Annotated in this window: 85 protein-coding genes and 2 pseudogenes (1 of these 87 running past the window's edge); 45 read left to right on the forward strand and 42 right to left on the reverse strand. The window is 64.7% G+C overall.

Annotated features, from left to right (window positions below; all coding sequences use genetic code 11):
• Window positions 1-178 precede the first annotated feature (178 nt).
• The 7 genes and pseudogenes from F3J45_RS16110 to pip form a co-directional block, all read right to left on the reverse strand.
• The gene (locus F3J45_RS16110; RefSeq protein WP_240158238.1) at window positions 179-895 is read right to left on the reverse strand and encodes an amino acid ABC transporter ATP-binding protein; all 717 of its coding nucleotides are present in this window, start codon (window positions 893-895) and stop codon (window positions 179-181) included.
• A 10-nt stretch (window positions 896-905) separates the two neighbouring features.
• The gene (locus F3J45_RS16115) at window positions 906-1,868 is read right to left on the reverse strand and encodes an amino acid ABC transporter permease (RefSeq protein ID WP_167064469.1); all 963 of its coding nucleotides are present in this window, start codon (window positions 1,866-1,868) and stop codon (window positions 906-908) included.
• Between the two features lie 78 nt (window positions 1,869-1,946).
• Entirely contained in the window at window positions 1,947-2,747 is an 801-nt protein-coding gene (locus F3J45_RS16120; RefSeq protein WP_205299659.1) for a transporter substrate-binding domain-containing protein, read from the reverse strand.
• Window positions 2,748-2,993: 246 nt separating this feature from the next.
• Window positions 2,994-5,567 carry a glucans biosynthesis glucosyltransferase MdoH gene (mdoH, locus tag F3J45_RS16125; protein ID WP_167064472.1) on the reverse strand — a complete coding sequence of 858 codons (2,574 nt, stop codon included), beginning with the start codon at window positions 5,565-5,567 and terminating at the stop codon, window positions 2,994-2,996.
• Between the two features lie 205 nt (window positions 5,568-5,772).
• A pseudogene (locus F3J45_RS16130) lies at window positions 5,773-7,191 on the reverse strand (glucan biosynthesis protein G); the annotation flags it as partial.
• A 368-nt stretch (window positions 7,192-7,559) separates the two neighbouring features.
• The gene (gene dtd, locus F3J45_RS16135) at window positions 7,560-7,997 is read right to left on the reverse strand and encodes a D-aminoacyl-tRNA deacylase (protein ID WP_167064475.1); all 438 of its coding nucleotides are present in this window, start codon (window positions 7,995-7,997) and stop codon (window positions 7,560-7,562) included.
• Window positions 7,994-8,965 (reverse strand): prolyl aminopeptidase, encoded by a 972-nt coding sequence (pip, locus tag F3J45_RS16140; protein ID WP_167064478.1) that lies wholly within the window; start codon window positions 8,963-8,965, stop codon window positions 7,994-7,996. Before pip ends, dtd begins: the two co-directional genes overlap by 4 nt.
• A 150-nt stretch (window positions 8,966-9,115) precedes the next feature.
• Between pip and F3J45_RS16145 the strand changes: the two genes are divergently transcribed.
• Window positions 9,116-14,611, forward strand: coding sequence for a dermonecrotic toxin domain-containing protein (locus F3J45_RS16145; protein WP_205300547.1), 5,496 nt, complete (start codon window positions 9,116-9,118; stop codon window positions 14,609-14,611).
• A gap of 108 nt (window positions 14,612-14,719) precedes the next feature.
• Here F3J45_RS16145 and hutG read toward each other — a convergent pair whose 3' ends face one another.
• The 7 genes from hutG to hutC form a co-directional block, all read right to left on the reverse strand.
• Entirely contained in the window at window positions 14,720-15,529 is an 810-nt protein-coding gene (hutG, locus tag F3J45_RS16150; protein WP_167064481.1) for an N-formylglutamate deformylase, read from the reverse strand.
• Between the two features lie 10 nt (window positions 15,530-15,539).
• Window positions 15,540-16,745: an imidazolonepropionase gene (gene hutI / locus F3J45_RS16155; RefSeq protein WP_167064484.1), complete on the reverse strand. Its 1,206-nt coding sequence runs from the start codon at window positions 16,743-16,745 to the stop codon at window positions 15,540-15,542.
• A gap of 15 nt (window positions 16,746-16,760) precedes the next feature.
• Window positions 16,761-18,152, reverse strand: a complete 1,392-nt coding sequence (locus F3J45_RS16160) for an amino acid permease (protein WP_167064487.1) — start codon at window positions 18,150-18,152, stop codon at window positions 16,761-16,763.
• 133 nt (window positions 18,153-18,285) lie between these two features.
• A complete protein-coding gene (gene hutH, locus F3J45_RS16165) occupies window positions 18,286-19,818 on the reverse strand; it encodes a histidine ammonia-lyase (RefSeq protein ID WP_167064489.1) in 1,533 nt (510 codons plus the stop codon).
• Window positions 19,819-19,887: 69 nt separating this feature from the next.
• Entirely contained in the window at window positions 19,888-21,561 is a 1,674-nt protein-coding gene (gene hutU / locus F3J45_RS16170; RefSeq protein ID WP_167064493.1) for a urocanate hydratase, read from the reverse strand.
• Window positions 21,562-21,939: 378 nt separating this feature from the next.
• Window positions 21,940-22,509 (reverse strand): HutD family protein, encoded by a 570-nt coding sequence (locus F3J45_RS16175; RefSeq protein ID WP_167064496.1) that lies wholly within the window; start codon window positions 22,507-22,509, stop codon window positions 21,940-21,942.
• Window positions 22,506-23,216 carry a histidine utilization repressor gene (gene hutC, locus F3J45_RS16180; protein WP_205299689.1) on the reverse strand — a complete coding sequence of 237 codons (711 nt, stop codon included), beginning with the start codon at window positions 23,214-23,216 and terminating at the stop codon, window positions 22,506-22,508. Before hutC ends, F3J45_RS16175 begins: the two co-directional genes overlap by 4 nt.
• A gap of 144 nt (window positions 23,217-23,360) precedes the next feature.
• On the opposite strand from hutC, the gene F3J45_RS16185 reads away from it, so the two are divergent.
• Window positions 23,361-24,725, forward strand: a complete 1,365-nt coding sequence (locus F3J45_RS16185) for a formimidoylglutamate deiminase (protein WP_167064502.1) — start codon at window positions 23,361-23,363, stop codon at window positions 24,723-24,725.
• A gap of 80 nt (window positions 24,726-24,805) precedes the next feature.
• Here F3J45_RS16185 and F3J45_RS16190 read toward each other — a convergent pair whose 3' ends face one another.
• Window positions 24,806-25,378, reverse strand: coding sequence for a lipocalin family protein (locus F3J45_RS16190; protein WP_167064505.1), 573 nt, complete (start codon window positions 25,376-25,378; stop codon window positions 24,806-24,808).
• Complete coding sequence (bamE, locus tag F3J45_RS16195; RefSeq protein ID WP_043212571.1) at window positions 25,375-25,629, reverse strand: outer membrane protein assembly factor BamE; 255 nt, start codon at window positions 25,627-25,629, stop codon at window positions 25,375-25,377. Before bamE ends, F3J45_RS16190 begins: the two co-directional genes overlap by 4 nt.
• 223 nt (window positions 25,630-25,852) lie before the next feature.
• Here bamE and F3J45_RS16200 point away from each other — a divergent pair, with 223 nt between their 5' ends.
• Complete coding sequence (locus tag F3J45_RS16200; RefSeq protein ID WP_167064508.1) at window positions 25,853-27,745, forward strand: methyl-accepting chemotaxis protein; 1,893 nt, start codon at window positions 25,853-25,855, stop codon at window positions 27,743-27,745.
• Window positions 27,746-27,865: 120 nt separating this feature from the next.
• Here the strand turns inward: F3J45_RS16200 and F3J45_RS16205 are convergent, their stop codons facing one another.
• From F3J45_RS16205 to F3J45_RS16215, 3 genes are all read right to left on the reverse strand, one after another.
• Window positions 27,866-28,462: a DUF924 family protein gene (locus tag F3J45_RS16205; protein WP_167064511.1), complete on the reverse strand. Its 597-nt coding sequence runs from the start codon at window positions 28,460-28,462 to the stop codon at window positions 27,866-27,868.
• A gap of 3 nt (window positions 28,463-28,465) precedes the next feature.
• On the reverse strand, window positions 28,466-29,476 hold the full coding sequence (locus tag F3J45_RS16210; protein WP_167064514.1) for a class 1 fructose-bisphosphatase: 1,011 nt from the start codon (window positions 29,474-29,476) through the stop codon (window positions 28,466-28,468).
• A 212-nt stretch (window positions 29,477-29,688) separates the two neighbouring features.
• Window positions 29,689-32,139: a glycogen/starch/alpha-glucan phosphorylase gene (locus F3J45_RS16215; RefSeq protein ID WP_167064517.1), complete on the reverse strand. Its 2,451-nt coding sequence runs from the start codon at window positions 32,137-32,139 to the stop codon at window positions 29,689-29,691.
• A gap of 186 nt (window positions 32,140-32,325) precedes the next feature.
• On the opposite strand from F3J45_RS16215, the gene F3J45_RS16220 reads away from it, so the two are divergent.
• Both F3J45_RS16220 and F3J45_RS16225 read left to right on the forward strand, forming a co-directional pair.
• Entirely contained in the window at window positions 32,326-32,730 is a 405-nt protein-coding gene (locus tag F3J45_RS16220; RefSeq protein ID WP_003249225.1) for a YkgJ family cysteine cluster protein, read from the forward strand.
• Between the two features lie 753 nt (window positions 32,731-33,483).
• Window positions 33,484-33,744 (forward strand): DUF3077 domain-containing protein, encoded by a 261-nt coding sequence (locus F3J45_RS16225; protein ID WP_167064521.1) that lies wholly within the window; start codon window positions 33,484-33,486, stop codon window positions 33,742-33,744.
• 339 nt (window positions 33,745-34,083) lie between these two features.
• Here the strand turns inward: F3J45_RS16225 and typA are convergent, their stop codons facing one another.
• Both typA and thiI read right to left on the reverse strand, forming a co-directional pair.
• The gene (typA, locus tag F3J45_RS16230; protein WP_167064524.1) at window positions 34,084-35,904 is read right to left on the reverse strand and encodes a translational GTPase TypA; all 1,821 of its coding nucleotides are present in this window, start codon (window positions 35,902-35,904) and stop codon (window positions 34,084-34,086) included.
• A 128-nt stretch (window positions 35,905-36,032) separates the two neighbouring features.
• Complete coding sequence (gene thiI / locus F3J45_RS16235; protein WP_167064527.1) at window positions 36,033-37,487, reverse strand: tRNA uracil 4-sulfurtransferase ThiI; 1,455 nt, start codon at window positions 37,485-37,487, stop codon at window positions 36,033-36,035.
• Between the two features lie 557 nt (window positions 37,488-38,044).
• Here thiI and glnA point away from each other — a divergent pair.
• From glnA to ntrC, 3 genes are all read left to right on the forward strand, one after another.
• Complete coding sequence (gene glnA / locus F3J45_RS16240; protein ID WP_167064530.1) at window positions 38,045-39,451, forward strand: type I glutamate--ammonia ligase; 1,407 nt, start codon at window positions 38,045-38,047, stop codon at window positions 39,449-39,451.
• A 373-nt stretch (window positions 39,452-39,824) separates the two neighbouring features.
• On the forward strand, window positions 39,825-40,910 hold the full coding sequence (gene glnL, locus F3J45_RS16245; RefSeq protein WP_167064533.1) for a nitrogen regulation protein NR(II): 1,086 nt from the start codon (window positions 39,825-39,827) through the stop codon (window positions 40,908-40,910).
• Window positions 40,907-42,343 carry a nitrogen regulation protein NR(I) gene (gene ntrC, locus F3J45_RS16250; protein WP_167064536.1) on the forward strand — a complete coding sequence of 479 codons (1,437 nt, stop codon included), beginning with the start codon at window positions 40,907-40,909 and terminating at the stop codon, window positions 42,341-42,343. Before glnL ends, ntrC begins: the two co-directional genes overlap by 4 nt.
• A 380-nt stretch (window positions 42,344-42,723) precedes the next feature.
• Here the strand turns inward: ntrC and F3J45_RS16255 are convergent, their stop codons facing one another.
• On the reverse strand, window positions 42,724-43,161 hold the full coding sequence (locus tag F3J45_RS16255; protein WP_167064538.1) for a hypothetical protein: 438 nt from the start codon (window positions 43,159-43,161) through the stop codon (window positions 42,724-42,726).
• Here F3J45_RS16255 and trmL point away from each other — a divergent pair.
• Entirely contained in the window at window positions 43,160-43,621 is a 462-nt protein-coding gene (gene trmL, locus F3J45_RS16260) for a tRNA (uridine(34)/cytosine(34)/5-carboxymethylaminomethyluridine(34)-2'-O)-methyltransferase TrmL (RefSeq protein WP_167064541.1), read from the forward strand. The genes F3J45_RS16255 and trmL overlap by 2 nt on opposite strands.
• Window positions 43,622-43,785: 164 nt before the next feature.
• On the opposite strand, the gene secB is transcribed toward trmL, so the two are convergent.
• Genes secB through F3J45_RS16275 form a run of 3 tightly spaced genes read right to left on the reverse strand, consistent with a single transcriptional unit; the run spans window position 43,786 to window position 44,980 of the window.
• Entirely contained in the window at window positions 43,786-44,271 is a 486-nt protein-coding gene (secB, locus tag F3J45_RS16265) for a protein-export chaperone SecB (RefSeq protein WP_167064543.1), read from the reverse strand.
• A gap of 39 nt (window positions 44,272-44,310) precedes the next feature.
• Window positions 44,311-44,565, reverse strand: coding sequence for a glutaredoxin 3 (grxC, locus tag F3J45_RS16270; RefSeq protein ID WP_167064546.1), 255 nt, complete (start codon window positions 44,563-44,565; stop codon window positions 44,311-44,313).
• 1 nt (window position 44,566) lies between these two features.
• A complete protein-coding gene (locus F3J45_RS16275; RefSeq protein ID WP_167064549.1) occupies window positions 44,567-44,980 on the reverse strand; it encodes a rhodanese-like domain-containing protein in 414 nt (137 codons plus the stop codon).
• A gap of 206 nt (window positions 44,981-45,186) precedes the next feature.
• Here F3J45_RS16275 and gpmI point away from each other — a divergent pair, with 206 nt between their 5' ends.
• From gpmI to F3J45_RS16295, 4 genes are all read left to right on the forward strand, one after another.
• Complete coding sequence (gene gpmI / locus F3J45_RS16280; protein ID WP_167064552.1) at window positions 45,187-46,722, forward strand: 2,3-bisphosphoglycerate-independent phosphoglycerate mutase; 1,536 nt, start codon at window positions 45,187-45,189, stop codon at window positions 46,720-46,722.
• Window positions 46,723-46,949: 227 nt separating this feature from the next.
• Window positions 46,950-48,257, forward strand: coding sequence for a murein hydrolase activator EnvC (locus F3J45_RS16285; RefSeq protein ID WP_167064555.1), 1,308 nt, complete (start codon window positions 46,950-46,952; stop codon window positions 48,255-48,257).
• A gap of 79 nt (window positions 48,258-48,336) precedes the next feature.
• The gene (locus tag F3J45_RS16290; protein WP_167064558.1) at window positions 48,337-49,668 is read left to right on the forward strand and encodes a S41 family peptidase; all 1,332 of its coding nucleotides are present in this window, start codon (window positions 48,337-48,339) and stop codon (window positions 49,666-49,668) included.
• Window positions 49,669-49,677: 9 nt separating this feature from the next.
• The gene (locus F3J45_RS16295; RefSeq protein ID WP_167064561.1) at window positions 49,678-50,457 is read left to right on the forward strand and encodes a divergent polysaccharide deacetylase family protein; all 780 of its coding nucleotides are present in this window, start codon (window positions 49,678-49,680) and stop codon (window positions 50,455-50,457) included.
• A gap of 28 nt (window positions 50,458-50,485) precedes the next feature.
• On the opposite strand, the gene F3J45_RS16300 is transcribed toward F3J45_RS16295, so the two are convergent.
• The gene (locus F3J45_RS16300; RefSeq protein ID WP_167064564.1) at window positions 50,486-55,120 is read right to left on the reverse strand and encodes a dermonecrotic toxin domain-containing protein; all 4,635 of its coding nucleotides are present in this window, start codon (window positions 55,118-55,120) and stop codon (window positions 50,486-50,488) included.
• Between the two features lie 92 nt (window positions 55,121-55,212).
• Window positions 55,213-57,216: a BCCT family transporter gene (locus F3J45_RS16305; RefSeq protein WP_167064567.1), complete on the reverse strand. Its 2,004-nt coding sequence runs from the start codon at window positions 57,214-57,216 to the stop codon at window positions 55,213-55,215.
• Window positions 57,217-57,693: 477 nt separating this feature from the next.
• On the opposite strand from F3J45_RS16305, the gene betI reads away from it, so the two are divergent.
• The 7 genes from betI to trxC all read left to right on the forward strand — a co-directional run bounded on the left by betI (window position 57,694) and on the right by trxC (window position 69,076).
• Window positions 57,694-58,350: a transcriptional regulator BetI gene (gene betI / locus F3J45_RS16310; protein ID WP_167064570.1), complete on the forward strand. Its 657-nt coding sequence runs from the start codon at window positions 57,694-57,696 to the stop codon at window positions 58,348-58,350.
• Window positions 58,351-58,388: 38 nt separating this feature from the next.
• On the forward strand, window positions 58,389-59,861 hold the full coding sequence (betB, locus tag F3J45_RS16315) for a betaine-aldehyde dehydrogenase (protein WP_167064573.1): 1,473 nt from the start codon (window positions 58,389-58,391) through the stop codon (window positions 59,859-59,861).
• A gap of 78 nt (window positions 59,862-59,939) precedes the next feature.
• Entirely contained in the window at window positions 59,940-61,637 is a 1,698-nt protein-coding gene (gene betA / locus F3J45_RS16320; protein ID WP_167064576.1) for a choline dehydrogenase, read from the forward strand.
• Window positions 61,638-61,897: 260 nt separating this feature from the next.
• A complete protein-coding gene (locus tag F3J45_RS16325) occupies window positions 61,898-63,640 on the forward strand; it encodes a potassium/proton antiporter (protein ID WP_167064579.1) in 1,743 nt (580 codons plus the stop codon).
• A 34-nt stretch (window positions 63,641-63,674) separates the two neighbouring features.
• Window positions 63,675-66,983: a mechanosensitive channel MscK gene (gene mscK / locus F3J45_RS16330; protein ID WP_167064581.1), complete on the forward strand. Its 3,309-nt coding sequence runs from the start codon at window positions 63,675-63,677 to the stop codon at window positions 66,981-66,983.
• Window positions 66,984-67,164: 181 nt separating this feature from the next.
• A complete protein-coding gene (selO, locus tag F3J45_RS16335) occupies window positions 67,165-68,625 on the forward strand; it encodes a protein adenylyltransferase SelO (RefSeq protein WP_167064584.1) in 1,461 nt (486 codons plus the stop codon).
• Window positions 68,626-68,641: 16 nt separating this feature from the next.
• A complete protein-coding gene (gene trxC, locus F3J45_RS16340) occupies window positions 68,642-69,076 on the forward strand; it encodes a thioredoxin TrxC (protein ID WP_167064587.1) in 435 nt (144 codons plus the stop codon).
• 252 nt (window positions 69,077-69,328) lie between these two features.
• Here the strand turns inward: trxC and F3J45_RS16345 are convergent, their stop codons facing one another.
• Complete coding sequence (locus F3J45_RS16345; RefSeq protein ID WP_167064590.1) at window positions 69,329-70,102, reverse strand: ParA family protein; 774 nt, start codon at window positions 70,100-70,102, stop codon at window positions 69,329-69,331.
• A gap of 313 nt (window positions 70,103-70,415) precedes the next feature.
• Between F3J45_RS16345 and F3J45_RS16350 the strand changes: the two genes are divergently transcribed.
• From F3J45_RS16350 to F3J45_RS16450, 21 genes are all read left to right on the forward strand, one after another.
• The gene (locus F3J45_RS16350) at window positions 70,416-71,132 is read left to right on the forward strand and encodes a beta-ketoacyl synthase chain length factor (RefSeq protein WP_167064593.1); all 717 of its coding nucleotides are present in this window, start codon (window positions 70,416-70,418) and stop codon (window positions 71,130-71,132) included.
• Window positions 71,108-71,926: a 1-acyl-sn-glycerol-3-phosphate acyltransferase gene (locus F3J45_RS16355; protein ID WP_167064596.1), complete on the forward strand. Its 819-nt coding sequence runs from the start codon at window positions 71,108-71,110 to the stop codon at window positions 71,924-71,926. The genes F3J45_RS16350 and F3J45_RS16355 overlap by 25 nt, the downstream gene beginning before the upstream one ends.
• Window positions 71,895-72,167 carry a phosphopantetheine-binding protein gene (locus F3J45_RS16360; RefSeq protein ID WP_028632001.1) on the forward strand — a complete coding sequence of 91 codons (273 nt, stop codon included), beginning with the start codon at window positions 71,895-71,897 and terminating at the stop codon, window positions 72,165-72,167. Before F3J45_RS16355 ends, F3J45_RS16360 begins: the two co-directional genes overlap by 32 nt.
• A gap of 9 nt (window positions 72,168-72,176) precedes the next feature.
• Window positions 72,177-72,431, forward strand: coding sequence for an acyl carrier protein (locus tag F3J45_RS16365; RefSeq protein ID WP_167064599.1), 255 nt, complete (start codon window positions 72,177-72,179; stop codon window positions 72,429-72,431).
• Window positions 72,428-72,973 carry a hypothetical protein gene (locus F3J45_RS16370; RefSeq protein WP_167064603.1) on the forward strand — a complete coding sequence of 182 codons (546 nt, stop codon included), beginning with the start codon at window positions 72,428-72,430 and terminating at the stop codon, window positions 72,971-72,973. Before F3J45_RS16365 ends, F3J45_RS16370 begins: the two co-directional genes overlap by 4 nt.
• Complete coding sequence (locus tag F3J45_RS16375; RefSeq protein ID WP_167064606.1) at window positions 72,970-74,649, forward strand: AMP-binding protein; 1,680 nt, start codon at window positions 72,970-72,972, stop codon at window positions 74,647-74,649. The genes F3J45_RS16370 and F3J45_RS16375 overlap by 4 nt, the downstream gene beginning before the upstream one ends.
• A complete protein-coding gene (locus F3J45_RS16380) occupies window positions 74,642-75,376 on the forward strand; it encodes a glycosyltransferase family 2 protein (protein ID WP_167064610.1) in 735 nt (244 codons plus the stop codon). Before F3J45_RS16375 ends, F3J45_RS16380 begins: the two co-directional genes overlap by 8 nt.
• Window positions 75,373-76,311, forward strand: coding sequence for a glycosyl transferase (locus tag F3J45_RS16385; protein ID WP_167064613.1), 939 nt, complete (start codon window positions 75,373-75,375; stop codon window positions 76,309-76,311). Before F3J45_RS16380 ends, F3J45_RS16385 begins: the two co-directional genes overlap by 4 nt.
• Window positions 76,292-77,836: a histidine ammonia-lyase gene (gene hutH / locus F3J45_RS16390; RefSeq protein ID WP_167064616.1), complete on the forward strand. Its 1,545-nt coding sequence runs from the start codon at window positions 76,292-76,294 to the stop codon at window positions 77,834-77,836. The genes F3J45_RS16385 and hutH (F3J45_RS16390) overlap by 20 nt, the downstream gene beginning before the upstream one ends.
• Window positions 77,829-78,254: a thioesterase family protein gene (locus F3J45_RS16395; protein ID WP_167064619.1), complete on the forward strand. Its 426-nt coding sequence runs from the start codon at window positions 77,829-77,831 to the stop codon at window positions 78,252-78,254. The genes hutH (F3J45_RS16390) and F3J45_RS16395 overlap by 8 nt, the downstream gene beginning before the upstream one ends.
• A 68-nt stretch (window positions 78,255-78,322) precedes the next feature.
• Window positions 78,323-78,895 carry an outer membrane lipoprotein carrier protein LolA gene (locus tag F3J45_RS16400; protein WP_205300548.1) on the forward strand — a complete coding sequence of 191 codons (573 nt, stop codon included), beginning with the start codon at window positions 78,323-78,325 and terminating at the stop codon, window positions 78,893-78,895.
• Window positions 78,879-81,206, forward strand: a complete 2,328-nt coding sequence (locus tag F3J45_RS16405; protein ID WP_205300549.1) for an MMPL family transporter — start codon at window positions 78,879-78,881, stop codon at window positions 81,204-81,206. Before F3J45_RS16400 ends, F3J45_RS16405 begins: the two co-directional genes overlap by 17 nt.
• Window positions 81,203-82,360, forward strand: a complete 1,158-nt coding sequence (locus F3J45_RS16410) for a sodium:proton antiporter (RefSeq protein ID WP_167064625.1) — start codon at window positions 81,203-81,205, stop codon at window positions 82,358-82,360. Before F3J45_RS16405 ends, F3J45_RS16410 begins: the two co-directional genes overlap by 4 nt.
• Window positions 82,347-83,594, forward strand: coding sequence for an NAD(P)/FAD-dependent oxidoreductase (locus tag F3J45_RS16415; protein ID WP_167064627.1), 1,248 nt, complete (start codon window positions 82,347-82,349; stop codon window positions 83,592-83,594). The genes F3J45_RS16410 and F3J45_RS16415 overlap by 14 nt, the downstream gene beginning before the upstream one ends.
• On the forward strand, window positions 83,591-84,322 hold the full coding sequence (locus F3J45_RS16420; protein ID WP_167064629.1) for a class I SAM-dependent methyltransferase: 732 nt from the start codon (window positions 83,591-83,593) through the stop codon (window positions 84,320-84,322). Before F3J45_RS16415 ends, F3J45_RS16420 begins: the two co-directional genes overlap by 4 nt.
• Window positions 84,319-84,804, forward strand: a complete 486-nt coding sequence (locus F3J45_RS16425; protein WP_167064631.1) for a hypothetical protein — start codon at window positions 84,319-84,321, stop codon at window positions 84,802-84,804. The genes F3J45_RS16420 and F3J45_RS16425 overlap by 4 nt, the downstream gene beginning before the upstream one ends.
• Window positions 84,801-85,994 carry a beta-ketoacyl-[acyl-carrier-protein] synthase family protein gene (locus F3J45_RS16430; protein WP_167064633.1) on the forward strand — a complete coding sequence of 398 codons (1,194 nt, stop codon included), beginning with the start codon at window positions 84,801-84,803 and terminating at the stop codon, window positions 85,992-85,994. The genes F3J45_RS16425 and F3J45_RS16430 overlap by 4 nt, the downstream gene beginning before the upstream one ends.
• Window positions 85,991-86,461: a hotdog family protein gene (locus F3J45_RS16435; RefSeq protein ID WP_167064635.1), complete on the forward strand. Its 471-nt coding sequence runs from the start codon at window positions 85,991-85,993 to the stop codon at window positions 86,459-86,461. The genes F3J45_RS16430 and F3J45_RS16435 overlap by 4 nt, the downstream gene beginning before the upstream one ends.
• The gene (gene fabG / locus F3J45_RS16440; protein ID WP_167064637.1) at window positions 86,454-87,182 is read left to right on the forward strand and encodes a 3-oxoacyl-ACP reductase FabG; all 729 of its coding nucleotides are present in this window, start codon (window positions 86,454-86,456) and stop codon (window positions 87,180-87,182) included. The genes F3J45_RS16435 and fabG overlap by 8 nt, the downstream gene beginning before the upstream one ends.
• Complete coding sequence (locus tag F3J45_RS16445) at window positions 87,182-88,408, forward strand: beta-ketoacyl-ACP synthase (RefSeq protein WP_167064640.1); 1,227 nt, start codon at window positions 87,182-87,184, stop codon at window positions 88,406-88,408. Before fabG ends, F3J45_RS16445 begins: the two co-directional genes overlap by 1 nt.
• Before the next feature lie 51 nt (window positions 88,409-88,459).
• On the forward strand, window positions 88,460-88,906 hold the full coding sequence (locus F3J45_RS16450) for an excinuclease (protein WP_167064643.1): 447 nt from the start codon (window positions 88,460-88,462) through the stop codon (window positions 88,904-88,906).
• A gap of 144 nt (window positions 88,907-89,050) precedes the next feature.
• Here the strand turns inward: F3J45_RS16450 and F3J45_RS16455 are convergent, their stop codons facing one another.
• Entirely contained in the window at window positions 89,051-89,944 is an 894-nt protein-coding gene (locus F3J45_RS16455; RefSeq protein ID WP_167064645.1) for a LysR family transcriptional regulator, read from the reverse strand.
• 164 nt (window positions 89,945-90,108) lie between these two features.
• Between F3J45_RS16455 and F3J45_RS16460 the strand changes: the two genes are divergently transcribed.
• Window positions 90,109-91,296, forward strand: a complete 1,188-nt coding sequence (locus F3J45_RS16460; protein ID WP_205300550.1) for an MFS transporter — start codon at window positions 90,109-90,111, stop codon at window positions 91,294-91,296.
• 61 nt (window positions 91,297-91,357) lie between these two features.
• On the opposite strand, the gene hemE is transcribed toward F3J45_RS16460, so the two are convergent.
• The 10 genes from hemE to pilM all read right to left on the reverse strand — a co-directional run bounded on the left by hemE (window position 91,358) and on the right by pilM (window position 105,918).
• Entirely contained in the window at window positions 91,358-92,428 is a 1,071-nt protein-coding gene (hemE, locus tag F3J45_RS16465; RefSeq protein ID WP_167064649.1) for a uroporphyrinogen decarboxylase, read from the reverse strand.
• A 194-nt stretch (window positions 92,429-92,622) separates the two neighbouring features.
• Window positions 92,623-94,041, reverse strand: a complete 1,419-nt coding sequence (locus tag F3J45_RS16470; RefSeq protein WP_167064651.1) for an FAD-dependent oxidoreductase — start codon at window positions 94,039-94,041, stop codon at window positions 92,623-92,625.
• A gap of 106 nt (window positions 94,042-94,147) precedes the next feature.
• Window positions 94,148-98,593: a glutamate synthase large subunit gene (gene gltB, locus F3J45_RS16475; protein ID WP_167064653.1), complete on the reverse strand. Its 4,446-nt coding sequence runs from the start codon at window positions 98,591-98,593 to the stop codon at window positions 94,148-94,150.
• 376 nt (window positions 98,594-98,969) lie between these two features.
• Window positions 98,970-100,589 (reverse strand): AAA family ATPase, encoded by a 1,620-nt coding sequence (locus F3J45_RS16480; RefSeq protein ID WP_167064656.1) that lies wholly within the window; start codon window positions 100,587-100,589, stop codon window positions 98,970-98,972.
• Between the two features lie 15 nt (window positions 100,590-100,604).
• Entirely contained in the window at window positions 100,605-101,702 is a 1,098-nt protein-coding gene (gene aroB, locus F3J45_RS16485; RefSeq protein ID WP_167064659.1) for a 3-dehydroquinate synthase, read from the reverse strand.
• A gap of 94 nt (window positions 101,703-101,796) precedes the next feature.
• Window positions 101,797-102,303: a shikimate kinase AroK gene (gene aroK / locus F3J45_RS16490; RefSeq protein ID WP_370526393.1), complete on the reverse strand. Its 507-nt coding sequence runs from the start codon at window positions 102,301-102,303 to the stop codon at window positions 101,797-101,799.
• Window positions 102,304-102,319: 16 nt separating this feature from the next.
• Window positions 102,320-103,591, reverse strand: coding sequence for a type IV pilus secretin PilQ (locus F3J45_RS16495; protein ID WP_205300551.1), 1,272 nt, complete (start codon window positions 103,589-103,591; stop codon window positions 102,320-102,322).
• Complete coding sequence (locus tag F3J45_RS16500) at window positions 103,512-104,525, reverse strand: pilus assembly protein PilP (protein ID WP_167064665.1); 1,014 nt, start codon at window positions 104,523-104,525, stop codon at window positions 103,512-103,514. The genes F3J45_RS16495 and F3J45_RS16500 overlap by 80 nt, the downstream gene beginning before the upstream one ends.
• On the reverse strand, window positions 104,522-105,058 hold the full coding sequence (locus F3J45_RS16505; RefSeq protein ID WP_167064668.1) for a PilN domain-containing protein: 537 nt from the start codon (window positions 105,056-105,058) through the stop codon (window positions 104,522-104,524). Before F3J45_RS16505 ends, F3J45_RS16500 begins: the two co-directional genes overlap by 4 nt.
• On the reverse strand, window positions 105,058-105,918 hold the full coding sequence (gene pilM, locus F3J45_RS16510; RefSeq protein WP_167064671.1) for a type IV pilus biogenesis protein PilM: 861 nt from the start codon (window positions 105,916-105,918) through the stop codon (window positions 105,058-105,060). Before pilM ends, F3J45_RS16505 begins: the two co-directional genes overlap by 1 nt.
• A 308-nt stretch (window positions 105,919-106,226) precedes the next feature.
• Between pilM and F3J45_RS16515 the strand changes: the two genes are divergently transcribed.
• Entirely contained in the window at window positions 106,227-108,548 is a 2,322-nt protein-coding gene (locus F3J45_RS16515) for a penicillin-binding protein 1A (protein WP_205299666.1), read from the forward strand.
• A 235-nt stretch (window positions 108,549-108,783) separates the two neighbouring features.
• On the opposite strand, the pseudogene F3J45_RS16520 reads toward F3J45_RS16515, so the two are convergent.
• The 3 genes and pseudogenes from F3J45_RS16520 to rpmE all read right to left on the reverse strand — a co-directional run.
• Window positions 108,784-110,001: pseudogene (locus F3J45_RS16520) on the reverse strand (malic enzyme-like NAD(P)-binding protein); the annotation flags it as partial.
• Window positions 110,002-110,180: 179 nt separating this feature from the next.
• Window positions 110,181-111,002, reverse strand: coding sequence for a thermonuclease family protein (locus F3J45_RS16525; RefSeq protein WP_167064676.1), 822 nt, complete (start codon window positions 111,000-111,002; stop codon window positions 110,181-110,183).
• Between the two features lie 2 nt (window positions 111,003-111,004).
• Window positions 111,005-111,220, reverse strand: a complete 216-nt coding sequence (gene rpmE / locus F3J45_RS16530; RefSeq protein ID WP_027920990.1) for a 50S ribosomal protein L31 — start codon at window positions 111,218-111,220, stop codon at window positions 111,005-111,007.
• A gap of 167 nt (window positions 111,221-111,387) precedes the next feature.
• On the opposite strand from rpmE, the gene F3J45_RS16535 reads away from it, so the two are divergent.
• Both F3J45_RS16535 and argS read left to right on the forward strand, forming a co-directional pair.
• On the forward strand, window positions 111,388-113,607 hold the full coding sequence (locus F3J45_RS16535) for a primosomal protein N' (protein WP_167064679.1): 2,220 nt from the start codon (window positions 111,388-111,390) through the stop codon (window positions 113,605-113,607).
• A gap of 142 nt (window positions 113,608-113,749) precedes the next feature.
• A protein-coding gene (gene argS, locus F3J45_RS16540) for an arginine--tRNA ligase (protein ID WP_167064682.1) crosses the window boundary here: on the forward strand, window positions 113,750-115,343 show its 5' portion. 143 nt of this gene lie beyond the right edge of the window; 1,594 of the gene's 1,737 nt are visible here — the first part of the coding sequence; the start codon lies at window positions 113,750-113,752; the stop codon falls past the right edge of the window.

Consider the following 115,343-nt stretch of genomic DNA (forward strand, 5'->3'; position numbering starts at 1 on the left):
TGATTCGTTGATCCATGGGGGACTCTTGGTTCCAGGGCATGATCAGATACCTCCTGATCATGCGTATTAGCCTGTAAACCATGTCCCCGGTTTGGAATGTAAACGATGTCTCCGGTTTGTACCCGGGGCAAGCCCGCTCCTACAAGGAGCGGGGTTGGCCGCGAAGAGGCCGGTACGGTCAGAGCACCTGGCGCAGGAAGGCCTGGGCCCGTGGGTCTTTCGGCGCAGCGAAGAACTCAGCCGGGGCCGAGTCTTCCAGCAGCTTGCCATGGTCGAAGAACAGCACGCGATCCGCCACTTCCCGGGCAAAGCCCATTTCATGGGTCACGCAGACCATGGTCATGCCTTCCTGGGCCAGGGTCTTCATCACGTCCAGCACTTCACCGACCATTTCCGGGTCGAGCGCCGAGGTCGGCTCGTCGAACAGCATCACCTTCGGGTCCATCGCCAGGGCGCGGGCGATTGCCACCCGCTGCTGCTGGCCGCCAGACAGGCGCGAGGGGAACTCGTTGGCCTTCTGCGCGATACCCACTTTTTCCAGCAACGCCCGCGCCTTGGCTTCACGCTCGGCCTTGTTGCGCTTGCGCACCACCTTCTGCGCCAGGCACAGGTTTTCCAGCACGGTCATGTGCGGGAACAGGTTGAAGTGCTGGAACACCATGCCCACTTCGCGGCGGTAGGCGTTGATGTCGGTCTTGGGGTCGGCCAGTTGCAGGCCGTCGATGGCCACATGGCCTTCGTCGAAATGCTCCAGGCCGTTCAGGCAGCGCAGGAAGGTCGACTTGCCCGAGCCGGACGGGCCAAGCACTACCACCACCTCGCCCTTGGCGACCTGGGTGGTGACGTTATCCACAGCCCGTACCACCTGGCCACGGGTGTCGAAGACTTTCAGCAGGTCACGAACTTCAATCACTTTGCGCAAGCCTCCGCTCGAGCCGGCTGGCGATGTGCGACAGCGGCAGGTTGATCAGCAGGTACAGGCCTGCCACGCAGAACCAGATCTCGAAGGTCGAGAACGACGTGGTAATGGCCTCGCGGCCGCTCTTGGTCAGCTCGGTGATGGCGATCACCGACACCAGCGAGGTGTCCTTGACCAGGCTGATGAACTGCCCGGCCAACGGTGGCAGCACGCGCTTGAACGCCTGCGGCAGGATCACATGGCGCATCGACTGGCCGGCATTGAGGCCCAGCGAACGGGCCGCCTCGTTCTGCCCCTTGGCAATCGACTGCACGCCAGCGCGGACGATTTCCGCCACGTAGGCGCCAGTGAACAGCGCCAGCGCCGCCACCCCGGCGAACTCGCGGGACAGGTTGAGCACGGTGCCGATGAAGAAGTAGAAGATGAAGATCTGCACCAGCAACGGCGTGCCGCGCACCAGTTCGACGTAGACGGTCGACAGGTCGCGCAGGGTCGGGTTGTTCGACAACCGGCACAGCCCGGCAAACAGGCCGATCACCAGGCCCAGCGCGCCAGACACCACCGAGATCCACAAGGTGGTCCACAGGCCCCAGGCCAGCGGGCCGGCCGCCCAGTGGCGGGTGACGCCGATCTGGTCGCCTTCGGAGACGTCGTCGCCGCGGCTCAGTTGCAGGCTGTCCTTGGCCACGTCCAGCACCTGCTCGGCACCGCTCTCGTCCTTCAGCGTAACGCGGGCGTTATCGCCGGAAACGACGATTTCCTGCACAGTGCCGTAGCCGCTGGCACGCTGCGCCTCTTCGGCCTTGTAGGCGAAGTATTGCGGAACGCGGTTCCAGCGCCACTCGTAGGAAATCATCGAAGTGGCCAGGTACAGGCTGAGCGCCAGGCCCACCAGGACCAGCGCGGTCAGCGCATGCCAGGGCCACTGGGCTTTCTTGTGTTTGATCACGTGGGTACTTCCGTAAAAGCGAACGCGCAGGGTTTACCTGCGCGTCGGGGGTCAGAGCCTGGGCTTGTGGCCTGGGCCTTATTCCATTTCCTTCAGCCAGTCCTTGTTCTTGAACCACTTGTCGTGGATACGATCGTAGGTCCCGTCATGCTTGATCTGGTGCAGGAAGTTGTTGATGAAGTTGATGCTGTCGTAGTCGCCCTTCTTGAGGCCAAAGGCCAGCGGCTCGTAGGTGAAGGGTTCTTCGAGGAACAATAGCTTGCCAGCGCCGGCCTTCTCCACCGCCACCACGTTGTACGGCGCGTCGTAGACGAAGGCGTCGGCCTTGCCGTTGACCACGTCCATCACCGCTTCCTGTTCGTTGTCGTAGCCGTGGTACTTGGCCTTGCCGATCAGCTTCTTGGACACCATCTCGCCGGTGGTGCCGAGCTTGGAGGTCAGGCGGTATTTCTCGTCGTTGAGGTCTTTGTACGACTTGATCTCGCCGGCCAGCTCCTTGCGGATCAGCAGGGTCTGGCCCACCACGATGAAGGGTTCGCTGAAGTTCAGGCGCAGGTTGCGTTCCTGGGTCAGGGTCATGCCGCTGCCGATCATGTCGAACTTGCCGGTCAGCAGGGCCGGGATGATGCCGTCGTAGGCCGTGGAAACCGCCTCGAACTTCACGCCCATGGACTTGGCCATGGCCTTGAGGATGTCGACTTCGAAGCCGATGATTTCACCGCGCTTGTTGGTCATCTGGAACGGCATGTAGGTGGGGTCCATGCCCACTTTCAGGGTGCCACGCTTGACCGCATCGTCGATGGCGCCAGCCTGGGCCGCAGTTACCGCGACCAGGGCGGTGACACCGACCAGCAGGCGCGAAAGGTATTTCTTGATCATCACCAAGTCCCCTAGGAAAAAAGAAACCAATCTTATTGTCTTGGCACGGCCGTACCGGCCGATGCGGATTATCGGAGAGGGATGCTAACGCATGGCGGCCCTGGGACCTAGAGCCGGGGGGGACTTTGTTGGCCAAAATCGAGGGATGGCGGGGAATTGAGCGCCGCTTGGGCGGCGCATCGCGAGCTTTGCTCGCTCCTACAGGTGTTCAGTGTAGGAGCGAGCGCAGCTCGCGATAGCGGCCTGTCAGGCGCCGGCGAGTGCCGGTTGGCCTTCGTTCTCCGGGTGCAGCGGCAACAGCGGGGAATGCGGGTCGTTGTTGATCGACGCACGCCACAGGTCGATCCAGGCCGCATTGTGCTGGGCCCAGACCTGCTCGTGCAGGCGGCTCAGGGCCACCGGGTCGCTGAGCAGCGCCAGGCGGGTGCTGAGGTCCAGCCCTTTCGGGCCGGCTTCCAGGGCCTTGGCCACGCGCTCGGCACGCATCGCCTCGATCGGCGCGGCCTGGCCATGGCGGGCAGTGGCCATGGCGCAGGCCAGGGCATTTTGCCGCGGGTCGACCACAGCCCGCACGAACCCGTCATGCAGGGCATGCCAGCGGTTCTCGTGGGTGTACTGGTCGGTGGCCAGCAGCTCTTGCGGCGTGGCGTATTCCTCGGGGATGAGGAACAGCTTCTCGTCCTTGGCCGCCAGGCCCAGGCGCGTGCGGCTGGAAATCACCGACACCGGAATCGACAGCACCAGCGAGCCGACGATTGGCGCCAGCCACCACAGGAAGCTTGGGTTCAACCAGGCCACCAACCCGGCCCAGCACACACCCAGCAGGGTTTGCGGGCCATGGCGGCGCACCGCCTCGCTCCACGGCGTGGAGTCGTCGTCACGCTGCGGCGAGTTCCAGGTCGCTGCCCAGCCGAGGAACGCGGCCAGCACGAAGCGCGAGTGGAAGATCATCCGCACCGGCGCCAGCAGCATGGAGAACAGCATCTCCATCAGCATCGACAGGGTAACCTTGATGCGCCCACCGAACTCGGTGGCGCCCTTGGCCCAGATCAGGATGACGCTGAGCAGCTTGGGCAGGAACAGCAGCACGATGGTGGTGGAGAACAGCGCCACGGCTTTTTCCGGGTGCCACTGCGGCCACAATGGGTAGAGCTGGTACGGCTCGATGAAGTACTGCGGCTCCATCAGCGTGTTGGTCGCCAGCAAGGCGGTCGACAGCACCAGGAACAGGAACCACAGCGGCGCCGACAGGTACGACATCACCCCGGTCAGGAACACCGCACGGTGCACCGGGTGCATGCCCTTGACCAGGAACAGGCGGAAGTTCATCAGGTTACCGTGGCACCAGCGGCGGTCACGCTTGAGCTCGTCGAGCAGGTTCGGCGGCAATTCCTCGTAGCTGCCCGGCAGGTCGTAGGCGATCCACACGCCCCAGCCGGCGCGGCGCATCAGCGCGGCTTCGACGAAGTCGTGGGAGAGGATGGCCCCGGCGAAAGCGCCCTTGCCCGGCAACGGCGCCAGGGCGCAGTGCTCGATGAACGGCTTCATGCGAATGATCGCGTTATGGCCCCAGTAGTGCGACTCGCCCAGCTGCCAGAAGTGCAGGCCGGCGGTGAACAGCGGGCCGTACACGCGGGTGGCGAACTGCTGCATGCGCGCATACAGGGTGTCCATGCCCGAGGCCTTCGGCCCGGTCTGGATGATGCCGGCGTCCGGGTTGGCCTCCATCAGGCGCACCAGGCTGCTCAGGCACTCGCCGCTCATGACGCTGTCGGCGTCGAGCACGACCATGTACTTGTACTCGCCGCCCCAGCGGCGGCAGAAGTCGTCGAGGTTACCGCTCTTGCGCTTCACCCGGCGCCGGCGGCGGCGGTAGAAGATGCGGCCAAAGCCTTTGGTTTCACGGCACACATCGAGCCAGGCCTGTTGCTCGGCCACGGCGATGTCGGTGTCGTTGGTGTCGCTGAGGACGAAGAAGTCGAAGCGGTCGAGGTTGCCGCTGGCGGCCACCGACTCGAAGGTAGCGCGCAGGCCTGCGAACACCCGTGGCACGTCTTCGTTGCAGATCGGCATCACCAGCGCAGTGCGCGCCTCGGGTGCAATCGGCTCGTTGCCGGCGCTGCTGCCCGAAATCTTGTACTTGTCGCGCCCGGTGAGCAGTTCGAGGAAGCCCATCAGCGCGGTCCAGAAGCCCGCCGACACCCAGCAAAAAAGGATGCCGAACAGCACCAGGATGGACGTTTGCAAGGCATACGGCCACACCTGCACCACGGTGTCCCACAGCGGCTGGCGCAGCACTTCGTCGAGGTCGACGAACGACCAGCCCTGGTACGGCAGGATGCCCTTCATGTACCAGCCGGCGACGATGGTCTGGCCTATCATCAGGGTCAGCAGGATGTAGCGGCGGATCGACCCGACCGTACGCCAGCGCGCCGCCGGCAGCTCGCGCTTGGGCGGTTGCGGGGCGTTGGGGCGGCCGGTCATGCGCCGCCACAGGCGAATCAGCACGTTGGTGCGCCATGGCTCAGGCACCACCTTGGTGCGCTTGATCGGCGGTGCGATCTTCAGGCACAGCCGGCCGCTGCCGTCGACGCCGAGCATCTCGGCGTCTTCCAGCTCGGCCGCGCTGCCCACGGTCAGGCGTGGGCCGACTGAGGCCTGCACGGCCTCGGTGGCGTTGGCGGCCGGGTGGGCCGCCAGGCGTTGGTGCAGCTCACCAAACGATGTGCAGCTGGCGAGTTCCGCACGCTGCTCATCGCTCAGTGGGAGGTGGGCCAGGTATTCGCCAAGCGATTCTGGCCTTGCGCTTGAGTTACTCATCGGCAGGCAACTGATAGCTCCAGGTCTCGGTCAGCACCTGTTCGGTGGTGGCCGGGGTCCCGTTGGTGGGCGCCGCATCGGCGGCTGGTTGTTCGGCCTTGGCGGGCTCCGCCTTGGCTGCCTTGTCGTGTTTGGCGTGCTTGGCGACGGCCTTCTCGTGCTTGGCTTCCTCGGCAGGCTTGGCCGGCTCGACAGGTACGTCACGCACCAGCGCAGCGCGCATTTCGGTGGACTTGTTGGCTTCCTTGACCTTCAACCGCAGGGTCAGGCGCCAGCCCTTGGTTTCCGGGTTGTAGCGCAGGTTGTTCTCGACCACCTCGGCGTTGTCGCCGACGCTGATCTGGCTGCGTACCGGGGCGTCTTCAGGCAGGGTGGCCAGGGCCGGGCCCGTGAAGTCGACCAGGAAGGCCACGCTGCCGTCAGGCTGGCGGATCAGGTTGGACTGCTTGACGTCACCGGTGGAGCGCATGGTCTGGCTGACCGAACCCAGGTCCTGGGCCTGGAACTGGGCCTCGTTGATGGTCCAGTGCAGGCGGTAGGCGTACTCGAACGGCTTGCCCGGCTCTGGCAGGGTTTCCGGGCTCCAGAAGGCAACGATGTTGTCGTTGGTTTCGTCGGCGGTCGGGATTTCCACCAGGTCGACGGTGCCCTTGCCCCAATCGCCCTTCGGCTCGATCCAGGCGCTTGGGCGCTTCTGGTAGTTGTCGTCGAGGTCTTCGTAGTCCTTGAAGTCACGGTGACGCTGCATCAGGCCGAAACCACGTGGGTTTTCCACGCTGAAGTTGCTCACGGCCAGGTGTTTCGGGTTGTTCAGCGGACGCCAGATCCACTCGCCATTGCCGGCGTGGATCGACAGGCCTTCGGAGTCGTGCAGGGCTGGGCGGTAGTTCAGCACCTTCGATGGCTGGTTAGGGCCGAACAGGTACATGCTGGTGAGCGGCGCGACACCCAGGCGGCTGACGTGGTCACGCAGGAACACACGCGACTGCACATCGACCACGGTGTCGTTGCCCGGACGCAGGATCAGCTTGTAGGCGCCGGTGGAGCGCGGCGAGTCCAGCAGGGCGTAGATCACCAGGTGCTTGTCGGCAGGCTTTGGCTTTTCTACCCAGAACTCGGTAAAGCGCGGGAATTCCTCGCCAGACGGCAGCGCGGTGTCGATCGCCAGGCCACGGGCCGACAGGCCGTACACATGGCCCTTGCCGACCACGCGGAAGTAGCTGGCCCCCAGCAGGGTCATGATCTCGTCCTGCTTGTCGGCCTTGTTGATCGGGTAGAGCACACGGAAGCCGGCGTAGCCGAGGTTCTTGGTGGTTTCCGGGTCGTGCGGGACGTCACCGAACTCGAAGCGGCTGGCGTCGTACTTGATTTCCTCGACCTTGCTGGCGGTGACCTCGTTGATCTTCACCGGCGTATCGAAGTGCATGCCCTGGTGGTAGAACGACAGCTTGAATGGGGTCTTGTCCTTGGCCCATTCGGCCTTTTCCTGCAGGAAGTGGATCTTCTGGTAGTCCGCGAACTTCATGTCGCGGAACACAGCAGGCAGGTTGCTTTTCGGTGCTTCGTATTTCTGGCCGGCCAGATCCTTTGCCTTGGCTGCAACATCGTCAAGATTGAATGCCCACAGCTGGCCCGCGCTCATCAGGCCGACCAGTGCCACACTGGCCATCAGGGCCTTGCGCAGCCCGGTGCCGGGGATTCTTGATGCTTTTTGGGGACTAACAATCACGAGCAACCCTCGCCGAAAACAGATCATGAAACCAACGGCCAGCGACAAATGCCGGGTTGGCGAGCACTGTTCGGACCCCGTGAGGGCGTAATGATTCCCCAAACGGATCCAGACAATGCTCGAGTCAGAGTGAAACGAACCCGCGAACGCAGGCTCACGCAGCGCGCGATTATCCAGCAGGATGCGTTACAACGCATCAGGCTGGACTAACTATTTATCGTACAAAACCCCTTGTTTTCCTACAAACAAAGGGTTTTTTAACCTCATATTTGTAACAAGAATGTCACGGGGCCATCATTGACCAGGTGTACCTGCATGTCGGCGCCGAAGCGCCCGCTGGCCACATCGGCGTGCTGTTGGCGCGCCTGCTGGAAAAGATAGTCGAACAACTCGGCGCCCAATGCCGGCGGCGCTGCGGTGGAAAAACTCGGGCGCATGCCACTGCGGGTATCGGCCGCCAGGGTGAACTGGGACACCAGCAACAAGCCGCCCTGCACGTCCTTGAGCGACAGGTTCATCTTGCCCTGCGGGTCACTGAACACCCGGTAGTTGAGCAGCTTGTGCAACAGCTTATCGGCATGCTCGCGGGTATCTTCAGGCTCGACCGCCACCAGCACCAGCAAGCCCTGGTCGATGGCGCCGACGATTTCCCCGCCCACTTCCACCCGGGCGCCGCGCACACGCTGCAGCAAGCCCCTCATGCTTCTTCCAGGGGCAGGTCGAGCAGGCGCCGCGCCATCTGGTCGGCGGCACGTACCAGGGCATCGGTGATACCCGGCTCGGAAGCGGCGTGGCCAGCATCGCGAATCACCTTCAGCTCACTGTTCGGCCAGGCCTGGTGCAGCGCCCAGGCGTTGTCCAGCGGGCAGATCACGTCATAGCGGCCATGCACGATCACCGCCGGCAGGTGGGCGATTTTCGGCATGTCGCGAATCAGTTGGTCGGGCTCCAGGAAGGCATCGTTCATGAAGTAGTGGCATTCGATGCGGGCAATCGACAAGGCCCGCTGCGGCTCGGAGAAGCGGTCGACCACCAGCGGGTTCGGGCGCAGGGTGGCGGTGCGGCCTTCCCAGGTGGACCAGGCCTTGGCCGCGTGCATCTGGGCGATCTGGTCGTTGCCGGTGAGGCGCTTGTGGAAGGCCTTGACCAGGTCGTCGCGCTCTTCCGGCGGAATCGGTGCAATGTAATCCTGCCAGTAGTCGGGGAACATGCGGCTGGCGCCTTCCTGGTAGAACCACTGGATCTCCTGTGGCCGGCACAGGAAGATGCCGCGCAGGATCAAACCATGCACGCGCTCGGGGTGGGTCTGGGCGTAGGCCAGGGCCAGGGTCGAGCCCCACGAGCCGCCGAACAGCACCCACTTGTCGATGCCAAGGTGCTTGCGGATGCGCTCCAGGTCCTCGACCAGGTGCCAGGTGGTGTTGTTCTCCAGGCTCGCGTGCGGCGTGGAGCGGCCACAGCCGCGCTGGTCGAAGGTGATGATGCGGTACAGGTTGGGGTCGAAGTAGCAGCGGCTCTGGGCATCGCAGCCAGCGCCCGGGCCACCGTGGATGAACACCACGGGCAGGCCTTCCGGTGAGCCGCTTTCATCGACATACAGCACATGCGGCGCTTCCACGGCCAGATCGTGCCGGGCGTAGGGTTTGATCTGCGGGTAGAGGGTCTGCATCGCGCACTCCGTGTGAGGATTAATTCGGCCGTGGGCCATCATAAACCTGAATTGCGCTTTGAGCATGTGTCTCGGCAAGATCATCTTATGTGCAGGGCGCAGGCAGCGCTCAATAGCATCGGGAGAACTCAGCCAACGTGAGATTTCCCCATGTTCGACCCGGTCAAACCCACAGCCTCCAACCCAGGCCACTACCACCAGCTGGTCAGCAGCAAGCTGCCGGGTTGGGTCGCCAATGCCCAGCCCGAGCAGCGCCAACGCATGCGCCAGGCGGCCAGCCAGCGCGACCCGCAGCTTGAACGGGCCTGCCTGGCCCACCCGGCGGTGGCCAAGGCGCTGACGCACACCTATGGAAAGCACCAGCAGGCCGAGGCCGGGCTGAAGGCGCTGCTGGCCACCGTGCCGGCGCTTGAGCCGTACGCCACCGGCCTGCTGACGGAGGCGATCAAGCAGCGCTTCGGGCAGGCGCTCGACGTATCACGCACCTACCTGATGAACCTGCAGCGGGTGGCCGAGCTGAAGGAAGCGTTGTCCAGCCTGGGCGACGATCCCTTTGCCACCTCGTCCCGTGCCTTGAAACTGGCCACGCAATCGCTGCTGCACAGTGCCCTGCAGAATTTCGAGGCGTTCGAGGCGCAGCCCGGGGGGCTCAGCGCCGGCAACAATGCATCAGCCATTCTCGACAGCAACGACGTCAGCCTGTTATCCAGGGCGCAGAAGCTGCCCATCCTCGCAGAGGAGTTCGCAGCCCTGGCGCGCGAGCTGGATATCGGTGGCAAGTACCAGGGGCTGCTCGATGCGCTCGACCCGCCAGCCGACCAGCCTGACGCCGACGCCGTCCGGGCGGTATTCAAGACTGCCGAGCGCTCCTCGTTTACCTTGCAGGTTCACCAGGCCTTCCTGTTGGGCAAGATCGACAGCGCCGTCCATGCAACCCTGCTCAAGCTCGACCGCGACAGCCCGGTCGAGCATGACGGGCGCCCCGTACTCTGCGCGGGTGTCGAACTGCTGCACACTACGCTCACCGGCGCCATGGCCATTGGCATCGACGCCCGCGTTGAAACCGGCGCGGGCCGATTCCCGCCAGGGCCTGAGTTTCCCTATGACGGCTGGCTGGTGCTGTACCTGCCCGGCATGCCCGAGCCCTTGACCCAACATGCCAGCAGGGCCGATGCCGAAGCCTTCCTGCTCAAGCAACTGCCCACGCTGCGGCGCAAGGAACACCAGCAACTGCTACCCGACCGCCACAAGGCCGGTTTCCTTGAAAAGCTCACCGACACCCTGGAACCCTACACCTGGAACGCCAGCGGCCAGTTCAAGGAACGTATCCCCGATCCCGATGCCCACGTGCGCTTGCACGTGCAGCCCTTCACCCAACCGTGCCTCGATGCGTTGGCGGCCCAGCGCCAGCAGCGCCTGAGGGACGACGCACTGTTTCACGCGGTGCCCACCGCCACCCAGGACGGCATCACTGCCGAGCGCCACCTTGGCTACTTCAAGGCCCTGTCGCTGACCAGCCTCAATATCGCGGCCCTTTTCATCCCGCCGCTGGGCGCGGTGATGCTCGGCGTTACCGTGCTGCAGCTGGCCAATGAAGCCTTCGAGGGCATCGACAGCTGGCTCGAAGGCGACCGTCAGCAGGCCTTCGACTACTTGATGGATGTAATCGACAACGTCGCCATCATGGCGGCGCTGCTTGCTGCGGCCCAGGGCCAAGGCATCCCGGTGGTGGAACGAATCCCGGTGGAAACGCCGTCGTTCATCGAAGAACTGCAACCGGTCGAGCTGCCCGACGGCGAGCACCGCCTGTGGAAACCTGACCTGGCCCCCTTCGCTCACGACCTGGTACTGCCGGCAGGGCTCAAGCCAGACGCCTCCGGGTTGATTCACCACGCCGGCAAAACCTGGCTGCCAGTTGAGGACCGGGTGTTCTCGGTCAGGCAGGCGGGCAATGAGTACCGCCTGGAACACCCCACCCGCCCCCAGGCCTACCAGCCGGCTGCCCGGCACAACGGTTTCGGGGCATGGCTGCTGGAAACCGAGCAGCCGCAAACCTGGCGCGGCCCTGCCCTGCTGCGCCGCCTGGGCCATCTGAGCGCCCAGGTCGACGAGGCAAGCCTGCAGACGGCCCTGAAAACCTGCGATATCGACGAAGACGTGCTGCGCCGAACACTGGCAGAAAACCGCCGCTTGCCCGCCTTGCTGGAAGACACCCTGCAACGCTTCAAGCTGGGCCAAACCTACCTCTCGCCCGGCGAGTTCGCCCGCGCCTATGAAAACCTGCCCGGCCCTCAGGCGGCCAGCAGCGACAGCATCCAGCGCGTCTATCCCAACCTGCCAAGCCCGGTTGTGGATGAACTTATCCACAGCGCCAGCGCCCTTGAGCGGGAACAACTCGCCACCGGCAAGATCCCCCTACGCCTGGTCGAGGAAATCCGCGTTTACCAACAGCGCATTCGCCTCGCCCGGACCTACGAAGGCCTGTACCTGGCTGGCGTGCAAAGCTGGGACAGCGACCGCCTGATCCTGCAAACCCTGCAGCGCCTGCCAGGCTGGCCGGCAGAGACAAAGCTGCAGCTACTCCAGCGCAGCCACTGGCCCGACCAGCTGCATGCCATCGGCCCGCTGGACGCCCGGCCTTCCCCCACCATCACCCATGCCCAAGCCGGTTACATCGTGCGTGAGACGACCCTGCGCGAAACACCGGTAACCCTGCACCCAGACCTTTTCACCGCACTGCACCAAGCCCTGCCCGAGGCCATGGCGCAGTTGCAGGTGGCCGATGGCAAGGCGTTGCAGCGCCTGATGCAGCACAGCCCACTGCTACCGCGCCCAGCCTTGCGCGCCACCCTGGCCATGCAACCCATTCGCCCCGGCTTGCGTTCGCCCATGCGCCTGGCCGATGGCCGCCTGGGCTACCCACTGAGCAGCGGCGACAACGCAGCCCAAGGCAGCACGCGCCAGCACCTGCTCGCCACCGTGCGAGCGACCGGCATCCCGGAGCGCACCAACAGGCCGGCCGAGCACATCCTGATGTCGATTGCCGGCCAAGGCCGCAACCGCCTGCAGATCGTCGAATACCTGACCGCACTGCTGGAAGAACGCAGCGCGCTGCAACGCGGGCTGGACGACTGGAGCGAGGCCATTTCACCCGCCTCCGACCAGGCCGCCCGCGCCTATGACACGCTGCGCGAAGCGATCATGCAGCATTGGTACGACACCGCCCTGGAGGATGACCACGCCCTCGGCGCCGAACTGAGCGTCCAGGGCGTACCGTTGACCGACATCCCCATGACCCTGCCCGGTTTCTTCTACCGGCGCATACGCAGCCTGCACCTGCTCGACCTGCCCAGCGGCACCCTGGCCGGCTGGGGGCAGAACGAGCGCCTGATGCAACGCCTGTTCGGGCTGCTGCCGCAACTCGAAGCCCTGGAGATCAGCCGGCCCAACCACCCTCGGGCAACGCCCTCGCTGCTGCCCAGCGTAACGGGCATCGCCACGGCCCTGCCCAACTTGCGCAGGCTGGCACTGACCAACCAGAACATCGCCTTCACCGGCAGCCACCTGAATGCGCTGGCGGAGCTGGAGCACCTGGGCCACCTGGACCTCAGTGGCAACCGCTTGCAGCAAAGCGGTGACCGGCCAAGCTTCCATGCATTCAACCTGGATTACCTGGGGCTCAACCGCATGCAATTGAGCCAGTGGCCCCTTGGCATCGGCAGCGACGCCCTGGGGCGCCTGGGCCACCTGTCGTTGCAGGACAACAACCTCACCTCGCTACCCGCCTTCCTGCTCAACGAGGCAGACACGCTCACCCGGCCGCCAGCCATTGCCCTGGAAGGCAACACCATCAACGAAACCCACCTGCAACGCCTGTTGCTCAACGAGCGCGCCGAAACGGCCCAGGTGACCGTGGACCAGCCCTCGGCACTCAATGAGCGCCTGGCGCTTATCCGCAATGAACGCCAACAAATGCGCGATGCGATCGATGGCTGGGCCCAGGCATCGAGTTCGAACAACCCGCTGACCCAGGCCGCACTGGAAGACCGGCAGCGCATCGCCACCGCGATCAATGAATTCTGGGAGCGCCAGGAACGCGGCCAGCAATACCTGCGCCTGGCACTGGAAGACGTTGCCATCGAGCACTTCCCACGTCGGCTGCCGGCGTTCTTCGGTGGCCGCGTGCATTCGATGACACTGACCCGCCTCAGTGGCACCGCCTCGCAACTCAGCGAACTGCTTGCGCGCTTCCCGAACATCACCCGCCTCACCATCGATGCACACCAGGGTGCAACACCGGCGCTCGCCTCGGCGCTGCTGCGCCTGCCGCAGCTGACGTACCTTGAGTTTCGCAACATGGGCCTGGAAGTCGACCAGGCCATGCTCGAAACCTTTGCCGGGCTTGAACACCTGACATCGCTGGACCTTTCCGGCAACCGGGTCGGCACCATCACCCAGGTGCCGGCCCGCCTGTCCAGCAACCTGAACTCCCTCGGGCTGACCAACATGAACCTGCAAGCCTGGCCGCAATGGTGCAATGATCTGCTGCCCCTGGAGCTGCTGGACCTGAGTGCGAACAACCTCACCGACCTGCCGGCGCACATTCTGGAAAACCTGAACGATGCCATGCCGATCTCGTCGATTTCCCTGTTCGACAACCCTTTGCCGCTGGAAACCATCCTGCGCGTGCGGGCGTTTTCCGACAGCCAGCGCACCTACTCCTTCGCCCTGGACATCCCGGACAACCTGTTGCTGGTCAGCAACTCCAGCGAAGAGTCGCTGAGCCACCCGCACTTCCCGCTGCTGGGCGACGATACCCCCAGGCTGGAAGACTGGATGCTGGGCAACGATGCACAGAACGAGGCGTTGCAGGCCTGCTGGGAACAACTCGAAGGCAGCGACCTGTTGCGCCTGGTGGGCCGCCTGCACAATGCCGCGCCGTTCGTCGACCCCACCACCCAGGCCAGTTTCTGCGAGCGCGTGCGCCTGATGCTGGTGGCGGCCGTGGCCAACCAGGACGAGCGCCCGGTGATGGAAAGCATTGCCGCCGCCGCACTGCCCAACCCTGAAACGGGCACGCAAACCTGCCATGACGGCGCACTGCAGGAGTTCAACAACATCGAGCTGTACCTGATGGCCAAGCGCTTGCTGATCGACGCGGGGGATACCCTGCAAACCCTGCATCGGCGCCTGCTGCAGCTGTTTCGCATCGGCCAGCTGGAAAAGCTTGCCAGCATGCGCACAGGTTCCGGCGACCTGGTTTCGGTGCGCCTGGCCTACCGCCGGGAACTGGCGCGGGAGCTGGACCTGCCGATTGCCGACAGCATGCGTTTTCGCGGCGCCGCGAACCTGGCACGGGGGGAGCTTTCCAGGGTGTTGGAGAGCGTGCGCCAGAGCGAGCACAGTGAGGCGTTCATCGATTACCTGCTGGCCAATGGCGACTGGACCGCACGCCTGCGCGCCGAGCACAGGGCCCGCTTCGAGGACATAGAGGCGCGCTTCGGGCAGCGGGTGTTGGAGCTGGCCGGTGCCGACCATCCACTGGAGGAGGAACTACGCCTGCAGCAAGGCCTGCAGGATGACAGGGACCAGGAAGCGCTGGCGCTGCTGCGCGAGCTGACCCTTGGCTACGTCAATAACGGGTGAAGATGGCACCGGCGTTGCCGGTGATCGCGAGCTGCGCTCGCTCCTACGGGGACCGGGGAGGCTGGCCCTTCGTAGGAGCGAGCGCAGCTCGCGATGGGGCCGCCCCCGTTATACCCGCCTCCCATAACGCTCCCGGCCCCACGCCAGCATCGCCTGCAACAGCGCCTGCAACACCTGCTGGGTGGGCTGGGCGCGGTCTTCGCGGTAGGCGAAGGGCTCGTACTCTTCCATGTAGGTACTTTGCGCCAGCTCCAGCTGTACCGCGTGGATGTGGTTCGCCGGGGCGCCGTAGTGCCGGGTGATATGGCCACCCTTGAAACGCCCGTTGAGCACATGGCTGTAGCCCTGCGCCTCGCCACACACGCCCTGCAGGCGCTCGGCCAGCGCCGGGTCGCAACTGGCGCCGTTGAAGGTGCCCAGGTTGAAGTCCGGCAGCTTGCCGTCGAACAGGTGCGGGATCAGCGAGCGGATCGAGTGGGCATCCCACAACAGGGCATAGCCATGGGCTTCACGCAGGCGTGCCAGCTCACTGCGGATCGTGTTGTGATAAGGCCGCCAGATCGTCTCCAGGTAGCGCTCACGCTCTGCGGCGGTGGGCGCCAGGCCTTCCTTGAACAGCGGCTCGCCATCGAACAGTGTCGAGGGGTACAAGCCCGTGGTGGCGCCGGCATACAGCGGCTTGTCATCGTCCGGGCGGTTCAGGTCGATGACGAAGCGCGAATACTCCGCCGCCACCACGCTCGCCCCCAGTTCACGGGCAAATTCATACAAACGCGGAATGTGCCAGTCGGTGTCGGGCAGGCTGCGTGCGGCCTCGACCAGCCCCTGGTCCACGGCGGGTGTCAATTTCAGGCCGGCGTGGGGCATGCTGATCAGCAGGGGCAAGCGGCCCTGGTGGAAACTCAGTACCTTGTCCATCGTGCCTCGCTCAATGGGAGATTTCATGGCCCAGGCGCACCACGCGCTTGGGCAGGTCGCCGCCCAGCCAGTAGGCCAGGTCGGCAGGGCGGGCGATTTGCCAGGCGACGAAGTCGGCCACCTTGCCGGTTTCCAGCGAGCCATGGCTGTCGCCCAGGCCCAGCGCGGTAGCCGCATGCAACGTAACGCCAGCCAGGGCCTCTTCCGGGGTCATGCGGAACAGCGTGCAGCCCATGTTCAGCATCAGGCGCAGTGACAACCCGGGCGAAGTGCCGGGGTTGAGGTCGCTGGCCAGGGCAATTTTCACCCCATGGCGGCGCAGTGCATCCATCGGCGGTAACTGGGTTTCACGCAGGAAGTAGAAAGCGCCCGGCAGCAGCACGGCGACGGTGCCGGCCTTGGCCATGGCGATGGCATCTTCCTCGGTCATGAACTCCAGGTGGTCGGCCGAGAGCGCCTGGTAACGTGCAGCCAGGCTTGAGCCGTGCAACGACGACAACTGCTCGGCATGCAGCTTCACCGGCAAACCCAGTTCACGGGCCTTGATGAACACCTTTTCCACTTGCGCCGGGGAAAACGCCAGGTGCTCGCAAAACGCATCCACCGCATCCACCAGCCCTTCGCCAGCCAGGGCCGGCAGCATCTCGTCGCAGATATGGGCGATATAGGCGTCGGCCCTGCCGGCGTACTCCGGCGGCAGGGCGTGGGCGGCCAGGCAGGTGGCGCGCACCGTCAGCGGCAACTCATCGGCCAGGCGCCGGGCCACACGCAGCATCTTGCGTTCGTTGGCCAGGTCCAGGCCGTAGCCGGACTTGACCTCGACGGTGGTCACACCATCGCGCATCAACGCCTGAACCCGCTGGCGGGCACTGGCGAACAGTTCGTCCTCGCTGGCGCTGCGGGTCGCCCGCACGGTGCTGGCGATGCCGCCCCCCTGGGCGGCGATCTCGGCATAGCTCACGCCCTGCAGGCGCTGCTCGAACTCGCCACTGCGGTTGCCGCCGAACACCGCGTGGGTGTGGCAGTCGACCAGCCCCGGGGTGACCCAGGCGCCGCCCAGGTCGACGGTGCGCTCGGCCTTCACCAGCGCCAGCTCGGCACGCGGGCCGATCCACTCGATCAACCCCTCGTGGGTAACGATGGCCGCGTCTTCGATGACCGAGTAACGGCCCTCGCTCAGGGTTGCCGCATGGCAGTGCTGCCAGAGGGTTCTCATGTGCAATCTCCTAGGCTAGCGGTGCAGCTCGGCAGGCACGTGCTTGCCTGCACGTGGCTTGCACCACAACAGGTAGGACGCCACCAGGAATACCACCCAGACCACGCCGACCAGCAAGGCTGCCTGGGTATCGGGGAAGTAGCCGAGCACGCCGAAAATGAACACCATGAAGGCAATCGCCATGGCCGGCCCGTAAGGCCAGAACGGCACCGGGAATTTCAACTGGGCCGCCTCTTCACGGCTCATGCGCCGGCGCATGGCCACCTGGGTGACCAGGATCATCAGCCACACCCACACGGTGGCGAAGGTGGCGATGGAGGCGATCAGCAGGAACACGTTTTCCGGAATCAGGTAGTTGAGCAGCACGCCCAGCAACAGCGCCGCGCCCATCACCACCACGGTCATCCACGGCACGCCATGTTTGGACAATTTGCCGAAGCTGCGCGGTGCATGGCCTTGCTGGGCCAGGCCATACATCATGCGGCCGGCGCCGAAGATGTCACTGTTGATGGCCGACACCGCCGCCGAGATCACCACGATGTTCAGCACTGCGGCGGCAGAGCCGATGCCCAGGTGGCTGAAGATCTGCACGAACGGGCTGCCTTCGCTGCCGATCTGCGGCCAAGGGTACAGGCACATCAGCACCAGCAGGGTGAGCACGTAGAACAGCAGGATGCGCAGCGGCACGGCATTGATCGCCTTGGGAATCACGCGCTGTGGGTCTTTCGCCTCGCCGGCGGTGACACCGATGATCTCGATGCCGCCGAAGGCAAACATCACCACGGCGAACGAGGCAATCACGCCGGTGATGCCGTTGGGCATGAAGCCGCCATGGGCGAACAGGTTACCCAGGCCCACGGCATGCTCGCCGGTGACCTGGCTGAAACCGAAGGCCATGATGCCGATGCCCGCCAGGATCATCGCCACGATGGCGCCGACCTTGAGCAGCGACAGCCAGAATTCCATTTCGCCGAACACTTTGACGTTGCACAGGTTCAGGCCGCCGATGACGAAGACGATGCCCAGCACCCAGATCCAGCGGGCCACTTCCGGGAACCAGAAGCCCATGTAGATACCGAAGGCGGTGACGTCGGCGATGGCGACGATGACCATCTCGAAGGCGTAGGTCCAGCCCAGGATGAAGCCTGCCATGGGGCCGAGGTAGGTGGTGGCGTAATGGCCGAAGGAACCGGCGACGGGGTTGTGCACGGCCATTTCGCCAAGCGCGCGCATGACCATGAATACCGCCGCGCCGCCAATCAGGTACGCCAGCAGCACCGCCGGGCCGGCCATCTGGATGGCCGAGGCAGAACCGTAGAACAGGCCGGTGCCGATGGCCGAGCCAAGGGCCATGAAGCGGATGTGGCGGGCCGTTAGCCCGCGCTTGAGACCTTGAGCTTGTTGCATGTCACGTCCTTAAATTGTTTTTGTGGTCGTGAGATCGAGGAGGGCTGCCCTGCAGCCCTGTTCGCCGGGCGAACCTGCCCCCTGTAGGAGCGGGCTTGCCCCGCGAATGGGCCGCCAAGCGGCCCCAGGTGCATCAAAGGCTAGGCAGGACCCCAGCAGGCAGCAGCCCGGTCAGGCTCCCTTGGGCCAGCAACTCGACAGCCGCCTCGATGTCCGGCGCAAAGAAGCGGTCACGGTCATAGTGCGGCACCTCACGACGCAGCGCCTGGCGGGCCTGCTCCAGCTTCGCCGAAGTCTTCAGGCCCTTGCGCAGGTCCAGCCCCTGGCACGCACCCAGCCATTCGATGGCCAGCACGCCCCGGGTGTTCTCGGCCATTTCCCACAGACGCTTGCCGGCGGCAGGCGCCATCGACACGTGGTCTTCCTGGTTGGCCGAGGTCGGCAGGCTATCGACACTGTGCGGGTGGGACAAGGCCTTGTTCTCGCTGGCCAGCGCGGCGGCGGTGACCTGGGCGATCATGAAGCCGGAGTTGACCCCGCCGTTTTCCACCAGGAAAGGCGGCAGCTGGGACATGTGCTTGTCCATCATCAGCGAAATGCGTCGCTCGCTCAGCGAGCCTATCTCGGCAATCGCCAGGGCAAGGTTGTCGGCAGCCATGGCCACGGGTTCGGCGTGGAAGTTGCCACCGGAAATCACATCGCCCTCGGCGGCGAACACCAGCGGGTTGTCCGACACGGCGTTGGCTTCGATGCCCAGCACCTCGGCCGCCTGGCGGATCTGGGTCAGGCAGGCGCCCATGACCTGTGGCTGGCAGCGCAGCGAGTACGGGTCTTGAACCTTGTCGCAGTTCTTGTGCGACAGCGACACTTCGCTGGAATCGCCCAGCAGGTCGCGGAAGCAGGCAGCGGTGTCGATCTGGCCGTGCTGGCCGCGCACGGCATGGATGCGCGCATCGAACGGCGAGCGCGAGCCGAGTGCTGCTTCGACGCTCAGGCCGCCGCAGGCGATGGCGGCGGCGTACAGGTCTTCGGCCTGGAACAGGCCGCGCAGGGCATAGGCGGTGGATGCCTGGGTGCCGTTGAGCAGCGCCAGGCCTTCCTTGGCGGCCAGGGTCAGCGGTTCAAGGCCGGCGACGGCCAGGGCTTCGCTGGCTGGCAGCCACTGGCCCTGGTAGCGGGCCTTGCCTTCGCCGAGCAGCACCAGCGACATGTGCGCCAGCGGGGCGAGGTCGCCGGAGGCGCCCACCGAGCCCTTGAGCGGAATGTGTGGGTAGACTTCGGCGTTGACCAGGCCGATCAGCGCATCGATGACCTTGCGCCGGATGCCGGAGAAACCGCGGCTCAGGCTGTTGATCTTGAGCACCATGATCAGCCGCACCAGGGCGTCGTCCAGCGGCGCGCCAACACCGGCGGCGTGGGACAGCACCAGCGAACGCTGCAGGTTTTCCAGGTCGTGGCTGGCGATGCGGGTCGAGGCCAGCAGGCCGAAACCGGTGTTGATGCCGTAGGCGGTGCGGTCCTCGGCGATGATCTGCTCAACGCAGGCAACGCTGGCGTCGATGGCCGGCGCGGCGCTGGCATCGAGCTGCAGGCGCACGGGGGCGGCGTGGATGGCGCGCAGCTGGGCCAGGGTCAGGGTGCCGGGCTTGAGGGTCAATTCGGTCACTTCGCTACTCCATTGTGGCGGGGGCCCACAGGCCCCTCTTGTTGTTCAGTATCACTCAAGGTGCAGCGATCAACCTGTGATCATCGGCAGGTCCAGGCCCTGTTCTTTGGCGCAGTCGATGGCGATGTCGTAACCGGCATCGGCATGGCGCATCACGCCGGTGCCTGGGTCGTTGGTCAGCACACGGGCGATACGCTCGGCGGCTGCGTCGGTGCCGTCGCAGACGATGACCATCCCGGAGTGCTGGGAGAAGCCCATGCCCACGCCGCCGCCATGGTGCAGCGACACCCAGGTGGCGCCGCCGGCGGTGTTGAGCAGGGCATTGAGCAGCGGCCAGTCGGACACCGCGTCGGAGCCGTCGCGCATGGCTTCGGTTTCGCGGTTGGGGCTGGACACCGAGCCCGAGTCCAGGTGGTCACGGCCGATCACCACCGGCGCCGACAGCTCGCCGCTGCGCACCATTTCGTTGAAGGCCAGGCCCAGCTTGGCACGCAGGCCCAGGCCTACCCAGCAGATACGTGCTGGCAGGCCCTGGAAGCTGATGCGCTCGCGGGCCATGTCCAGCCAGCGGTGCAGGTGGGCATCGTCTGGGATCAGTTCCTTGACCTTGGCGTCGGTCTTGTAGATGTCCTCGGCATCGCCAGACAACGCCGCCCAGCGGAACGGGCCGACACCGCGGCAGAACAGCGGGCGGATATAGGCCGGAACGAAGCCTGGGAAGTCGAAGGCATTGGCCACGCCCTCTTCCTTGGCCATCTGGCGGATGTTGTTGCCGTAGTCGAAGGTCGGCACGCCCTGCTTCTGGAAGTCGAGCATGGCCTGCACGTGCACGGCCATCGACTGCTTGGCAGCCTTGACCACGGCGGCCGGCTCGGTCTGGGCGCGGTCGCGGTACTGCTCCCAGGTCCAGCCGGCGGGCAGGTAGCCGTTCAGCGGGTCGTGGGCGCTGGTCTGGTCGGTGACCATATCCGGGCGCACGCCGCGCTTCACCAGTTCCGGCAGAATTTCAGCGGCGTTGCCGTGCAGGGCGATGGAGATGGCCTTGCCTTCAGCGGTGTACTTGGCGATGCGCGCCAGGGCGTCGTCGAGGTCGCTGGCCTGCTCGTCGACGTAGCGGGTTTCCAGGCGGAAATCGATGCGGCTCTGCTGGCACTCGATGTTCAGCGAGCAGGCGCCGGCCAGGGTTGCCGCCAGCGGCTGGGCGCCGCCCATGCCGCCCAGGCCTGCGGTGAGTACCCACTTGCCTTTCAGGCTGCCGCCGTAGTGCTGGCGGCCGGCTTCGACGAAGGTTTCATAGGTGCCCTGGACGATGCCCTGGCTGCCGATGTAGATCCAGCTGCCGGCGGTCATCTGGCCGTACATGGCCAGGCCCTTGGCGTCCAGTTCGTTGAAGTGTTCCCAGTTGGCCCAGTGCGGCACCAGGTTGGAGTTGGCGATCAGTACACGGGGGGCGTTGCTGTGGGTCTTGAACACGCCGACCGGCTTGCCCGACTGCACCAGCAGGGTTTCGTCGTCTTCCAGGCGGGTCAGGGTTTCGACGATCTTGTCGTAGCATTCCCAGTTGCGTGCGGCGCGGCCAATGCCGCCGTACACCACCAGCTCCTTGGGGTTTTCGGCAACCTGCGGGTCGAGGTTGTTCATCAGCATGCGCAGTGGCGCTTCGGTCAGCCAGCTTTTGGCGGTCAGCTTGTTGCCACGGGGGGCACGGATTTCAACGTCACGGTATTTGTTGTTGTCGGTCACGGGGAAGGTCCTCGGCGGATGTCCGCGGGCAGGTGTGTCGTGGTGAATAGATAAACACACCTTTACTTGTATGTACAAGCATGGACAACCAAAATAATCGGAACTCGCCGTATGGCGGGGGTTAGGGGGTGGGGCGAAGATCGAGCGCCGCCCGCGCGGCGCTTCGCGAGCTGCGCTCGCTCCTACGTTTGTTTTGGGCCAGTGCGTCCTGAGAAACGCCTTGGCGCATGGCGCGATATCGCGTCGTACCAACAAGGCGGTCGCGCGTGCCTGTCACAGGTGTTACTGGCCAAAAACAAACGTAGGAGCGAGCACAGCTCGCGAAGCGCCGCGCGGGCGGCGCTCGATCTCAAAGGCAATGAAAATGCACCGCCAACCTCACCGCGCGTGCAATTCAATCAAACAAACCCGTCCCTGCACATCCAGCTCCAGCAACCCGTCATTACCTTCCAGCCGCAAGCAATCGTACCGCCCCAGCAGGTGCCCTTCCCCCGCCACCGCCACCTCAACCTGGCCACTGGCCGCAAACAACAACACCGTCGACGCCGAGCTGTACAACCGGCTGCTGCCATCGAACCACTGCAACCGCGCCCGATACCGCTGCGGCGCATAGATCAGGTTGAAATCGCGAATCGCCCCGCCCAGCAGGTTGCAACTGACCTGGCTCTGGCCACTGAAGGCGAATGCATCGAAGGCCAGCAGCGGCCGGCTGAGCTGGCCGTCGACCAGCAGGCGCATGCCATCACCCTGCAGTACGCTGATGATCCGCTGGTAACCGGCGAACACGGAAAACCCACCCGATTCCTCAATGTCGGCAATCGACAAGCGCCAGCCGAAACCATCAAGGCCCTCGCCGTCGTCGCGGGTGATCTCTTCGGTGAAGCCGCCACCGTTCTTCCACGGCATGCGCGGGTAGTCCTGTGCACGCAGCACCTGCAATTGGGTCATTTGCTGAAACGTCCTTCAAGGCGGTGACGGGAACCTGGGTGAATCAGCCGCGCTGCCGTGACCGGCTGGCGGCCAGACCAGGTGCGCCGGCGAATCAACAGGCACGGCTCGCCACGCTCGATCTGCAGCAGGCGGCACTCTTCGGGCTCGGCAAGAATCGCTTCGACCACGTGCTCGCCCTCGGTCAGCGGGGCGACCTGGGACAAGTAGGCATATGGGGTTTGCCGGGTGAAATCCTGCTTGAGGTAATCCGGGGCGATGGCCGCGTTGACGTAGCGGTCTTCGATCTGCACCGGCACGCCGTTCTCGTAGTGCACGATCAGCGAGTGGAATACCCGCTGGCCTTCGCGCATGTCCAGGGCCAGGGCGCGCTCGGAACCGGCGGCCTCCTCGGCCAGGGTAATCACCTGGCAGCTATGCTGGTGGCCACGGCCAGCGATCTCGTCGGCAATGTTGTTCACCTCGAACAGCGCCGAACGGCTCTTGGGCTCGGCGACGAAGGTGCCGACGCCCTGCATGCGCACCAGCAACCCTTCGGCGGTGAGTTCGCGCAAGGCCCGGTTGATGGTCATGCGGCTGAAGCCCAGCTGGCTGACCAGCTCGCTTTCCGACGGCACCCGGTGGTGCGGCGGCCAGGTGCCATTTTCGATCTGCTGGATGATCATCTGCTTGACCCGCGCATACAGCGGCGCCGGGCCCTCGCCCATCTGGGCAACCAGCGCGGAGACAGGAGGTGTCGGCACGGCTTGAGTCCTTAGGCTATGGAATGAGCGGTAGCTTGCCGCAGTTTACCCGGCAGGCAAACGCCTGTATATGTATATACAAGTCAAACAATAACAGGATTTGTGCCAATGCCCGCCTATTTTGCCGAACGCGCCCTGCTGCCCAGCGGCTGGGCCCGCGATGTGCGCCTGGAGGTGTCCGCTGCCGGGTTGTTGGCCCGCATCGACGCCAATACCAACGCTGACGGCGCCGAGCGCCTGGCCGGCCCCCTGCTGCCGGGCATGCCCAACCTGCACTCGCATGCCTTCCAGCGGGCCATGGCGGGGCTGGCCGAGGTGGCGGGCAACCCCAATGACAGCTTCTGGACCTGGCGCGAGCTGATGTACCGCCTGGTTGGCAAGATCACCCCGCAGCAGTTGCAGGTGATCGCCCGCCAGCTGTACATCGAAATGCTCAAGGCCGGCTACACCTCGGTGGCCGAATTCCATTACGTGCACCATGACCCGGCAGGCAGCGCCTATGCCGACCCCGCCGAGCTGTCCCTACGCATCAGCGCCGCCGCGGCGGCCAGCGGCATCGGCCTGACCCTGCTGCCGGTGCTGTACAGCCACGCAGGCTTCGGTGGCCAGGCCCCCAACGAGGGCCAGCGGCGCTTCATCAATTCCACCGAACAGTACCTGCGGCTGCAGGCGCAGTTGGCGCCGCTGTTGGCCGCGCAACCGGCCCAGCAGCTGGGGCTGTGCTTTCACTCGCTGCGCGCGGTAACGCCTGGGCAGATTGCCGACGTATTGGCGGCCAGCAACCGGCAGTGCCCGGTTCACATCCACATTGCCGAGCAGCAGAAGGAAGTGGATGACTGCCTGGCCTGGAGCGGGCTGCGGCCGTTGCAGTGGCTGTATGAACATGTCGAGGTGGACCCGCGCTGGTGCCTGGTGCATGCCACCCATGCCGAGGCCGACGAGGTCAGCGCCATGGCCCGCAGCGGTGCGGTGGCAGGGCTGTGCCTGACCACAGAGGCCAACCTTGGCGACGGGATTTTCCCGGCAGTGGACTTCCTTGCCCAGGGTGGGCGCATGGGCATTGGCTCGGACAGCCATGTGTCGCTGAGCGTGGTCGAGGAACTGCGCTGGCTGGAATATGGCCAACGCCTGCGCGACCAGCGCCGCAACCGGCTGTACCGTGGCGATCAGCCGATGGTTGGGCGCACCCTGTACGACGCGGCGCTGGTGGGCGGGGCTCAGGCGCTGGGGCAGCCGATTGGCGAGCTGGCGGTGGGCAAGCGTGCTGACTGGCTGGTGCTGGATGGGCAGGACCCCTATATCGCCATAGCGGAGGGGGATGCGATTCTGAACCGCTGGCTGTTTGCCGGGGGGGACCGTCAGGTGCGGGATGTGATGGTCAATGGGCAGTGGGTGGTGCGCCAGGGGCGGCATGGGTTGGAAGAAGAGAGCGGGCGGGCGTTTGCCGAAGTTTTGCGGGGGCTTTTGGGGTAGTCGGTAGGTGGGGCTGCTTTGCAGCCCATCGCGAGCTTTGCTCGCTCCTACGGGGGGACCGCAACGCGGCCCCCGTTCATTTAATGCATCTGCACGATCTGCTTGTCGGGGGTGCGCCAGATCAGGCGGCTGGTGTCATAGCCCTGCTGGCGGGCCTTGGACATCAGGCTCTCGCGCTCCCAGGCCGGCAATGTCGGCGTGCGCGAAAGAATCCACAGGTACTTGCGGTCTGGGCTGCCGACGATGGCCGTGCGGTAGTGATCGTCCACGTACAGGATCCAGTACTCGCCCCTGGCCACGCCCGGTACCAGGCGGGTGAACCAGTTGTCGAACTCCACCCACAGCCGGTCGGTATGGCCCGGTTCCTGGATGTTGGCATGCCCCTCGGCGCGCAGCCATTCATCCCCCAGGGTACGGCAGCGGTTCAGCACACCGTAGGAGCCATCGGGCTTGAGGTTGTAGTGGGCTTCGGACTGGGCGCAGTCGGCCTGGTACTTCATCGGCAGGCGCGCCAGCTCGTACCATTTGCCCTGGTAGCGCTTGAGGTCGACATTGCCGGCGGTCTTCGGCGTCAGCGGGTCGGTGGCGGAGGTGGCGCAGCCACCCAGGAGCATGACCAGGCACAACCCCAGCAGTAGGTGCACACGCCTCATTTGAGGCCCTGCCCGGAGTAGATCAGCACCTTGTCTGCCGCGTACTGCACACTGATGAAGCTCTTTTCGTCCCCCCACGTACAACTACTCATGCCCAACGCACCGGAGCATTCGGCTGGCGTACCGAGCAGTTGCTCGACCTCGGCCTTGCTCATACCGGTCTTGAGCTTGGAATAGTTTTCCTGATTGATCTTGCTGCACGCGGTCAGTACGACGCACAAAGACAACAGGGCGAGGGAACGCAACGACATGAAGGCACACTCCTGGCAAATGGGGACAGGCGAGTGGCCTGCAGTGATCTTCGACGGAAAAATCGGTCCCCGGTTCCCTGGCAAGGCGGCTTTCGTTGTACACCGCTGGTCGGCTTGTCATGCATGGGCGGTTAATGTTTTCCCGCGCCGCGACGACACAGCGAGCACGCTGTGGCAACTCGCCGCAGCCCCCCTTCTACGCCTTGCCTTGTGCAGACCAAAAATGACCAAGAACCTCAAGTTCAGCCACAAGATCCTGCTGGCCGCCGCCCTCGTGGTGGCCCTTGCCTTTACCTGTTTCGTGCTGTTCAACGACTACCGACAACGCCAGTCCCTGCGCCACGACACGCAAACCACCTTGCAGGACCTGGGCAACCTCACCGCCGGCAACATCCGCAACTGGCTCGACAGCCGCATCCAGTTGCTCGACTCGCTGGCCCAGCAAATTGCCGTGGACGGGCCGGATAAAACCAGCCTGGGCCGCAGCCTGGCACTGCCGGTGTATGGCAACAACTTCCAGCTCAGCTACTTCGGCGGCCAGGACGGCAGCATGCAGTCGGTGCCGGCGGGCAACCGCGCCGCCGACTACGACCCGCGGGTGCGCGGCTGGTACAAGGCGGCCAGCGCCAGCGGCCAGACCATCGTCACCGAACCCTACATCTCGGCCTCGGCCGGCAAGCTGGTGATAACCCTGGCCACCCCGGTACGCCAGGCCGGCCAGTTGATCGGCGTCAGCGGCGCCGACACCGACCTGCAAACCATCAGCAAGCTGATCAACACCCTGGACTTCGACGGCCAGGGCCATGCATTCATCGTCAACGGCGAAGGCAAGATCCTCATCCACCCCAAGGCCGAGCTTGCGCTCAAGAGCCTGGCCGACGTCTACCCGAACGACACGCCGCGCATTGGCAGCGGCCTGAAGGAAGTGGAGGTCGATGGCCACAAGCAGTTCATCAGCTTCACTCACGTCGACGGCGTGCCTTCGGCCGACTGGTACGTGGCCCTGGTGCTCGACCAGGACGCGGCCTTCGCCATGCTCGGTGAACTGCGTACCTCGGCCATCGTTGCCACGCTGATTGCCGTGGTGCTGATCATCGCCCTGCTCGGCGTGCTGATTCGCGTGCTGATGGAGCCCCTGCACCTGATGGGCCGGGCCATGCATGACATCGCCGAAGGCGAAGGCGACCTTACCCGCCGCCTGACCATTCACGCCCAGGATGAATTCGGCAGCCTCGGCCAGTCGTTCAACCGCTTCGTCGAGCGCATCCACGCCTCGATCCGCGAAGTGGCCTCGGCCACCGGCCAGGTGAATGCGGTGGCGGCCCAGGTGGTGAGCGCGTCGAACGCCTCGATCAGCAATGCCGACCAGCAGTCCAGCCGCACCAGCAGCGTGGCCGCGGCGATCAACCAGCTCGGCGCCGCCGCCCAGGAAATTGCCCAGAACGCGGCACTGGCCTCGCAACACTCCAGCGAAGCCCGTGGCCTGGCCGAAGATGGCCAGCAGGTGGTGGGCCGTACCATCGAGGTGATGAACCAACTGTCGGCGCGTATCAGCGACTCGTGCGGCAACATCGAGACGCTGAACGCCCACACGGCGAACATCGGCCAGATCCTCGATGTCATCAGCGGCATCTCCCAGCAGACCAACCTGCTGGCACTGAACGCCGCCATCGAAGCCGCCCGCGCCGGTGAAGCCGGGCGTGGCTTTGCCGTGGTAGCCGACGAGGTACGCAACCTGGCCCACCGCACCCAGGAATCGGCGCAGCAGGTGCAGCGCCTGATCGAGGAGCTGCAGGCCGGTGCCCAGGTGGCGGTCAGCACCATGAACCAGAGCCGCGAGCACAGTGACCATAGCGTGGGCATCGCCAACCAGGCCGGCGAGCGGCTGGGCAGCGTGACCGTGCGCATTGGCGAGATCGATGGCATGAACCAGTCGGTTGCCACCGCCACCGAGGAACAGACGGCCGTGGTCGAGTCGATCAATGTCGACATTACCGAGATCAATACGCTGAATCAGGAAGGGGTGCAGAACCTGCAGAGCACCTTGCGCGCCTGCAACGACCTGGAGCGCCAGGCCGAGCGGTTGAAACACTTGGTGGGCAGTTTCAGGATTTGAGGACGCTGGGGCCGCTTTGCGGCCCATCGCGACCTTTGGTCGCTCCTACCAGGGGCCGTATGCGATTCCCTGTAGGAGCGACCAAAGGTCGCGATGGGCTGCGAAGCAGCCCCACCGCCCCTAGAACCTGGACCCAGGCTCCAGCAAAAAGTCCATCTCTTCACTGGTACTCGGCCGCCCCAGCACCAGGTTACGGTGCGGGAAACGCCCGAAACGGGCAATCACCCGCTGATGCTGCTCGGCATAGTCAAGGAAGCCTGCGAACAAGCGCTGGTTGGCCTCCGGCTGCTCGTCCAGCAGCTCCTGGTAGCGCTCGACACACAGGTTCTGCCAGTCCAGCACCTCGGCATGCTCCAGCACCAGCAGCACGAACACCCGCTGAATCGGCAGCAACTGGCAGTCCCAGTGCTTCTGCAGGCCCTGCAAGGCCACCACCTGCGCCCGCCGGTCACCCTCGAAGGCGCGCGGCGTGTCGCGGTAGAGCATGCGCGGCAGCTGGTCCAGCAGGATCAGCAAGCCGAGCCAGCCTTGCGGGCTCTGCTGCCACTCGTCCAGCCCGCCCGCCAGGGCGTGCTCGACCAGGTCGCCAAACAGCGCCTGGGCCTCGGCATCGTGATGCTTGCCGAACCACAGCGTGCTCTTCTCGTCAGCCACGGCCTGGGGACTGGTGCCCCAACCGAACCACCACTCCAGCAACGGCTGCCAAGGTGCGAGCATGACTTACTCCTTGTGGTAGGCGGTGACGCGCTCGACCTCTTCCTTCGAGCCGAGAATCACCGACACGCGCTGGTGCAGGCTTTCCGGCTTGATGTCGAGGATACGCTCGTAACCGTTGGTGGACGCACCGCCTGCCTGTTCGATGATGAACGACATCGGGTTGGCTTCGTACATCAGGCGCAGCTTGCCCGGCTTGCTTGGGTCGCGGGCATCGCGCGGGTACATGAACAGGCCGCCACGGGTCAGGATACGGTGCACGTCGGCCACCATCGAGGCGATCCAACGCATGTTGTAGTTCTTCTTCAGCGGGCCGGTCTCGCCTGCCAGCAGTTCGTCAACGTAGCGCTGCACCGGGGCCTCCCAGTGACGCTGGTTGGACATGTTGATGGCGAACTCGGCGGTGCTTTCCGGCACGCGGATGTTCTCGTGGGTGAGCACGAAGCTGCCCAGTTCACGGTCCAGGGTGAAGCCCTTGACGCCGTTGCCCAGGGTCAGGATCAGCATGGTTTGCGGGCCGTAGATGGCGTAACCGGCGGCGACCTGCTGGGTACCTGGCTGGTGGAAGGCTTTTTCGTTCAGGGTTTCGTTCTGGCTCAGGTACTCGTTAGGGCAACGCAGTACCGAGAAGATGGTGCCGACCGAAACGTTGACGTCGATGTTCGACGAGCCGTCCAGCGGGTCGAAGACCAGCAGGTAGGCGCCTTTGGGGTACTTGCCTGGAATCTGGTAGGCGTCGTCCATTTCTTCCGACGCCATGCCGGCCAGGTGGCCGCCCCACTCGTTGGCTTCGAGCAGGATGTCGTTGGAAATCACATCGAGCTTCTTCTGCACTTCGCCCTGCACGTTCTCGGTGCCCATGCTGCCCAGCACGCCGCCAAGGGCGCCCTTGGACACGTGGTGGCTGATTTCCTTGCACGCACGCGCCACCACTTCGATCAGGAAGCGCAGATCGGCAGGGGTATTGTTGCTGCGGGTCTGCTCAATCAGATAGCGACTCAGGGTAACGCGGGACATGTATGGCTCCGAAAGGATTGGGGGAGATAAACCCCCGCAGTTTACAGGGAGAGTTGCGGGCTAGCGAGCAAAGAGACTCGACTTCGGGCCTTGAGTTCAGCAAGGGCCCGGCCAGTGGTCGGTTGGGGCTGCTGTGCAGCCCTTCGCGGGGCAAGCCCGCTCCTACAGTCAAGGCCCTGTAGGCGCAGGCTTGCCCCGCGAAGGGGCTCGCCTCAATCCAATGCCTTCCAGATCTCGGTGGCATACTCGCGAATGGTGCGGTCGGACGAGAACCAGCCCATCCGGGCCGTGTTCAGCACCGCCATGCGCCACCATTCCTGGGGCGTGTGCCACAGTTCCTCGACCCGCCGCTGGGCGTCCCAATAGGCATCGAAGTCGGCACACACCAGGAAGCGGTCATAGCCCACTAGGCCGTCGACCAACCCCGCGTAGCGCGACGGGTCGTCCGACGAGAACACCCCGCTGCGGATCGCCTGCAGCACGTCTTGCAAGCGGCTGGAAGCAGCAATCGCCGTGCTCGCGCCGAAGTCACCTGTCTTGCGCCGTGCTTCCACCTGCTGCGCGGTGAGGCCGAAGATGAACATGTTGTCCGCCCCCACCTGCTCGCACATTTCCACGTTGGCACCATCGAGCGTGCCGATGGTCAGTGCACCGTTGAGGCCGAACTTCATGTTGCTGGTGCCGGAGGCCTCGTAGCCGGCCGTGGAAATCTGCTCCGACAAGTCCGCCGCCGGAATGATGCTTTCGGCCAGGCTGACGTTGTAGTTGGGCAGGAACACCACCTTGAGCAGGCCGCGCACCGTCGGGTCGTTGTTGACCACCCGGGCGATGTCGTTGGCCAGCTTGATGATCAGCTTGGCCTGGTGGTAGCTGGCCGCCGCCTTACCGGCGAAAATCTTTACCCGTGGCACCCAGTCGGTGCCGGGGTCGTTGCGCATGGCCTGGTACAGCGCCACGGTGTGCAACAGGTTGAGCAACTGGCGCTTGTATTCGTGGATGCGCTTGACCTGTACGTCGAACAGCGCCTCCGGGTTGACCGTGACGCCCAGGCGGTCCTGGATGATGCCGGCCAGGGCACGCTTGCTGTGCAGACGCTGAGCGGCGAACTGCTTGCGAAAGCTTGCCTTCTCGGCAAACGGCACCAGCCCCGCCAGACGCCCTTCGGGGTCGTCCTTGAGTTCCGGCCCCAAGGCTTCGACCAGCATTTCAGTCAGTTGCGGGTTGGACTGGTACAACCAGCGGCGGAAGGTGATGCCGTTGGTCTTGTTGTTGATGCGTTGCGGGTAGAGCTTGTGCAGTTCGGCGAACACCGTGCTCTTCATCAGCTTGCTGTGCAGCGCCGACACGCCGTTGACACTGTGCGAACCGAGAAACGCCAGGTTGCCCATGCGCACACGGCGGCCGTTGTCTTCCTCGATCAGCGACACCGCGCGCAGCACGTCGAAGTCGTGCAGGCCTTTGGCGCGCAGGGCATCGATATGGTAGGCGTTAATCAAGTAGATGATCTGCATGTGCCGCGGCAGCATGCGCTCCATCAGCGCCACCGGCCAGGTTTCCAGGGCTTCGGGCAGCAGCGTGTGGTTGGTGTAGGCCAGGGTGCCGACGGTCAGCTCCCAGGCGGTTTCCCAGGGAATTTCGTGCTGGTCGACCAACAGCCGCATCAGCTCGGCCACGGCGATCGAGGGGTGGGTGTCGTTGAGCTGGATGGCCGCCGCATCGGGCAGGTTGAGCAGGTTGTCGTGCATGTTCAGGTGGCGGCGCAGCAAGTCCTGCAGCGACGCCGAAACGAAGAAGTATTCCTGGCGCAGGCGCAGCTCCTGGCCGGCCTCGGTGCTGTCGGCCGGGTACAGCACCCGCGAGATGCTTTCGGCCCGGGCCACCTCGGCCACGGCGCCCAGGTGGTCGCCGGCGTTGAAGCGCTCCAGGTGCAGCTCTTCCAGCGCCCGCGCCCGCCACAGGCGCAGGGTGTTGACGCTGGCGCCGCGCCAGCCCACCACCGGAGTGTCATAGGCCACCGCCCGCACCGTTTCGCCCGGCCACCATACCTGGCGCGGCTTGCCGTGGGTGTCGTGCACCGTTTCAACGCTGCCACCGAAGCTGATCGGGTAGATCACCTCGGCCCGTTCGAACTCCCAGGGGTTGCCGAAATCCAGCCAGTTCTCGGTCTGTTCCTGCTGCCAGCCATCGACCACCGCCTGGCGGAACAGGCCGTGCTCGTAACGAATACCGTAGCCGTGGGCGGCGATGCCCAGGGTCGACATGCTTTCCATGAAACAGGCCGCCAGCCGGCCCAGGCCACCGTTGCCCAGTGCCGCGTCGGGTTCGAGCAGGCGAATGCGCTCCAGGTCGACGTCCAGGCCTTCCAGCGCTTCACGGGCGATGTCCAGCAGGCCCAGGTTGCTCAGGCTGTCGTAGAGCAGCCGGCCAATCAGGAACTCCAGGGAAAGGTAGTACACCCGCTTCTGGCTGCGTCGGTAGGCCTGGCGGGTGTGGTCCATCCAGTGGTCGACCATGTGGTCGCGCGCAGCCAGGGCGATGGCTTCGAACCAGTCATGGTCGAAGGCGTGGTCCGGGTCCTTGCCAACCGCATAGGTCAGCTTGTTCAGTACGGCGGCGCGAAAATCCGCGACTTCGGCGTCACGTGCTTTGGCATCCTGGGACATGCGGCATCCTCGGGCAAGTTTGACGAAAGCGGAGCGAGACTGTTGAGACTAGACGCTTGGACCGGGAGCGACAGGCTGTGTTCACGGTTTTCATCTGCCCTTGTGCAATCGGTCAAAAGGTTGTTCATAAATTGAGCAATTCCGGTATGATCGCGCGCCCCAAGACCGTGATTCACCCCCATAACGATGAAAACAACCCTGATTGCCGCCGCCGAAGTCGACCGCCTGGAGACCTGGCAGCGTTACACCAGCAACATGTGCCATGGCTGCCATTCGACCTGTTGCACCCTGCCGGTGGAGGTGAAGATCAAGGATCTGATCCGCATTGGTGTGGTAGACGAATTCGAGAAAGACGAACCGCCGAAGAACGTGGCCAAGCGTTTGCAGAAGGAAGGCATCATCGAGCGCTTCAACCAGAAGTCGGGGATCTTCACCCTGACCCGGATGAGCAACGATGACTGCATGTACCTGGATCGCAAGAGCCGGCTTTGCACCATTTATGACAAACGCCCGGATACCTGCCGCAACCACCCCAAGGTCGGGCCACGGCCGGGGTATTGTGCGTATAAGCCGAAGGTGGTTGGGCGTTGACGGTCTGGCCAGGACTCAATAGACTCTCACCTGTCTCGATGTACACGGAGCTTCCGTCAGGAAGTGTCTAGACGCCGCCATATGGTTCCGGCCGTGCCGGTTGATGGGACTAGTCCCTAAGGGCATCCGCGATACGACCCCCTTCATTGGGGGTTTCGTATTTTTACAGAATGCTATCGCCTTACAGGCCGTCGGATCGGCTCATTTCTCAGTTTTTTCAGCATAAGCAACCAGCCTTTGATCTTTTCGTGCCGCTTCAACACCGTAGGCCGGTTCGAAGGATGGCCAGGGTCACGCACATAAGCGCTTTCTACATGAAGCTTGAGGCTACGGGGCGAGTCTCGACGCAAGTTGAAATACACCTCATAACGACTGCCCTCCGGATACCCGAACTGATTACCTTCAATGGATTATTTATCCATTCACCAAGTAAATTTCCACTATTGATACAGATGTATCCTACAAGTTTGGGCTGGCGATATCAGACATCGCGAAATACCCTACAAGCCCTGTCGACTCGCGTCTGATTGTTACCGGGAAGCTGTCTCTTTAGGCTTTCCGGGTCGCTGGCTGTTCAGCGATCGGGTGTGGAAACCCGGAAAATCTTCAAGCGTCTGTCGTAATGGCAGCTGTACGCGGGAGGCCATCGTGCCTGCCGGGGTTCCTTGAAGACCGGTTTTCCACCCCGCGTACAGTTGCCGCCCTTCGTGTGGAAACGTCGGTGGCAGCTCCTTAAATCTTCAAGGAATTGCTATGACCGCCAACAACCACACCACCCCCGGCAAAACCTGCTTCTACCAAGGCGAGACCCTCAAACAACCCCTGTTCCAGATTGCCCCAGGCATCCCCTGCCAGCACGCCCGCGACCAGGCCTCGGAACTGATGGGCTGCGTGCGCGACCTGACGCTGACCGCCGTGATGGACAACGACCCGCAATTGATCTGGGCTGCACACTACCTCAGTGCATTGGCAAAGGCCTTGCTGGATGATGCGGAGCTTGGAATGAGCCGCTAGAGCTTGCACTTGGGAGATCGCATCGCGAACTGCGCTGTGGCGTAGGGAACAGTGCACGCTGGCTGGCCGCGATCCCCTGTGGGAGCGGGCTTGCCCGCGAAGCAGGCGACGCGGTGCATGGCACCGGCTTCGCCGGTGTTCGCGGGCAAGCCCGCTCCCACAGGGAATTGCGGCGCGCCTGCTAGCACTGTTCCCTGCGCTTATCTCCAACAGGGTTCTCTGACCAGTCAGCTATTTGAGATTTGTTCCAACACCGGTGCCATCCCACACAAAAACCGCCGCCAAAAAAAACGCCCCCGGCCTTTCGACCGGGGGCGTTTTCATTCAGCCTGAGCTAACTCAGTTCTTGGCTTTCTTGGCAGCGCGGGTACGCTCGCCTTCGTCCAGGATCTTCTTGCGCAGGCGGATCGACTTAGGCGTCACTTCGCACAGCTCGTCGTCCTGGATGAACTCCAGAGCCTGTTCCAGGGTGTGGCGAACTGGCGGAACCAGGGCGATGACTTCGTCTTTGCCCGAAGCACGCATGTTGTCCAGCTTCTTGCCCTTGGTTGGGTTCACGCCCAGGTCGTTGTCACGGCTGTTCAGGCCGATGATCTGACCGTTGTAGATCTCCTGGCCGTGTTCAACGAACAGCTTGCCGCGAGCCTGCAGGGTTTCCAGCGAGTAGGTCAGTGCCTTGCCAGTCTCGACCGAAACCAGAACACCGTTCAGACGGCCGGACATCTGGCCCGACTTCATGGTGTCGTAGCGATCGAAGATCGAGGTCAGGATGCCTGCGCCGTTGGTCAGGGTCAGGAACTGGTTACGGAAACCGATCAGACCACGGGCTGGAATGTTGTATTCCAGGCGAACACGGCCCTTGCCATCCGGAACCATGTTGGTCAGGTCGCCTTTACGCAGACCCATCTCTTCCATCACCTTGCCCTGGGATTCTTCAGGGATGTCGATGGTGACGTTTTCGAACGGTTCCTGCTTCACGCCACCAACTTCGCGGATGATCACTTCAGGACGGCCTACGGCCATCTCGAAGCCTTCGCGACGCATGGTTTCGATCAGTACCGACAGGTGCAGCTCACCACGGCCCGATACCTTGAACTTGTCTGGGGAATCGGTTTCCTGAACGCGCAGTGCAACGTTGTACAGCAGCTCTTTGTCCAGACGGTCCTTGATGTTACGGCTGGTGACGAACTTGCCTTCCTTGCCGCAGAACGGCGAGTCGTTGACCTGGAAGGTCATCGAAACGGTTGGCTCGTCAACGGTCAGCGGCTTCATCGCTTCTACCGCGTCCGGGGCGCACAGGGTGTCGGAGATGAACAGCTCGTCGAAACCGCTGATGCAGACGATGTCGCCAGCCTGGGCTTCTTCGACGTCGACGCGGTGCAGGCCGTGGTGGCCCATCAGCTTGAGGATACGGCCGTTACGCTTCTTGCCGTTGGTGTCGATGGCGACCACCGGGGTGTTCGGCTTGACGCGACCACGGGCGATACGGCCAACACCGATAACACCCAGGAAGCTGTTGTAGTCCAGCGCCGAGATCTGCATCTGGAACGAACCGTCACGGTCAACGTCCGGCGCCGGTACGTTGTCGACGATCGACTGGTACAGGGCGGTCATGTCTTCGCCCATGGCGGTGTGGTCCAGGCCGGCGATGCCGTTCAGGGCCGAGGCGTAGACGACTTTGAAGTCCAGCTGTTCGTCGGTGGCACCGAGGTTGTCGAACAGGTCGAAGATCTGGTCCAGAACCCAGTCAGGACGCGCGCCCGGACGGTCAACCTTGTTGATCACGACGATTGGCTTCAGGCCAGCTTCGAACGCCTTCTTGGTCACGAAGCGGGTTTGCGGCATAGGGCCGTCCTGGGCGTCGACCAGCAGCAGCACGGAGTCGACCATCGACATTACACGCTCAACCTCGCCACCGAAGTCGGCGTGGCCGGGGGTGTCGACGATGTTGATGTGGTAGCCGTTCCAGTTGATGGCGGTGTTTTTCGCCAGAATGGTAATACCGCGCTCTTTTTCCTGGTCGTTGGAGTCCATGACGCGCTCGTCGTTGAGCTCGTTACGCTCCAGGGTGCCGGACTGACGCAGGAGTTTGTCGACCAGGGTGGTTTTACCATGGTCAACGTGGGCGATGATGGCGATGTTACGCAGATTTTCGATCACAACTGTATCTCGATCAGAGGATTCGGTTGCCACCTAGTGTAGGCGGCGAATATGTACGGTTTTAGGCTCAGCGGGCCCGGCGGTCGGGAGGGCGATGGCGGATGCTGCCGCCATACAGCCCTGGCGTCTTATGTCGGACGATAAACACGCACATTGGCATGTCCCTCACTGAGCAGGTGGTGTGCGTGCAGGCGGCTCATCACACCTTTGTCGCAATACAGCAGGTACTGGCGCGTGGGGTCCAGGTGCTTGAACTTGCTGTTGATCGCGTAGAACGGCATGGCCTGGACTTCGATGCCGTCCAGGGCCAGGGGTTCGTCTTCCTGGGCGTCGGGGTGACGAATGTCGATGACGATCTGGCCCGGCAGCGCCTCGGCCACTTCCTCGATTTCGATGTCCTTGCCCAGCTCATCGATCACGTGGTCGATGGAAATGAATTTGGCACGTTCCAGGGCACGTTCGAGCACAGCCATGTCGAACTGCTTTTCTTCGTGCTCCATGCGGTGGCGCTTGGCATGGGTGGTTGGGTTCACCGAGATCACGCCGCAGTATTCCGGCATGTGCTTGGCAAAGTCGGCGGTGCCGATTTCGGTGGCCTGGTCGATGATGTCCTGCTTGTGGCTGGCCAGCAACGGGCGCAGCACCAGCTTGTCGGTGGCCGAGTCGATGATCGACAGGTTCGGCAGGGTCTGGCTGGACACCTGGGAAATCGCCTCGCCGGTGACCAGCGCGTCGATCTGCAGGCGCTCGGCCATGTGCGCGGCGCCGCGCAGCATCATGCGCTTGAGGGTCACGCCCATGTAGCTGTTGTCGACCTTGTTGAGGATTTCCCCCACCACTTCCTCGAACGGCACGCTGATGAACAGCACGCGCTGGCTGCTGCCGTACTTCTTCCACAGGAAGTGGGCCACTTCCATCACGCCCAGCTCATGGGCACGGCCGCCGAGGTTGAAGAAGCAGAAGTGGGTCATCAGGCCACGGCGCATCATCTGGTAGGCGGCCACGGTGGAGTCGAAGCCACCGGACATCAGCACCAGGGTCTGCTCCAGGGCACCCAGCGGGTAGCCGCCGATGCCGTTGTGCTGGTTGTGGATCACGTACAGGCGCTGGTTGCGGATTTCGATGCGCACCAGCACTTCAGGCGCCTTCAGGTCGATGCCGGTGGCGCCGCATTGCTGGCGCAGCTGGCTGCCGACGTAGCGGTCGACGTCCATCGAGGTGAAGTCGTGGTGGCCGCCGCGCTTGCAGCGCACGGCAAAGCGCTTGCCGGCCAGCAGGTGGCCGAAGTGCTGCTTGCACTTGGCGACGATATCGTCGAAGTCGCCCAGTGGGTATTCCTCTACCTGCAGGAAGTGGGTGATACCCGGGGTGCAGGTAAGGCGCTCGATCATCTCGCGCTGGACCTTCTCGTCCTCGACGCGGGTGACCACTTCGAGATTGTCCCAGACACCATCGACCACGAGCTCTGGATCGAGGTCCTTGAGCACGTTGCGGATGTTCTTGCCGAGCTGGCGGATGAAGCGCTTGCGCACCGGCCGGCTCTTGATGGTGATCTCTGGGAAGACTTTGACGATAAGTTTCATTGGTTTAACAGCGCGCGCAGGGCCTGCCGAAAATGAGGGGCGCGAATTATAGCGGAAATTGCTCAGGATTTGAGCAACTTTTGATCAGAAGGTTTCAGATAAATGCCAGAGCGGGGTTTTGTGATGGCCGTGAGATCGAGCGCCGCCCGCGCGGCGCATCGCAGGCAAGCCTGCTCCTACATTTTCTGGGCCAGTGTTCATGTGGCATTCGCGCGCGAAGGAACAGGAATGATTGGCCCGAAACAGATGTAGGAGCAGGCTTGCCTGCGATGCGCCGCGCGGGCGGCGCTCGATCTCACAGGCACCACAACAACCAAGGCATGCATCATATTGGTGCGCACCCAACAAAACCTGCATCCAAAGGGTGCATTTTTCCCGGCGCATGGCCCGACAAATGCCCGCAAACGCCCCCTTTTATCCCGGCCTCGCCATTTTCGGGCACTGGCATGCAATTTGCTCCCTTGTGAGGCAGGTAAGCTTGGCCGACTATCCGCGCCCGGCAACACCCTTTTTCCAGAGCAGCGGCCCACCGCGCTCTAGACCATCCGGAGGACAACATGTCGAAGTCGGTTCAACTCATCAAAGATCATGACGTCAAGTGGATTGATCTGCGTTTCACGGACACCAAAGGCGTTCAGCATCACGTGACCATGCCGGCGCGTGATGGCCTGGACGAAGACTTCTTCGAAGTCGGCAAGATGTTCGACGGTTCCTCCATCGCTGGCTGGAAAGGCATCGAAGCTTCCGACATGATCCTGATGCCGGTTGACGAAACCGCCGTTCTGGACCCGTTCACCGAAGAACCGACCCTGATCATCACCTGCGACATCGTCGACCCGTCGAGCATGCAGGGCTACGACCGCGACCCACGTGCGATCGCCAAGCGCGCCGAAGAGTACCTCAAGAGCACCGGCATCGGTGACACCGTGTTCGCAGGCCCAGAGCCTGAGTTCTTCATCTTCGACGAAGTGAAGTTCAAGTCGGACATCTCCGGCTCGATGTTCAAGATCTTCTCCGAGCAAGGCTCGTGGATGTCCGACGCTGACGTGGAAGGCGGCAACAAAGGCCACCGTCCAGGCGTGAAAGGTGGCTACTTCCCAGTTCCGCCGTTCGACCACGACCACGAAATCCGTACTGCCATGTGCAACGCACTGGAAGAAATGGGCCAGACCGTCGAAGTTCACCACCACGAAGTGGCGACTGCCGGCCAGAACGAAATCGGCGTCAAGTTCAACACCCTGGTGAAGAAGGCTGACGAAGTACAGGCCCTGAAATACGTCGTGCACAACGTTGCCGACGCCTACGGCCGTACCGCCACCTTCATGCCGAAGCCACTGTACGGCGACAACGGCTCGGGCATGCACGTGCACATGTCGATCTGGAAAGAAGGCAAGAACACCTTCGCCGGTGAAGGCTATGCCGGCCTGTCGGAAACTGCCCTGTACTTCATCGGCGGTATCATCAAGCACGGTAAGGCCCTGAACGGCTTCACCAACCCGTCGACCAACTCCTACAAGCGTCTGGTTCCAGGCTTCGAAGCCCCGGTCATGCTGGCCTACTCGGCACGCAACCGTTCCGCCTCGATCCGTATTCCTTACGTCGGCAGCCCGAAAGCCCGCCGTATCGAAGCCCGCTTCCCGGACCCATCGGCCAACCCGTACCTGGCCTTCGCGGCCCTGCTGATGGCTGGCCTGGACGGTATCCAGAACAAGATTCACCCAGGCGACGCCGCCGACAAGAACCTGTATGACCTGCCGCCAGAAGAGGCCAAGGACATCCCGCAGGTTTGCGGCAGCCTGAAAGAGGCCCTGGAAGAGCTGGACAAAGGCCGTGCGTTCCTGACCAAGGGCGGCGTGTTCTCCGACGACTTCATCGATGCCTTCATCGAGCTGAAGAGCGAAGAAGAAATCAAGGTCCGCACCTTCGTGCACCCGCTGGAATACGAGCTGTACTACAGCTGCTGATCTGATCGGCGCCTTGCGCTGACGACATGATCAAGACGGCCTCCCTCGGGAGGCCGTTTTTGTTTCTGCGTTCTGTGGCTTGAGATCCTTCCTGCCTTAGACCCGATGAAACCTCTATGCTCTATATTGGTGCGCTCAACGCGCTGGCGCCCTTGAATGCACCCCAAAAAAAGGCACGTGAAACGTTTAACCCAAGGATTCTGGTCCGAATCTGCGCAATTTCAGGCCTTTATGGGCAAATTCCGCTTCTTTTCGGAGCCTTGGTTTGTTTCTTGCAGTTTCTTGAGAAGAGACTGGCATCCGCGGAGCCTCCGCGCGCCCGGCCCTGGCCGCGCCATGCCTGACAAGCGCCAAAAGAGGTCAACGACGCCTTATGACCATCAGCGATGCACAGCACCGTCTGCTTCTGGACAACCTGACCACCGCCACGCTGCTGCTCAATGCCGAGCTGCGCCTGGAATACATGAACCCGGCCGCGGAAATGCTGCTGGCCGTCAGCGGCCAGCGCAGCCACGGCCAGTTCATCAGCGAGCTGTTCACCGAATCGACCGAGGCGCTCAACTCGCTGCGCCAGGCCGTGGAACAGGCGCACCCGTTCACCAAGCGCGAAGCGCAACTGACCTCGCTGACTGGCCAGACCATCACCGTCGACTACGCCGTGACGCCAATCCTGCACCAGGGCACCACCCTGTTGCTGCTGGAGGTGCACCCGCGTGACCGCCTGCTGCGCATCACCAAGGAAGAGGCCCAGCTGAGCAAGCAGGAAACCACCAAGATGCTGGTGCGTGGCCTGGCCCACGAGATCAAGAACCCGCTCGGCGGCATTCGCGGCGCCGCGCAGCTGCTGGCGCGCGAACTGCCTGAAGAAAGCCTGCGCGACTACACCAATGTGATCATCGAAGAGGCCGACCGCCTGCGCAACCTGGTCGACCGCATGCTCGGCTCGAACAAGCTGCCGTCGCTGGCCATGACCAACATCCACGAGGTGCTGGAGCGCGTGTGCAGCCTGGTGGAGGCGGAAAGCCAGGGCTGCATCACATTGGTGCGCGATTACGACCCAAGCCTGCCCGATGTGTTGATCGACCGCGAGCAGATGATCCAGGCCGTGCTCAACATCGTGCGCAACGCCATGCAGGCGATCAGCTCGCAGAACGAGCTGCGCCTTGGCCGCATCAGCCTGCGCAGCCGCGCCGTGCGCCAGTTCACCATCGGCCATGTGCGCCATCGCCTGGCGGCCCGTATCGAAATCATCGACAACGGCCCGGGCATTCCTGCGGAACTGCAGGACACCCTGTTTTATCCCATGGTCAGCGGGCGCCCGGACGGTACCGGGCTCGGCCTGGCCATTACTCAGAACATCATCAGCCAGCACCAGGGCCTGATCGAGTGTGAAAGCCACGCAGGGCACACCGCCTTCTCGATCTTCCTGCCCCTGGAACAAGGAGCCATCGCCTCATGAGCCGCAGTGAAACCGTATGGATCGTCGACGATGACCGCTCCATCCGCTGGGTCCTGGAAAAAGCCCTGCAACAGGAAGGCATGACCACCCAGAGCTTCGACAGCGCCGATGGCGTGATGGGCCGCCTGGCCCGGCAGCAGCCGGACGTGATCATTTCCGACATTCGCATGCCCGGTGCCAGTGGCCTCGACCTGCTGGCGCAGATCCGCGAACACCACCCGCGCCTGCCGGTCATCATCATGACCGCGCACTCGGACCTGGACAGCGCCGTGGCGTCGTACCAGGGCGGTGCCTTCGAGTACCTGCCCAAGCCGTTCGACGTCGACGAGGCCGTCTCCCTGGTCAAGCGTGCCAACCAGCACGCCCAGGAACAGCAAGGCCTGGACGTGCCCCAGGTGCTGGCGCGCACGCCGGAGATCATCGGCGAAGCGCCGGCGATGCAGGAGGTGTTTCGCGCCATCGGCCGCCTCAGCCACTCCAACATCACCGTGCTGATCAACGGCGAGTCGGGCACCGGCAAGGAGCTGGTGGCCCATGCCCTGCACCGCCACAGCCCGCGCGCCGCTTCGCCGTTCATCGCCCTGAACATGGCGGCCATTCCCAAGGACCTGATGGAGTCGGAGCTGTTCGGCCACGAGAAAGGCGCCTTCACCGGCGCGGCCAACCTGCGCCGTGGGCGCTTCGAGCAGGCCGACGGCGGCACCTTGTTCCTCGACGAGATCGGCGATATGCCGGCCGATACCCAAACCCGCCTGCTGCGGGTGCTGGCCGACGGCGAGTTCTACCGTGTGGGCGGGCATATTCCGGTGAAGGTCGACGTGCGCATCATCGCCGCCACCCACCAGAACCTGGAATCGCTGGTCACTGCGGGCAAGTTCCGTGAAGACTTGTTCCACCGCCTGAACGTGATCCGCATCCATATCCCGCGCCTGGCCGACCGCCGCGAGGACATTCCAGCGCTGGCCCGCCACTTCCTTGGCCGCGCCGCCCAGGAGCTGGCGGTGGAGCCGAAGCTGCTCAAGCCGGAAACCGAAGAGTTCATTCGCAACCTGCCGTGGCCGGGCAACGTGCGCCAGCTGGAGAACACCTGCCGCTGGATCACGGTGATGGCGTCCAGCCGCGAAGTGCTGATCGGCGACTTGCCGCCAGAGCTGCTGAACCTGCCCCAGGACGCGGCGCCGGTGACCAACTGGGAGCAGGCGCTGCGCCAGTGGGCCGACCAGGCCCTGGCGCGCGGGCAGTCGAACCTGCTCGACAGCGCGGTGCCCAGCTTCGAGCGGATCATGATCGAGACGGCCCTCAAGCATACTGCCGGGCGGCGGCGTGATGCGGCGGTGTTGCTGGGTTGGGGGCGCAACACCCTGACCCGCAAGATCAAGGAGCTGGGGATGAATGTGGATGGCGGGGATGATGATGAGGGTGAGGACCACTGACCTGTTGCGTCACCTGTGACACCTCTGGGGCTGCTGCGCAGCCCATCGCGACCTATGGTCGCTCCTACAGGCGTTCATATTCCTGTAGGAGCGACCGCAGGTCGCGATGGGCCGCGAAGCGGCCCCAGCCCTTTCTGCCCAGATGCACCGATCCTGTGCCCCGTGCACCTCCCCAAGGCACAAATCCCCTCAAACCCCGGCCAAATCACCCTGAAAGCCCCGTATTCCTGGGCTTTGCAAACTTGGCACGCCCCCTGCAATAGGTAATACATACCCAGTTTCGGGGGCCCTGGTACAGGCAGGCCGGGTGACCCCTCTTTTATTCGCTGTAACGCCGCTTTTGGGGACCTCGGTACAGGCAGGCCGGGATATCCCCTCTTTTATTCGTGCAGCCTCACCTGCACCCGCCAACGCCCAGCGTCCTCTGCACCGGCCCATTGGCCGTGCAGGGGGCGCGCGGCAACCACCGTCAGCAGCAGCCCCTTGTCACTCTTCTGCAAACGCCAGCCAACCGGCTTGCCCTGCAGGTCTAGCTGACCACGCTGCGCCTTGCCCTCGGCCTCGAACAACAGCGCCACGGTACCTTCGACATTTTCGCCATGCAGCCTGGGTTCTTCGTTGAACCACAGATCCAGGCCATCCTGCACCACCTCGACCTGCTCCAGCACATGCTCATCCGGGGCAGTCAGGCGGCCTATCATCAGGCCTACCAAAACGCCGAACAGCGCCAGTGAAAGCAGCATGCGCGGCCAGGCCTTCGAACGTAGGTCGGGTTCGGGGGTAGAATGCTCGTCATCTTCACGTTTGGAGCCGTGCATGTTTCACGTCATCCTTTTTCAACCAGAAATTCCGCCGAATACCGGCAACATCATTCGCCTCTGCGCCAACAGTGGCTGCGCCCTGCACCTGATCGAGCCGATCAGCTTCGAGCTGGACGACAAACGCCTGCGCCGTGCGGGGCTGGATTACCACGAGTATGCCACGCTCAAGCGCCACGAGAGCCTGGCCGCCTGCCTGGAAAGCCTGGGCAATCCACGGCTGTTCGCCTTCACCACCAAGGGTTCGCACCCGTTCCATGAAGTGGCCTACCAGCCGGGCGATGCCTTCCTGTTCGGGCCAGAGAGCCGTGGCCTGCCGGCCGAAGTGCTGGACAGCCTGCCAGCCGAGCAGCGCCTGCGCCTGCCGATGCGGCCTGGGTGCCGGAGTTTGAACCTGTCCAATACCGTGGCGGTGACGGTGTATGAGGCCTGGCGGCAGAATGGGTTTGCCGGGAGTTGAGATCGCGCACGGCCTTGCCTGAGCATCGCGAGCTACGCTCGCTCCTACAGGGGGTACCAAACCCTGGTAGGAGCGAGCAAAGCTCGCGATGCGCCGCCCACGCGGCGCCGGCTCCCAAACCAAAAAAAGCGCCCCGAGAGGCGCTTTTTCAATACCGGCAAAAATTACTGCACGGTCGGCGTTTCGCCCGCTTCCTGCATACGCTGCAGCTCTTGCGCGTACAGGGCGTCGAAGTTCACCGGCGACAGCATCAGGGCCGGGAACGAACCACGGGTCACCAGGCTGTCCAGGGTTTCGCGAGCGTACGGGAACAGGATGTTCGGGCAGAACGCGCCCAGGGTGTGGCTCATCGAAGCGGCGTCGAGGTTGGCGATCAGGAAGATGCCGGCCTGTTGCACTTCGGCGATGAAGGCCACTTCGTCACCGTTCTTCACGGTGACCGACAGGGTCAGCACCACTTCGTGGAAGTCGCCTTCCAGGGCTTTCTGCTTGGTGTTCAAGTCCAGGGCAACGCTTGGCTCCCACTGCTGGCGGAAGATCTGCGGGCTTTTCGGGGCTTCGAACGACAGGTCACGCACGTAGATGCGCTGCAGGGAGAACTGAGGGCTGTTGTCTTCTGCAGCAGCGCCGTTGGTCTGTTGGTCAGTCATGGCAGATCCTTATCCTAATGTTTTTGAATGCAGTGCAAATCAGGCCGCCAGCAGCGCGTCGAGCTTGCCGGCGCGCTCCAGGGCAAAGAGGTCATCGCATCCACCGACGTGGGTGCTGCCGATCCAGATCTGCGGCACCGAGGTACGGCCGGCCTTCTGGCTCATTTCAGCGCGCACCTGGGGCTTGCCGTCGACCTTGATCTCTTCGAAGGCCACGCCCTTGCTTTCAAGCAGGTACTTGGCGCGCATGCAGTAGGGGCAGTAGTCGCTGGAATAGACGATGACAGGCTTCATATCACTTCACCAGGGGCAGGTTATCGGCTTTCCAGCTGGAAACGCCACCGCTCAGCTTGGCAGCGGTGTAACCAGCCTTGAGCAGTTCGCGGCAAATCGTGCCGGACTGCTGGCCCATTGCATCGACGATGATCAGGGTCTTTTCTTTGTGCTTTTCAAGCTCGGCCATGCGGTTGGCCAGTTTGTCCTGCGGGATGTTCAGCGCGCCGACGATGTGGCCGGCCGAGTATTCCTTCGCAGGACGAATGTCGATGACCAGGGCTTTGTCGGCGTTGACCAGGGCGGTCAGCTGGCCATTGCTCAGGCTCTGGCCACCACGGCGGACTTCATTGACCAGCAGTGCGACCAGCAGCACAACGAAGATCGCCACCAGGATGTAGTGATCTGTCGCGAATTGAATCAGGTGAGCAACCATCAGCGGTGTTCCAGTCGATTGAAAATGCCGGCCAGTATACACAGCCCCCCAGTACCACCAAAGCCCGGTTGGCCGGCTGTAAAAGTACCTTCATGTTGCCAGGCGGCCCGCGCTGGTCGGTGAGCAGGACGATTATTCGCCGCTGATGGCGCATTTGCCCTAAAATGCGTGTCTTTATCATCTTTGAACAACCGTGAGTTTGATTGATGACGAGCACGCCCAAACCCCTGGTCCTGATCATCCTGGATGGATTCGGCCATAGCGAAAGCCCCGAATACAATGCCATCTACGCCGCCAACACACCGGTCTACGACCGCCTGCGCGCCACCCAGCCGCATGGTTTGATTTCCGGTTCCGGGATGGACGTTGGCCTGCCGGACGGGCAGATGGGCAACTCCGAAGTCGGCCACATGAACCTCGGGGCCGGGCGCGTCGTCTACCAGGACTTCACCCGGGTGACCAAGGCCATCCGCGATGGCGAGTTCTTCCAGAACCCGGTGCTCACCGGCGCCGTCGACAAGGCCGCCGCCAACGGCAAGGCCGTGCACATCCTTGGCCTGCTGTCCGACGGTGGCGTTCACAGCCACCAGGACCACCTGGTGGCCATGGCCGAACTGGCCGTGCAACGCGGTGCCGAGAAAATCTACCTGCACGCCTTCCTCGACGGCCGCGACACCCCGCCGCGCAGTGCCCAATCGTCCATCGAACTGCTCGACGCCACCTTCGCCAAGCTCGGCAAGGGCCGCATCGCCAGCCTGATCGGCCGTTACTACGCGATGGACCGCGACAACCGCTGGGACCGGGTCAGCGCCGCCTATAACCTGATCGTCGACAGCACCGCCGAATACACCGCCGACAGCGCCGTTGCCGGCCTGGAAGCGGCCTATGCGCGTGACGAGAGCGACGAGTTCGTCAAGGCCACGCGCATTGGCGAGGCGGTGAAGGTCGAAGACGGCGACGCGGTGATCTTCATGAACTTCCGCGCCGACCGCGCCCGCGAGCTGTCGCGCGTGTTCGTCGAGCCCGATTTCAACGAATTCCCCCGCGCCCGCCTGCCCAAGCTGGCCGCCTACATCGGCCTCACCCAGTATTCGGCGAAAATCCCGGCCCCGGCGGCATTTGCCCCGGCCAGCCTGAACAACGTGCTTGGCGAGTACCTGGCGAAGAACGGCAAAACCCAGCTGCGCATCGCCGAAACCGAGAAATACGCCCACGTTACCTTCTTCTTCTCCGGTGGCCGTGAAGAGCCGTTCGAAGGCGAAGAGCGCATCCTGATTCCATCGCCAAAGGTCGCTACCTACGACCTGCAGCCGGAAATGAGCGCGCCGGAGGTCACCGACCGCATCGTCGAGGCCATCGAGCAGCAGCGCTACGATGTGATCGTGGTCAACTACGCCAACGGCGACATGGTCGGCCACACCGGCGTGTTCCAGGCCGCGGTCAAGGCCGTGGAAGCCCTGGACGGCTGCGTTGGGCGCATCGTCGAGGCGCTGGACAAGGTCGGCGGCGAAGCGCTGATCACGGCCGACCACGGCAACGTCGAACAGATGGAAGACGAAAGCACCGGCCAGGCGCACACCGCCCACACCACGGAGCCTGTGCCCTTCATTTATGTTGGCAAGCGCAAGGTGCAGGTTCGCGAAGGCGGCGTGCTGGCTGACGTGGCGCCAACCATGCTGAAGTTGCTGGGGCTGGAGAAGCCTTCGGAAATGACCGGTACTTCGATTCTGGTTGACGGTTGATTGTGGAGCGGGGCCGCTTTGCGGCCCTTCGCGACTTGGCAGTCGCTCCTACCAGGGAATCGCGTAACCCCCGTAGGAGCGACTGCCAAGTCGCGATGGGCCGCAAAGCAGCCCCACCCACGCATGAATTCCAGACAAACGCCCCCCTGTCCCCACAGCGAGGCGTTTTTTTTGCCTGCCCGCACGGGCATACTAGGCCGGTCTCCAGCCCCGGTACGCCAAACCCCATGCTACGCGCCCTGATCCTACTAGCCTTGTCCTGCCTGCTCAGCCCGGCCTTCGCCGACGAGCGCGCGCAGACCCAGCAACAACTGGACTCCACCCGCCAGGACATTGCCGAGCTCAAGAAGACATTGGGCAAGCTGCAGGAAGAAAAAGCCGGCGTACAAAAAGACCTCAAGGCCACCGAAACCGATATCGGCAACCTGGAGAAGCAGGTGGAGGCCCTGCAACAAGAATTAAAAAAGACCGAGGGCGAGCTGGAGCGCCTTGATACCGAGAAAAAAAAACTCCAGAGCGCCCGCGTTGAACAACAACGGCTGATCGCCATCCAGGCCCGCTCGGCCTACCAGAACAATGGGCGCGAGGAATATCTCAAGCTGCTGCTCAACCAGCAGAACCCCGAGAAATTCGCCCGCACCCTCACCTACTACGACTACCTGAGCAAGGCACGCCTCGACCAGCTCAAGGCCTTCAACGAAACCCTGCGCCAGCTGGCCAACGTCGAGCAGGACATTTCCCGCCAGCAAGAGCAGCTGCTGGCCCAGCGCGCCGACCTCGACAGCCGCCGCCAGGCCCTGGACGCCGAACGCGGCAAGCGCCAGCAGGTGCTGGCCAAGCTCAACAGCGACGTCAAGGACCACGACCAGAAGCTGCAGGCCCGCGAGCAAGACCAGGCCGACCTTGCCAAGGTGCTCAAGACCATCGAGGAAACCCTCGCCCGCCAGGCCCGCGAAGCCGAAGAGGCACGCAAGAAGGCCCTGTTGGCCCAGCAGGAAGCCGAGAAGCGCCGCCAGCAGGAAGCCTTGGCGGCGGCCCGTGCCGACAAAGCGGAAAAAGAAGACGCCGAACCGCCGAAAAAGGCCCGCACTACCCTCGGCCCGATGGTTTCCAGCGACGGCGCCAGCTACGGCGGTGCATTTTCCGCAGCACGGGGAAAACTTCCGTGGCCGGTCAATGGTCGATTACTGGCACGCTTCGGTGATGCCCGCGGCAGCGATGCCCGCGCCAAATGGGACGGGGTGATGATCAGCGCCAGCCCCGGCACCCAGGTGCACGCGGTGCATGGCGGGCGCGTGGTGTTCGCCGACTGGTTGCGCGGCGCTGGACTTCTGGTCATTCTCGACCATGGTAATGGTTACCTGAGCCTCTACGGCCACAACCAGAGCCTGCTCAAGAGCGCCGGGGACATCGTCAAGGCCGGCGAGGCCATTTCCACCGTTGGCGACAGCGGCGGCCAGGACGCCGCAGGCTTGTACTTCGCCATCCGTCAGCAGGGCCGCCCCACCGACCCTGCCCAGTGGTGCCGAGGCTGACACAACATTGACGGCGTAGCGCCTGGCGCTGCGCCGATGCTCCCACGGGAGCGCCTACAGGATCAGGAGTTCGTTCGACATGCTGCACTCGCCTCGCCTCACCCAGCTGGCCCTGACCATCGCCCTGGTGGTCGGCGCTCCCCTGGCCGTTGCTGCCGAGCCGGCCAAGGCCGCCAAGCCCGCCGCGGTGCCGGCCACCGAGGTGACCGCCAAGGCACCGCTGCCGCTGGAAGAGCTGCGCACCTTCGCCGAGGTCATGGACCGCATCAAGGCCGCCTATGTAGAGCCTGTTGACGACAAGACCCTGCTGGAAAACGCCATCAAGGGCATGCTCAGCAACCTCGACCCGCACTCGGCCTACCTGGGCCCCGAAGACTTCCAGGAGCTGCAGGAAAGCACCAGCGGCGAATTCGGCGGCCTGGGCATCGAAGTGGGCCAGGAAGACGGCATGATCAAGGTGGTGTCGCCGATCGACGACACCCCGGCGTCCCGTGCCGGTGTGCAGGCGGGCGACCTGATCGTCAAGATCAACGGCGCCCCTACCCGCGGCCAGACCATGACCGAAGCGGTCGACAAGATGCGCGGCAAGATCGGTGAAAAAATCACCCTGACCCTGGTGCGTGACGGCGGTAACCCGTTCGACGTGACCCTCGCCCGTGCGGTGATCCAGGTCAAGAGCGTGAAGAGCCAGCTGCTGGAAAGCGGCTACGGCTACATCCGCATCACCCAGTTCCAGGTCAAGACTGGCGAGGAAGTGGGCAAGGCCCTGGCCAAGCTGCGCAAGGACAGCGGCAAGAAACTGCGCGGCCTGGTGCTGGACCTGCGCAACAACCCAGGCGGCGTGCTGCAGGCGGCCGTGGAAGTGGCCGACCACTTCCTGACCAAGGGCCTGATCGTCTACACCAAGGGCCGCATCGCCAACTCCGAGCTGCGCTTCACCGCCGACCCCGCCGACGCCAGCGAAGGCGTGCCGCTGGTGGTGCTGATCAACGGTGGCAGCGCCTCGGCCTCGGAAATCGTCGCCGGCGCCCTGCAAGACCAGAAACGTGCCGTGCTGATGGGCACCGACAGCTTCGGCAAAGGCTCGGTACAAACCGTGCTGCCGCTGGCCAACGACCGAGCGCTGAAGCTCACCACCGCGCTGTACTACACCCCCAACGGCCGCTCGATCCAGGCCCAGGGCATCGTTCCCGACATCGAAGTGCGCCCGGCCAAGCTGACCACCGATGCCAGCGACAACGACACCTTCAAGGAAGCCGACCTGCAAGGCCACCTGGGCAACGGCAACGGCGGCGCCGACCGCCCCACCGGCAGCAGCGGCAAGCGTACCGAGCGCCCGCAGGACAGCGACTACCAGCTGAGCCAGGCCTTGAGCCTGCTCAAGGGCCTGAACGTCACCAAAGGCGACTGATACTTCCCCATGCGTTATCTGCTGTGTCTGCTGTTCTGCCTGTTGGCCGGCGTCGCGCAAGCGGCGCCGGCCGGCAAGGCCTACCTGAGCATCATCATCGACGACCTGGGCCAAAGCGCCGAGCGTGACAGCCGTACCCTCGCCCTGCCAGGGCCTGTGACCATGGCGATCATGCCCGACACCCCCCATGCCACGGATTTCGCCCGCCAGGCCCACAAGGCAGGCAAAACGGTGATCCTGCACATGCCCATGGACCCGGCCACCGGCCCCTACGCCTGGCACCCTGAAATTCCCCTCGAAGAACTGGCCCGGCGCCTGGACGCCGCATTGGCCAAGGTGCCCTACGCCGCTGGCATCAACAACCACATGGGCAGCCGCATGACCGCCCAGCGTGCGCCGATGACCTGGTTGATGGGAGAACTGCAGCGCCGCCACCTGTTCTTCGTCGACAGCCGCACCAGCGCCGCCACGGTCGCCGCCGCCGAGGCCCAGGCGCTCGGCCTGGCGCACGTGTCGCGGGATGTGTTCCTCGATGACGTGCGCACCCCCGAAGCCATTGCCGGGCAGTTGCAGCAAGGCATTGCCCTGGCCCACAAACAGGGCTCGGCCGTGCTGATCGGCCACCCCTACCCGCAGACCCTGGCGGTACTGGAACAGGCCATCCCGCAGCTCAAGCGCCAAGGTGTGGAGCTGATCCGCCTGCAGCAGATGATTGCCGAGCGTGGCAACCAGGCGATGCCCGCCCACGGCCGCCAGGGGCGCTACAGCAACGCTGCCGCCCCGCGCTAGCGGGAGCAGCAGCGGCTCGTACCGGCAGTCACGCGAAGGGGAACAGGTCCGCGACCTGCTGGGCCTTCAGTTCACCGCGATAGATGAACAGCAACTCGTTACGGGTTTGCGCAGCACGCATTTGCGCGTTGCGCCCCAGCTTGCGCTCGGACCAGATTTTCAAGTGGCCCTTGTCGAACTCAAGCGCCGGCGTGGCTTGCGCCCGATAATGAAAATGCGCTTCCCACAGGCCACTGCCCTGGGCCTGCTTGCCCACCGGGCGCCTGCGGATTTCATAGATGTCCAGGTAATCACCGGCCTGGGTCGGTTTGCGCTGTTCCGAGCGGGTGACCGTCACCTCGCCGCTGCGCAGCAGAAAGCGCAGGCTGTCTGCCGTCGGGTGGCGGGTTGTGAGGTACAGGCCGCGCAGCAGGTCGTCCTTGGCCAGGCGCAAGCGGTCGATGCCGTCGTTCAATGCCTCGTGCAGGGTTTCATGCGTGGCCACCGTCAGCTTGCCGGTGAACTCGGCGAGCTTTTCGATATGGCCGTCGATGACCGTTTCCAACCCGCGCGGCTCGTCGGACTTCACGTACTGCCTGGCCAGGGCGATCACCTGTTCCACTTGTGCCAGCAGGCCCTCGGCCCGCGCCGCGCCTAGCGCGTCGTCGCCTGGAAGCGCGGGCTCCGGGCTGGTCGGTGATGTGCCGCTGTCCTCTACCCATTGGCCGTCATGCTGGTGGAAGGTCTTGAGCACCGCCTTGCGAAAGTCCAGCTGCTGGATAACCGTTTCCCCGTCGACATCGGTTTCCTCACCCACCACCTTATGGCCCCGCCGCGTGGTCACCACCTTGCGTCGGCCCCCACGGCTGGCGTAGAGCGTCACCCGTGGCCGGCGTGGCTCGGCCAGTTCGAGCTCGCGCACGGCCTGGTTCAGGTCTTCCTGAATGGCGTCCATCAGGCCTTTGAGCACCTTGCGGTAGGCGGCCAGCGGCGCCTGCCGGATACCCTCCCCACCCAGGCTGGCCAGGTAGTCGCTCATCGCTTCGGCCTGCTGGTAATCCTGCAAGACGCCGGAGAGGATATCGACGCGCTCCTTCAAGTCCGGCTGGGCCGCGACCTCGCCATGGGCACTGCCGGAGCTTTTCAGCTCGGCACTGGCCAGGTAACCGGCGTAATCGACCAAGACCTGCTCATCGATCGGCGCCAGACGGTTCAGGCTGGCTTCGGCCAGGTCCATCAACAGGCCGAACTGCTGGTCGATCGAGGTCAAGCGGCGCTCCTCGATGATTTGCCCAAGCCAAGCCTCTTTGCCAATACGTTCCCCGGTATCTTCATCCCTGAACACCACCGAGCGGTCGCCCAGGGTGTTCTCCAGCAAGGCATCGAACTTCCCGGAAAGGTTCACCAGGTCGGTGCGCCAGCCCACCACCGCTTCCACCTGCTGGTAATAGTCCAGGTAGCTCTGCTTTTCCGCGTCCGTTTCCGGCAGCACGGCAATGCTGTCGCCCAGGCCCTGCAAGTTCGCCTGTGCAATCAGCCCGCTCAGTTCCCGGGTATACAGGTCGCAGCGTTCGATCAGGTCATGGCGGGTGGTATTGCGTTGCAGGCGAATCGCTTCCTGCATGCTCACCGCCGTTCGCCCCACTGCGGCGATCTGGCTGACGAGCTCGTCATGGACGATGCCCTTTTCTACCAGTTGCTTCATGTCGGCGAGCAGCCGCAAGCGCGATTGCCTCATCAGGTTGGTGAGGATCCTGTGCCGCTCGTCATTGGCCTCCCCCGGGTAGGCGTCCAGGTCCTCAATGGACTTGTTTAGGAACCTACGGTGCTTCTTGAAGTTCTCGCCCAAGTCGTTCAGCTCGGTCAACAAGCGCGACTCGCGGGATTGCAACGACTCCAGCAGGGCCATGTTGGCCTCTTTCATGCGCTCCACTCGCCGCTTGGGCATGCCGCCCAGGCCACGCATGGCGCGGTCGATGCGCCACGCGCCGGCCTCGAACTGCAACCAGGGCCCGGTCAGCTGCTGGCCATCGAATATCCTGATGCCGCCTTCCACCTGGCCCACGTGGTAGGTCAAGCCCGCCATGGTCAGGTAATAGGCGCCATCCACTTCATGCAAACCCTGGCGAACCCCCGAAGCGATGGGCTCCACGCCTTCGAGGGCGACCGCCACGGCCAGGCGTTGCAGCGCACGCTTGTTCTCTGCCGTGAGGTAGTTGAACCCCTGGTTGCCCCGGAAACGCAGGTCGAGCTGGCTCGCGGCAAGGGGCATGGCCCCGGCGAGCACGGTTTTCCCCTGCGCCACCTGGGCGGCGGGTACGACCGGGCGCAATGGCAGGCGCGGAACAAGACGGGCCGGGTCCACCGCCGCCGGTGGTAGCGCCGGCACAGTGGGCTGGCGCTGATGGAGCAGCGCCAGCCCAAGGTTGAGCAACACATCGACCACCGCCGCCGAACGCCCGAACGCATCGTGGCCGGCCAGCATTTGCAGGTCATCGTCCAACCCCTTGAACAGCTGCAGTAGCCAGGCCACGCTGGCCACGGGCCCGCCAATCAGCAGCGTCGCGGTATCGAACAGCAGCCACGCGCCTTCGGCCAGGCGCTCCCAGCGGCTACGGGCCGTGGAGGTCGACTGCAACTGGGCAAGCTCCACCAGCAGGTCGCGGTTGGCAGCATAGAGTTTTTCATCCACCTGGCTCAGCCAGAGCTGAACATCCAGCAGCGCCGGGGCCCCTTGTTCGGGCAGGTTATAGGGGTCGATGCCGATGATGGCGACGTGGGGGTCGGCGAATCCGCCGTGTGCGTAAAGGCTGTGTGCGTCCGGCGCCATCCAGGCCAGCAGGCTTTGCTGCAGCACATCGCTTTGGCGTATGGCCTGCAGCATCGCCTCAAGGCTGGCGAACTCCTTGAGCACGGGTTGCTCGAACAGTGGGCAATACAGCAACGCCCTGCGCGGCTCGGCCGAAAACACCACGTAGGCGCCGCGCACCAGGTCGTGCCGGGTGGATGCCTGGCGTGGCTTGAAGGCCAGCGGGAACAGCGTGATGTTCGGCGTCTGCCGGTCAACGTGGCCCCGGCAGTAATCGACGATGACCTGCAAGCCCGCCTCACTCAAGCCACCCTCAAGCCTTGCCGACAGCGCCAGGAATACCAGCGCACTACGCCACTCGCGGGCAAAGCGGCGCACCCGCTCGGGGCGCTGGCTGCGCTCATCCAGTTGCTGCGCCACCGCTTGGGGGTAATGGCCGCCGATGTCGACCTCGCCCACCAGGCGCTTGAGGTAGTCGGCGTTCAGCCAACCCGGCAACCGGCGGCCAGTTCGGTGTGCAATGCCCTTGATAAAGGCGCCGTGCAGCGAACCCAGGTTGCCGATGGCGAACTGGGTAAGGGTTTTTTGGCCGAGGCTTTCCAGCGGTTCACCGCCGCCACTGCCAACCCCGGCGCCACCTGGCTCACCGCGGGCGATGGCAAGCTCCAGCAGCAGGTCATCACTGTCGTAGAGTGCCGCCTGTGCATGGTCTGCCTGCATCGCCTCGGCCAGCCGCTGCTGGGTATAGGTGTGCAGGTCGGGAATGCCATCCAGGGCGGCAATGCCGTCCGAATCTAGTTGGTCGAGGGCCAATGCCAACAAGGCCGACTGGTAGGCGAAGCTGTCAGCGGCCCGGGCGCGGGCAAGGCCAGGCGGCGCCGGTAGCGCAGCGGCAGCGGGCGCCAGGTAGCCTTCGACGAAATGGCTCGACGGGTCGCTCAAGGCCAGGAACACCCGCTGCAGGTGCTCCACATCCTTCAGGAACGTGTACGGCACCTGCGCCAGGCGCTCGAACAGGCCTTCGAGCATCAGCGTGGCCTGGTAGGCGAAGGCATCCCCTTGCAGCGCGTAGCGGTCCCAGCTCATGTGCTCGAAGCGGTACTGCCCGGCCAACTGGTCACGCAGCCCGATGGCAAAGGCATCAAGGGTGTCGAACGCCCGGATCACACCCGAGGGTGCGCACCAAAGGATGACTTCGCGCTCATCCCATTCGCCCGTGACCAACAAAGCAGGCAAGCAAACCTGGCGGCGCCGTTCGCCCTCAGTGAGGGTTGCCTGCACGGCGAAAACCGTGGGTGCCTGGTCGCCGCCCTTGAGCAGCCCGCGCACGCAGCGCTGCTGCTGGTCGTCCAGGCCTTGCAGGGGCAGGCCCTGCAACAGGGCCATCTTCACCACCAACTGCAGCCAGCGCTCACGGCTGACACCGGCGCTGCCCATGGCATTCCAGTAGTCGACCTGGGCTTGCTGGAACCACACCGGCAGCTCGGCCAGCAGTTCATTGATCGCGGAGCCTGCGCTGCCGAGGTCCAAATACCCCAGCGAGTCATCATCGCCGGCAAACCGGTGCGGTGCAGCCAGGCCGATCTTGTAGGCGCGGCCAGCAATGGGCAAGAAACCCAGTGCCTGCTGGTCGAGCACTGCTTGCAGGGCAACGTCCACCAGCGGCTGGGTGACCCAATGCGGCTGTGTTGGATGGGGGCTGATCAGCGTCACCGCCTCGGCACTGCCCAGCGGCGGCTGCACGCTGGCGATGGCAGGCAAGGTGTGTTCGAGAATGGCCAGCAAGCGCCGGGCCAGCACCTCGCGCAAGGTGGGGCGGGTGGCGAACTGGGTCGCGACGAGGGTTTTGAAATCGGCAGGCAGGTATTCAGACATGGCGGGGCGACCTTGACGGAGAATGTTCCGCCAAGGTCGCCCAGCCAAGTGCCTGCAGGGGGCTAGATAGTTATGCCTGGCCCCCCGAGGGCTTAGCTGTAGACCCGGCCCAGCAGCTGCCGGTGGCTTTCGAACTGGTCCAGCACATCGCGCACGATCTGCTCAGGCGCAAAGCCCATCAGGTCGTACTCCTGGCTGCCATCGTGCAGGTACACTTCGGCACGGTAGAAGCGCTGGCGCTCCTGGGGTTCGCCCTCGACCGGCGCCTCGCTCGGCGCGGCCAGGTAGCCGTCCAGGCTCACTTCGTAAACGAACGGGTTACCCTCGTCCATCATCACCCGCAGGCCCATCATGTTGCGCGACTGGCCAACCCGCGACTCCACCTCGAAGCCCAGTGCCTGCAGTTGTGCGACAGCGTCCTTGAGCGCAGGGCTGACCTGCTTGTCCATGAAGCGCTGCACCACGGCCTGGGTCGGCTGCAGTTCCAGCTGGGTCAGGCGCTCGCTGAAGCCGCGGCGGCCACGGGCGGCCAGTTCGGCACGTTCCTGCTCCACCGCCACGTCCTGCTTCATGGCCTTGTACAGGCCGAACATGAACAGCACCAGCACCACCGAGAACGGCAGGCCCGCCAGTACCACCATGGTCTGCATGGCTTCGAAGTTACCGGCGAACAGCAGGCCGATGGTCACCAGGGTGATGATCACCGACCAGAACACCACCATCCAGTGCGGGGCGTCTTCGTCGACCTTGCCGCCTTTGCACGACAGGTTGGCCATCATCACCGCGCCGGAGTCGGCCGGGGTGAGGAACAGCACGAAGCCAACGAACACCGCCACGCCGATCACGATCTTCGCGGCTGGGAAGAACTCCAGCAGCTGGTAGATCGACATCGAGGGCTGTTCCAAGGCGGTCTTGCCCAACTCCACGGCGCCCTGGTTGATCACCAGGTCCAGCGCGGTGTTGCCGAAGATCGACAGCCAGGCCAGGGTGAAGCCCAGCGGAATCAGCAGCACGCCGCTGACCAACTGGCGCACGGTGCGGCCCTTGGAGATACGGGCAATGAACATACCGACGAACGGGCCCCAGGAAATCCACCAGGCCCAGTAGAACACGGTCCACAGGCCCAACCAGCGCTCGGATTTGCCGGCCTCGCCTTCGTACACGTAGAGGTCGAAGGTTTTCAGCACGATGCCGTTGAGGTAGTCACCCACGTTCTGCACCAAGCCGTTGAGCAGGTGCAGGGTGTTGCCGCCCAGCAGCACGAAGATCAGCAGGCCGCTGAACAGCATGATGTTCAGGTTGGACAGGCGGCGAATGCCGTTCTCCACGCCCGATACCGCGGCCACGGTGGCAACGCCGGCCATCACCAGAATCACCACCAGCAGGTTGGTCTTGCTGTGGTCCATGCCGAACAGGTATTCCAGGCCAGAGGCCACCTGCATCGAGCCGATGCCCAGGTTGGTCACCAGGCCCAGCAGGGTCACGAACATGCCGAAGATGTCCACGGCATTGCCCGCAGCACCCTTGACCCAGCGCTCACCCACCAGCGGGTACAGCGCCGAGCGCAGGGCCAGCGGCTGGTTGTGGCGGTAGGCAAAATAGCCCACGGCCAGGCCCACCAGGGCGTAGATCGCCCAACCATGCAGGCCCCAGTGCAGGAAGGTCAGCTGCAGGCCCTGGCGCGCGGCCTCAAGGCTGGCAGGGGTGCCCTCGGGTGGGTTGAAGTAGTGGTCCAGCGGCTCGGAGGCGCCGAAATACAGCAGCGAAATACCGATACCGGAGGAGAACAGCATGCCGGCCCAGGCGCCGTAGCTGAAATCTGGCTGGTCATCCTTGCCGCCAAGCTTGAGCTTGCCGTAGTCGGAGAAGGCCAGGTACACGACGAACAGCAGGTAACCGCAGATCACCAGCATGTAGTACCAGCCGAAGGTGCGCGTCAGCCACTTCTGGGCAACGCCCAGCACCTGGCCGGCAGTTTCGGGGACAGCGATCAGCAAGGCAGTCAGAACGAGGATCATCAGCGCGGAGGTGAAGAACACCACGCGGTTGACCCGTACCCTCTCGGCGGGGGGCTTGGTAAGTGAGGCAGAACTCATTGCACGAATGCTCCGGGCAGTACGGCTTGTGGAGGCTAATCAGTCTTTCCCGAGCAATTGGTGGAATATCCCCACTGCATCAGGTGTTATAAAAGCACCCTGGAAACCGTGATCCCGAATCGATACGTTGCAAAAAACAGACAGGTGGCCTGCTGCAAATGCCGTTACCTCATGCGAGGTGCGCGCATTCGCCACAGATCACCCCGCCCGCTCCAAGGGCCTGTCGCAGGGCCAGTGGCCGCACGGCAGAATCTGCATTTCGCATCGCTGATGCCCGTCAACGCCTTGTATTCCGGGGGTTACACGATTTCCTGGGGTGTCAATCCGTGCCTTCTCGACCGCCTGAAAAACTGTCAATGGCACAAATTGTCGCAGAGCTTATTCTTTATTGATTGAACGTTCAATCAAAACAAAATAGACTGGCCTTCGCCGAGTCAGCCGCCTGTCGTCTGCTCGCAGGCCTGAGGAGATAGCAAGATGCCCAAGGTCGGTATGCAACCCATCCGCCGCCAGCAGTTGATCGAAGCCACGTTGCAGGCGGTCGATCAGGTCGGACTGGGGGACGCCAGCATTGCGCTGATTGCCCGTTTGGCCGGTGTGTCGAACGGCATCATCAGTCACTACTTTCGGGACAAGAACGGCCTGATCGCAGCGACGATGGGTTACATCATGAACATGCTCAACGAAGGCGTTCGAGCACGTCGCCAGGCCCTGACGGACGACAGCCCGCGCGCTCACCTGAAAGTGATCATCGAGGGCAACTTCGATGCCAGCCAGGTGAACGGCCCGGCAATGAAAACCTGGTTGGCCTTCTGGGCTTCCAGCATGCACCAGCCCGATTTGCACAGGTTGCAGCGGATCAACGATCACCGCTTGTATTCAAACCTGTGCTGCCAGTTCCGCCGCGCCCTGCCGCTCTACCATGCGCGCAAGGCTGCCCGCGGCCTGGCGGCCCTGATCGACGGCCTGTGGCTGCGTGGTGCCCTGTCGGGTGATGCATTCGACACCGACCAGGCGATACGGATTGCTAACGAATACATGGATCTACAACTGGCTAAGCAGCACACCCTGGGCACAACCGACCAGGCTGCTGACCCAACGCGCACAGCCCACGCCAACCCGGCAGGAGCGTGACGCGCAAGCCAACCACACACTGCACTTGCGAGGACACTATGGCCCGTTTCGGAACGCAAAAACTCTACATTGATGGCGCTTACGTCGACGCTGGCAGCGATGCCACCTTCGAAGCCATCAACCCGGCTACCGGCGAAGTCCTCGCCCACGTGCAACGTGCCACCGAGGCTGACGTCGAGAAGGCCGTGCAAAGCGCCGAGCGCGGCCAGAAGGTCTGGGCAGCGATGACTGCCATGCAGCGTTCGCGCATCCTGCGCCGCGCCGTCGACATCCTGCGCGAGCGCAACGATGAGCTGGCCATGCTGGAAACCCTGGACACCGGCAAGTCGTACTCGGAAACCCGCTACGTCGACATCGTCACCGGCGCCGACGTGCTGGAATACTACGCAGGCCTGGTGCCGGCCATCGAAGGCGAGCAGATTCCACTGCGCGAATCGTCCTTCGTCTACACCCGCCGCGAGCCACTGGGCGTGACCGTGGGTATCGGTGCCTGGAACTACCCGATCCAGATCGCCCTGTGGAAGTCCGCCCCGGCCCTGGCCGCCGGCAACGCGATGATCTTCAAGCCGTCGGAAGTCACCTCGCTGACCACCCTGAAACTGGCCGAAATCTACACCGAAGCCGGCCTGCCCAATGGCGTGTTCAACGTACTGACCGGCAGCGGCCGCGAAGTCGGCTCCTGGCTGACCGAGCACCCGCGCATCGAGAAAGTGTCCTTCACCGGCGGCACCACCACCGGCAAGAAGGTCATGGCCAGCGCCTCGAGCTCGTCGCTCAAGGAAGTGACCATGGAACTGGGCGGCAAGTCGCCGCTGATCATCTGCGCCGACGCCGACCTGGACAAGGCCGCCGACATCGCCATGATGGCCAACTTCTACAGCTCGGGCCAGGTGTGCACCAACGGCACCCGCGTGTTCATCCCGGCTGAAATGAAGGCGGCCTTCGAGGCCAAGATCGCCGAGCGCGTTGCCCGCATCCGCGTTGGCAACCCGGAAGACGAGAACACCAACTTCGGCCCGCTGGTCAGCTTCCAGCACATGGAAAGCGTGCTCGGCTACATCGCCAAGGGCAAAGAAGAAGGTGCCCGCGTGCTGTGCGGCGGCGAGCGCCTGACCGACGGCGCCTTCGCCAACGGTGCGTTCGTGGCCCCGACCGTGTTCACCGACTGCCGCGACGACATGACCATCGTCAAGGAAGAAATCTTCGGCCCGGTGATGAGCATCCTCACCTATGAAACCGAAGAAGAAGTGATCCGCCGCGCCAACGACACCGACTACGGCCTGGCCGCCGGTGTCTGCACCAACGACATTTCCCGCGCCCACCGCATCATCCACCAGCTGGAAGCCGGTATCTGCTGGATCAACGCCTGGGGCGAATCGCCGGCGGAAATGCCGGTTGGTGGCTACAAGCAGTCGGGCGTGGGCCGTGAGAACGGCGTCAGCTCGCTGGCTCAATACACTCGCATCAAGTCGGTCCAGGTCGAGCTGGGCGGCTACAACTCGGTCTTCTAAGGCCTTGTCACGCCACGCCCGTGCCGCTGCGCACGGGCGTTCCCGCTCCCTGTTCACCGCCAACACGAGGGTACTTCCGTGTCCCAAGAATACGATTACATCATCGTCGGTGCCGGCTCTGCCGGTAACACCCTGGCCACCCGCCTGACCGAAGACGCCGGCGTCAGCGTACTGCTGCTCGAAGCCGGTGGCCCCGACTACCGCTTCGACTTCCGCACCCAGATGCCAGCCGCCCTGGCCTTCCCGCTGCAGGGCCGGCGCTACAACTGGGCCTACGAAACCGACCCAGAGCCGCACATGGACGGCCGCCGCATGGAATGTGGCCGCGGCAAGGGCCTGGGTGGCTCGTCGCTGATCAACGGCATGTGCTACATCCGCGGCAACGCCATGGACTTCGACGGCTGGGCAGAGCTGCCAGGCCTGGAAGACTGGACCTACCTGGACTGCCTGCCGTACTTCCGTAAAGCCGAAACCCGCGACATCGGCCCGAACGACTACCACGGCGGCGACGGCCCGGTCAGCGTGGCCACGCCCAAGGCGGGCAACAACCCGCTGTTCCACGCCATGGTCGAAGCCGGCGTGCAGGCCGGTTACCCACGCACCGAAGACCTCAACGGCTACCAGCAGGAAGGCTTCGGCCCGATGGACCGTTCGGTGACCAAGAACGGCCGCCGCTCCAGCACCGCCCGCGGTTACCTGGACCAAGCCAAGAAGCGCCCGAACCTGACCATCGTCACCCATGCCCTGAGCGACCGCGTGCTGTTCGACGGCAAGCGCGCCGTTGGCGTGACCTACCTGGTTGGCGACAGTGAAGAGCGCGTCGAAGCCCGTGCCCGCAAGGAAGTGATCGTCAGCTCCGGCGCCATCGCCTCGCCACAGCTGCTGCAGCGCTCCGGCGTTGGCCCACGTGCCCTGCTGGAAAGCCTCGACATCCCGGTAGTGCACGACCTGCCAGGCGTTGGCGAGAACCTGCAGGACCACCTTGAGCTGTACCTGCAGTACGCCTGCACCCAGCCGGTGTCGCTGTACCCGTCGCTGCTGTGGTGGAACCAGCCGGCCATTGGCGCCGAGTGGATGTTCAACGGCACCGGCATCGGCGCCAGCAACCAGTTCGAGGCCGGTGGCTTCATCCGCACCCGCCCTGAATTCGAGTGGCCGAACATCCAGTACCACTTCCTGCCGGTGGCCATCAATTACAACGGCTCCAACGGCGTGAAGGAACACGGCTTCCAGGCGCACATGGGCTCGATGCGTTCGCCAAGCCGCGGGCGTATCCAGGCCAAGTCGAAGAACCCGCGCCAGCACCCGAGCATTCTGTTCAACTACATGGCCACCGAGCAGGACTGGCAGGAATTCCGTGACGGCATCCGCCTGACCCGCGAAATCATGGCCCAGCCGGCGCTGGACCCGTACCGTGGCCGCGAGATCAGCCCGGGCGAGCACGTGCAAACCGACGAGGAACTGGACAAGTTCATCCGCGAGCACGCCGAAACCGCGTTCCACCCGTCCTGCTCGTGCAAGATGGGCACCGACGACATGGCGGTGGTCGATGGCGAAGGCCGCGTGCACGGCATGAAGGGCCTGCGTGTGGTGGATGCGTCGATCATGCCGATCATCATCACCGGCAACCTCAACGCCACCACGATCATGATCGCCGAGAAAATCTCGGACAAGATCCGTGGCCGCAAGCCATTGGCACGCAGCACGGCCAAGTACTACGTGGCCAACGGTGCACCGGTGAAGGGCAAGGCGATGCGTGAGGTGAAGCAGGCGTAAGCCTGACCTGGCCTTTTCGCGAGCTTCGCTCGCTCCTACCGGGCCTGCGTCAATCCCGTAGGAGCGAGCAAAGCTCGCGAACAGGCCCTCCCGCGCAGCACAAGAAAAGGCACCCACCGCGGTGCCTTTTTTTCATCTGCAGAAACGCTTTACATGCTGCCAATTCATCAGGTTAGAATCGATTGGCACGCGACTTGCCATGTCAAAAGCGAAAGCCAATTGGCCAAGTCCCTTTCCCGCGCCACCCGGAGTACCTGCCCTTGGATGCCAGCACCATCAACAGCCTGTTCCTGATCGGCGCATTGCTGGTGGGTGCAAGTATTCTGGTCAGCTCGCTGTCCTCGCGCCTGGGCATCCCGATCCTGGTCATCATCCTCGCCGTGGGCATGGTCGCCGGTGTCGATGGTGGCGGCATCATCTTCAACAACTACCCCACCGCCTACCTGGTGGGCAACCTGGCACTGGCGGTCATCCTGCTCGACGGCGGCCTGCGCACACGGGTGGCAAGTTTCCGCGTGGCCCTGTGGCCGGCCCTGTCGCTGGCCACGGTGGGGGTGATGATCACCACCGCGCTGACCGGCCTGGTGGCCGCCTGGCTGTTCAACCTGAGCCTGATCCAGGGCCTGCTGATCGGCGCCATCGTCGGCTCCACCGACGCAGCGGCCGTGTTCTCGCTGCTGGGCGGCAAGGGCCTGAACGAGCGGGTAACCGCCACCCTGGAAATCGAGTCGGGCAGCAACGACCCGATGGCCGTGTTCCTCACCGTCACCCTGATCGACATGATCGCCAGCGGCCAGACCGGCCTGCACTGGAGCCTGCTCACCCACCTGGTCCGCGAGTTCGGCATCGGCAGCCTGCTGGGCCTGGGTGGCGGCTGGCTGATGCTGCAACTGGTCAACCGCATCAACCTGGCCGGTGGCCTGTACCCGATCCTGGTGGTGGCCGGCGGCCTGGTGGTGTTCTCGCTGACCAACGCCCTGCACGGCAGCGGCTTCCTCGCCGTGTACCTGTGCGGCCTGGTGCTGGGCAACAAGCCGATCCGCAGCCGCCACGGCATCCTGCACATGCTCGACGGCATGGCCTGGCTGGCCCAGATCGGCATGTTCCTGGTGCTGGGGCTGCTGGTCACGCCCCACGACCTGCTGCCCATCGCCCTGCCGGCGCTGGGCCTGGCCCTGTGGATGATCCTGGTGGCACGGCCGCTGTCGGTGGTGGCCGCCTTGCTGCCGTTCAAGGCCTTCCATGGCCGCGAGAAGGGCTTCATTTCCTGGGTTGGCCTGCGCGGGGCGGTGCCGATCATCCTCGCGGTGTTCCCGCTGATGGCCGGGCTGCCCGACGCCCAGCTGTTCTTCAACCTGGCGTTCTTCATCGTGCTGGTGTCGCTGCTGGTGCAGGGCACCAGCCTGCCGTGGATGGCCAAGCTGCTGAAAGTGACCGTGCCGCCGGACCCGGCGCCGATTTCCCGCTCTGCGCTTGAGGTGCACATCACCAGCGAGTGGGAGCTGTTCGTCTACCGCCTGGGCGCGGAAAAGTGGTGCATCGGCGCCGCCCTGCGCGAACTGAAGATGCCCGAAGGCACGCGCATCGCCGCGCTGTTTCGCGGTGAGCAACTGCTGCACCCCTCCGGCAGTACCGTGCTGGAAGTGGGCGACATGCTCTGCGTGATCGGCCATGAACACAACCTGCCGGCCCTGGGCAAACTGTTCAGCCAGGCGCCGCAACGTGGCCTGGACCTGCGCTTCTTCGGCGACTTCGTGCTCGAAGGCGATGCCGAGCTGGGCGCGGTGGCAGCACTTTATGGCCTGAAACTCGATGGTCTGGACGCGAAAATGCCGCTGGCGCAGTTCATCCGACAAAAGGTCGGAGGCGCTCCAGTAGTAGGTGACCAGGTCGAATGGCATGGCACGATCTGGACCGTGGCGACCATGGACGGGAACAAGATCCAGAAAGTGGGCGTCAGATTCCCCGAAGGAACGCGACCCGGACCAGGATTGTTCCTCTAAACTGCGTTTTCGCCCGATCCTAAGTAGTCTGCCTATGTCCCTGCGCGTGCACCTTCGCGCAGCCCTGCTCGGGCTGTGCCTGTCCCTCTCTTTTGCCGCCACCGCGGCAGAAGCCCCGACCACCGCCAGCATCCAGAACAGCCTCGACAAGATCGCCGAGCGCAAGCTGCCCGAAGCCGACCAGAAGGCCCTGCAGCAGGTGCTTGAACAGACCTTGGCGCTGCTGGCCAGCAAGGATGACAGCGACAGCAAGCTGGCCGCGCTCAAGCAGCAACTGGCCAGCGCCCCCAAGGAAACCACCGACAGCCAGAAGGAACTGGCCAAGCTCAAGGACAGCAAGCCGCAACCGGTGGCCCAGCGCTATGCCAACCTCACCGTGCCGCAGCTGGAGCAATTGCTCAGCGAGCGCAACACCTTGCAGGGTGAGCTGCAGAAGGCGTTGTCCGAAGCCAACAGCCTGATCATCAATTCCCAGACCCGCCCCGAGCGCGCCCAGGCCGAGATCAGCAGCAACCAGACCCGCACCCAGCAGATCAACAACATCCTCAAGAGCGGCAAGGACGGCGGCAAGCCCGTCAACGCCGACCAGCGCAACCAGCTCAATGCCGAACTGGCCTCGCTCAATGCCCTGACCCTGCTGCGCCGCCAGGAACTGGCCGGCAACGGCCTGCTGCAGGACCTGGGCAATGCCCGCCACGACTTGCTGATCGAACGCGCCGCACGCCTGGAGCAGGAAATCCAGGACCTGCAGACGCTGATCAACGAAAAGCGCCTGGCCCAGTCCCAGCAAACCGTTACCCAGCAGTCGATCGAGGCGCAGAAAGCCGGCGGCAGCACCTTGCTGGCCAGCGAGAGCGCGGCCAACCTCAAGCTGTCGGACTACCTGCTCAAGAGCACCGACCGCCTCAACGAACTGACCCAGCAGAACCTGCGCACCAAGCAGCAGCTCGACAGCCTGACCCAGGCCGACCAGGCGCTGGACGAGCAGATCAGCGTGCTCAAGGGCAGCCTGCTGTTGTCCAAGATCCTCTACAAGCAGAAGCAGGCCCTGCCGCACTTGCGCGTGGACCGCGACCTGGCCGACCAGATCGCCGACATCCGCCTGTACCAGTTCGAGGTCAACCAACAGCGCGAGCAGATGAGCAACCCGGTGACCTATGTCGACAAGCTGCTGGCCAGCCAGCCGCAGGAAGACGTCACCCCGCCCCTGCGCAAGGCCCTGCTGGAAGTGGCGATCACCCGCAGCGACCTGTTGGAACGGCTTAACCGCGAGCTGTCGGCGCTGCTCAACGAATCGATCACCCTGCAGCTCAACCAGAAGCAATTGCTCGGCACCGCCCAAGGCCTGCGCACCACCCTCGACGAGCAGATGTTCTGGATTCCCAGCAACAAGCCACTGGACTGGGACTGGCTGCGCTACGTGCCGGAGCGCTTCGCCGACCAGGTCGCCAGCCTGCCCTGGGGCTCGGGCATTTCGGAACTGGCCGATGGCCTGATCCAGCGCCCGCTGCTGTTCCTGCCGCTGCTGCTGGTGATCGGCGGCCTGCTGTGGCGGCGCAAGTACCTGTACCAGCGCCTGGGCAAGGTACACCAGGACATCGGCCACTTCCGCCGCGACAGCCAGTGGCACACGCCCCAGGCGATCCTTATCAACATCCTCCTGGCAATGCCGGTGAGCCTGGGCCTGGCCCTGTGCAGCTACGCCCTGCAGATCGACGCCCGCGGGCAGAACGCCAACCTTGGCGCGGCCCTGTGGCAACTGGCCCAGGCCTGGCTGGTGTTCTACACCGCCTACCGCATCCTCGCCCCGGGCGGCGTGGCGGAAATTCACTTCCGCTGGCACAAGCCGCAGGTCGAATTCCTGCGCGGCTGGGTGCGCCGCCTGGGCACCGTGGTGCTGTTCCTGGTGGGCGTGGTGGCGGTGGCCGAGCACCAGCCTTCGGCGTTGGCCGACGACGTGCTCGGCATTGGCGTGGTGCTGGCCTGCTACGCACTGATGGCCTGGCTGCTCAGCCGCCTGCTGCTCAGCAGCCCGGCGCACCGCGACACTTCGCTGTTTCGCAAGGCAGTGGGGGTAGCCTTCACCGCCCTGCCCATCGCCCTGTTCGTGGCGGTGTGCTTCGGCTACTACTACACCGCGCTGAAACTCACCGACCGGCTGATCTACACCCTGTACCTGCTGATGTTCTGGCTGGTGATCGAGGCTGCGTTCGTTCGCGGCCTGTCGGTGGCGGCGCGGCGCCTGGCCTACCAGCGGGCGCTGAGCAAGCGTGCGGCGGCCAAGGAAGGGCTCGATGGCGAAGTGGTCACCGAAGAGCCGACCCTGGACATCGAGCAGGTCAACCAGCAGTCGCTGCGCCTGATCCGCCTGGCCCTGCTCGGCGGGTTCATCGCTGGCCTGTACTGGGTCTGGTCGGACCTGATCTCGGTATTCGCCTACCTCAACAACTTCACCCTGTACGAATACACCAGCGGCACCGGGGCTGCCGCCAGCATGGTGCCGATCAGCCTTGGCGACCTGCTTGGCGCGCTGGTGATCGTCGGCATCACCTTCGCCTTGGCCGGCAACTTGCCGGGCCTGCTGGAGGTGCTGGTGCTGTCGCGCCTGAACCTGGCCCAGGGCAGCGCCTACGCCACCACCACCCTGCTGTCGTACACCATCGTCGGGGTGGGCATCGTCAGCACCTTGTCCACCCTCGGGGTGAGCTGGGACAAACTGCAGTGGCTGGTGGCCGCGCTGTCGGTGGGCCTGGGCTTCGGCATGCAGGAGATCTTCGCCAACTTCATCTCCGGCATCATGATCCTGTTCGAGCGCCCGGTGCGCATCGGCGACACCATCACCATCGGCAACCTGTCGGGCACGGTGAGCAAGATCCGCATCCGCGCCACCACCATCACCGACTTCGACCGCAAGGACATCATCGTCCCCAACAAGACCTTCATCACCGGCCAACTGATCAACTGGTCGCTGACCGACACGGTTACCCGAGTGACGCTGAAGCTGGGCATCGACTACGGCTCGGACCTGGACCTGGTGCGCGAGCTGCTGCTCAAGGGCGCCCACGAGAACCCGCGGGTGCTCAAGGACCCGGAGCCGATCGTGTACTTCCTGAACTTTGGCGAAAGCTCGCTGGACCATGAGCTGCGCATGCACGTGCGCGACCTGGGCGACCGCAACCCGACCCTGGATGAGCTCAACCGCTACATCAACCGCGAGTTCAAGGCGCACAACATCAAGATTTCGGTGCGCCAGGTGGAGGTGTTCCTGATGGACACCAAGGCTGGCAAGCAGCAGTTGGTTGCGATGGAACAGCCGAAATCGGATGGCACTGCTTCGGCCTGAACGGGCTCGAATACTTTATTCTGTGCAGAATCATTGCGAGGGCTTCGCCCTCGTTCGCGGGGCAAGCCCGCTCCTACAGGGACCGTGCCTTTCCTGGCACCACCAATTCCTGTAGGAGCGGGCTTGCCCCGCGAAGGGCCGCTACGCGGCCCCTTGCCACCGATACCCAGGAGCCGGCCCCGTGAAAGCCCTCGACCAACTCACCTTCGACAACCGCTTCGCCCGCCTGGGCGATGCGTTCTCCACCCAGGTCCTGCCCGAGCCCATCGCCGACCCGCGCCTGGTGGTGGCGAGCGAGGCGGCCATGGCCCTGCTCGACCTCGACCCCGCCCAGGCCGAACAGCCACTGTTCGCCGAGCTGTTCAGCGGCCACAAGCTGTGGGAAGAAGCCGACCCACGGGCGATGGTGTACTCCGGCCATCAGTTCGGCTCCTACAACCCACGCCTGGGCGATGGCCGCGGCCTGCTGCTGGCCGAAGTGCTCAACGACCGGGGCGAACACTGGGACCTGCACCTCAAGGGCGCCGGCCAAACACCCTATTCGCGCATGGGCGATGGCCGCGCCGTGCTGCGCTCGTCGATCCGTGAATTCCTGGCCTCCGAGGCCCTGCATGCCCTGGGCATTCCCAGCAGCCGGGCCCTGTGCGTGGTCGGTTCAAGCACCCCGGTGTGGCGTGAAACCCGTGAAAGCGCCGCGATGCTCACCCGCCTGGCGCAGAGCCACGTGCGCTTTGGCCACTTCGAATACTTCTACTACACCCAGCAGCCCGAGCAGCAGCGGGTGTTGATCGACCATGTGCTGGACCAGCACTACCCCGAATGCCGCGACGCCGAACAGCCGTACCTGGCCATGTTCCGCACCATCGTCGAGCGCAACGCCGAGCTGATCGCCCGCTGGCAGGCCTACGGCTTCTGCCACGGCGTGATGAACACCGACAACATGTCGATCCTCGGCATCACCTTCGACTTCGGCCCGTTCGCCTTCCTCGACGACTTCGACGCCAACTTCATCTGCAACCATTCCGATGACCGTGGCCGCTACAGCTACGCCAACCAGGTGCCGATCGCCCATTGGAACCTCAGCGCCCTGGCCCAGGCCCTGACCACAGTCATCGAGGTGGAGCCGCTGAAGGAAGCGCTGGGCCTGTTCCTGCCGCTGTACCAGGCGCACTACCTCGACCTGATGCGCCGGCGCCTGGGCCTGACCACGGCACAAGACGAGGACATGGCGCTAGTCGAACAGCTGCTGCAGCGCATGCAGAGCGGTGGCGTGGACTACAACCTGTTCTTCCGCAAGCTTGGCGACAAGCCGGTTGCCGAGGCCCTGCAAAGCGTGCGCGACGACTTCGTCGACCTGGCCGGCTTCGATGCCTGGGCGGCGGATTACCAGGCCCGCTGCGAGCGTGAAGCCGGCAATGGCGAAGGCCGCCGCCAGCGGATGCATGCGGTGAACCCGCTGTATGTGCTGCGCAATTACCTGGCGCAGAAGGCCATCGAAGCGGCCGAGGCGGGGGATTACAGTGAAGTGCGGCGGCTGCACCAGGTGCTGAGCAAGCCGTTCGAGGAGCAGCCAGGGATGCAAGGCTATGCCGAGCGGCCGCCGGAGTGGGGCAAACACCTGGAAATCAGCTGTTCTTCATAATCATCAAGGAACCGACATGTCCGACCCACTGGTAATCCCCTGCCCCCACTGCAACGGCCTTAACCGTTTGCCTGCTGCCCGCCTGGGCGATGCGCCGAAATGCGGCCGCTGCAAACAGAGCGTGGTGTTGAGCACCCCGTTCGAACTCACCGAGGCCAGCTACCCCAGCCAGGTCAAGGGCGACTTGCCGCTGCTGGTCGATGTCTGGGCCGATTGGTGTGGCCCGTGCAAGTCCTTCGCCCCCACCTTCGAGCAGGCCGCCCGCCAGCTCAGCGGCCGCTGCCGCCTGGCCAAGCTCGACAGCGAAGCCAACCGCAACCTCGCAGGCCAACTCGGTATCCGCTCGATCCCCAGCTTGATCCTGTTCAAGAATGGTCGCGAAGTCAGCCGCCAGGCTGGGGCGTTTCCCCTGCAGTCGTTGCTGGAGTGGTTGCGTAGTCAGGGGGTTTAGGGGCGTACGCCTTGAGGGATTTGGCGCCTGCGAGATCGAGCGCCGCCCGCGCGGCGCTTCGCGAGCTGCGCTCGCTCCTACGTTTGTTTCGGGCCAGTTACGCCTGTGCCATCGCGCGCGAACGCCTTGTTCGTTCACCTCGGTATCGTGGCATGAACACCGGCCCGCAACAAACGTAGGAGCGAGCGCAGCTCGCGATGCGCCGCGCGGGCGGCGCTCGATCTCACAGGCGCTGAAGCTGCCGAGCCAAACTCACCCATTCTCCTCAAGCAACGAATGCAACTCGACAAACTGCTGAGTCAGCTTGTGCCGCGGCTCCAAGTGAATCAGCGGCAAGCTGGCATGGTGCGATTCACGCATCTTCACCGAGCTCCCCAGGTACACCGGCAGCACCGGCAGGCCCTCCGCCAGCAACTCATCGAGCATCTGCTGCGGCAGGCTGGCGCGGGACTGGAACTGGTTGACCACGATGCCCTCGACCTGCAGGTCTTCATTGTGGTCGTCCTTCAACTCCTCGATTTCCGCCAGCAAACCGTACAGCGCCTGGCGCGAGAAGCTGTCGCAGTCGAAGGGGATCAGCACGCGGTCGGCAGCGATCAGCGCGGAAACGGCATAGAAGTTCAGGGCCGGCGGCGTGTCGATGTAGATCCGGTCGTAGTCCTCGTCCAACTCGTCCAGCAGCTTTCGCAGCTTGTTGATCTTGTGCTTGGCCTCAAGCTTGGGCTGCAGGTCAGCCAGCTCCGAGGTGGCAGTAACCACGTGCAGGTTGTCGAACGGGGTTTCGTAGATATCCACCTTGTTCTTCTTGCTGAACGGGCCGGTGGACAGGCTCTGCTTGAAGAAATCGGCGATGCCCATGGGGATGTCGTCGCCGGTCAGGCCCGTCAGGTACTGAGTCGAGTTGGCCTGGGCATCCAGGTCGATCAGCAGGGTCCGGTAGCCTTCGTTGGCGCTGACTGCCGCCAGGTTGCAAGCGATGCTCGACTTGCCCACGCCACCTTTCTGATTGAACACCACGCGCCGCATGATTGACCTCCGTGTATCAACGAATGCCCGAGTATGTGGCGCGGCGGCAGCATTGGCCAGCATTCTTCACTCAAGATCGCGCCGGCCTGACCGACAACCTTGCCCTGACCGGTTGTCGGAAAATGCGTACATCGTCTTAAGAGAATGCCATGTCGCCGTGAAGGTAATGTCTGATTGAAACAGTATGCATTGATACATGGGCGCGGCACCGGGATAATGCGCGCCACTCGATGAATGCGCCAACCCTGTCAGCGTTACGCCGAGTCATTCCCTCGGCATGGAAGTCCCTCAGGGCGGGAAGTAAGAAAGCACCGTGATTACCTTCGATATCAGCCAATGGCGCGCCTGGGCCCCTGGCCGCTCGGCGCCTGCCGACTGGCAGTCTTGGGCAAATGGCCAGCACCTTGCGAGCAGCGACGCCACCGCGCCTGACGTAAGCTTTCTGCCCGCCATGCAACGCCGTCGCCTCAGCCACCTGGCGCGCATGGCCTTTGCCGTGGGCTGGCCATTGAGCGAAGGCCACGCGCAACTGCCACTGGTGTTCGTCTCGCGCCACGGTGAAACGCCCCGCACCTTCTCGATCCTGAGCGAACTGGCCGCACGCCAGCCACTGTCGCCCACCCAGTTCAGCCTGTCGGTGCACAACGCGGTGATCGGCCTGTGGTCGATCCTGCGCGGCGCCACCTGCGAAATGACCGCCCTGGCCGCGACCGGCGACGGTTTCGAGCATGGCGTGCTGGAAGCGGCGGCGCTGCTGGCCGAAGGCGCACCCGCCGTACTGCTGATCATCACCGAGGAGCTGCCCCCCGAGGCCTACAGCCCGTGGATCGATGACGTGCCCTTTGCCTATGCCCTCGGCCTGCTGCTGACCCCGGGCAAGCAATGGCAACTGGCGCCCGGAGCAGCGCCTGCCAACCCCACACTGGAATTGCCCCACGGCCTCAGCTGGCTCAAAGCCATGCTGACCGGCTGCACTTCCTTCACTCACACAGGGAAGCGTCGGACATGGAACTGGCAACGGCAGCCGTGAGCAGGCCACGCGATGCCTACTACTGGCGTTTGCTGGCCACCGCCGCGAGCTTCTTTCTGTTCGGCCTGGGCGGGCTGTGCCTGCGGTTGCTGGTGTTCCCGCTGCTGGCCTGCCTGCCCGGTGGCGCCGAGCGCCATCGCCAGCGCGCACGGCGCACCATCAGCTGGCTGTTCTGGCGTTTCGTGCGCTTCATGCGCGCCGCCGGCGTGCTCACCTACCAGATCGATGGCGCCGAGCAACTGGGCCGGCCCGGGCAGATGATCATCGCCAACCACCCGTCGTTGATCGACGTGGTGTTTCTCATCGGCCTGGTGCGCCAGGCCAATTGCGTGGTCAAGCAGAGCCTGTTCGACAACCCGTTCACCCGCGGCCCGGTCAGCGAAGCCCAGTACATCGGCAACGACGGTAGCCTGGACATGCTCGACACCGCCGTCGAGTCGCTGCGCCAGGGCCAGCCGCTGGTGATCTTCCCCGAAGGCACGCGCACCGCGCCAGGCCAGGCGCCGGCCTTTCATCGTGGCGCCGCCGCGATTGCCCTGCGCGGTGCGAAGATCATCACCCCGGTGACCATCCAGGTCAGCCCCACCACCCTGACCAAGAACGAACCCTGGTACCGCATTCCCAGCCGCCGCGTGCACTTCACCCTCAAGGTCGGCGCCGACATCGACCCCCAGGCCTTTGCCGCCCTGGGCCCGGCGCCGAAGGCATCGCGCCTGCTCAACGACTACCTGCACAATTACTTTACCAAGGAGCTCGCCGCCGATGAGCGCGCCACAGCAAGACCTGAACCGTGACCTCAAACAGCTGATCATCGACGCCCTGGGCCTGGAGGACATCAGCGTCCAGGACATCGACGATGAACAGACCCTGTTCGGCGAAGGCCTTGGCCTGGACTCGGTGGACGCCCTGGAACTCGGCCTGGCCATCCAGAAACGCTACGGCATCAAGATCGATGCCGACGCCAAGGACACCCGCAACCATTTCAGCAATGTCGCCACCCTGGCGGCGTTCGTCACTGCCCGTCAGGCCGCCTGAGACCGCACCATGCAAACCCGTGAAGACATCTTCAACATCCTGCGCGACGCCCTGGTCGAACTGTTCGAACTGGACCCGGCCAGCATCACCCTGGAATCGAACCTGTACCAGGACCTGGAAATCGACAGCATCGACGCCGTCGACCTGATCGACCACATCAAGCGCCAGACCGGCAAGAAAATCGCCGCCGACGACTTCAAGTCGGTGCGTACCGTCAATGACGTGGTCGAGGCGGTGTTCCGCCTGGTATCCCCGGCGGCATGAAACGCCTGATCGGCCTCGGCCTGCTGCTGGCCGGCCTGTTGTATCCGTTCGCGGTGCATTTCGGCATGGCCCATTTCGCCCCCTGGCAATTCGGCCTGCTGTTGGGCGCCCTGTGGCTGGCCCGCGCCCTGAGCGCGCCGCGCCGCCCGGGCAGCCTGTGGATGGCCGTGGCCGCCCTGGCCTTCTGCGCCCTGCTGGGGCTGTCCGACAGCCCGCAACTGCTGCGCTGGTACCCGGTGCTGATAAGCGCCTTCATGCTGGCCCTGTTCGGCGCCAGCCTGCTGCATGGCATGCCGATGGCCGAACGCCTGGCGCGCCTGCGCGACCCAGACCTGCCACCACGGGCGGTACGCTACACACGCCGGGTCACCCAGGTGTGGAGCCTGTTCTTCCTGCTCAACGGCCTGATCGCCGCGGCCCTGACGCTGTGGGCGCCGCTGAGCTGGTGGACCCTGTACAACGGCGTGATCGCCTATGCCGCGATGGGCCTGCTGTTCGCCATCGAATGGCTGATAAGACAACGTGTGCGAGGACGCTCATGAACTGGATCAACCTCGAACACCTGCTGCGCCCGCTGGATGCGCCGCGCCAGGTGACCCAGGCGCCGGCCCTGGGCCACGCCGAACTCTGCCAGCAGGCCCTGCAACTGGCCGGCGGCCTGCGCCAGCGCGGTATCACGCGCCTGGCCGTGCACCTGGACGATGCCGCACAACTGGCCGCCGCCCTGCTGGGCGCCTGGCGTGCCGGCGTTGAAGTGCTGCTGCCCGCCGACCTGCAGCCTGCCACCCGCGCGCGCTGGCAGGCGCAGGTCGACCTGTGGCTCAGCGACCAGCCAGGCGACGCCACGCTGGCAAGCCTGCTCGGCACCGCCCTGCCGGCCGCCGACCTCGACCTGGCGCACTGCCGCATCAGCCTGTGCACCTCAGGCTCCAGCGGCGAACCCAAGCGTATCGACAAGCAGCTCTGCCAGTTGGCCAACGAGGTCACTGCCCTGGAGCAGTTGTGGGGCAACACCCTGGGCAATGCCTGGATCATTGGCAGCGTCGCCACCCAGCACATCTACGGCCTGCTGTTCCGTGTGCTCTGGCCGCTGTGCGCCGGGCGCGGCTTCGAGCGTCGGCAGCTGCCGTTCCCCGAAGACCTGCAGCGCGCCAGCCGCGAACACCCGGCATTTGCCTGGGTTGCCAGCCCGGCGCTGCTCAAGCGCATGGGCGACAACCTCGACTGGCCGGCATTGGGCCCGGTGCGCAAGGTGTTTTCCTCAGGCGGCGAGTTGCCGGCCGAGGCCGCCGAACGCCTGCAACAGCGCCTGGGCCAGTGGCCCACGGAAATTCTCGGCAGTTCGGAAACCGGTGGCATCGCCTGGCGCCAAGGCGACGCCCTGTGGCAGCCGTTCGCCGGTGTGCAACTGAGCCAGGATGCGCAAGGCGCCCTGCGCATCGCCTCGCCTTACCTGCCGGATGGGCAGGTCGAGCAAAGCGCCGATGCCGTCGAGTTCAACCAAGCCGGGCACTTTCGCCTGCTTGGGCGCCTGGACCGCATCGTCAAGCTGGAAGAAAAACGCATCTCCCTGCCCATGCTGGAGCAGGCCCTGTGCAGCCACCCATGGGTTGCCGAGGCGCGCCTGGGCATGATCGAGGAAGGCCGTGCCTACCTTGGCGCCCTGCTGGTGCCGACTGCGGCAGGCCTGCACGCACTGCGTAACCAGGGCCGCCGGGCACTGGTGGCAACCCTGCGCGCCCACCTGGCCGGGCACTGCGAAGCACTGGCCCTGCCACGGCGCTGGCGGCTGCTGCGCCAGCTGCCGCTGAACAGCCAGGGCAAGCTGCCCCAGGCCACCTTGCAAGCCCTGCTGCTGGCCCAGCGCAGCCTGGCCCCGGAGGTGCTGGAGCAACGCCGCGAAGGTGGCGAACTGCACCTGCGCCTGGCGGTGCCGCTGGACCTGGCCTGCTTCCCCGGGCACTTCCCGCAAACCCCGGTGCTGCCGGGCGTGGTGCAAATCGACTGGGCCATCGCCCTGGCCGCTGAGCTGCTCGATGGCGAACGCAGCTTCGCCGGCATGGAAGTGCTGAAGTTTCAGCAATTGGTGCGCCCGGGCGATGAACTGGCGCTGACCCTGCGCCTGGACACTGAGCGCGGCAAACTGTATTTCGCCTTCACCTGCGCCGGGCTGCCCTGCTCCAGCGGCCGTATCCTGCTGGAGGCCGCCTGTGCATAAGCCCTGTGCGGTGATCCCGGTGTACAACCACGAGCAGGCGCTGCCGGCGGTGGTGGCCGACCTGCTGCGCGCCGGCCTGCCCTGCGTGCTGGTCGACGACGCCAGCCATGCGCCCTGCGCCCGCGTGCTGGGGCAACTGGCCGAACAGCCCAACGTCTACCTGGTGACCCTGGCAGCCAACCAGGGCAAGGGCGGCGCGGTCATGGCCGGCCTGCGCGAGGCTGCCCGGCTGGGCTTCAGCCACGCCTTGCAGGTGGATGCCGACGGCCAGCACGACCTGGCCGACGTCAGCCAGTTCCTGGCCCAGTCGCAGGCTTATCCACAGGCGCTGGTGTGCGGTTATCCACAGTATGACGCCAGCGTGCCCAAGGGCCGCCTCTACGCCCGCTACCTCACCCACGTGTGGGTATGGATCAACAGCCTGTCGCTGCAGATTCCCGATTCCATGTGCGGTTTCCGGGTGTATCCGCTGCCTGCCACCCTGGCGATGATCGACAGCGTGCAACTGGGCAAGCGCATGGACTTCGACCCGGAAATCCTCGTGCGCCTGGCCTGGCGCAACCAGCCGATGCGCTGGCTGCCCACCCGCGTGCACTACCCGCAAGATGGCCTGTCGCACTTTCGCCTGTTCCACGACAACGCGCTGATCTCGAAGATGCACGCCAAGCTGTTCTTCGGCATGCTGCTGCGCGCACCGCTGATTCTCTGGCGCCGGTGGCGGGCATGAAGGGCCAGCCGCAGCACTGGGCCGAGCACCAGGAACGGGGCAGCTTCTGGCTGATGAAGCTGACCGCGGGCCTGGTGCGCCTGCTCGGCCGCCGGGTGCTCAGCCCACTGATCCACATCATCGTCGCCTACTTCTTCCTGTTCGGCCGCCGCGCCCGGCGCAGTGCCTGGCAGTACCAGCAGCGCCTGCGCCTGTGGAACGCCGGGCAAACCCCCGCCGCCAGCCAGTGGCAGGTGTTTCGCCAGTTCATGGCGTTTGCCGAGGCACTGCTGGACAAGCTCGACGTGTGGAACGGCAAGCTGCGCATCGAAGACATCGAAATCCACGACCCCGCCAACCTGCGCCAGCAGTTGCGCGGCGCCCGTGGCCAGATGCTGGTCGGTGCGCACCTGGGCAACCTGGAGGTCTGCCGCGCCCTGGCCGAAATCGGCGAGCAGGTGACCATGAACGTGCTGGTGCACACCCGCCACGCCGAGCGCTTCAACCGCCTGCTGGGCGAGGCCGGGGCCACCAACCTGCGGCTGATTCAGGTCAGCGAGCTGGACCCGGCGGTGATGCTGCAGCTGTCCGAGCGCCTGGAGCGCGGCGAATGGCTGGCGATTGCCGGCGACCGCGTGCCGCTGCACGGCGCACGCACCGTCGAGGTGGATTTCCTCGGCCACCGCGCAGCCTTCCCGCAAGGCCCGTGGCTGCTGGCCGGCATGCTCGAATGCCCGCTCAACCTGCTGTTCTGCCTCAAGCACCAGGGCCGCTACCGCGTCACCCTCGAACCCTTTGCCGAACGCCTGCAATGGCGGCGCGGCCAGCGCGATCAGGTAATCGCCGAGTGGGCCACGCGCTACGCCGAACGCCTGGGCCATTACTGCACCCAGGCACCGTTGCAGTGGTTCAATTTCTACCCTTTCTGGAAGACCGATGACGATGCATCCGCATGAGCCTGTCACCTTCGGCGAATCGCCGCTGGCAATCGAAGATGTCCTGGCCCTGGCCGAACGCCGCGCCCCGGTGCAGCTGCAGGACGACGCGGCCTACCGCGAGCGCATCGCCCGCGGCGCACGCTTTCTCGACACCCTGCTCGACAAGGAAGGGGTGATCTACGGCGTCACCACCGGCTACGGCGACTCCTGCGTGGTGGCCGTGCCGCTGGAGCATGTAGAAGCGCTGCCGCAGCACCTCTACACCTTCCACGGCTGCGGCCTGGGCAAGCTGCTCGACGCCCCCGCCACCCGCGCCGTGCTGGCTGCGCGCCTGCGCTCGCTGAGCCATGGTGTATCCGGCGTGCGCCTGGAGCTGCTGGAGCGCCTGCGCGATTTCCTCGCCCACGACATCCTGCCGTTGATCCCCGAGGAAGGCTCGGTGGGCGCCAGTGGCGACCTGACGCCGCTGTCCTACGTCGCCGCCACCCTGTCCGGCGAGCGTGAGGTGATGTACCAGGGCGTGCGCCGCAGCAGCGCCGAGGTGCACCGCGAACTGGGCTGGCAGCCGCTGGTGCTGCGCCCCAAGGAAGCCCTGGCGCTGATGAACGGCACCGCGGTGATGACCGGCCTGGCTTGCCTGGCCTACGCCCGCGCCGACTACCTGCTGCAACTGGCCACGCGCATCACCGCGCTGAACGTGATTGGCCTGCAGGGCAACCCCGAGCACTTCGACGAACGCCTGTTCGCCGCCAAGCCGCACCCTGGCCAAACCCAGGTCGCGGCCTGGCTGCGCCAGGACCTGGCCATCGATGCGCCGCTGCCACCGCTGCACCGCCTGCAGGACCGCTACTCGCTGCGCTGCGCGCCGCATGTGCTGGGGGTACTGGCCGATAGCCTGGGCTGGCTGCGTGGTTTTATCGAAACCGAGCTCAACAGCGCCAACGACAACCCGATCATCGACGGCGATGCCGAGCGCGTGCTGCATGGCGGGCATTTCTACGGTGGGCATATCGCCTTTGCCATGGACAGCCTGAAAACCCTGGTGGCCAACGTTGCCGACCTTCTCGACCGCCAGCTGGCGCTGCTGGTGGACGTGCGCTACAACCACGGCCTGCCGAGCAACCTGTCCGGTGCCAGCGCCGACCGGGCGATGATCAACCATGGTTTCAAGGCCGTGCAGATCGGCGCCAGCGCCTGGACCGCCGAAGCCCTGAAGCAGACCATGCCGGCCAGCGTGTTCTCGCGCTCCACCGAATGCCATAACCAGGACAAGGTCAGCATGGGCACCATCGCCGCCCGCGATGCCCTGCGCGTGCTGGAGCTGACCGAGCAGGTGGCCGCCGCCTCCTTGCTGGCGGCCAACCAGGGCGTCTGGCTGCGCGGCCGCGAAGGCGATGTGCGGGCCCTGCCGCCAGCACTGGCGAGCATGCATGAAGCCCTGCTGCAGGATTTCGCCCCGGTGATCGAGGACCGCGCCCTGGAAAGCGACCTGCGCCTGTGCCTGCAGCGCATCGGCCAACGCCACTGGAGGCTGCATGCGTAACCCTGGGGTGTTCCATGTCGACAGCGAAATCGTCGTGCCCTTTTTCGACGTCGACAGCATGCACATCGTCTGGCACGGCCATTACGTGAAGTACCTGGAGGTGGCCCGCTGCGCCCTGCTCGACCGCCTGGCGCACAACTACCAGCAGATGCAGGCCAGCGGCTATGCGTGGCCGGTGATCGACCTGCAGCTGCGCTATATCCGTGGCGCCACCTTCGGCCAGCGCCTGACGGTGCGTGCCAGCCTGGTGGAATGGGAAAACCGCCTGAAGATCCACTACCTGATCAGCGATGCCGAAACCGGCGAGCGCATGACCCGCGCCAGCAGCGTGCAGGTGGCCGTGCACATTGCAAGCGGCGAGATGCAACTGGCCTCGCCACAGGTGATGCTCGATGCCGTGCAGCAGGTGTTGGCATGAACCTGTTCAAGCGTGTACGCGCTGTGCTTTTGTGGGAGCGGCCTTGTGTCGCGAAAGGGCTCGCGGCAATGGCCTTGTTGTTGATTAGCCCGTTGACGATGGCCTTCAGCCTCGACGACCTGCAACAGCAGCTGAGCGCTCCGGCCGTGGTCAAAGGCCCGTTCATCCAGGAAAAACACCTGCGCGCCCTGCCCCAGCCGCTGCTGAGCAAGGGCCGCTTCGTGCTGGCCCGCGACCACGGCCTGCTGTGGCTGCTGCAAACACCGCTGCGCCAGGACTACCGCATCGACGCCCAAGGCATTGCCCGCCGCGACCCAAGCGGCTGGCAAACCCTGCCCAGCCGCAGTGCCGGGGCCGAACAGAACCGCCTGTTCTTCGCCGTGCTGCAAGGCGACAGCAGTGGCCTGCAGCGCGACTTCGAACTGAGCCTGAGCGGCGCCGCCGAGCACTGGCAGCTGCGCCTGACGCCCCGTTCGCTGCTGCTCAAGCAAGTGTTCACCCGCATCGACATCAGCGGCGGGCGCTACGTCGAACGCATCGAGCTGAGCGAAACCCAGGGCGACAGCACCGTGCTGCGCATGCCCGAAAGCAGCGGCGCCGCCGCCCTGAGCGACGCGGAGCGCAGTGATTTTGCCAACTGAACGCCTGCTGCCGCGCCTGTTCATCTGCCTGCTGCTGGCCATGCTGGCGGTGGCCGGCTGGCAGTGGCACCGCGGTGCGCCGCTGTCTGCCGACCTGATGACCCTGGTGCCCGGCGCCACCCAGGACCCACTGGTAAAGCGCGCCGAACAGCGCATGCAGGAACCGCTCAACCGTGAACTGCTGGTACTGGTTGGCCACGCCGAGCGCCAGCAGGCGCTGGCCCTGGCAGAGTCACTGGCCGGGCAATGGCAGGCCAGCGGCCTGTTCGAGAAGGTTCAGTGGAGCGTGCAGGCCGACCTGCAGGCGGTGCGCGAGCAACTGCTGCAAGGCCGCCTGGCGATGCTCGCAGGCACAGACCGGCAGCAACTGCTGGACCACCCCGACGCCTTCATCGAGCAGCGCGTGCAAAGCCTGTTCGACCCCTTTGCAGGCTTTAGCCTGGTGCCCAGCCAGGACGACTGGCTGGGCCTGACCGGGCGCATCCAGAACAGCCAGCCGAAACCGGCCAATGTCGAACTGGACACCGCCAGCGGCGCGCTCATCGCCCAGGCCGATGGCCAATACTGGGTGCTGCTGCGCGCGCGCACCCTGGGCAACGCCTTCGACATGCAGCTGCCGCTGCAGGTGGCCGAGCTGTTGGCCAAGGGCCGCGTCCAGGCGGCCCAGGCCGGCGCCCACCTGCTGGCCGCCAGCGGCCTGCTGCACGCCGCCGCTGGCCAGCAACAGGCCAGCCGGGAAATCACCTGGGTCGGGGGCGGCGCCACCCTGGGTATCCTGCTGCTGTTGCTGTTGGCCTTGCGCCATTGGCGCGCGCTGCTGGCCTTCGTTCCGGTACTGGTGGGCATGCTGTTCGGCTCGGTGGCGTGCGTGGCGCTGTTTGGCCAGATGCATGTGATGACCCTGGTGCTCGGTTCGAGCCTGATTGGCGTGGCCGTCGACTACCCCCTGCATTACCTGTCCAAGGGCTGGAGCCTGAAACCATGGCGCAGCTGGGCAGCAGTCCGCCTGACCCTGCCGGGCATGAGCCTGAGCCTGGCCACCAGTTGCATCGGTTACCTGGCCCTGGCCTTCACCCCGTTCCCCGCATTGACCCAGATTGCCGCCTTCTCGGCGGCCGGCCTGGTCGGCGCCTACCTGAGCGCGGTGTGCCTGCTGCCGGCGCTGCTGGCCAATATCGAGCTGCAACCGGCGCAATGGCCGCTGCGCATCGCCGAAACCCTCACGGCCTGGCGCGAGCGGTTGCTGCGCAAGGTGCCCAGCGGCGCCTTGCTGGCGCTGGTGCTGCTGTTCTGCGCGGCAGGCCTGTGGCACCTGCAAACCCGCAACGACATCCGCCAGTGGGTCGGCACCCCGCCGCAGCTGATGGAAGAGGCACAGGCCGTGGCCCGCATCACCGGCTACCAGCCCACCAGCCAGTTCTACCTGGTGCGCGGCGCCGATCAACAACAACTGCTGCAACGCCTGCAGGCATTGGCTGGCAAGCTCGACGAGCTGGTCGAACTGGGCAAGCTCAAAGGCTTCATGAGCCTCGGCCAGCTGGTCGCCAGCCCCGCCGAGCAAGCCCAGCTGCGCCAGGCCCTGGCCAGCCTCCCCGCGCACTGGCAGCCATTGCTGGCCTTGGGCGTGCCCGAAGCCGCGCTGGCCGCCGAGGCCGAACACCTGCGCCAGTTGCCGGACCAGTCCATCGAACAGGTGCTGGCGGGGCCATTGGGCGAGGCCTGGCGGCCCTTGTGGCTGGGCCAGGATGGCGCTGGCGTGGCGGCCATCGTCAGCTTGCAGGGCCTGAACGACACCGCCTTGCTGCGCCTGCAGAGTGACGGGCTGGACGGCGTGCAACTGGTCGACCGCCTGGGCGAGCTGAACCAGCTGTTCGCCGCCACCCAGGTGAGCGCAGCGGAGCTCAAGCTGCTGTCCTGCGCACTGATTCTGCTCCTGCTGGTGTTGCCGTTCGGCCTGCGTGGCGCCCTGCGCATCGTCGCCCTGCCCTTGCTGGCAGCGCTGTGCAGCTTGGCCAGCCTTGGCTGGCTAGGCCAGCCGCTGACCTTGTTCAGCCTGTTCGGCCTGCTGCTGGTGACGGCCATCAGCGTCGACTACGCCATCCTCATGCACGAACGCATCGGCGGCGCCGCCGTGAGCCTGCTGGGCACCCTGCTGGCGGCGCTCACCACCTGGCTGTCGTTCGGCCTGCTGGCGCTGTCGAGCACCCCGGCGGTGAGCAACTTTGGCCTGGCCGTCAGCCTTGGCCTGGCATTCAGTTTCCTCCTGGCCCCTTGGGCCGCCCCCCGCGATGGAGCGCAAAGCCACCCATGACTCCCTTGTTGTTCTGGGGCCTGGCCCTGAGCCTGTTCGCCCTGGCCTGCGTGCTGGGCAAACGCCTGGGGCTGATCCCCATCGTCAGCCAGTTGCTGCTGGCCACCTTGGTACTGCCACCGTTGATGCTGCTGTGGGTGGAACCGCGCTGGCAGCTCGATGGCGCCGCACTGGTTGCCCCCGGCTGGGTCAAGACCTTGTACGGCTGCAGCTTCGCCCTGTTGCTGGGGCATATCCTCACCGACGTGGTTGAACTGCGGCCCGACCGCCAGGCGCTGAAACTGGCGATTCCGAGCTTTCTGCTGCCGTTCGCCTGTGGCCTGGCCTGCGCGCTGTGGATGCTCGACCTGGACGGGGTGACCGCGCTGGCCCTGGGCCTGGTGTTCGCCATCACCGCCATCCCGGTGCTGTACCTGTACCTGCGCGCCATCGACTACCCCGCCGCTGCCAGCCGGCGCCTGCTGCAGGCGGCCATTCTCATCGACCTGGCCTGCTGGCTGCTGCTGGGCCTGGGCCAGGGCAGCTTGCAGCCAGGCAGCCTGGCCCTGCCGCTGCTGGCCGCACTGCTGCCGCTGCCCTTGCATGCCCTGGGGCTGCGGGCGCCGAAAGCCTACGGCGCACTGTTCCTGCTACTGCTGTTCGGCGCCGAGCACTACAAGCTCAATGCACTGATCTTCGGCATGGCTTACCTGGGCTGCCTGGCGTGGCTGAAGGTGCCGGTGCGCCTGCCGCTGCCCGAGGCCTGGAACCGCCGCCTGCAACAGGCCGTGGCGGTGCCGCTGATCCTCACCTACGGCGTGGTGCAAATCGACGTGCACCATGCCCTGAGCGGCTTCGACGCCTGGCAGCTGGCAGCGCTGCTGGCCTTGCCAATCGCCAGCAAGCTGTTGGGCAACTGGCTTGGCCTGAGCTGGGCCGCGCCGTCGTTCCCTGGCGCCAGCAAATGGCGTGAAAGCCTGCTGCTGAACATTCGCGGCCTGAGCGAAATCGTTTTTCTCAACCTGCTGCTGTCGCAGCAGTTGATCACCCCGGCGCTGTACTTCGCGCTGATGCTGATGAGCCTGGTCGCCACGCTGATGCCAGCGTTGGCCGGGCTGCACCGTCTTCCCCTGAATTCCGTTTCCATGGCAAGGAGCCCGCATGCCAAACACTGAACTGCAACAACGCCAGGTGCTGGTGATCGGTGCCGGGCCGTCCGGCGCCATTGCCGCCGCGCTGCTCAAGCGCCAGGGCCACGACGTACTGGTGATCGAGCGCCAACGCTTCCCGCGCTTTTCCATCGGCGAAAGCCTGCTGGCCCACTGCCTGGACTTCGTGGAAGAGGCCGGCATGCTCGACGCCGTGCAGCAAGCGGGCTTCCAGTACAAGAACGGCGCGGCGTTCGCCTGGGGCGAGGAATACACCGACTTCGACTTCGGCGAAACCTTCACCCAGGGCAAGCCCAGCACCTTCCAGGTGCAACGTGCCCGCTTCGACAAGCTGCTGGCCGACCAGGCCGAGGCCCAGGGTGTCGAGATCCGCTACGAACACGAGATCGTCAGCGCCGACATGGGCGGTGATCGGCCACAGGTGCAGGTCCGCCGCCCCGACGGCAGCGAGTACCGCGTGCAGGCGCAGTTCGTGCTCGACGCCAGCGGCTATGGCCGCGTGCTGCCGCGCCTGCTCGACCTGGAGGCGCCGTCGAACTTCCCGGTGCGCCAGGCGGTGTTCACCCACATCGAAGACCGCATCGACCACCCAGGCTTCGACCGCGACAAGATCCTCATCACCACCCACCCCGAGCACCGCGACATCTGGTTCTGGACCATTCCGTTCAGCGATGGCCGCACCTCGCTGGGCGTGGTCGCCGCTGCCGAGCGCTTCGCCGCCGCGCCAGCCGACCTGGATGCCTGCCTCAAGCACTTCGTGGCGCAAACCCCAAGCCTGGCCAAGGTTCTGGCCAATGCCGTGTGGGACACCCCGGCACGTACCATCGGTGGCTACGCGGCCAACGTCAAGGCACTGCACGGCAAGGGCTACGCCTTGCTGGGCAATGCCGCCGAATTCCTCGACCCGGTGTTCTCCTCGGGCGTCACCATCGCCATGCGCTCGGCAAGCATGGCTGCCGGCCTGCTGCACCGCCAACTGCAGGGCGAGGCCGTGGACTGGCAGGGCGAGTTCGCCGAACCGCTCAAGCGCGGCGTCGACACCTTCCGCGTGTACGTCGAAGGCTGGTATGACGGCGGCTTCCAGGATGTGATCTACCACCCCGGCAGCTCGCCCGAGATCCGCGCCATGATCAGCTCGATCCTTGCCGGCTACGCCTGGGATGCACGCAACCCGTTCGTCGCCGAACCCAAGCGGCGCCTGCGCACCCTGGCCGAACTGTGCGCGAGGGAGCCAGCATGAACGAGCGCCCGTACCTCAGCGACACCTACGTCGAGGAAACCCGCATCGGCTTTCGCTTCCTTGCCAGCCACGTGTGGCAGCACCATGTGCTGCGCGTGGCGATCAACGACCTGCGCCGCCTGTTCGACGCAGGGCTACCGAAGGCGCCAGTGCTGCTGGACGCCGGCTGCGGCCAGGGCAAGTCGTTCAAGCACCTGCAGCAGGTGTTCGCGCCTTCCAGGCTGCTGGGCACCGATGCCGACCCGCACAGCCTTGAACTGAGCGCCGCCGAAGCCCGGCGCCTGGGCCTGGACGTGGAACTGCGCGGCAGCGATTGCGCCCAGCTGCAGTACCCCGATGCCAGCGTGGATATCCTGTTCTGCCACCAGACCTTCCACCACCTGGTGGAGCAGGAGAAAGCCCTGGCCGAGTTCTACCGGGTGCTCAAGCCCGGCGGTTACCTGCTGTTCGCCGAATCCACCGAGGCCTACATCGACACCTGGGTCATCCGCTGGTTCTTCCGCCACCCCATGCACGTGCAGAAAAGCGCCGAGGGCTACCTGCAGATGCTGCGCGAGCAGGGCTTCGCCTTCACCGCGCAGAATGTCTCGTACCCCTACCTGTGGTGGAGCCGGGCCAAGGACTTCGGCCTGCTTGAGCGCCTGGGCCTGCGCCAGCCGCCACCGTTCGGCCAGCGCGAGGAAACCCTGGTCAACGTGGTGGCGCGCAAGCCCCTGGAGCAGCCATGAAACACCTGCTGGCAATTGCCCTGTGCCTGCTGCTCGGCGCCTGCGCGGCACGCCCGCCGTTGCCTGCGCAGTTGCCGGTGCTGCAACTGCCGCAGCAACTGCATGTCGAACGTGAACAGGCCGGGCAGCGCCAGGACTGGCTGCTGGTGATTCAGGGCGAGCACGGCCACCTGCGCTGGTCGTTGCTCGACCTGCTGGGCATTCCCCAGGCCAGGCAGTTGCTCGACGGCCAGCAATGGCAGGCCGACGGCCTGCTGCCGCCGAACCCGGCCGCGCGCGAGCTGTTTGCCGCCGTACTGTTCGCCCTGACCCCGCCCGAGCAGCTGTCGCAGCTTTATCCACAGGCGCGCCAGCAGAATGAACGGCGCTGGCTGGGCGAACGCTGGCAGGTCAGCTATCGGGCCGCCGACGCCTTCGACCTGGACCTCGGCCAGGGCCTGCGCTATGTCATCGACCCACTGCCCCGTGAGAACACGCCATGACCGCCTACCTCAATGCCCTGGGCCTGGTCTGCGCCCTGGGCCAGGGCCAGGCCCAGGTGGCCGCCCGGCTGTTTGCCGGCGACTGCAGCGCCATGCAGCCTGCCCCAGGCTGGATCCCCGAGCGCCAACCGCCGGTGGGTGCGGTCAGTGATGCGCTGCCCGCCGTGCCGCTGCCCGAACAGCACAGCCGCAACAACCAGCTGCTGTACGCCGCCGCCCTGCAGATCGAACCGGCGATCCGCCAGGCCATCGCCGAGCATGGCGGCCAGCGCATTGCGGTGATCCTCGGCACCAGCACCTCGGGCATCGCGGAAGCCAGCGAGGGCATTGCCGAGTACCTGCAACACGGGCAGTTCCCCGACGGCTACCGCTACGCCCAGCAGGAACTAAGCGCACCGGCCAACTTCCTCGCCGACTGGCTGCAACTGAGCGGCCCGGCCTATGTGATCTCCACCGCCTGTACCTCCAGCGGCCGCGCCCTGCTCAGCGCCAAACGCCTGCTGGCCATGGGCCTGTGCGATGCGGTGCTGTGTGGCGGCGTAGACAGCCTGTGCGGCCTGACCCTCAACGGCTTCGGCGCCCTGGAGGCGATCAGCGACCAGCGCTGCAACCCGTTCTCGGTCAACCGCGACGGCATCAACATCGGTGAAGCCGCTGCGCTGTTCCTGATGACCCGCAAGGCCAACACCGGCGGCGCCAGCATCGCCCTGTTGGGCGCAGGCGCCAGTTCCGACGCCCACCACATCTCCGCACCCGACCCCACCGGCGCCGGCGCCTTGCAGTGCATGGGCAAAGCGCTGGACAATGCCGGCCTTGCGCCAGCGCAGATCGATTACCTGAACCTGCACGGCACCGCTACCGCACACAACGACGCCATGGAAAGCCTGGCCGTGCATACGCTGTTCGGCGCCACGCTGCCCTGCTCGTCGAGCAAGCCGATGACCGGCCATACCCTGGGCGCCGCTGGCGCGCTGGAAGCGGCGTTCTGCTGGCTGAGCCTGAGCGAGCACAACCCGCTGGGGCTGCTGCCACCGCACGTGTGGGACGGCCAGCAGGACCCGGCGCTGCCGGCCCTGGCCCTGGTCGACGGCAGCCAGCGCCTAGGCGTGCAGCGCCCACGCCGCTTGATGAGCAATTCGTTCGCCTTCGGCGGCAACAATGTCAGCCTGATTCTCGGAGACACCCCATGATTCCCTGGCCATTGGCCGAGCTGCTGCCCCACGCCGGCGACATGATCCTCATCGACCAGGTCGACAGCTGCGACGACGAGCAGATCCACACCCGCACCACCGTGCGCCCCGGTGGCCTGTTCAACCGCGCCGATGGCAGCCTGCCGGCCTGGCTCGGCATCGAACTGATGGCGCAGAGCGTGGCGGCCTATGCCGGCTGCCGGGCGCGGCGCAACGGCCAGCCGGTCGAGCTGGGTTTTCTCCTCGGTTCGCGCAAGTTCGAGTGCGATGTCGAGCATTTCCCGGCCGGTGCCGAGCTGCACATCCACGCCCTGCGCTCGCTTGAAGACGACAACGGCATGGGCGTGTTCGAATGCCACCTGCGCGGCCCCGGCATCCATGCCAGCGCCCGCCTGAATGTCTACCGCCCGCCGCAAGCCGCCAGCTACCTGGCCGAAGCGGGCCCAGAGGAGTCCCCCCATGACTGATACCATCCTGGTCACCGGTTCGAGCCGGGGTATCGGCCGCGCCATCGCCCTGCGCCTGGCCCGTGCCGGCTACGACCTGGTGCTGCACTGCCGCAGCGGCCGGGCCGAGGCCGACGCCGTGGCCGACGAAGTGCGGGCGCTGGGCCAGCAGGCGCGGGTGCTGCAATTCGACATCAGCGACCGCAGCGCCTGCCGGGCCACCCTGGAAGCAGACGTGGAGCAGTTCGGCGCTTACTACGGCGTGGTGTGCAACGCCGGGCTGACCCGCGATGGCGCCTTCCCGGCGCTCACCGACGAGGACTGGGACCAGGTACTGCGCACCAACCTCGACGGTTTCTACAACGTGCTGCAGCCGCTGACCATGCCGATGATCCGCCGCCGCGCACCGGGGCGCATCGTCTGCATCACCTCGGTGTCGGGGCTGATCGGCAACCGCGGCCAGGTCAACTACAGTGCCTCCAAGGCTGGCCTGATCGGCGCCGCCAAGGCCCTGGCCATCGAGCTGGGCAAGCGCCGCATCACCGTCAACTGCGTGGCCCCGGGGCTGATCGACACGGCCATGCTCGACGAGCACGTGCCCGTGGAGGAACTGATGAAAATGATTCCCGCCGGGCGTATGGGCACACCTGAAGAAGTGGCCGGTGCGGTGAACTTCCTGATGTCGCCCGAAGCCGGCTACATCACTCGCCAGGTGCTGGCGGTGAACGGAGGGCTGTGCTGATGCGCCGCGTCGTCGTTACCGGCATGGCCGGCATCACCGCCCTGGGCAGCGACTGGGCAACCATCGCCGGGCATTTCGCCAACCACCGCAGCGGCATCCGCCGCATGGATGAGTGGGACCGTTTCGAGGAGCTCAACACGCGCCTTGCCGGGCCCATCGATGACTTCCAGGTGCCCGCCCACTGGACTCGCAAGCAACTGCGCAGCATGGGCCGGGTGTCGCGCCTGGCCGTGGCGGCCGCCGAGCGCGCCCTGGCCGACGCCGGCCTGCTCGACGACCCAAGCATCCGCGACGGGCGCATGGGCGTGGCCTGCGGCTCGTCCACGGGCAGCACCGACGAGATCAAGGCGTTCGGCAACATGCTGCTGAACTCGGTGGCCGATGGCCTGAATGCCAATTCCTACGTGCGCATGATGCCGCACACCACCGCCGCCAACATCAGCATCTTCTTCGGCCTGACCGGGCGCCTGATTCCCACCTCCAGCGCCTGCACCAGCGGCAGCCAGGGCATCGGCTACGCCTACGAGGCGATCAAGTACGGGCGCCTGCCGATGATGCTCGCCGGTGGCGCCGAGGAGCTGTGCCCCACCGAGGCGATGGTATTCGACGCGCTGTACGCCACCAGCCTGAAGAACGACACCCCGCAGCTGAGCCCACGCCCCTACGACAGTGGCCGCGACGGCCTGGTGATCGGCGAGGGCGGCGGCATGCTGGTGCTTGAGGAGCTGGAGCATGCCCTGGCGCGCGGCGCCAGGATCCACGCCGAAATAGTCGGTTTCGGCAGCAATGCCGACGGCCAGCACACCACCCGCCCCGAGCAGGTGACCATGCGCCGGGCCATGGAACTGGCCTTGGAAGATGCAGGCCTTGCGCCCGAGGACATCGGCTACGTCAACGGCCATGGCACCGCCACCGAGCAGGGCGACATCGCCGAAACCCTGGCCACCAGCAGCCTGTTCGGCCCACGCATGCCAATCAGTTCGCAGAAGAGTTTCCTCGGCCACACCCTGGGCGCCTGTGGCGCGCTGGAGTCGTGGTTCAGCATCGAGATGATGAACAGCGACCGCTACGTGCACACGCTCAACCTCGACCAGGTGGACCCACGCTGCGGCGAGCTGGACTACCTGCGCGGCGAATTCCGCGCCATGAGCCACCAGCATGTGATGAACAACAACTTCGCCTTCGGCGGGGTCAACACCTCGTTGATCTTCCGCCGCTGGCCGTGAATACCCCCGACTGGCAACGCCACCCCTTACAACTGACCAAGGAAGAACCCCATGCGCCTGAAGACCCTTACCGCCGCCACCGCCCTGCTGCTGGCCGCCCTGCCTGGCATCAGCCAGGCCCGTGACACTGCGCTGTACCTGCCGTTCGACAAGGTGGTGCAGCAGATGCTGGCCGAGAAGAAGCTCGACGGCTCGGTGAAGTTCTACCTGGCCGGCGTGCAGCCGCGCGGCAAGGTCAAGGTAATCAGCCCTAACGCGGTGACCAACAAGAAGACCAATGCCTTCAACAAAAGTGACGAAGTGGCCTGCGAATGGGCCCTGCAATCGGCCTTGCTGACGATGCAGGACGCGGCGAAGAAGGTCAGTGCCAACGCCGTGACCAATATCGCCAGCTACTACAAGAAGAACGAGCGCAAGGATGCCGCGACCTACGAATGCCATGCGGGTGCGGTGATCGCAGGCGTTGCGATCAAGGGCGACCTGGCGCGCGTGGACTGATCGTCCTGCCGATTGGACAGATCCCCGTGTAGGAGCGAGCGCAGCTCGCGATCACCGGCACAGCCGGTGCCATGTGGCGAGGTGCCTGGCACCGGCGTTGCCGGTGATCGCGAGCTGCGCTCGCTCCTACAGGGGGTGATGGCCTCAGCCCTGAACCTGGCCGGTCACAAGCTCGGCGAACGCACGGGCCATTGCCGAGCCGCCGCGCTCACGCTGCACCAGCCACACCGCTGAGGTGGCCTGTTCATCCAGTAGCGTGCGGTACACCACCCCTTCGATCTGCATGCGCTTGAACGAAGCCGGCAGCACCGACACGCCCAACCCCGCCGACACCAGGCCGATGATGGTCATGGCCTCGCCAGCCTCCTGGGCAAAATGTGGGCTGAACCCTGCCTGCCGCGCCAGGCTCAGCAATTGCGCATGCAGCCCACTGCCGTAACTGCGCGGGAAGAACACGAACGGCTCATGGGCCAGCGCCGTCATGTGCACGCCGCCTTCGCTGCCTTCGGCCAGCGGGTGCGAGGCATTGATTACCGCCACCAGGGGCTCGCGAAACAGCTCCGTGGCCACCAGGCCTTCGGGCAACGGCATGGGCCGCATCAGCCCCACTTCGATGGACTCGTCGAACACCCCCTCGGCAACGTCGCGGCTGCTCATCTCCTTGAGGTTCAGGTGCACCGCCGGAAAGCGCTGGCGAAAGGCGTGGATCGCCTTGGGAATCTTCGAGGTGAACGGCGCCGAGGACGTGAAGCCAATCTTCATCTCGCCCAGTTCGCCCAACTGCGCCCGGCGCGCCACATCGGCGGCTTTTTCCACCTGGGCCAGCACCTGGCGCGCTTCTTCGAGAAACAGCCGGCCAGCCTCGCTCAGCTCGACCCGACGGTTGGTACGCTCGAACAGCCGGGCACCCAGTTCCTGTTCCAACGCCTGGATCTGCTGGCTCAGGGGAGGCTGGGAAATACCCAGTTGCTGGGCCGCGCGGCCAAAGTGCAGTTCTTCGGCGACCGCAATGAAATAACGCAGGTGACGCAGTTCCATGATCGGCTCCAAACAAGTCGCAAAACGTCTTAAATAGGTCGAACAATATATTGGATCTAATCATTAGCCAGCTATATGCTTTTTTCATTGCAACCGAGGTCACCCCCGTGAAAACTGCTGTAGCCCCCCTTCCCGCCGAGCCCGAACCTGCCCCCTCAAGCGATATGTGGATCGAAAAAGGCACTCCCGCCTTCCTCAAGACCGTGCTGGCGTTGTTCAGCGGCGGCTTCGCCACCTTCGCCCTGCTGTACTGCGTGCAGCCGATGATGCCGTTGCTGTCCAAGGATTTTTCCATCAACGCGGCCCAGAGCAGCCTGGTGCTGTCGGTGTCGACGGCGATGCTGGCGTTCGGCCTGTTGATTACCGGCCCCATTTCCGACCGCATCGGCCGCAAACCGGTGATGGTCTTTGCCCTGGTGTGCGCCGCCCTGTCGACCCTGGCCAGCGCGGTGATGCCCAGCTGGGAACTGGTACTGGCCACCCGCGCCCTGGTGGGCCTGTCGCTGAGCGGCCTGGCGGCGGTGGCGATGACTTACCTCAGCGAGGAAATCCACCCGCAGCACATCGGCCTGGCCATGGGCCTGTACATCGGTGGCAATGCCATCGGCGGCATGAGCGGGCGCTTGATCACCGGGGTACTGATCGACTTCGTCAGCTGGCACACGGCAATGCTGACCATCGGCGGCCTGGCCTTGGTGGCGGCGCTGGTGTTCTGGAAGGTGCTGCCTGAATCGCGTAATTTCCGCCCGCAGCTGCTGAACCCGCGCAGCCTGCTCGATGGTTTCGTCATGCACTTCAAGGACGCCGGCTTGCCGTGGCTGTTCCTCGAAGCCTTCCTGCTGATGGGCGCCTTCGTCACCCTGTTCAACTACATCGGCTACCGCCTGCTGGCAGAGCCCTACCACATGAACCAGGCGCTGGTCGGCTTGCTGTCGGTGGTGTACCTGTCGGGCATCTACAGTTCGGCGCAGGTGGGCGCACTGGCCGACAAGCTGGGCCGGCGCAAGGTGTTCTGGGCCAGCATCGTGGTGATGGCAGGCGGTATGCTGATGACCCTGGCCACCCCGTTGGCGCTGGTGGTCGTCGGCATGCTGGTGTTCACCTTCGGCTTCTTCGGCGCGCACTCGGTGGCCAGCAGCTGGATCGGACGGCGAGCGCTGAAGGCCAAGGGGCAGGCGTCGTCGTTGTACCTGTTCTGCTATTACGCAGGCTCCAGCGTGGCGGGTACGGCGGGCGGGGTGTTCTGGCACCAATGGGGCTGGAACGGCATCGGGCTGTTCATCGGCAGCTTGCTGGCGGTGGCACTGTTGGTGGCGCTGCACCTGAGCAAGCTGGCACCGAAAGCGGTGTGAGGCCTTCGCGGGGCACGCATGCTCTGTAGGAGCGGGCTTGCCCCGCGAAAGGGCCCTTGAATCAGCTACCGATGTGATACTGCGCCGACAGCTCGTGCACGGCGTTGATGAACACGCCAGCATGCTCTGGGTCGACTTCCGGGGTGATCCCGTGGCCCAGGTTGAACACATGGCCAGTGCCGTGGCCGTAGCTGGCCAGAATGCGCGCCACTTCCTGGCGGATGGCCTCAGGCTTGGCGTACAGCACGGTCGGGTCCATGTTGCCCTGCAGGGCCACCCTGTCACCCACACGGCGGCGGGCGTCGCCGATTTCGCAGGTCCAGTCCAGGCCCAGTGCGTCGGCGCCGGCCTCGGCAATGCTTTCCAGCCACAGGCCGCCGTTCTTGGTGAACAGGATCACCGGCACCTTGCGCCCTTCATGCTCGCGAATCAGGCCGCTGACGATCTTGCGCATGTAGGCCAGGGAGAACTCCTGGTAGGCCGCCGCCGACAGGTTGCCGCCCCAGGTGTCGAAGATCTGCACGGCCTGGGCGCCCGCGAGGATCTGCCCGTTGAGGTAGCTGGTGACCGACTGCGCCAGCTTGTCCAGCAGCAGGTGCAGGGCTTGTGGGTTGTCGTAGGCCATGGCCTTGGTCTTGCGGAAATCCTTCGACGAACCGCCTTCGACCATGTAGGTGGCCAAGGTCCACGGGCTGCCGGAGAAACCGATCAGCGGCACACGGCCATTGAGCTCACGGCGGATGGTGCTGACCGCATCCATCACGTAGCCCAGGTCTTTCTGCGGGTCGGGGATGGGCAGCGCCTCGATGTCGGCCGGGGTGCTGATGACTTTCTTGAAACGCGGGCCTTCGCCGGTTTCAAAGTACAGGCCCAGGCCCATGGCGTCGGGGATGGTGAGGATGTCCGAGAACAGGATCGCCGCATCCAGCGGGTAGCGGTCCAGCGGCTGCAGGGTGACCTCGCAGGCGAACTGCGGGTTCATGCACAGGCTCATGAAATCGCCGGCCTTGGCGCGGCTGGCGCGGTATTCCGGCAGGTAGCGGCCGGCCTGGCGCATCATCCAGACAGGGGTGACGTCCACGGGTTGCTTGAGCAGCGCACGCAGGAAACGATCGTTCTTCAGGGCAGTCATGTCGGCATCCGGAAAAATAGTGCGGGCATTTTCTCAGACGCCAGCGCAAAAGGCACGGTCAAGGCCATGCGTTTTGTCTATTGGGTGCCACAGATCAAACGATTTTGTATACAAAAAGCTTCGCGGGGCAAGCCCGCTCCTACAGGTTCGGCGTGAACCTTGTAGGAGCGGGCTTGCCCCGCGAATGCGCTGGATCAGACTTCGAGGTAGTCCAGGATGCCTTCGGCAGCGTTGCGGCCTTCGAAAATGGCCGTCACCACCAGGTCCGAACCGCGCACCATATCGCCGCCGGCGAAGATCTTCGGGTTGCTGGTCTGGTGCTTGAACTTGCCTTTCTCCGGTGCCACCACGCGGCCCTGGCTGTCCATCTGGATGCCATGCTGCTCGAACCACGGCGCCGGGCTTGGGCGGAAGCCGAAGGCGATCACCACGGCGTCGGCCGGCAGGATCTCCTCGGAACCCGGGATCGGCTCAGGGCTGCGACGGCCACGGGCATCCGGCTCGCCGAGACGGGTCTCGACCACCTTGACGCCTTCGACCTTGTCTTCGCCCACGATGGCGATCGGCTGGCGGTTGTAGAGGAACTTCACGCCCTCTTCCTTGGCGTTCTTCACCTCTTTGCGCGAACCCGGCATGTTGGCTTCGTCGCGGCGGTAGGCACAGGTCACCGACTTGGCGCCCTGGCGGATCGAGGTACGGTTGCAGTCCATCGCGGTGTCACCACCGCCCAGCACTACGACCTTCTTGCCCCGCATGTCGACGAAGTCTTCCGGCGACTTTTCAAAGCCCAGGTTGCGGTTGACGTTGGCGATCAGGAAGTCCAGCGCGTCGTGTACCCCCGGCAGGTCCTCGCCCGGGAAGCCGCCCTTCATGTAGGTGTAGGTGCCCATGCCCATGAACACCGCGTCGTACTCGGCGAGCAGCTGTTCCATGGTGATGTCCTTGCCCACCTCGGTGTTCAGGCGGAACTCGATGCCCATGCCGGTGAAGACTTCGCGGCGGTTGCTCAGCACAGTCTTTTCCAGCTTGAACTCAGGGATGCCGAAGGTCAGCAGGCCGCCGATTTCCGGGTTCTTGTCGAACACCACCGGGGTTACCCCGCCGCGCACCAGCACGTCGGCGCAGCCCAGGCCTGCCGGGCCGGCACCGATGATCGCAACGCGCTTGCCGGTCGGCTTGACCTTGGACATGTCCGGGCGCCAGCCCATGGCGAAGGCGGTGTCGGTGATGTACTTCTCCACCGAACCGATGGTGACCGCCCCGAAGCCGTCGTTCAGGGTGCAGGCACCCTCGCACAGGCGGTCTTGCGGGCACACGCGGCCGCACACTTCCGGCAGGGTGTTGGTCTGGTGCGACAGTTCCGCCGCGGCCAGGATGTTGCCTTCGGACACCAGCTTCAACCAGTTGGGGATGAAGTTGTGCACCGGGCACTTCCATTCGCAGTACGGGTTACCGCAGCCCAGGCAACGGTGCGCCTGTTCCACGGACTGCGCAGGCTTGAACGGTTCGTAGATTTCCACGAACTCCTTCTTGCGCTGGCGCAGCAGTTTTTTCTTCGGGTCCTTGCGGCCCACTTCGATGAACTGGAAGTCGTTGTTCAGACGTTCAGCCATTTTTCAAAACCTCTTTACCGCAGTTGTCGGCCTCAGGCCGCAAGCTGCAAGACGATCACTTGAGCACGACGGGCCCCGCGCACGGGGCCGTCACTTGCAGCTGTTCTTACTGCGGGTTGGCACGGGTGCTGGACAACAGTTGCTTGAGGTTGGCCGCCTTGGGCTTGACCAACCAGAAGCGCCGCACGTAGTCGTCCAGGTTCTCGAAGAGCTCACGCCCCCACTCGCTGCCGGTTTCTTCCACGTACTCGCCCAGGACACGCGCCAGGTGGCTGCGGTAGGCCTCCATCGCTTCACCACTGATACGCTGGATTTCCACCAGCTCGTGGTTGAGCTTGTCGACGAAGGTATTGTCCATGTCGAGCACGTAGGCGAAGCCGCCAGTCATGCCAGAACCGAAGTTGTAACCGGTCTTGCCCAGAACGCAGACAAAGCCGCCGGTCATGTATTCACAGCAGTGATCGCCAGTGCCCTCGACAACAGCGTGGGCGCCGGAGTTACGCACAGCGAAGCGCTCGCCCGCGGTGCCGGCGGCGAACAGCTTGCCGCCGGTGGCGCCGTACAGGCAGGTGTTGCCGACGATGGCGCTGTGCTGGGTAGCAAACGGGCTACCGGCCGGTGGCACGATGGTCAGCTTGCCGCCCGTCATGCCCTTGCCGACGTAGTCGTTGGCGTCGCCTTCCAGGTGCAGGTTCAGGCCGCCGGCGTTCCACACGCCGAAGCTCTGGCCCGCAGTGCCCTTGAAGCGGAAGGTGACCGGCTTGCTGGCCATGCCTTGGTTGCCGTACAGCTTGGCGATTTCGCCAGAGATACGGGCACCGATGGAACGGTCGCAGTTGCAGATGTCGAGGCTGAACTCGCCACCGGCCTGGTCGCGGATCGCCGGCAGGGCCATCTCGACCATCTTCTCGGCCAGCTCGCCCTTGTCGAACGGCGGGTTCTTGTCGACTTCGCAGAACTGCGGCTTGTCGGCCGGAATGTGCGAGCTGCCCAGCAGCGGGGTCAGGTCCAGGTACTGCTGGCGCTCGGTGTCGCCTGGCAGCACGTCGAGCAGGTCGGTACGGCCGATCAGCTCGCCGAGGCTGCGCACGCCCAGCTTGGCCAGCCACTCACGGGTTTCCTCGGCAACGAAGGTGAAGAAGTTGATCACCATGTCGACGGTGCCGATGTAGTGGTCCTTGCGCAGCTTGTCGTTCTGGGTGGCCACGCCGGTGGCGCAGTTGTTCAGGTGGCAGATGCGCAGGTACTTGCAGCCCAGGGCGATCATCGGCGCGGTGCCGAAGCCGAAGCTCTCGGCGCCGAGGATCGCGGCCTTGATAACGTCCAGGCCGGTTTTCAGGCCACCGTCGGTCTGTACCCGCACCTTGCCGCGCAGGTCGTTGCCGCGCAGGGTCTGGTGGGTTTCAGCCAGGCCCAGTTCCCACGGGGCGCCGGCGTACTTGATGGAGGTCAGCGGCGAAGCGCCGGTACCACCGTCGTAGCCGGAAATGGTGATCAGGTCGGCGTAGGCCTTGGCCACGCCAGCGGCGATGGTGCCAACGCCGGCTTCGGCCACCAGTTTCACCGACACCAGGGCCTGCGGGTTGACCTGCTTGAGGTCGTAGATCAGCTGGGCCAGGTCTTCGATGGAATAGATGTCGTGGTGCGGCGGCGGCGAGATCAGGGTCACGCCTGGCACCGCATAGCGCAGCTTGGCGATCAGGCCGTTGACCTTGCCGCCTGGCAGCTGGCCGCCTTCACCGGGCTTGGCGCCCTGGGCCACCTTGATCTGCAGCACCTCGGCGTTGACCAGGTATTCCGGGGTGACGCCAAAGCGGCCGGTGGCCACCTGCTTGATTTTCGAGCTGCGGATCGTGCCGTAGCGCGACGGGTCTTCACCGCCCTCACCGGAGTTGGAGCGCGCACCCAGGCGGTTCATCGCCTCGGCCAGGGCTTCGTGGGCTTCCGGCGACAGTGCGCCCAGCGAGATACCGGCGGAGTCGAAGCGCTTGAGGATGGCCTCCAGCGGCTCGACCTGGTCCAGCGGCAGGGCCTGGTCGGCCACTTTCACCTTCAGCAGGTCGCGGATCATCGACACCGGGCGCTGGTCGACCAGCGTGGTGTATTCCTTGAACTTGGCGTAGTCGCCCTGCTGCACGGCGGCCTGCAGGGTGTTGACCACGTCCGGGTTGTAGGCGTGGTACTCGCCGCCGTGGACGAACTTCAGCAGGCCACCTTGCTGGATCGGCTTGCGCGCGCTCCAGGCTTCGGCTGCCAGCAGCTTCTGGTCGCTTTCGAGGTCGACGAAACGCGCGCCCTTGATGCGGCTGGACACGCCCTTGAAGCTCAGGCCAACCACTTCCTCGGACAGGCCGATGGCTTCGAACAGCTGGGCGCCACGGTACGAGGCGATGGTGGAGATGCCCATCTTCGACAGGATCTTCAGCAGGCCTTTGGAAATGCCTTTGCGGTAGTACTTGAAGACTTCGTCCAAGTCGCCCAGCACTTCGCCGGTACGGATCAGGTCGGCCAGCACTTCATAGGCCAGGTACGGGTACACGGCCGAGGCGCCAAAGCCCAGCAGCACGGCGAAGTGGTGCGGGTCACGGGCGGTGGCGGTTTCCACCAGGATGTTGCTGTCGCAGCGCAGGCCCTGTTCGGTCAGGCGGTGGTGCACCGCGCCAACGGCCAGCGAAGCATGCACCGGCAGTTTGCCCGGGGCGATGTAGCGGTCGCTCAGCACCAGCTGGGTCTTGCCGCTGCGCACCGCTTCTTCGGCCTGGTCGGCGATGTTGCGGATGGCCGCTTCCAGGCCAACGCTCTCGTCGTAGTTCAGGTCGATCAGCTGGCGGTCGAAACCGTCGCGCTCCAGGCTCATCAGCGAACGCCACTTGGCCGGCGAGATCACTGGCGAGCTGAGAATCACCCGCGAGGCGTGCTCCGGGGACTCCTGGAAGATATTGCGCTCGGCGCCCAGGCAGATTTCCAGGGACATCACGATCGCTTCGCGCAGCGGGTCGATCGGTGGGTTGGTCACCTGGGCGAACTGCTGGCGGAAGAAGTCATACGGCGAGCGCACGCGCTGGGACAGCACGGCCATCGGCGTGTCGTCGCCCATCGAGCCGACCGCTTCCTGGCCTTGCTCACCGAGTGGGCGCAGCACCTGGTCACGCTCCTCGAAGGTGACCTGGAACATCTTCATGAATTGCTTGAGCTGGTCGGCGTCGTAGCTGGCTGCGCCCTGGTCGTCGGTCAGGGTGGCCTGGATGCGGGTGGCGTGCTGACGCAGCCAGCGCTTGTACGGGTGGCGCGACTTCAAGCGGTTGTCGATGGCATCGGTGTCGAGGATCTGGCCGGTTTCGGTGTCCACGGCCAGGATCTGGCCAGGGCCGACGCGGCCCTTGGCCAGCACTTCCTCAGGCTGGTAGCCCCATACGCCGATTTCCGAGGCGATGGTGATGTAGCCATTGGTGGTGGTTACCCAACGCGCCGGGCGCAGGCCGTTGCGGTCGAGCAGGCACACCGCGTGGCGGCCTTCGGTCATGACGATACCGGCCGGGCCATCCCACGGTTCCATGTGCATGGAGTTGTATTCGTAGAAGGCGCGCAGGTCGGCGTCCATGGTTTCGACGTTCTGCCAGGCTGGCGGTACCAGCATGCGCACGCCACGGAACAGGTCGATGCCGCCGGTGACCATCAGTTCCAGCATGTTGTCCATGCTGGAGGAGTCGGAACCGACGCGGTTGACCAGTGGGCCGAGCTCTTCGAGGTCGGGGATCAGGTCGTTGGCGAACTTGGTGCGACGGGCCATGGCCCAGTTGCGGTTGCCGGTGATGGTGTTGATCTCGCCGTTGTGGGCGAGGAAGCGGAACGGCTGCGCCAGCGGCCATTTCGGCAGGGTATTGGTGGAGAAGCGCTGGTGGAACACGCAGATCGCGGTTTGCAGGCGCTCGTCACCCAGGTCTGGGTAGAACGCCGCGAGATCGCGCGGCATCATCAGGCCTTTGTAGATGATGGTCTTGTGCGAGAAGCTGCAGATGTAGTGGTCGCTGTCGTGGGCATTGGCCACGGACGAGCGGCGACGGGCACTGAACAGCTTGATGGCGAATTCCTGATCGCTCAGGCCTTCACCGCCGATGAACACCTGTTCGATCTGCGGCAGGCGCTCCAGGGCCAGGCGGCCGAGCACGCTGGTGTCGATCGGGACCTTGCGCCAGCCAACCAGCTTCAGGCCGGCAGCGACGATTTCGCGGTCCATGTTGGCGCGGGCAGCTTCGGCTTTGACCGGGTCCTGGTTGAAGAACACCATGCCGACGGCGTACTGCTTGGGCAGCTCGACGGCGAAGTGTTCCTGGGCCACGGCCCGCAGGAATTGATCGGGCTTCTGCATGAGCAGGCCGCAACCGTCACCGGTCTTGCCGTCGGCGTTGATACCGCCGCGGTGGGTCATGCAAGTCAGCGCCTGCATGGCGGTTTGCAGAAGGTGGTGGCTCGGCTCGCCCGTCATATGGGCGATCAGGCCAAAACCACAGTTGTCCTTGAATTCTTCGGGATGGTACAGACCTGTTTTCATAGACACTTTCTCACCAGGTTCACCTCTCAACCGGAGGTAAATCTCTTTTATGTACAACCACTTACCATCCACGCCGATCAAATGCCAGCTTTTTTGCGGTGGTCATGGAAAACCATTGTTGCACAGCGACAGGGCTACCCACAAATTTTCATGTCTCACCATTGAAAATTTATGTCGCATTTTTGAATGTTTTTGCGCCATGCGCCGTGGTAGCGGCTTGGCTTGAGTCTGAAGCGTTTCAGCCATGACTGCAACAGGGGGCTTGTGGCCAACAGTCTGGGACAGAAAAGCCTGCCGCGCTTGGGGCGCAGCAGGCTAGACGAAAGTCAGTAATCGCTCAGCAACTGGGCGGCGGGGTGGTGCCGCCCGGCAGGTATCAGCGGGCCGAGGCCAGCTCTTGTTGGACGCTGGCGACGGTACGTGGCCAAGGTTTACCAGCCTGGACCTTCGCTGGCAAGTTCTTGATTGCCGCAACCGCTGCGTCGCGGTTGGCAAAGCTGCCGTAGGTCACCACGTACAGTGGCTTGCCCTGCAGGTTTTTCTTGAAGTAGCGATAGTCGCCACCCTGGGCCTTGACGAAGGCCTGGGCCGAGGCCTCGGAGCTGGTGCCGAGAATTTGCACCACATAGTTGCCCGGCTTCTGGCCGGCATACCAGCCGCCACCGGCGGTGGCCGCTGCAGCCGGTTTTTCCGCAGGCTTGGCAGCGGGCTTGGCCGTGGCGACCTGGGTGGGCGCCGCTACTGGCTTGGCAGGCGCAACCGGCTTGGCCGGGTGGGTCGCGACAGGTTTTGGCGCAGGTGCAACCGGCTGCGCAGGGGCCGTGGCCTGCGCCATGCTCGGCGCAGGGCCAGCCGGCACGCCCTGGGGCGGCGCCGTGGTGGTCACGGTCGGCGGAACGGAAGGCTGCAGCGCCGTGTTACCGGCCGGCCCAGCTTCGTCGCCATCACCCATGCCGGCGGCCTGGGCCAGCGGCTCGCGCATCACTGGCTGCGATTGGCCTACCAGCGGCAGCGGCATGGGCTGGGACTGGCCGGAGAACTCGATGGCGGGGTTGCCATTGTTCGACTGGGCGGCACCTGGCTTGCCATCGCCCAACGGCAGCTGGGCCTGGGCCACCGGGGCCTCGGCGGGCGCCTTGTCGCCTTTCTTGGGCATCAGCACCGCGGCACCTACGGCAACCACGACCACAGCAGACAGCGCGAGCACGTGTTTTTTAGGCATTTTGAACCCCATGGCAGGTCGCTTCACCGTGGAACGGCTAGCGATCATGGCTTCGATCAAAGTATCGCGGGCGACCTGGTTGATGTTGCCAGGCCATCCGTCGGAATTTTCGTGGATGTCGACAAGCTGCTCGCGGGTGAACACCTCGATGCCCCGGCCGGCGCCTTCCAGGCGCTGCTCCAGGTACTCGCGGGTTTCTTCCTCGCTGTACGGGGCGAGTTCGATGACGTGGAAGCGTTCTTCCTCGACATTGATCTCGTCCAACCCGGCGATCAGCGACGGCTCACCGAACAGGAACACGTGCGGGCGCCCTTCCGGGAGGCCTGCCGCCAGTTCCAGCAACGCTTGGAGTGCCGACTCGTCGAGTTGTTCCGCATCATCCACCAGCAAATAGACTTCCTGGCCGGTGAGTGCCAGTTGCACCACCTTCGACAGGATCGCCTGCACTTCAGGCTGGCTCACTTCCAGCGATTGCGCCACCTGGCCAAGCACGCTGGCCGCATCGCTGGCACCGCGGGCGGAAACCACCACGCTCAGCACCGACTGCTTGTTGGTGCTGGCCACCAGGGCCTGGCGCAGCAGGGTCTTGCCGCTGCCTACCGGGCCAGTCACCACCAGCATCAGCTGGCTGTAGCGGGCCAGGTGGTGCAGTTGGCCGAGTACCGGCTTGCGCTGGGCGGGGAAGAATTTGAAACCGGGCACACGGGGTGCGAACGGATCGTGGCTCAACTGGTAATGTTCGAGGAACGCCTCATCGGCATGCAAACTGGTCATTACGCTGTCACAACCTCAAAGCTGGGCCACGATCGCGCGGTAATCCGCCGACAGCGTGGCCTGTAGAATCTCTTTCGGATAGTCGTCGGTGATCACGGCTTCGCCCAGCTGGCGCAGCAGCACCAGGCGCAGACGCCCGTCGAGCACCTTTTTGTCGACCGCCATATGCTCCATGAAATGCGCCGGGGTCATTTCCTGTGGTGGCACCACCGGCAAGCCTGCATCCTGCAGCAGACGGATTGCTCGATCACGCTCGGCCTGGTCGATCCAGCCCAGGCGCATGGACATCTCCAACGCCATCACCGTGCCAGCAGCAACGGCTTCACCGTGCAGCCACACGCCGTAGCCCATGTGGGTTTCGATGGCATGGCCGAAGGTGTGCCCCAGGTTCAGCGTGGCACGCACGCCGGACTCGCGCTCATCGGCGCCGACCACGGCAGCCTTGGCCGCGCACGAACGGCGGATGGCTTCGGTCAGGGCCGCGGGCTCCAGGGCGCGCAGGGCTTGCATATTGTCTTCGAGCCAGGCGAGGAAAGGCTTGTCACAGATCAGGCCGTACTTGATTACTTCGGCCAGGCCCGCCGACAGCTCGCGCCCGGGCAGGGTCTTGAGGCTGGTGGTGTCGATCAACACTGCGTTGGGCTGGTAGAAGGCACCAACCATGTTCTTGCCCAGCGGGTGGTTGATGCCGGTTTTACCGCCCACCGAGGAATCGACCTGGGACAGCAGGGTGGTCGGCACCTGGATGAAGTCCACGCCACGCTGGTAGCAGGCGGCGGCAAACCCGGCCATGTCGCCGATAACCCCACCGCCCAGGGCAACCACCGTGGTACGGCGGTCGTGGCGGGCGGTCAGCAGGCCGTCGAAGATCAGCTGCAGGGTTTGCCAATTCTTGTGGGCTTCGCCGTCCGGCAGGATCACCGGCACCACCGAGTAGGCACCGAGGGTCTTGCTCAGGCGTTCGAGATACAGGGGCGCGACGGTTTCGTTGGAAACGATGGCAACCTGCCGCCCGCGGATGTGCGGCGCCAGCAGTTCGGCCTGGTCCAGCAGGCCTTCGCCAATGTAGATCGGGTAGCTGCGCTCGCCGAGGTCGACCTTTAGTGTCTGCATGTATCCCCACAATGTGCTTGGGCGCGGCGCCGGCTGTGCGACCCGCGCGATAACGTTTAACCTCGCCTCGGCGCTGGCCGAGAATAGTCCCGGGTTAGCGGGGCGGCAACTGCTGCAGGCGCTCGAGAATGTCGAGCACCACCATGCGCGGCGGCCGTTCGTCGGTTTCTACCACCAGGTCGGCGATCTCGCGGTAGAGCGGGTCGCGCGCCTCCAGCAAGGCACGCAGGGTGGCCTCGGGGTTGGCGGTGCGCAGCAGCGGCCGGTTGCGGTCGCGCGCGGTGCGCCCCACCTGCTGCTCCACCGAAGCGTGCAGGTAGATCACCCGGCCGCCCTGGTGCAGCGCCTGGCGGTTTTCCGGGCGCATCACCGCGCCGCCGCCGGTTGCCACAACCACGCCATCGAGCGCGCAGAGCTCGGCGATCATCGCCTGCTCACGGTCACGAAAGCCCGGTTCGCCTTCACGGTCGAAGATCCACGGGATGTTGGCGCCGGTTCGCAGTTCGATTTCCTTGTCGGAATCCTTGAACAGCAGGCGCAGCTCTTTGGCCAACAGGCGTCCGATGGTGCTCTTTCCAGCACCCATGGGCCCTACAAGTATCAAATTTCGCACAGAATCAACGACTCACAGCAATCGCCTGGTCACTCATGATACGCGGAGTCAGGAAGACCAGCAGCTCGGATTTTTTCTCTTGTAATGCATCGCGTCGAAACAGCCGCCCAACATACGGCAGATCGCCAAAAAATGGCACCTTGTCGACCACTTTGTTTTGCGTGGTCGAGTAAACGCCGCCAATGACGATGGTTTCGCCGTCGGCCACGCGCACCCTGGCGGTGACCTCGTTCTTGCGAATCGGCGGCACGTCATTGATGGCGTTGACGAAGTCAGGCTCGTCCTTGGTCACGCGCACTGCCATGATCACCTTGCCATCGGGGGTGATCTGCGGGGTAACCTCCAGCGACAGTGACGCCTCGCGAAATGCCACCGAGGTGGCGCCGCTCTTGCTGGTTTCCTGGTAGGGCACCTCGGTGCCCTTGAGAATCCGCGCCGTCTCCTTGTCGGCGGTCACCACCTTGGGCTGGGAGATGATTTCGCCATTGCCGCTTTTTTCCATGGCGCTGAGTTCCAGGTCCAGCAGTATGTCCCCGCGCAAAAGGCCCAGGCCGACCCCGGAGGTGGCACGCTCCACCCCCAGCTCGACGAATACGTCCTTGCCCAACTGGGCGCCCTCGGCATACAGGCCCCTGCCCCAACGCACACCCAGCACCTTTTCATAATCGACATTGGCCTCGACGATGCGCGCCTCGATCGCAACCTGGCGTACCGGCACATCCAGTTGCGCCACCAGTTCGCGCAGCTCGCCCAGGCGCACCGCCGGCAAGTGCGCCACCAGCGTATTGGTGCGGGCGTCCACGCCCAAGCTGCCCCGGCCACTGAGCGGGCCGTCATCGGCCAGGGTCGCCAGCAGCAGCTCGGCCAGTTCCGGAGCCTGGGCATGGTGAATGGGCAGCAGTTCACGCTGCAACGGCTCCAGCTGGGCATCGAGGGCCTGGCCAATGCGGGCGTCGCGGGACTGCTCGGCCATTTCCGCCGCCGGCGCCACCAGCAGCACATTGCCTTCTTCGCGCCGGGCCAGCCCTTTGCTGCGTAGCACCAACTCCAGCGCCTGGTCCCAGGGCACATCCTGCAAGCGCAAGGTGACGTGGCCCTGCACCGCATCACTGGCCACCAGGTTGATGCCGGCGTAGTCAGCCAATACCTGCAGCGCCGAGCGCACTTCTATCTCCTGAAAGTTCAAGGTGATGGGCTCACCCCGATAAGGGGCCGCCTGCACCCATGCCTGCAGCGTCAACGCCGCCAAGCCGATCAACAGCCGCATCATTGCCATCCGAGGCCTCCCTGAATGCGCTCTTCCTGAGCGTCAGCATCACCGTTCGCTCGCGCCAGACGCCGCCCACGAACAACCGTTCGCGCACATCCATCTGCCGCTCGCCCACTTGCTCGACAACGCCGCCATCGCGCCCTACCCGGTCACCGGCACGCACTCGGTACACGCGGCCCTTGGCACTCAGCAGCGCTTCACGCTCAAGCCCGCGCTGCAGGCTGCCGACCATTTCCAGCTGCGAAAGCGGCACGCCGGCGAGCCCAGACGGCGACAGGCGCGCCGCCCACGCAGCGAAGGGGTCGAGTGCCGGGGGCTGGGCTTCAGCTCGCGCGGGCACATCCGCCAAGGACGTCGGGGCGGGTAGCACGGTATCAGCCTGGTAGGCATTGACCCGCAGTTGCAGACGCAGCAGCCCAGGCTCGCCCTTAGCCGCCAACAGGTGCAAATCTTCGGCCTGCAATAGCCGAGCCTGGCCCAGCCAGTCATCCAGCCACATGCGCAGGGCCGGGTAACGTCCCACGACCTGAACAGTCAGTGGCGTCAGCTCATAACCTTCACGTGCCACCGGGTCCTGCACATCTACCTGCTCGAAGTGCAAGCCATAGGCAAGCCCGGAGGATGCCAACTGCTCCAGCAAGTCACTCATGCCGGCGCCGGCGGCAAGTCGCCAACGGGCCTCTTGTACCTGAAGCCGAGCCGCCTCAAGCGCCACCTGCTCCTGAGCTACCGCTGCCAGGCTGGCGGCCTTGGCCTGTTGCGCCTGTTGCAGGCCGGCCTGCCTTACCTGTTCATGCCCCTGAAGCCCCCACCAGTGGGGCAGGCGAACCAGGCAGCCAAGGGCAAGCAGTGCAAGCCCTGCGACCACCGGCAATGCCCTGCGAGCCCAGGCCGAACGTTCGATGAATGCCCTCCACCCCCACCCTTGCACGGGCTTCACGACCAGGATGCCGAAAGGTTGGCGACCAACAGGAACGTATCGCCCCCAGGCTGGCTCTTGAGGTACTTGAGTTCCAGCGCACGCATCACGCTGGCGCGCTCCAGGTCCCGCATCAGTTGCGCCACCAGGGCGCCGCTGGCAGCCACGCCGGAAATCTGCAGGTGGTTACCGTTCAGCTTGAGGCTCGACAACTGGATACCTTCTGGCAACGTGCGCTCAAGTTCGGCAAAAAACGCCATCAGGTGCCCCTGGCCTGCGCGCAATTGCGTCAACGCCTGGGCCTCCAGGTTGACGGCCTGTTGCGCCTTCCTGATCGGCTCAAGCAATGCCGCCCTGGCATCCAGTGCGTCGATTTCGGCTTGCCAAGCATTGTTCTGGCCCCACTGGCGCTCAAACCGCTGGCGCGCCAGTTGGTCCAGCAGCAACGTGCCACACAACGCCACAACCAGGCTGCCGAACACGGACAGGCGCAAGCGCCGCAAGGCGGCCTGGCGTTGCCGTTCACGCCAGGGCAAGAGATTAAGGCGCAGCATCAGTGCATTCCCCCCAGCGCCAGGGCGCTGGCCAGGGCCATGCGGCTGTCGCTGCAATCGAGCGCTGCCAACAGCGGCAAGGGTGTGCAGGACAGCCCCAGCGCTTCGCCCAAGCGGGCAAGCCCGCCCTGCCCGAGCGCCGGCGCACCGGTGACAAATACCTCAGTGGGGGCCACGCCATCAGCAAAGACATCACCCGACCGCTGCGGCGCCACGCCGGCCTGCAGCTCACACTGCCGAGGCAGGCTGCCCTGCTGCCAACCATGCACGATCAGGCTGCCGGGCTCGATGCGCAGCAACGCCGCCCTGCCGCCCGCCTGGGGCGGCATCAGGCGCTGCAGGGCAATGCTGTCGACCTCGACCACGGCCAGTTCCAGCCTGGCCTGGGCGAACAGCGACTCAAGCGGCTGCAACAGGCTCTGCCGGCAGGCCGCGACCATGACGTCCAGGTAGCCGGGCTGTAGTTGCGAAGCGCCCAGCACCTGGAAATCCAGTTGCAGTTCTTCAAGAGGGAAAGGAAACAGTTGGTCGGCGTCCGCCAGCAACTGCGTCTCGCGTTCACTGTCGGCCTGGCCAGCGGGCAGCTGCAACACCTTGCAAATCACCTGGGACGCCGGCAGTGCAACCGCCGCCCGCCGTTGCCGGCTGCCACATTGCCGGTAGGCACTGCGCAGCGCGCCAGCCACCCGCTCATCATCGTGCCGAGCATTACCCGGGGCGAAGGGTTCAAACCCCTGGAACGCCCAGGCAACCCGCTCAAGGCGCCCTGCGCGCCGACGCAGCTGCGCCACCCTTACAGAATCTGCGGCGATTTCCACCCCCAGCAGTGAACCGGCATCCTTGCCAAAACGTCCAAGCATCGCGACTTCCTTGTTACAACCATGAACCGCCCTTGTGCCGGGCCCTGGCGGCCAGACGGTACTGCTGGCTACCTGGCCGGTCACCCGGCACGGCGAAAAATGCTTATAATGCCCGGCGTTTTTTCGTCCGCCGGCCCCGTGCGCAACCCACCCCTCACTCTGGACACCGAAAAGCCTTGATACGCCTGCTGAAGTTCTTCTGGTGGTCTTTCGTCGCAGTCATCTGCGCGCTCGTACTCGGTGTGAGCGGTGCGTTTCTGTATCTTAGCCCCAACCTGCCGTCGGTCGATTCGCTCAGAAGCGTTCAGTTGCAAATCCCCCTGAGGGTGTACAGCAGCGACGGCAAGCTGATTGCCGAGTTTGGCGAAATGCGCCGCTCGCCCATCCGTTTCGCGGAAATTCCCCCACAGTTCATTCAGGCGCTTCTGTCTGCCGAGGACGACAATTTCCTCAATCACTATGGTGTGGACCCGAGCAGCCTGATGCGCGCCGCCACCCAGTTGGTGAAAACCGGCCACATCCAGACCGGCGGCAGCACCATCACCATGCAGGTGGCGAAGAACTTCTTCCTCACCAGCGAGCGCAGCTTCTCGCGCAAGACCAACGAAATTCTCCTGGCCCTGCAGATCGAGCGTGAGCTGACCAAGGACGAGATCCTTGAGCTGTACGTGAACAAGATCTACCTGGGCAACCGCGCCTACGGCATCGACGCCGCCGCGCAGGTGTACTACGGCAAGTCGATCCGCGACGTGAGCCTGGCCCAGATGGCGATGATCGCCGGCCTGCCCAAGGCGCCCTCGCGCTTCAACCCGCTGGCCAACCCGGTGCGCGCCAAGGAGCGCCGTGACTGGATCCTGGGCCGCATGTACAAGCTCGGCAAGATCGACCAAGCGAGCTACCAGACCGCCCTGGCCGAGCCGCTCAACGCCAGCTACCACGTGCCGACGCCTGAGGTGAATGCCCCGTACATCGCCGAGATGGCCCGCGCCGAAATGGTTGGCCGCTACGGCAGCGATGCCTACACCGAGGGCTTCCGCGTCACCACCACGGTGCCAAGCGACATGCAGGACATGGCCAACAAGGCCATCCTCAACGGCCTTACCGAATACGACGAGCGCCACGGCTACCGTGGCCCTGAAGCGCGCTTCCCGGGCAAGACCCAGGCCGCCTGGCTGCAGGAACTGGCCAAGCAGCGCAACCTGGGCGCCCTGGAACCGGCCATCGTCACCCAGGTGGATAAAACCGACATCAAGGTCCTGACCCGTGGCGGCAAAGAGGAAGTGGTTGCCTGGGACAGCATGAAATGGGCGCGCCCCTTCATCAACACCAACGCCCAGGGCCGCGCACCGGCTGCGCCTGCCGACGTTGCGCAGGTCGGCGACCTGGTGCGCCTGCAACGCCTGGACGATGGCAAGCTCAAGTTCAGCCAGGTGCCGGGGGCACAGAGCGCACTGGTAACCCTCGACCCTTACAACGGCGCCATCCGCGCCCTGGTCGGCGGTTTCTCGTTCGAGCAGAGCAACTACAACCGTGCCATGCAGGCCAAGCGCCAGCCGGGTTCGAGCTTCAAGCCGTTCATCTACAGCGCGGCGCTGGACAGCGGCTACACTGCCGCCAGCCTGGTCAACGATGCACCGATCGTGTTCGTCGACCAGTACCTGGACAAGGAATGGCGCCCGAAGAACGACACCAACACCTTCCTCGGCCCGATTCGCATGCGCGAGGCCTTGTACAAGTCGCGCAACCTGGTGTCGATCCGCCTGCTGCAGGCCATGGGCGTAGACCGCACCATCGACTACATCACCAAGTTCGGCTTCAACAAGCAGGACCTGCCGCGCAACCTGTCCCTGGCCCTGGGCACCGCGACGTTGACGCCAATGGAAATCGCCACCGGCTGGAGCACCTTTGCCAACGGCGGCTACAAGGTCAACCCGTACCTGATCGACCGTATCGAGAGCCGCAACGGCGAAACCCTGTTCACCGCCAACCCGGCCCACGTGCCAATGGGTGCCGAAGACCATGCTGGCCTTGCCGCCCCCGAGCAGCCGATCAGCACCGCTGCCCTGCCGGGCGAGGCCCCGTCGGCCCTGGGCCAGATTGCCCCACCGCCGCAAACGCCCGCCGTTGCCGAGCAGATCATCGATGGCCGCACCACCTACATCCTCACCAGCATGCTGCAGGACGTGATCAAGCGCGGCACCGGCCGCCGCGCGCTGGCCCTGGGCCGTGATGACCTGGCGGGCAAGACCGGTACCACCAACGACTCCAAGGATGCCTGGTTCTCTGGCTACAACGCCGATTACGTGACCACCGTGTGGGTCGGTTTCGACCAGCCGGAAAGCCTTGGCCGCCGTGAATACGGTGGCACCGCGGCGCTGCCGATCTGGATGAAGTTCATGGGTGCGGCGCTCAAGGACAAGCCAAGCCACGCACCGGCCGAGCCGGAAGGCATCCTCAGCCTGCGGGTTGACCCGGTCAGTGGCCGTGCGGCTTCGCCGAGCACGCCGAACGCCTACTTCGAGCTGTTCAAGGCCGAGGATTCGCCGCCGTCGGTGGATGAGCTGGGCAACGGCACGGCACCGGGCAGCCCGCTGCCGGCCGATGAGGCGGCGCCGATGGACCTGTTCTGACCGTAGATCGCATCGCGAGCTACGCTCGCTCCTACCGGCTCTGTGCAGGCTCATTCGTCCTTGCACCGCCCCCTCTGTAGGAGCGAGCAAAGCTCGCGATGCGCCGCAAAGCGGCGCCCAATGCACAGGGCAAAAAAAAGCCCCGGCTCTCACGAGCCGGGGCTTTTTGGTGTTACGGCCGTAATCAGCCGTTGAACACTTCATCCACGCTGTTCAGCGGGTAGTGCTTCGGATACGGCAGGGTAGCCACGCCGGATTCGATGGCAGCCTTGGCCACGGCGTCGGAAACGACGGTGATCAGGCGAGCGTCCAGCGGCTTCGGAATGATGTACTCACGGCCGAACTCCAGGCCTTCCACGCCGTAGGCTTCGCATACTTCCTTCGGCACCGGCAGCTTGGCCAGGTCCTTCAGGGCGATGGCGGCGGCGATCTTCATCTCTTCGTTGATGCGCTTGGCGCGAACGTCCAGGGCACCACGGAAGATGAACGGGAAGCCCAGTACGTTGTTGACCTGGTTCGGGTAGTCGGAACGACCGGTGGCCATGATCACGTCGCTGCGGGTGGCGTGGGCCAGCTCCGGGGAAATTTCCGGGTCCGGGTTCGAGCAGGCGAACACGATCGGGTTGGCAGCCATCGACTTCAGGCCTTCCGGGCTCAGCAGGTTCGGGCCGGACAGGCCAACGAACACGTCTGCGCCGTCCAGGGCATCGGCCAGGGTGCGCTTGTCGGTAGCGTGGGCGAACTGGGCCTTGTACTGGTTCAGGTCGTCGCGGCCAGCGTGGATCACGCCGCTGCGGTCGATCATGAAGATGTTCTCGACCTTGGCACCCATGCTCACCAGCAGCTTCATGCAGGAGATGGCGGCAGCACCGGCACCCAGGCAGACGATCTTGGCGTCTTCGAGTTTCTTGCCGGCGATTTCCAGGGCGTTGATCATGCCGGCCGCGGTAACGATCGCGGTGCCGTGCTGGTCATCGTGGAACACTGGAATGTCGCACTGCTCGATCAGGGTGCGCTCGATTTCAAAGCACTCTGGCGCCTTGATGTCTTCCAGGTTGATGCCACCGAAGGTGATCGAAATGCGCTTGACGGTGTCGATGAACGCCTGTGGGCTTTCCGAGTCGACTTCGATGTCGAATACATCGATACCGGCGAAACGCTTGAACAGAACGCCCTTGCCTTCCATGACCGGCTTGGAAGCCAGTGGGCCGAGGTCACCCAGACCGAGGATGGCGGTGCCATCGGAGATTACCGCGACCAGGTTGCCCTTGCCGGTGTACTTGTAGGCCAGCTCAGGATCACGGCCAATTTCACGCACAGGTTCTGCAACGCCTGGGCTGTACGCCAGGGCGAGGTCACGGGCGGTGGCGGTGGGCTTGGAGAGCTCGACGCTCAGTTTCCCCGGACGAGGTTGAGCGTGGTATTCGAGAGCGGCGGTTTTCAGGTCTGACATGGTGGGCATTCCGCTATTTACTGTTCTGACGGACCGCCGAGGATACGCAAAGAGCCGGGGAGCCACAAGACTGGTCAGTCACTTGTGTCAAGGCCTTTGGCCTACGACTTTAAGCTATCGCACACGGGGGCATTCGACTCACAGTGTGTACAATCTGATAGCGAAATGTCTACATCTTTTCAGCCTGAAACACGCTCCAACATGCTTGGATCGGTCAATGGCAACACCCAGCGTCTTTGCCCAGGCTTCAGTGTGCCGTTGCGGGAACGGTCCCGCAGCCAGCCGCGCGCTTCGACCTGGCGCCCCTTGAGATTATCCAAGAAGCCGGCAGGCAAGGTGCGTAACAGACGAGTGGGGACATGCAGCACGACATTGCTGTCCAGCGCCAGCCAGATACCGCCGCGATTGCGCTCGATGCTGCCGATTCGGCCGCTGAGCACGGCGAACCCCGGCTGCCTGACCTGCGCCGGCCGGCGCACCGGTGCAGTACGCCATAGGCCCAGCCGGGCGTTGCGTGCCGTTCGCTCGGCCGCTTGCTGGCAGGTGACAAGGCGCACGTTGGGCGCCACCGCCACGCGGTAGCCGAGCCCTTCGCTGAGCAGCTGCGCTTCGAGATTGTCGCCATTACGGCCGTACAGGTGTGCCAGGGTGCGGCCGTACCTGTCCTTGCCCTCGGCCCCCGGCAGCAGCCCGAGCCGCCCGCCATTGGCATCTACCAAGGCCTGCAGCCGCTGCTTCGCGGCCTCGGCGAAGGGCTCGCTGGGGCGGCCCCTGCGGCCGATCTCCGGGGCATTGATGCCGATCAGGCGCACGCGCCGCCCGTCGGCCAGGCGCAGCGTGTCGCCATCGGTGACCTGGCGCACCAGCACCTGCTGCGTCTTGCCCGGCAGCGGGCAGAACGCCCAGGCGGGAAACTGCCAGAAAACGCCCATAAAAAAAGCGCCCACAAGGGGCGCCTTCTTCAGCAGCAATGCGAAACCCGAAGGGCTCGCCGTGCGCATGATTACTTCTTGGTACCGAACATGCCGAAGCGGTCGGCGAACTTCTGTACGCGACCACCGGTGTCCAGGACTTTCTGCTTACCGGTGTAGAACGGGTGGCACAGGTTGCAAACGTCGATCGCCAGGGTGTTGCCCAGGGTCGAACGCGTTTCGAACTTGTTACCGCAGCTGCAGGTGACTGCAACTACTTCGTAGTTCGGGTGGATACCTTCTTTCATGGTCACTTCCTCGAGCTGCGTGCCGCCACCCAACACCAATTGTTGAATACCGCACGTAATTAGGCGGCGAATAATACCAGAGCACCGCGCCAACGCAAGTTGTCGCTTGCACCGACCGTCGTCTGCTAGGCTCGCCAGTCATTGAAACGCCCTCCGAGACTTTCCGCGTGCCCGACGTCATCCTGCGCCTTGCCCTGCCTTCCCCCTTGCGTCGCCTGTTCGACTACCGGGCGCCAGCGAGCATGGCGCGCCAGACGCTGACGCCGGGCATGCGCATCCGGGTGCCGTTCGGCCGCCGCGAGATGATCGGGGTGCTGGTGGAAGTATGCGAGCACAGCGAGGTGCCGGCCGACAAACTCAAGCCGGCCAGCGCCCTGCTCGACCCGGTTTCGCCGGTGCCGGCGCCGCTGTTCAAGCTGTGCCTGTGGACCGCCCAGTATTACCAGCACAGCCTTGGCGACACTTTGAGCTGGGCCCTGCCAACCCTGCTGCGCCAGGGCGAGCCAGCCGAGATGCGCCAGGAGCGATTCTGGCACGTGGCCCCCGGCGCACGTTTGGAAGACCCACGCATCGCCCGCGCCCCGCGCCAGCGCGATGCCCTCAAGACCCTGGCCCAGCACCCCCATGGCGTGGCCCACAGCCTGCTGAGCAAGCTCAACCTGAACAAGGACAGCCTCGACCTGCTGCTGGCCAAGGAGCTGGTCACGCTGGAAGTACGCCGCCAGTTGCCGGCCCAGCGCCACGAACACTGGCTGGCGCAGCCGGAACTGCCGCTCAATGATGAGCAGCGCGAGGCGTTCGATACCGTGCGCGAGGGCTTTGGCGGGTTTGCCGCGTTCCTGCTGGCCGGGGTTACCGGCAGCGGCAAGACCGAGGTGTACCTGCAGCTGATCCGTGAAACCCTGGAAGCCGGCAAGCAGGCGCTGGTGCTGATTCCCGAGATCAACCTCGGCCCACAGACCCTGGCGCGCTTCGAGCAGCGCTTCAATGCGCGCATCGCCTTGCTGCACTCGGCGGTCAACGACCGCGAGCGCCTCGATGCCTGGCTGGCCGCCCGCGACGGCGAGGCCGACATCATCATCGGCACGCGCTCGGCGCTGTTCACACCGATGAAGAACCCCGGCCTGATCATCATCGACGAGGAGCATGACGGCTCCTATAAGCAGCAGGAAGGCTTGCGCTACCACGCCCGCGACCTGGCCTTGGTGCGTGCCCACCAGGAAAACGTGCCAATCCTGCTGGGTTCGGCCACGCCGTCACTGGAAACCCTGCACAACGCCCTGACCGGCCGCTACCGCCTGCTGCGCATGAACCAGCGCGCCGGTGGCGCCCGCCCACCGCGCATGCTGCGCCTGGACGTGAAAAGCCTGCCACTGGACAGCGGCATCAGCGGCCCGCTGCAACAAGCCATCCGCCAGACCCTGGAAGCCGGCCAACAGGTGCTGGTGTTCCTCAACCGCCGCGGTTTCGCCCCGACCCTGCTGTGCCACGACTGCGGCTGGCTGTCGGAATGCCCGCGCTGCGATGCGCGCATGACCGTGCACCAGCGCTCCGGCGTGCTGCGCTGCCACCACTGCGGCTATGACGAGCGCCTGCCGCACCAGTGCCCGCAATGCAACCACGTCGACCTGCGCCCGGTAGGTGCCGGCACCGAGCGCGCCGAGGAGCGCCTGAAGGTGCTGTTCCCGGACTACCCGATCCTGCGCGTGGACCGCGACAGCACGGCGCGCAAGGACGCCATGCAGCAGCTGTTCAGCACCATCCAGCGCGGCCAGCCGAGCATCCTGGTCGGCACCCAGATGCTGGCCAAGGGGCATCACTTCCCGCGGGTGACCTTGGTGGCGATCCTCGATGCCGACGGCGGCCTATTCTCCGGGGACTTCCGCGCCAGCGAGCGCATGGCCCAGCTGATCGTGCAGGTGGCCGGGCGCGCAGGGCGGGCCGAGGAGCCTGGCAAGGTCATCATCCAGACCCACCTGGCCGACCACCCGCTGTTGGTACAACTGACCGAGCAGGGTTACTTCGCCTTCGCCGAGCAGGCCCTGGACGAGCGCCGCAATGCCGGCCTGCCACCGTATTCGCACCTGGCCCTGCTGCGCGCCGAGGCGCACAAGCCCGGGCAGGCCGAAGGCTTCCTCGATGAAGCCTGCGCTGCCGCCGAGCGCCTGGTGGCCGAACAGCGGCTGCCGGGCATCGAGTTGCTGGGGCCGGTGCCGGCGCCCATGGAGCGCCGCGCCGGGCGCTTCCGGGCGCAATTGTTGATTCAGGCCAATACCCGGGCGCCCTTGCATCGACTGATCAGCGCCTGGTTGCTAGTGTTGGAGCAACTGCCGAGTGGGCGCCAGGTGCGTTGGTCGCTGGATGTCGACCCGGTCGACCTGTATTGACGCCAGGGGCCGCAGATACCTGTGTAGGAGCGGCCTTGCGCCGCGAAAGGTTGGCAACCCGCTCCCAGCCACGGATAATGCCCCGTTTTTCCACCTGCGCATCCAGGCGCTCCACCGCGCTTGCGGTCGAAAAGAGATCCCCATGAAAGACACCATTCGCCAGCTGATCCAGCAAGCCCTCACCCAACTCGTCACCGACGGTGTGCTGCCTGACGGGCTGTCGCCGGCGATTCAGGTGGAAAACGCCCGGGACAAGACCCACGGCGATTTCGCCAGCAACATCGCCATGATGCTGGCCAAGCCAGCCGGCATGAAGCCGCGTGACCTGGCCGACAAACTGATCGCCGCGCTGCCGGCCAGCGCCGACATCAGCAAGGTCGAGATCGCAGGCCCGGGCTTCCTGAACTTCTTCCAGAACACCGACGCCCTGGCCAACCGCCTGGACGCCGCCCTGGCCGACGCTCACCTGGGTGCGCGCAAGGCAGGCCCCGCGCAGAAGGTGGTGATCGACATGTCGGCGCCGAACCTGGCCAAGGAAATGCACGTCGGCCACCTGCGCTCGACCATCATCGGTGACAGCGTGGCGCGGGTGCTGGAGTTCCTCGGTGACGATGTGATCCGCCAGAACCACGTGGGCGACTGGGGCACCCAGTTCGGCATGCTGCTGGCCTACCTGGAAGAAAACCCGATCACCAGCGACGAGCTGTCGGACCTGGAAAACTTCTACCGCGCCGCCAAGAAGCGCTTCGACGAGTCCGAGGAATTCGCCACCCGCGCCCGTGGCCTGGTGGTCAAGCTGCAGGCCGGCGACCCGGAGTGCATGGCGCTGTGGACGCGCTTCAAGGACATCTCGCTGTCGCACTGCCAGAAAACCTACGAACTGCTCAACGTCAAGCTGACCATGGCCGACGTGATGGGCGAAAGCGCCTACAACGCCGACCTCGCCAACGTGGTCGCCGACCTCAAGGCCAAGGGCCTGCTGGTCGAGGACCAAGGTGCCCAGTGCGTGTTCCTGGAGGAGTTCAAGAACAGCGAAGGCGAGCCCCTGCCGGTGATCGTGCAGAAGGCCGACGGTGGCTACCTGTACGCCACCACTGACCTGGCTGCCGTGCGCTACCGCAGCAACGTGCTCAAGGCTGACCGCGCCCTGTACTTCGTCGACCAGCGCCAGGCGCTGCACTTCAACCAGGTGTTCGAAGTGGCCCGCCGCGCAGGCTTCGTCGGCCACCCGATGCAGATGGAGCACATGGGCTTCGGCACCATGAACGGCGCCGACGGCCGCCCGTTCAAGACCCGTGACGGCGGCACCGTGAAGCTGATCGACCTGCTCACCGAGGCCAAGGAGCGCGCCTACGCGCTGGTCAAGGAAAAGAACCCGAGCCTGGCCGAGGACGAGCTGCGCAAGATCGGTGAAGTGGTGGGCATCGGTGCGGTGAAATATGCCGACCTGTCCAAGCACCGCACCAGCGACTACAGCTTCAACTTCGAGCTGATGCTCAATTTCGAAGGCAACACCGCGCCTTACCTGCTGTACGCCTACACCCGCGTGGCCGGCGTGTTCCGCAAGCTGGGCAAGGGTTTCGACGAAGTTGACGGCAACATCGTGCTGCAGGCTGCCCATGAACAGGACCTGGCCGCACGCCTGGCCCAGTTTGGCGAAATCCTCAACAGCGTGGCCGACAAGGGCACGCCGCACGTGCTGTGCAGCTACCTGTACGACTTGGCTGGCCTGTTCT

The organism is Pantoea sp. Ap-967 (assembly GCF_011752565.1).
Taxonomy (GTDB): Bacteria; Pseudomonadota; Gammaproteobacteria; order Pseudomonadales; family Pseudomonadaceae; genus Aquipseudomonas.

Excerpts from the sequence above, each read along its gene's own strand:
- F3J45_RS16120 (WP_205299659.1), bottom strand. The coding sequence starts at position 2,747 with ATGATCAAGAAATACCTTTCGCGCCTGCTGGTCGGTGTCACCGCCCTG.
- mdoH (WP_167064472.1), bottom strand. The coding sequence starts at position 5,567 with ATGAGTAACTCAAGCGCAAGGCCAGAATCGCTTGGCGAATACCTGGCC.
- dtd (WP_167064475.1), bottom strand. The coding sequence starts at position 7,997 with ATGAGGGGCTTGCTGCAGCGTGTGCGCGGCGCCCGGGTGGAAGTGGGC.
- pip (WP_167064478.1), bottom strand. The coding sequence starts at position 8,965 with ATGCAGACCCTCTACCCGCAGATCAAACCCTACGCCCGGCACGATCTG.
- F3J45_RS16145 (WP_205300547.1), top strand. The coding sequence starts at position 9,116 with ATGTTCGACCCGGTCAAACCCACAGCCTCCAACCCAGGCCACTACCAC.
- hutG (WP_167064481.1), bottom strand. The coding sequence starts at position 15,529 with ATGGACAAGGTACTGAGTTTCCACCAGGGCCGCTTGCCCCTGCTGATC.
- hutI (WP_167064484.1), bottom strand. The coding sequence starts at position 16,745 with ATGAGAACCCTCTGGCAGCACTGCCATGCGGCAACCCTGAGCGAGGGC.
- F3J45_RS16160 (WP_167064487.1), bottom strand. The coding sequence starts at position 18,152 with ATGCAACAAGCTCAAGGTCTCAAGCGCGGGCTAACGGCCCGCCACATC.
- F3J45_RS16175 (WP_167064496.1), bottom strand. The coding sequence starts at position 22,509 with ATGACCCAATTGCAGGTGCTGCGTGCACAGGACTACCCGCGCATGCCG.
- hutC (WP_205299689.1), bottom strand. The coding sequence starts at position 23,216 with ATGGGCGAGGGCCCGGCGCCGCTGTATGCGCGGGTCAAGCAGATGATC.
- F3J45_RS16185 (WP_167064502.1), top strand. The coding sequence starts at position 23,361 with ATGCCCGCCTATTTTGCCGAACGCGCCCTGCTGCCCAGCGGCTGGGCC.
- F3J45_RS16190 (WP_167064505.1), bottom strand. The coding sequence starts at position 25,378 with ATGAGGCGTGTGCACCTACTGCTGGGGTTGTGCCTGGTCATGCTCCTG.
- bamE (WP_043212571.1), bottom strand. The coding sequence starts at position 25,629 with ATGTCGTTGCGTTCCCTCGCCCTGTTGTCTTTGTGCGTCGTACTGACC.
- F3J45_RS16200 (WP_167064508.1), top strand. The coding sequence starts at position 25,853 with ATGACCAAGAACCTCAAGTTCAGCCACAAGATCCTGCTGGCCGCCGCC.
- F3J45_RS16205 (WP_167064511.1), bottom strand. The coding sequence starts at position 28,462 with ATGCTCGCACCTTGGCAGCCGTTGCTGGAGTGGTGGTTCGGTTGGGGC.
- F3J45_RS16210 (WP_167064514.1), bottom strand. The coding sequence starts at position 29,476 with ATGTCCCGCGTTACCCTGAGTCGCTATCTGATTGAGCAGACCCGCAGC.
- F3J45_RS16215 (WP_167064517.1), bottom strand. The coding sequence starts at position 32,139 with ATGTCCCAGGATGCCAAAGCACGTGACGCCGAAGTCGCGGATTTTCGC.
- F3J45_RS16220 (WP_003249225.1), top strand. The coding sequence starts at position 32,326 with ATGAAAACAACCCTGATTGCCGCCGCCGAAGTCGACCGCCTGGAGACC.
- F3J45_RS16225 (WP_167064521.1), top strand. The coding sequence starts at position 33,484 with ATGACCGCCAACAACCACACCACCCCCGGCAAAACCTGCTTCTACCAA.
- thiI (WP_167064527.1), bottom strand. The coding sequence starts at position 37,487 with ATGAAACTTATCGTCAAAGTCTTCCCAGAGATCACCATCAAGAGCCGG.
- glnA (WP_167064530.1), top strand. The coding sequence starts at position 38,045 with ATGTCGAAGTCGGTTCAACTCATCAAAGATCATGACGTCAAGTGGATT.
- glnL (WP_167064533.1), top strand. The coding sequence starts at position 39,825 with ATGACCATCAGCGATGCACAGCACCGTCTGCTTCTGGACAACCTGACC.
- ntrC (WP_167064536.1), top strand. The coding sequence starts at position 40,907 with ATGAGCCGCAGTGAAACCGTATGGATCGTCGACGATGACCGCTCCATC.
- trmL (WP_167064541.1), top strand. The coding sequence starts at position 43,160 with ATGTTTCACGTCATCCTTTTTCAACCAGAAATTCCGCCGAATACCGGC.
- F3J45_RS16255 (WP_167064538.1), bottom strand. The coding sequence starts at position 43,161 with ATGCACGGCTCCAAACGTGAAGATGACGAGCATTCTACCCCCGAACCC.
- secB (WP_167064543.1), bottom strand. The coding sequence starts at position 44,271 with ATGACTGACCAACAGACCAACGGCGCTGCTGCAGAAGACAACAGCCCT.
- grxC (WP_167064546.1), bottom strand. The coding sequence starts at position 44,565 with ATGAAGCCTGTCATCGTCTATTCCAGCGACTACTGCCCCTACTGCATG.
- F3J45_RS16275 (WP_167064549.1), bottom strand. The coding sequence starts at position 44,980 with ATGGTTGCTCACCTGATTCAATTCGCGACAGATCACTACATCCTGGTG.
- gpmI (WP_167064552.1), top strand. The coding sequence starts at position 45,187 with ATGACGAGCACGCCCAAACCCCTGGTCCTGATCATCCTGGATGGATTC.
- F3J45_RS16285 (WP_167064555.1), top strand. The coding sequence starts at position 46,950 with ATGCTACGCGCCCTGATCCTACTAGCCTTGTCCTGCCTGCTCAGCCCG.
- F3J45_RS16290 (WP_167064558.1), top strand. The coding sequence starts at position 48,337 with ATGCTGCACTCGCCTCGCCTCACCCAGCTGGCCCTGACCATCGCCCTG.
- F3J45_RS16295 (WP_167064561.1), top strand. The coding sequence starts at position 49,678 with ATGCGTTATCTGCTGTGTCTGCTGTTCTGCCTGTTGGCCGGCGTCGCG.
- F3J45_RS16300 (WP_167064564.1), bottom strand. The coding sequence starts at position 55,120 with ATGTCTGAATACCTGCCTGCCGATTTCAAAACCCTCGTCGCGACCCAG.
- F3J45_RS16305 (WP_167064567.1), bottom strand. The coding sequence starts at position 57,216 with ATGAGTTCTGCCTCACTTACCAAGCCCCCCGCCGAGAGGGTACGGGTC.
- betI (WP_167064570.1), top strand. The coding sequence starts at position 57,694 with ATGCCCAAGGTCGGTATGCAACCCATCCGCCGCCAGCAGTTGATCGAA.
- betB (WP_167064573.1), top strand. The coding sequence starts at position 58,389 with ATGGCCCGTTTCGGAACGCAAAAACTCTACATTGATGGCGCTTACGTC.
- mscK (WP_167064581.1), top strand. The coding sequence starts at position 63,675 with ATGTCCCTGCGCGTGCACCTTCGCGCAGCCCTGCTCGGGCTGTGCCTG.
- trxC (WP_167064587.1), top strand. The coding sequence starts at position 68,642 with ATGTCCGACCCACTGGTAATCCCCTGCCCCCACTGCAACGGCCTTAAC.
- F3J45_RS16345 (WP_167064590.1), bottom strand. The coding sequence starts at position 70,102 with ATGCGGCGCGTGGTGTTCAATCAGAAAGGTGGCGTGGGCAAGTCGAGC.
- F3J45_RS16355 (WP_167064596.1), top strand. The coding sequence starts at position 71,108 with ATGGAACTGGCAACGGCAGCCGTGAGCAGGCCACGCGATGCCTACTAC.
- F3J45_RS16360 (WP_028632001.1), top strand. The coding sequence starts at position 71,895 with ATGAGCGCGCCACAGCAAGACCTGAACCGTGACCTCAAACAGCTGATC.
- F3J45_RS16365 (WP_167064599.1), top strand. The coding sequence starts at position 72,177 with ATGCAAACCCGTGAAGACATCTTCAACATCCTGCGCGACGCCCTGGTC.
- F3J45_RS16370 (WP_167064603.1), top strand. The coding sequence starts at position 72,428 with ATGAAACGCCTGATCGGCCTCGGCCTGCTGCTGGCCGGCCTGTTGTAT.
- F3J45_RS16375 (WP_167064606.1), top strand. The coding sequence starts at position 72,970 with ATGAACTGGATCAACCTCGAACACCTGCTGCGCCCGCTGGATGCGCCG.
- F3J45_RS16385 (WP_167064613.1), top strand. The coding sequence starts at position 75,373 with ATGAAGGGCCAGCCGCAGCACTGGGCCGAGCACCAGGAACGGGGCAGC.
- hutH (WP_167064616.1), top strand. The coding sequence starts at position 76,292 with ATGACGATGCATCCGCATGAGCCTGTCACCTTCGGCGAATCGCCGCTG.
- F3J45_RS16395 (WP_167064619.1), top strand. The coding sequence starts at position 77,829 with ATGCGTAACCCTGGGGTGTTCCATGTCGACAGCGAAATCGTCGTGCCC.
- F3J45_RS16400 (WP_205300548.1), top strand. The coding sequence starts at position 78,323 with ATGGCCTTGTTGTTGATTAGCCCGTTGACGATGGCCTTCAGCCTCGAC.
- F3J45_RS16410 (WP_167064625.1), top strand. The coding sequence starts at position 81,203 with ATGACTCCCTTGTTGTTCTGGGGCCTGGCCCTGAGCCTGTTCGCCCTG.
- F3J45_RS16415 (WP_167064627.1), top strand. The coding sequence starts at position 82,347 with ATGCCAAACACTGAACTGCAACAACGCCAGGTGCTGGTGATCGGTGCC.
- F3J45_RS16420 (WP_167064629.1), top strand. The coding sequence starts at position 83,591 with ATGAACGAGCGCCCGTACCTCAGCGACACCTACGTCGAGGAAACCCGC.
- F3J45_RS16425 (WP_167064631.1), top strand. The coding sequence starts at position 84,319 with ATGAAACACCTGCTGGCAATTGCCCTGTGCCTGCTGCTCGGCGCCTGC.
- F3J45_RS16430 (WP_167064633.1), top strand. The coding sequence starts at position 84,801 with ATGACCGCCTACCTCAATGCCCTGGGCCTGGTCTGCGCCCTGGGCCAG.
- F3J45_RS16435 (WP_167064635.1), top strand. The coding sequence starts at position 85,991 with ATGATTCCCTGGCCATTGGCCGAGCTGCTGCCCCACGCCGGCGACATG.
- fabG (WP_167064637.1), top strand. The coding sequence starts at position 86,454 with ATGACTGATACCATCCTGGTCACCGGTTCGAGCCGGGGTATCGGCCGC.
- F3J45_RS16445 (WP_167064640.1), top strand. The coding sequence starts at position 87,182 with ATGCGCCGCGTCGTCGTTACCGGCATGGCCGGCATCACCGCCCTGGGC.
- F3J45_RS16450 (WP_167064643.1), top strand. The coding sequence starts at position 88,460 with ATGCGCCTGAAGACCCTTACCGCCGCCACCGCCCTGCTGCTGGCCGCC.
- F3J45_RS16455 (WP_167064645.1), bottom strand. The coding sequence starts at position 89,944 with ATGGAACTGCGTCACCTGCGTTATTTCATTGCGGTCGCCGAAGAACTG.
- F3J45_RS16460 (WP_205300550.1), top strand. The coding sequence starts at position 90,109 with ATGTGGATCGAAAAAGGCACTCCCGCCTTCCTCAAGACCGTGCTGGCG.
- hemE (WP_167064649.1), bottom strand. The coding sequence starts at position 92,428 with ATGACTGCCCTGAAGAACGATCGTTTCCTGCGTGCGCTGCTCAAGCAA.
- F3J45_RS16470 (WP_167064651.1), bottom strand. The coding sequence starts at position 94,041 with ATGGCTGAACGTCTGAACAACGACTTCCAGTTCATCGAAGTGGGCCGC.
- gltB (WP_167064653.1), bottom strand. The coding sequence starts at position 98,593 with ATGAAAACAGGTCTGTACCATCCCGAAGAATTCAAGGACAACTGTGGT.
- F3J45_RS16480 (WP_167064656.1), bottom strand. The coding sequence starts at position 100,589 with ATGACCAGTTTGCATGCCGATGAGGCGTTCCTCGAACATTACCAGTTG.
- aroB (WP_167064659.1), bottom strand. The coding sequence starts at position 101,702 with ATGCAGACACTAAAGGTCGACCTCGGCGAGCGCAGCTACCCGATCTAC.
- F3J45_RS16495 (WP_205300551.1), bottom strand. The coding sequence starts at position 103,591 with ATGGCAATGATGCGGCTGTTGATCGGCTTGGCGGCGTTGACGCTGCAG.
- F3J45_RS16505 (WP_167064668.1), bottom strand. The coding sequence starts at position 105,058 with ATGCTGCGCCTTAATCTCTTGCCCTGGCGTGAACGGCAACGCCAGGCC.
- pilM (WP_167064671.1), bottom strand. The coding sequence starts at position 105,918 with ATGCTTGGACGTTTTGGCAAGGATGCCGGTTCACTGCTGGGGGTGGAA.
- F3J45_RS16525 (WP_167064676.1), bottom strand. The coding sequence starts at position 111,002 with ATGCGCACGGCGAGCCCTTCGGGTTTCGCATTGCTGCTGAAGAAGGCG.
- rpmE (WP_027920990.1), bottom strand. The coding sequence starts at position 111,220 with ATGAAAGAAGGTATCCACCCGAACTACGAAGTAGTTGCAGTCACCTGC.